This window comes from Pseudomonas sp. MF09156 (assembly GCF_059862305.1).
The window spans coordinates 1-113,657 of the sequence record NZ_JCBCUR010000017.1; the positions used below are offsets into that span (position 1 = coordinate 1).

102 protein-coding genes and 1 pseudogene (1 of these 103 running past the window's edge) are annotated in these 113,657 nt (G+C 62.2%); 57 read left to right on the plus strand and 46 right to left on the minus strand.

Annotated elements, in window-relative coordinates:
- Window positions 1-415 precede the first annotated feature (415 nt).
- Window positions 416-1,303 (plus strand): threonine/homoserine exporter RhtA, encoded by an 888-nt coding sequence (rhtA, locus tag AC19YY_RS25355; RefSeq protein ID WP_500605060.1) that lies wholly within the window; start codon window positions 416-418, stop codon window positions 1,301-1,303.
- A gap of 169 nt (window positions 1,304-1,472) precedes the next feature.
- A complete protein-coding gene (locus tag AC19YY_RS25360; protein WP_169957217.1) occupies window positions 1,473-1,754 on the plus strand; it encodes a hypothetical protein in 282 nt (93 codons plus the stop codon).
- Window positions 1,755-1,758: 4 nt separating this feature from the next.
- Here AC19YY_RS25360 and AC19YY_RS25365 read toward each other — a convergent pair whose 3' ends face one another.
- A complete protein-coding gene (locus AC19YY_RS25365; protein WP_169957240.1) occupies window positions 1,759-2,319 on the minus strand; it encodes a TetR/AcrR family transcriptional regulator in 561 nt (186 codons plus the stop codon).
- 90 nt (window positions 2,320-2,409) lie between these two features.
- On the opposite strand from AC19YY_RS25365, the gene AC19YY_RS25370 reads away from it, so the two are divergent.
- Together AC19YY_RS25370 and AC19YY_RS25375 are read left to right on the plus strand one after the other, a co-directional pair.
- Window positions 2,410-3,141 carry an SDR family oxidoreductase gene (locus AC19YY_RS25370; RefSeq protein ID WP_169957218.1) on the plus strand — a complete coding sequence of 244 codons (732 nt, stop codon included), beginning with the start codon at window positions 2,410-2,412 and terminating at the stop codon, window positions 3,139-3,141.
- A 36-nt stretch (window positions 3,142-3,177) separates the two neighbouring features.
- A complete protein-coding gene (locus tag AC19YY_RS25375; RefSeq protein ID WP_169957220.1) occupies window positions 3,178-3,768 on the plus strand; it encodes a 2-hydroxychromene-2-carboxylate isomerase in 591 nt (196 codons plus the stop codon).
- A 44-nt stretch (window positions 3,769-3,812) separates the two neighbouring features.
- On the opposite strand, the gene AC19YY_RS25380 is transcribed toward AC19YY_RS25375, so the two are convergent.
- The 3 genes from AC19YY_RS25380 to AC19YY_RS25390 all read right to left on the minus strand — a co-directional run bounded on the left by AC19YY_RS25380 (window position 3,813) and on the right by AC19YY_RS25390 (window position 7,310).
- Window positions 3,813-5,621 (minus strand): aminopeptidase P family protein, encoded by a 1,809-nt coding sequence (locus AC19YY_RS25380; protein ID WP_500605061.1) that lies wholly within the window; start codon window positions 5,619-5,621, stop codon window positions 3,813-3,815.
- Between the two features lie 37 nt (window positions 5,622-5,658).
- The gene (locus AC19YY_RS25385; protein WP_500605062.1) at window positions 5,659-6,819 is read right to left on the minus strand and encodes a cysteine desulfurase family protein; all 1,161 of its coding nucleotides are present in this window, start codon (window positions 6,817-6,819) and stop codon (window positions 5,659-5,661) included.
- Between the two features lie 221 nt (window positions 6,820-7,040).
- Window positions 7,041-7,310, minus strand: a complete 270-nt coding sequence (locus AC19YY_RS25390) for a hypothetical protein (protein WP_500605063.1) — start codon at window positions 7,308-7,310, stop codon at window positions 7,041-7,043.
- A gap of 254 nt (window positions 7,311-7,564) precedes the next feature.
- Here AC19YY_RS25390 and ssuD point away from each other — a divergent pair, with 254 nt between their 5' ends.
- The 12 genes from ssuD to AC19YY_RS25450 all read left to right on the plus strand — a co-directional run bounded on the left by ssuD (window position 7,565) and on the right by AC19YY_RS25450 (window position 18,175).
- Window positions 7,565-8,710 (plus strand): FMNH2-dependent alkanesulfonate monooxygenase, encoded by a 1,146-nt coding sequence (ssuD, locus tag AC19YY_RS25395; protein WP_500605064.1) that lies wholly within the window; start codon window positions 7,565-7,567, stop codon window positions 8,708-8,710.
- Window positions 8,711-8,829: 119 nt separating this feature from the next.
- Complete coding sequence (locus AC19YY_RS25400) at window positions 8,830-10,017, plus strand: acyl-CoA dehydrogenase family protein (protein ID WP_500605065.1); 1,188 nt, start codon at window positions 8,830-8,832, stop codon at window positions 10,015-10,017.
- A gap of 8 nt (window positions 10,018-10,025) precedes the next feature.
- Window positions 10,026-11,129, plus strand: coding sequence for a sigma-54 interaction domain-containing protein (locus tag AC19YY_RS25405; protein ID WP_170042846.1), 1,104 nt, complete (start codon window positions 10,026-10,028; stop codon window positions 11,127-11,129).
- 155 nt (window positions 11,130-11,284) lie between these two features.
- Window positions 11,285-11,740 (plus strand): VOC family protein, encoded by a 456-nt coding sequence (locus tag AC19YY_RS25410; RefSeq protein ID WP_169957228.1) that lies wholly within the window; start codon window positions 11,285-11,287, stop codon window positions 11,738-11,740.
- Between the two features lie 272 nt (window positions 11,741-12,012).
- Entirely contained in the window at window positions 12,013-13,221 is a 1,209-nt protein-coding gene (locus AC19YY_RS25415) for a PepSY-associated TM helix domain-containing protein (RefSeq protein WP_500605066.1), read from the plus strand.
- Complete coding sequence (locus AC19YY_RS25420; protein ID WP_169957231.1) at window positions 13,221-13,760, plus strand: PA2404 family protein; 540 nt, start codon at window positions 13,221-13,223, stop codon at window positions 13,758-13,760. The genes AC19YY_RS25415 and AC19YY_RS25420 overlap by 1 nt, the downstream gene beginning before the upstream one ends.
- Window positions 13,757-14,086, plus strand: coding sequence for a hypothetical protein (locus tag AC19YY_RS25425; RefSeq protein ID WP_169957232.1), 330 nt, complete (start codon window positions 13,757-13,759; stop codon window positions 14,084-14,086). The genes AC19YY_RS25420 and AC19YY_RS25425 overlap by 4 nt, the downstream gene beginning before the upstream one ends.
- Window positions 14,083-14,658 (plus strand): DUF6162 family protein, encoded by a 576-nt coding sequence (locus AC19YY_RS25430; protein ID WP_172313916.1) that lies wholly within the window; start codon window positions 14,083-14,085, stop codon window positions 14,656-14,658. The genes AC19YY_RS25425 and AC19YY_RS25430 overlap by 4 nt, the downstream gene beginning before the upstream one ends.
- 34 nt (window positions 14,659-14,692) lie before the next feature.
- The gene (locus AC19YY_RS25435) at window positions 14,693-15,613 is read left to right on the plus strand and encodes a metal ABC transporter substrate-binding protein (RefSeq protein WP_500605067.1); all 921 of its coding nucleotides are present in this window, start codon (window positions 14,693-14,695) and stop codon (window positions 15,611-15,613) included.
- On the plus strand, window positions 15,610-16,356 hold the full coding sequence (locus tag AC19YY_RS25440; protein WP_170042844.1) for a metal ABC transporter ATP-binding protein: 747 nt from the start codon (window positions 15,610-15,612) through the stop codon (window positions 16,354-16,356). The genes AC19YY_RS25435 and AC19YY_RS25440 overlap by 4 nt, the downstream gene beginning before the upstream one ends.
- The gene (locus AC19YY_RS25445; RefSeq protein ID WP_169957238.1) at window positions 16,353-17,252 is read left to right on the plus strand and encodes a metal ABC transporter permease; all 900 of its coding nucleotides are present in this window, start codon (window positions 16,353-16,355) and stop codon (window positions 17,250-17,252) included. Before AC19YY_RS25440 ends, AC19YY_RS25445 begins: the two co-directional genes overlap by 4 nt.
- The gene (locus tag AC19YY_RS25450) at window positions 17,252-18,175 is read left to right on the plus strand and encodes a metal ABC transporter solute-binding protein, Zn/Mn family (protein WP_500605068.1); all 924 of its coding nucleotides are present in this window, start codon (window positions 17,252-17,254) and stop codon (window positions 18,173-18,175) included. Before AC19YY_RS25445 ends, AC19YY_RS25450 begins: the two co-directional genes overlap by 1 nt.
- A 614-nt stretch (window positions 18,176-18,789) precedes the next feature.
- Here the strand turns inward: AC19YY_RS25450 and AC19YY_RS25455 are convergent.
- The 5 genes from AC19YY_RS25455 to AC19YY_RS25475 all read right to left on the minus strand — a co-directional run bounded on the left by AC19YY_RS25455 (window position 18,790) and on the right by AC19YY_RS25475 (window position 23,558).
- A complete protein-coding gene (locus tag AC19YY_RS25455; protein ID WP_032862749.1) occupies window positions 18,790-19,014 on the minus strand; it encodes an MbtH family protein in 225 nt (74 codons plus the stop codon).
- A gap of 79 nt (window positions 19,015-19,093) precedes the next feature.
- On the minus strand, window positions 19,094-20,506 hold the full coding sequence (locus AC19YY_RS25460; protein ID WP_169952533.1) for an aspartate aminotransferase family protein: 1,413 nt from the start codon (window positions 20,504-20,506) through the stop codon (window positions 19,094-19,096).
- Between the two features lie 155 nt (window positions 20,507-20,661).
- Window positions 20,662-21,435 carry an N-acetylmuramoyl-L-alanine amidase gene (locus tag AC19YY_RS25465; RefSeq protein ID WP_500605069.1) on the minus strand — a complete coding sequence of 258 codons (774 nt, stop codon included), beginning with the start codon at window positions 21,433-21,435 and terminating at the stop codon, window positions 20,662-20,664.
- A gap of 123 nt (window positions 21,436-21,558) precedes the next feature.
- Window positions 21,559-22,878 (minus strand): ATP-binding protein, encoded by a 1,320-nt coding sequence (locus AC19YY_RS25470; protein ID WP_169952536.1) that lies wholly within the window; start codon window positions 22,876-22,878, stop codon window positions 21,559-21,561.
- Window positions 22,878-23,558 carry a response regulator gene (locus AC19YY_RS25475; protein WP_169952538.1) on the minus strand — a complete coding sequence of 227 codons (681 nt, stop codon included), beginning with the start codon at window positions 23,556-23,558 and terminating at the stop codon, window positions 22,878-22,880. Before AC19YY_RS25475 ends, AC19YY_RS25470 begins: the two co-directional genes overlap by 1 nt.
- 170 nt (window positions 23,559-23,728) lie before the next feature.
- On the opposite strand from AC19YY_RS25475, the gene dsbD reads away from it, so the two are divergent.
- The 3 genes from dsbD to dsbG are packed head-to-tail and all read left to right on the plus strand — an operon-like array spanning window position 23,729 to window position 27,065.
- Complete coding sequence (dsbD, locus tag AC19YY_RS25480; protein WP_500605070.1) at window positions 23,729-25,459, plus strand: protein-disulfide reductase DsbD; 1,731 nt, start codon at window positions 23,729-23,731, stop codon at window positions 25,457-25,459.
- Window positions 25,459-26,328, plus strand: a complete 870-nt coding sequence (locus AC19YY_RS25485) for a TlpA disulfide reductase family protein (protein ID WP_170042838.1) — start codon at window positions 25,459-25,461, stop codon at window positions 26,326-26,328. Before dsbD ends, AC19YY_RS25485 begins: the two co-directional genes overlap by 1 nt.
- A complete protein-coding gene (gene dsbG / locus AC19YY_RS25490) occupies window positions 26,304-27,065 on the plus strand; it encodes a thiol:disulfide interchange protein DsbG (protein ID WP_169952544.1) in 762 nt (253 codons plus the stop codon). Before AC19YY_RS25485 ends, dsbG begins: the two co-directional genes overlap by 25 nt.
- A 55-nt stretch (window positions 27,066-27,120) precedes the next feature.
- Here the strand turns inward: dsbG and AC19YY_RS25495 are convergent, their stop codons facing one another.
- From AC19YY_RS25495 to AC19YY_RS25505, 3 genes are all read right to left on the minus strand, one after another.
- Window positions 27,121-30,531 carry a hypothetical protein gene (locus tag AC19YY_RS25495; RefSeq protein WP_500605071.1) on the minus strand — a complete coding sequence of 1,137 codons (3,411 nt, stop codon included), beginning with the start codon at window positions 30,529-30,531 and terminating at the stop codon, window positions 27,121-27,123.
- A gap of 186 nt (window positions 30,532-30,717) precedes the next feature.
- Window positions 30,718-43,662, minus strand: a complete 12,945-nt coding sequence (locus AC19YY_RS25500; RefSeq protein WP_500605072.1) for a non-ribosomal peptide synthetase — start codon at window positions 43,660-43,662, stop codon at window positions 30,718-30,720.
- A gap of 70 nt (window positions 43,663-43,732) precedes the next feature.
- Window positions 43,733-44,491 (minus strand): thioesterase II family protein, encoded by a 759-nt coding sequence (locus tag AC19YY_RS25505; protein WP_169952550.1) that lies wholly within the window; start codon window positions 44,489-44,491, stop codon window positions 43,733-43,735.
- Between the two features lie 312 nt (window positions 44,492-44,803).
- Between AC19YY_RS25505 and AC19YY_RS25510 the strand changes: the two genes are divergently transcribed.
- Window positions 44,804-45,355, plus strand: coding sequence for an RNA polymerase factor sigma-70 (locus AC19YY_RS25510; RefSeq protein ID WP_029298131.1), 552 nt, complete (start codon window positions 44,804-44,806; stop codon window positions 45,353-45,355).
- Window positions 45,356-45,532: 177 nt separating this feature from the next.
- Here the strand turns inward: AC19YY_RS25510 and AC19YY_RS25515 are convergent, their stop codons facing one another.
- The 3 genes from AC19YY_RS25515 to AC19YY_RS25525 form a co-directional block, all read right to left on the minus strand.
- Complete coding sequence (locus AC19YY_RS25515) at window positions 45,533-46,546, minus strand: GNAT family N-acetyltransferase (RefSeq protein ID WP_432754391.1); 1,014 nt, start codon at window positions 46,544-46,546, stop codon at window positions 45,533-45,535.
- Window positions 46,547-46,627: 81 nt separating this feature from the next.
- The gene (locus tag AC19YY_RS25520) at window positions 46,628-47,425 is read right to left on the minus strand and encodes a substrate-binding periplasmic protein (protein WP_169952554.1); all 798 of its coding nucleotides are present in this window, start codon (window positions 47,423-47,425) and stop codon (window positions 46,628-46,630) included.
- Between the two features lie 97 nt (window positions 47,426-47,522).
- Entirely contained in the window at window positions 47,523-48,146 is a 624-nt protein-coding gene (locus AC19YY_RS25525) for a TetR/AcrR family transcriptional regulator (protein WP_432754392.1), read from the minus strand.
- Between the two features lie 157 nt (window positions 48,147-48,303).
- Here AC19YY_RS25525 and AC19YY_RS25530 point away from each other — a divergent pair, with 157 nt between their 5' ends.
- The 8 genes from AC19YY_RS25530 (at window position 48,304) to ppnP (ending at window position 57,572) form a co-directional block, all read left to right on the plus strand.
- Window positions 48,304-50,082, plus strand: a complete 1,779-nt coding sequence (locus AC19YY_RS25530; RefSeq protein ID WP_500605073.1) for an acyclic terpene utilization AtuA family protein — start codon at window positions 48,304-48,306, stop codon at window positions 50,080-50,082.
- Between the two features lie 12 nt (window positions 50,083-50,094).
- Entirely contained in the window at window positions 50,095-50,967 is an 873-nt protein-coding gene (locus AC19YY_RS25535; RefSeq protein WP_170042832.1) for an SDR family oxidoreductase, read from the plus strand.
- A 3-nt stretch (window positions 50,968-50,970) separates the two neighbouring features.
- Window positions 50,971-52,587 (plus strand): geranyl-CoA carboxylase subunit beta, encoded by a 1,617-nt coding sequence (gene atuC, locus AC19YY_RS25540; protein WP_170042831.1) that lies wholly within the window; start codon window positions 50,971-50,973, stop codon window positions 52,585-52,587.
- A 20-nt stretch (window positions 52,588-52,607) separates the two neighbouring features.
- A complete protein-coding gene (atuD, locus tag AC19YY_RS25545; RefSeq protein WP_170042830.1) occupies window positions 52,608-53,765 on the plus strand; it encodes a citronellyl-CoA dehydrogenase in 1,158 nt (385 codons plus the stop codon).
- Window positions 53,762-54,544 (plus strand): enoyl-CoA hydratase/isomerase family protein, encoded by a 783-nt coding sequence (locus AC19YY_RS25550; protein WP_500605074.1) that lies wholly within the window; start codon window positions 53,762-53,764, stop codon window positions 54,542-54,544. The genes atuD and AC19YY_RS25550 overlap by 4 nt, the downstream gene beginning before the upstream one ends.
- A 147-nt stretch (window positions 54,545-54,691) precedes the next feature.
- Window positions 54,692-56,626, plus strand: coding sequence for an acetyl/propionyl/methylcrotonyl-CoA carboxylase subunit alpha (locus AC19YY_RS25555; protein ID WP_500605075.1), 1,935 nt, complete (start codon window positions 54,692-54,694; stop codon window positions 56,624-56,626).
- 70 nt (window positions 56,627-56,696) lie between these two features.
- Window positions 56,697-57,239, plus strand: coding sequence for a 3'-5' exonuclease (locus AC19YY_RS25560; protein ID WP_169952571.1), 543 nt, complete (start codon window positions 56,697-56,699; stop codon window positions 57,237-57,239).
- Between the two features lie 48 nt (window positions 57,240-57,287).
- Window positions 57,288-57,572: a pyrimidine/purine nucleoside phosphorylase gene (gene ppnP, locus AC19YY_RS25565; protein WP_169952573.1), complete on the plus strand. Its 285-nt coding sequence runs from the start codon at window positions 57,288-57,290 to the stop codon at window positions 57,570-57,572.
- 63 nt (window positions 57,573-57,635) lie between these two features.
- Here the strand turns inward: ppnP and AC19YY_RS25570 are convergent, their stop codons facing one another.
- Window positions 57,636-58,442 carry an MOSC domain-containing protein gene (locus AC19YY_RS25570; protein ID WP_169952575.1) on the minus strand — a complete coding sequence of 269 codons (807 nt, stop codon included), beginning with the start codon at window positions 58,440-58,442 and terminating at the stop codon, window positions 57,636-57,638.
- Between the two features lie 91 nt (window positions 58,443-58,533).
- Window positions 58,534-59,469 (minus strand): chemotaxis protein CheV, encoded by a 936-nt coding sequence (locus AC19YY_RS25575; RefSeq protein ID WP_057960227.1) that lies wholly within the window; start codon window positions 59,467-59,469, stop codon window positions 58,534-58,536.
- Window positions 59,470-60,020: 551 nt separating this feature from the next.
- Here AC19YY_RS25575 and AC19YY_RS25580 point away from each other — a divergent pair.
- The 3 genes from AC19YY_RS25580 (at window position 60,021) to AC19YY_RS25590 (ending at window position 62,352) form a co-directional block, all read left to right on the plus strand.
- Window positions 60,021-60,470, plus strand: a complete 450-nt coding sequence (locus AC19YY_RS25580) for a hypothetical protein (protein WP_169952581.1) — start codon at window positions 60,021-60,023, stop codon at window positions 60,468-60,470.
- A 332-nt stretch (window positions 60,471-60,802) separates the two neighbouring features.
- Complete coding sequence (locus AC19YY_RS25585) at window positions 60,803-61,696, plus strand: sensor histidine kinase (protein WP_170042827.1); 894 nt, start codon at window positions 60,803-60,805, stop codon at window positions 61,694-61,696.
- The gene (locus AC19YY_RS25590; protein WP_169952586.1) at window positions 61,693-62,352 is read left to right on the plus strand and encodes a response regulator; all 660 of its coding nucleotides are present in this window, start codon (window positions 61,693-61,695) and stop codon (window positions 62,350-62,352) included. The genes AC19YY_RS25585 and AC19YY_RS25590 overlap by 4 nt, the downstream gene beginning before the upstream one ends.
- Here AC19YY_RS25590 and yegS read toward each other — a convergent pair.
- The 3 genes from yegS to moaB form a co-directional block, all read right to left on the minus strand.
- On the minus strand, window positions 62,336-63,238 hold the full coding sequence (gene yegS / locus AC19YY_RS25595; protein ID WP_169952589.1) for a lipid kinase YegS: 903 nt from the start codon (window positions 63,236-63,238) through the stop codon (window positions 62,336-62,338). The two genes, AC19YY_RS25590 and yegS, sit on opposite strands and share 17 nt — an antisense overlap.
- A gap of 87 nt (window positions 63,239-63,325) precedes the next feature.
- A complete protein-coding gene (locus AC19YY_RS25600) occupies window positions 63,326-64,552 on the minus strand; it encodes a molybdopterin molybdotransferase MoeA (protein WP_432754399.1) in 1,227 nt (408 codons plus the stop codon).
- Window positions 64,536-65,075 (minus strand): molybdenum cofactor biosynthesis protein B, encoded by a 540-nt coding sequence (moaB, locus tag AC19YY_RS25605; protein ID WP_029298095.1) that lies wholly within the window; start codon window positions 65,073-65,075, stop codon window positions 64,536-64,538. Before moaB ends, AC19YY_RS25600 begins: the two co-directional genes overlap by 17 nt.
- 76 nt (window positions 65,076-65,151) lie before the next feature.
- Between moaB and mobA the strand changes: the two genes are divergently transcribed.
- Window positions 65,152-65,754, plus strand: a complete 603-nt coding sequence (mobA, locus tag AC19YY_RS25610) for a molybdenum cofactor guanylyltransferase MobA (protein WP_170042826.1) — start codon at window positions 65,152-65,154, stop codon at window positions 65,752-65,754.
- Window positions 65,755-65,835: 81 nt separating this feature from the next.
- Window positions 65,836-66,057 (plus strand): YgdI/YgdR family lipoprotein, encoded by a 222-nt coding sequence (locus tag AC19YY_RS25615; RefSeq protein ID WP_029298091.1) that lies wholly within the window; start codon window positions 65,836-65,838, stop codon window positions 66,055-66,057.
- Between the two features lie 68 nt (window positions 66,058-66,125).
- Here the strand turns inward: AC19YY_RS25615 and AC19YY_RS25620 are convergent, their stop codons facing one another.
- The 3 genes from AC19YY_RS25620 to AC19YY_RS25630 all read right to left on the minus strand — a co-directional run bounded on the left by AC19YY_RS25620 (window position 66,126) and on the right by AC19YY_RS25630 (window position 67,712).
- Window positions 66,126-67,016, minus strand: a complete 891-nt coding sequence (locus tag AC19YY_RS25620; RefSeq protein ID WP_500605076.1) for a pseudouridine synthase — start codon at window positions 67,014-67,016, stop codon at window positions 66,126-66,128.
- Window positions 67,017-67,064: 48 nt separating this feature from the next.
- The gene (locus AC19YY_RS25625) at window positions 67,065-67,400 is read right to left on the minus strand and encodes a transcriptional regulator (protein WP_500605077.1); all 336 of its coding nucleotides are present in this window, start codon (window positions 67,398-67,400) and stop codon (window positions 67,065-67,067) included.
- A 75-nt stretch (window positions 67,401-67,475) separates the two neighbouring features.
- Complete coding sequence (locus tag AC19YY_RS25630) at window positions 67,476-67,712, minus strand: glutaredoxin family protein (RefSeq protein ID WP_169952603.1); 237 nt, start codon at window positions 67,710-67,712, stop codon at window positions 67,476-67,478.
- 148 nt (window positions 67,713-67,860) lie between these two features.
- Here AC19YY_RS25630 and AC19YY_RS25635 point away from each other — a divergent pair, with 148 nt between their 5' ends.
- Complete coding sequence (locus AC19YY_RS25635) at window positions 67,861-69,597, plus strand: cation:proton antiporter (RefSeq protein ID WP_500605078.1); 1,737 nt, start codon at window positions 67,861-67,863, stop codon at window positions 69,595-69,597.
- Here the strand turns inward: AC19YY_RS25635 and AC19YY_RS25640 are convergent.
- Window positions 69,584-70,792, minus strand: coding sequence for an ammonium transporter (locus AC19YY_RS25640; protein ID WP_169952608.1), 1,209 nt, complete (start codon window positions 70,790-70,792; stop codon window positions 69,584-69,586). The two genes, AC19YY_RS25635 and AC19YY_RS25640, sit on opposite strands and share 14 nt — an antisense overlap.
- Window positions 70,793-71,147: 355 nt before the next feature.
- Here AC19YY_RS25640 and AC19YY_RS25645 point away from each other — a divergent pair, with 355 nt between their 5' ends.
- The 8 genes from AC19YY_RS25645 (at window position 71,148) to AC19YY_RS25680 (ending at window position 80,114) form a co-directional block, all read left to right on the plus strand.
- Complete coding sequence (locus AC19YY_RS25645) at window positions 71,148-71,462, plus strand: ElaB/YgaM/YqjD family protein (RefSeq protein WP_029298079.1); 315 nt, start codon at window positions 71,148-71,150, stop codon at window positions 71,460-71,462.
- A gap of 2 nt (window positions 71,463-71,464) precedes the next feature.
- Window positions 71,465-71,851, plus strand: coding sequence for a phage holin family protein (locus tag AC19YY_RS25650; protein ID WP_169952610.1), 387 nt, complete (start codon window positions 71,465-71,467; stop codon window positions 71,849-71,851).
- Window positions 71,848-72,189, plus strand: coding sequence for a hypothetical protein (locus AC19YY_RS25655; protein ID WP_170042825.1), 342 nt, complete (start codon window positions 71,848-71,850; stop codon window positions 72,187-72,189). Before AC19YY_RS25650 ends, AC19YY_RS25655 begins: the two co-directional genes overlap by 4 nt.
- A gap of 94 nt (window positions 72,190-72,283) precedes the next feature.
- Complete coding sequence (locus AC19YY_RS25660; RefSeq protein WP_169952614.1) at window positions 72,284-73,447, plus strand: EAL domain-containing protein; 1,164 nt, start codon at window positions 72,284-72,286, stop codon at window positions 73,445-73,447.
- 72 nt (window positions 73,448-73,519) lie between these two features.
- Window positions 73,520-74,851: a deoxyguanosinetriphosphate triphosphohydrolase gene (locus tag AC19YY_RS25665; protein WP_169952616.1), complete on the plus strand. Its 1,332-nt coding sequence runs from the start codon at window positions 73,520-73,522 to the stop codon at window positions 74,849-74,851.
- Between the two features lie 247 nt (window positions 74,852-75,098).
- Entirely contained in the window at window positions 75,099-75,500 is a 402-nt protein-coding gene (locus AC19YY_RS25670) for a response regulator (RefSeq protein WP_169952618.1), read from the plus strand.
- A 355-nt stretch (window positions 75,501-75,855) separates the two neighbouring features.
- Window positions 75,856-76,482, plus strand: coding sequence for a response regulator transcription factor (locus tag AC19YY_RS25675; RefSeq protein ID WP_169952620.1), 627 nt, complete (start codon window positions 75,856-75,858; stop codon window positions 76,480-76,482).
- A gap of 8 nt (window positions 76,483-76,490) precedes the next feature.
- Window positions 76,491-80,114: a transporter substrate-binding domain-containing protein gene (locus AC19YY_RS25680; RefSeq protein WP_500605079.1), complete on the plus strand. Its 3,624-nt coding sequence runs from the start codon at window positions 76,491-76,493 to the stop codon at window positions 80,112-80,114.
- A 99-nt stretch (window positions 80,115-80,213) separates the two neighbouring features.
- On the opposite strand, the gene AC19YY_RS25685 is transcribed toward AC19YY_RS25680, so the two are convergent.
- Both AC19YY_RS25685 and AC19YY_RS25690 read right to left on the minus strand, forming a co-directional pair.
- Window positions 80,214-80,696: a free L-methionine (R)-S-oxide reductase MsrC gene (locus tag AC19YY_RS25685; RefSeq protein WP_169952624.1), complete on the minus strand. Its 483-nt coding sequence runs from the start codon at window positions 80,694-80,696 to the stop codon at window positions 80,214-80,216.
- Window positions 80,693-81,583: an ATP-binding protein gene (locus tag AC19YY_RS25690; protein ID WP_169952626.1), complete on the minus strand. Its 891-nt coding sequence runs from the start codon at window positions 81,581-81,583 to the stop codon at window positions 80,693-80,695. The genes AC19YY_RS25685 and AC19YY_RS25690 overlap by 4 nt, the downstream gene beginning before the upstream one ends.
- A gap of 166 nt (window positions 81,584-81,749) precedes the next feature.
- Here AC19YY_RS25690 and AC19YY_RS25695 point away from each other — a divergent pair, with 166 nt between their 5' ends.
- Complete coding sequence (locus tag AC19YY_RS25695) at window positions 81,750-84,074, plus strand: hybrid sensor histidine kinase/response regulator (protein ID WP_169952863.1); 2,325 nt, start codon at window positions 81,750-81,752, stop codon at window positions 84,072-84,074.
- Here the strand turns inward: AC19YY_RS25695 and AC19YY_RS25700 are convergent.
- The 3 genes from AC19YY_RS25700 to msrB form a co-directional block, all read right to left on the minus strand.
- Window positions 84,058-84,519, minus strand: coding sequence for a MarR family winged helix-turn-helix transcriptional regulator (locus AC19YY_RS25700; protein WP_169952628.1), 462 nt, complete (start codon window positions 84,517-84,519; stop codon window positions 84,058-84,060). The two genes, AC19YY_RS25695 and AC19YY_RS25700, sit on opposite strands and share 17 nt — an antisense overlap.
- A complete protein-coding gene (locus AC19YY_RS25705) occupies window positions 84,516-85,001 on the minus strand; it encodes a glutathione peroxidase (RefSeq protein WP_169952630.1) in 486 nt (161 codons plus the stop codon). Before AC19YY_RS25705 ends, AC19YY_RS25700 begins: the two co-directional genes overlap by 4 nt.
- Window positions 85,002-85,135: 134 nt before the next feature.
- A complete protein-coding gene (gene msrB, locus AC19YY_RS25710) occupies window positions 85,136-85,528 on the minus strand; it encodes a peptide-methionine (R)-S-oxide reductase MsrB (RefSeq protein WP_029298046.1) in 393 nt (130 codons plus the stop codon).
- Window positions 85,529-85,731: 203 nt separating this feature from the next.
- Between msrB and AC19YY_RS25715 the strand changes: the two genes are divergently transcribed.
- Both AC19YY_RS25715 and htpX read left to right on the plus strand, forming a co-directional pair.
- A complete protein-coding gene (locus AC19YY_RS25715) occupies window positions 85,732-86,943 on the plus strand; it encodes a pyridoxal phosphate-dependent aminotransferase (RefSeq protein ID WP_029298044.1) in 1,212 nt (403 codons plus the stop codon).
- Between the two features lie 313 nt (window positions 86,944-87,256).
- Window positions 87,257-88,144, plus strand: coding sequence for a protease HtpX (gene htpX, locus AC19YY_RS25720; protein WP_029298042.1), 888 nt, complete (start codon window positions 87,257-87,259; stop codon window positions 88,142-88,144).
- Between the two features lie 57 nt (window positions 88,145-88,201).
- Here the strand turns inward: htpX and AC19YY_RS25725 are convergent, their stop codons facing one another.
- On the minus strand, window positions 88,202-88,858 hold the full coding sequence (locus AC19YY_RS25725) for a thiopurine S-methyltransferase (protein WP_500605080.1): 657 nt from the start codon (window positions 88,856-88,858) through the stop codon (window positions 88,202-88,204).
- A 103-nt stretch (window positions 88,859-88,961) separates the two neighbouring features.
- Here AC19YY_RS25725 and AC19YY_RS25730 point away from each other — a divergent pair, with 103 nt between their 5' ends.
- Entirely contained in the window at window positions 88,962-89,729 is a 768-nt protein-coding gene (locus AC19YY_RS25730) for a DODA-type extradiol aromatic ring-opening family dioxygenase (protein WP_500605081.1), read from the plus strand.
- 98 nt (window positions 89,730-89,827) lie between these two features.
- On the opposite strand, the gene AC19YY_RS25735 is transcribed toward AC19YY_RS25730, so the two are convergent.
- On the minus strand, window positions 89,828-91,501 hold the full coding sequence (locus AC19YY_RS25735) for a DEAD/DEAH box helicase (protein WP_017136163.1): 1,674 nt from the start codon (window positions 91,499-91,501) through the stop codon (window positions 89,828-89,830).
- 422 nt (window positions 91,502-91,923) lie between these two features.
- Here AC19YY_RS25735 and AC19YY_RS25740 point away from each other — a divergent pair, with 422 nt between their 5' ends.
- Complete coding sequence (locus AC19YY_RS25740; RefSeq protein WP_169952637.1) at window positions 91,924-92,715, plus strand: crotonase/enoyl-CoA hydratase family protein; 792 nt, start codon at window positions 91,924-91,926, stop codon at window positions 92,713-92,715.
- A gap of 122 nt (window positions 92,716-92,837) precedes the next feature.
- On the opposite strand, the gene AC19YY_RS25745 is transcribed toward AC19YY_RS25740, so the two are convergent.
- Window positions 92,838-93,593 (minus strand): spermidine synthase, encoded by a 756-nt coding sequence (locus tag AC19YY_RS25745; RefSeq protein WP_500605082.1) that lies wholly within the window; start codon window positions 93,591-93,593, stop codon window positions 92,838-92,840.
- Window positions 93,594-93,735: 142 nt separating this feature from the next.
- Between AC19YY_RS25745 and AC19YY_RS25750 the strand changes: the two genes are divergently transcribed.
- Window positions 93,736-95,082 (plus strand): class II 3-deoxy-7-phosphoheptulonate synthase, encoded by a 1,347-nt coding sequence (locus AC19YY_RS25750; RefSeq protein WP_170042818.1) that lies wholly within the window; start codon window positions 93,736-93,738, stop codon window positions 95,080-95,082.
- Between the two features lie 89 nt (window positions 95,083-95,171).
- Here the strand turns inward: AC19YY_RS25750 and AC19YY_RS25755 are convergent, their stop codons facing one another.
- Both AC19YY_RS25755 and AC19YY_RS25760 read right to left on the minus strand, forming a co-directional pair.
- The gene (locus AC19YY_RS25755) at window positions 95,172-96,404 is read right to left on the minus strand and encodes a winged helix-turn-helix domain-containing protein (protein WP_500605083.1); all 1,233 of its coding nucleotides are present in this window, start codon (window positions 96,402-96,404) and stop codon (window positions 95,172-95,174) included.
- A 43-nt stretch (window positions 96,405-96,447) separates the two neighbouring features.
- On the minus strand, window positions 96,448-96,654 hold the full coding sequence (locus tag AC19YY_RS25760; protein ID WP_169952645.1) for a DUF1127 domain-containing protein: 207 nt from the start codon (window positions 96,652-96,654) through the stop codon (window positions 96,448-96,450).
- Window positions 96,655-96,724: 70 nt separating this feature from the next.
- Between AC19YY_RS25760 and AC19YY_RS25765 the strand changes: the two genes are divergently transcribed.
- Window positions 96,725-97,606 carry a LysR family transcriptional regulator gene (locus AC19YY_RS25765; RefSeq protein WP_169952647.1) on the plus strand — a complete coding sequence of 294 codons (882 nt, stop codon included), beginning with the start codon at window positions 96,725-96,727 and terminating at the stop codon, window positions 97,604-97,606.
- On the opposite strand, the gene AC19YY_RS25770 is transcribed toward AC19YY_RS25765, so the two are convergent.
- The gene (locus AC19YY_RS25770) at window positions 97,596-98,345 is read right to left on the minus strand and encodes a TSUP family transporter (RefSeq protein WP_169952650.1); all 750 of its coding nucleotides are present in this window, start codon (window positions 98,343-98,345) and stop codon (window positions 97,596-97,598) included. The two genes, AC19YY_RS25765 and AC19YY_RS25770, sit on opposite strands and share 11 nt — an antisense overlap.
- Window positions 98,346-98,455: 110 nt before the next feature.
- On the opposite strand from AC19YY_RS25770, the gene AC19YY_RS25775 reads away from it, so the two are divergent.
- Together AC19YY_RS25775 and AC19YY_RS25780 are read left to right on the plus strand one after the other, a co-directional pair.
- The gene (locus tag AC19YY_RS25775) at window positions 98,456-99,406 is read left to right on the plus strand and encodes a LysR family transcriptional regulator (RefSeq protein WP_170042816.1); all 951 of its coding nucleotides are present in this window, start codon (window positions 98,456-98,458) and stop codon (window positions 99,404-99,406) included.
- Window positions 99,391-99,624, plus strand: a pseudogene (locus AC19YY_RS25780) (OsmC family protein); the annotation flags it as partial. The gene AC19YY_RS25775 and the pseudogene AC19YY_RS25780, both read left to right, overlap by 16 nt.
- Before the next feature lie 61 nt (window positions 99,625-99,685).
- Here AC19YY_RS25780 and AC19YY_RS25785 read toward each other — a convergent pair.
- Window positions 99,686-100,258 (minus strand): elongation factor P, encoded by a 573-nt coding sequence (locus tag AC19YY_RS25785; RefSeq protein WP_170042815.1) that lies wholly within the window; start codon window positions 100,256-100,258, stop codon window positions 99,686-99,688.
- 49 nt (window positions 100,259-100,307) lie between these two features.
- Window positions 100,308-101,441 carry an elongation factor P maturation arginine rhamnosyltransferase EarP gene (earP, locus tag AC19YY_RS25790; RefSeq protein WP_500605084.1) on the minus strand — a complete coding sequence of 378 codons (1,134 nt, stop codon included), beginning with the start codon at window positions 101,439-101,441 and terminating at the stop codon, window positions 100,308-100,310.
- Window positions 101,442-101,573: 132 nt separating this feature from the next.
- On the opposite strand from earP, the gene AC19YY_RS25795 reads away from it, so the two are divergent.
- On the plus strand, window positions 101,574-101,942 hold the full coding sequence (locus AC19YY_RS25795; protein ID WP_170057057.1) for a hypothetical protein: 369 nt from the start codon (window positions 101,574-101,576) through the stop codon (window positions 101,940-101,942).
- A 13-nt stretch (window positions 101,943-101,955) separates the two neighbouring features.
- On the plus strand, window positions 101,956-102,438 hold the full coding sequence (locus AC19YY_RS25800; RefSeq protein ID WP_170042812.1) for a GreA/GreB family elongation factor: 483 nt from the start codon (window positions 101,956-101,958) through the stop codon (window positions 102,436-102,438).
- Window positions 102,439-102,443: 5 nt separating this feature from the next.
- Here AC19YY_RS25800 and cysB read toward each other — a convergent pair whose 3' ends face one another.
- The 5 genes from cysB to AC19YY_RS25825 form a co-directional block, all read right to left on the minus strand.
- Window positions 102,444-103,418, minus strand: coding sequence for an HTH-type transcriptional regulator CysB (cysB, locus tag AC19YY_RS25805; RefSeq protein WP_010176165.1), 975 nt, complete (start codon window positions 103,416-103,418; stop codon window positions 102,444-102,446).
- A 104-nt stretch (window positions 103,419-103,522) separates the two neighbouring features.
- Window positions 103,523-104,023, minus strand: a complete 501-nt coding sequence (locus AC19YY_RS25810) for a universal stress protein (RefSeq protein ID WP_169952663.1) — start codon at window positions 104,021-104,023, stop codon at window positions 103,523-103,525.
- Window positions 104,024-104,093: 70 nt separating this feature from the next.
- Entirely contained in the window at window positions 104,094-105,011 is a 918-nt protein-coding gene (locus tag AC19YY_RS25815; protein ID WP_492633512.1) for a 5'-nucleotidase, read from the minus strand.
- Between the two features lie 9 nt (window positions 105,012-105,020).
- The gene (locus AC19YY_RS25820; RefSeq protein ID WP_500605085.1) at window positions 105,021-105,983 is read right to left on the minus strand and encodes a putative 2-dehydropantoate 2-reductase; all 963 of its coding nucleotides are present in this window, start codon (window positions 105,981-105,983) and stop codon (window positions 105,021-105,023) included.
- Window positions 105,980-106,315, minus strand: a complete 336-nt coding sequence (locus AC19YY_RS25825; RefSeq protein WP_346266478.1) for a YbbN family protein — start codon at window positions 106,313-106,315, stop codon at window positions 105,980-105,982. The genes AC19YY_RS25820 and AC19YY_RS25825 overlap by 4 nt, the downstream gene beginning before the upstream one ends.
- A gap of 187 nt (window positions 106,316-106,502) precedes the next feature.
- On the opposite strand from AC19YY_RS25825, the gene AC19YY_RS25830 reads away from it, so the two are divergent.
- Window positions 106,503-107,579: a 3-deoxy-7-phosphoheptulonate synthase gene (locus AC19YY_RS25830; RefSeq protein WP_099169512.1), complete on the plus strand. Its 1,077-nt coding sequence runs from the start codon at window positions 106,503-106,505 to the stop codon at window positions 107,577-107,579.
- Window positions 107,580-107,635: 56 nt separating this feature from the next.
- On the opposite strand, the gene AC19YY_RS25835 is transcribed toward AC19YY_RS25830, so the two are convergent.
- Window positions 107,636-107,917 (minus strand): GNAT family N-acetyltransferase, encoded by a 282-nt coding sequence (locus AC19YY_RS25835; RefSeq protein WP_029297992.1) that lies wholly within the window; start codon window positions 107,915-107,917, stop codon window positions 107,636-107,638.
- Between the two features lie 614 nt (window positions 107,918-108,531).
- On the opposite strand from AC19YY_RS25835, the gene oprI reads away from it, so the two are divergent.
- A complete protein-coding gene (gene oprI, locus AC19YY_RS25840; RefSeq protein WP_003172710.1) occupies window positions 108,532-108,783 on the plus strand; it encodes an outer membrane lipoprotei OprI in 252 nt (83 codons plus the stop codon).
- A 134-nt stretch (window positions 108,784-108,917) separates the two neighbouring features.
- On the opposite strand, the gene AC19YY_RS25845 is transcribed toward oprI, so the two are convergent.
- The 3 genes from AC19YY_RS25845 to AC19YY_RS25855 are packed head-to-tail and all read right to left on the minus strand — an operon-like array spanning window position 108,918 to window position 110,904.
- Window positions 108,918-109,886 (minus strand): L,D-transpeptidase family protein, encoded by a 969-nt coding sequence (locus AC19YY_RS25845; RefSeq protein ID WP_169952671.1) that lies wholly within the window; start codon window positions 109,884-109,886, stop codon window positions 108,918-108,920.
- A gap of 59 nt (window positions 109,887-109,945) precedes the next feature.
- Window positions 109,946-110,242 carry a hypothetical protein gene (locus AC19YY_RS25850; protein ID WP_029297976.1) on the minus strand — a complete coding sequence of 99 codons (297 nt, stop codon included), beginning with the start codon at window positions 110,240-110,242 and terminating at the stop codon, window positions 109,946-109,948.
- 56 nt (window positions 110,243-110,298) lie between these two features.
- Window positions 110,299-110,904: an arylesterase gene (locus tag AC19YY_RS25855; RefSeq protein ID WP_169952673.1), complete on the minus strand. Its 606-nt coding sequence runs from the start codon at window positions 110,902-110,904 to the stop codon at window positions 110,299-110,301.
- 10 nt (window positions 110,905-110,914) lie between these two features.
- Here AC19YY_RS25855 and AC19YY_RS25860 point away from each other — a divergent pair, with 10 nt between their 5' ends.
- Together AC19YY_RS25860 and AC19YY_RS25865 are read left to right on the plus strand one after the other, a co-directional pair.
- Window positions 110,915-111,598: an ABC transporter ATP-binding protein gene (locus AC19YY_RS25860; protein WP_029297972.1), complete on the plus strand. Its 684-nt coding sequence runs from the start codon at window positions 110,915-110,917 to the stop codon at window positions 111,596-111,598.
- Window positions 111,598-113,657, plus strand: the 5' portion of a protein-coding gene (locus AC19YY_RS25865) for an ABC transporter permease (protein WP_172313968.1). 451 nt of this gene lie beyond the right edge of the window; 2,060 of the gene's 2,511 nt are visible here — the first part of the coding sequence; its start codon is at window positions 111,598-111,600; its stop codon lies off the right edge, out of view. Before AC19YY_RS25860 ends, AC19YY_RS25865 begins: the two co-directional genes overlap by 1 nt.

Below are 113,657 nucleotides of genomic sequence, written 5' to 3' on the forward strand. Positions count from 1 at the left end.
AAGTGATTATTTTCAGAAGTTTCGAGATTTTCCTCAACAACTTCAACCACTTGCGCCTTCGATCTCTCGTCAGCGGGAGGCGAATTCTACAGCGTTACACGCTGCTGTCAACACCTCTTTTTCAACTCCCTTTTGGCTTCGATGAACTGAAGCAACCTGCTGCCGAAAACTACATAACTCTTTGTTTACCAAGGAGTTTTTCGTTTCGACTGCGCCGGAAGTGGGGCGAATTATAGACTTCTAGAATCTGCCGTCAACCATTAATTCAATTTATCTATCGAAGACCCCGAACCCCTTCAGAACCCTCTCTTTATAGAGAGAAGAACCCACTAATTGAGCAATATATTGCTCAATTAGTGGCAGTTGATCATCATAGTGCCTTCTGCCTCTATATGAACCTGGACGAACACCCCCAATGACCACTTCATCCCGCAGCCTGGGCTCGGCACTATTCCCCGTCGGCCTGCTGCTGATTGCCATGGCCTCGATCCAGTCGGGCGCCTCACTGGCCAAGAGTATGTTCCCGATTGTCGGCGCCCAAGGCACCACCACGCTGCGCCTGGTTTTTGCCAGCATCATCATGCTGCTGTTGCTTCGTCCCTGGCGCGCAAAACTCACCGCCAAATCACTGCGCACCGTCATCGTGTATGGGATGGCGCTGGGCGGCATGAACTTCCTCTTCTATATGTCATTGCGCACCGTTCCCCTGGGTATCGCGGTAGCCCTGGAATTCACCGGCCCACTGGCCGTAGCCATCTATGCTTCGCGCCGCGCTGTCGACTTCCTATGGATTGCCCTGGCCATCGTAGGCCTGCTGCTATTAATACCGGTTGGTGAAGCCAGCCAAGGCATCGAACTGACCGGCGCCGCCTACGCACTGGGCGCAGGCATCTGCTGGGCCCTCTATATTTTGTTCGGGCAGAAGGCCGGCGCAGACAACGGCGTCCAGACCGCCGCCCTCGGCGTGATGATCGCCGCGCTGTTCGTGGCCCCTATCGGGATCGTTCACGCCGGTAGCGCACTGCTGACCCCCTCGCTGATTCCAATCGCCATTGGCGTGGCGATTCTTTCCACCGCCCTCCCTTACACCCTGGAGATGGTCGCCCTGACCCGACTGCCCGCACGCACCTTCGGCACCCTGATGAGTATCGAGCCCGCATTCGGCGCGCTTTCGGGGCTGTTTTTCCTCCAGGAATACCTGTCCCTGGCGCAATGGCTGGCGATCGCCTGCATTATCATGGCCTCCGTCGGCGCTACCCTGACCATGCGCAGCCAGTCGAAGCCAATCGTCGCGGCAGATTGAGACAGGATTTAACGAAGCTCTGGTATTTGCCGCTCAATTAGGCCATGTTTAGTCTGTAACTCAGTGTCAGTCATGGAGATTTTCGAATAAGGACATCCACGGACGCTACACTTGAGAGCGAGCAAAGCCAGCATCGGGCATTCCAACGGCGCGGCTATTAAGGATGGTAATGAAGCGAATTTTGATAGTGTTTGTCGTGATCGCCCTGGCTGGGTGTGCCGCGACCACCAAGACAGAAGTCAAACGCGGAAAGAAAGGGTTGCATATCAACTGCTCTGGCCTGTCCTCCTCCTGGGACCAGTGCTACACCAGCGCAGCCAATTCGTGCGGCAAGAAGGGCTACCGGGTCATCGCCAAGTCCGGCGACAACACGGAAGAGCCGGGTGATTATCCCTTCGGTATCAACCCTGCCGGCTATACCAGCCGCAGCATGATAGTGCTCTGCAAGTAAGAGCTCATTGTTGGGTGATTCTCTGGCTGAGCTCTTTATAGCTCGATGAAAGCACCTGCGCTTGAACGTGCGGGTCAACCATCATCCTGGCAACCACCAGCGCCCCCACACACTGGGACAAAATGGCCCAGGCCAGGCTGTCACTCTCCAACGTCCGCGCCCAGTTGGCCTGCAGCCGACAGATCCACGCTTGCGCCTGCTGGCGTACAGCTATATCCGCACGCGCAATATCCGCCCCCATGCTTGGCAACGCACACCCGTCCTGCACCTGCTCTACGTGGGTCATGCTCAAATAGATCTTCAGGCACCGCCCCAGGCGCTCCCGACTCTGCACTTCCCCCGCCCCCAAACGCTCAAGGCTTTGGCTCAATTCTCGTTCGACGATTGAACCGAACAGCGCATCCTTTGAGGAAAAGTGGCTATAGAACGCGCCCCCACTCAAGCCAATGGCTTTCATCAAGCCGTCTACACCAACGCTGGCAAACCCTTCTTTCTTGGCCAGTGCCGCGCTGCTCTGCAGAAGCTTGTCTCTGGTTTGCTGCTTGTGACTGACTGAATAGCGCATTGCCTCTCCCCCAAAATACATGACCTTGACGCCTGTCGAATCGTAGCATAACGTTCGTTTAGTTAACGATCGTTTACCCAAGGATCTGCCATGACTGAGAATAAGAAAATCGTACTGGTCGTCGGCGCAGGCGATGCTACAGGCGGCGCCATCGCCAAGCGTTTTGCCCGTGAAGGTTATGTCGCCTGCGTCACCCGACGCAGTGCCGACAAGCTGCAACCCCTGGTGGACAGCATCCAGGATGCCGGCGGCGAAGCCCATGGCTTTGCCTGCGATGCACGCAAGGAGGACGAGGTGATCGCGCTGATCGAGCAGATCGAACACGAGCTGGGTCCGATTGAGGCCTTCGTGTTCAACATCGGCGCCAACGTGCCGTGCAGCATCCTCGAAGAAACTGCGCGCAAATATTTCAAGATCTGGGAGATGGCCTGCTTCTCAGGCTTCCTCAATGCCCGGGAAGTGGCCAAGCGCATGGTGACGCGCCGACGCGGGACGATCCTGTTTACCGGTGCCACCGCCGGGCTGCGCGGCGCAGCGGGATTTGCCGCCTTCGCCGGGGCCAAGCACGGCATCCGCGCCCTGGCCCAAAGCATGGCGCGCGAACTGGGCCCGATGAACATCCATGTGGCCCACGTGGTGGTGGATGGCGCCATCGACACTGACTTCATCCGCGACAACTTCCCCAGCAAATATGCCCTCAAGGACCAGGACGGCATCCTTGATCCCGCGCATATCGCCGATAACTATTGGCACCTGCACAGCCAGCCACGGGATGCCTGGACCTTCGAGCTGGACCTGCGCCCCTGGAACGAAACCTGGTAAGCACGCCTACATAACAATAAGCAGCGAGCATCCGACATGAGCAAAACCCTGGAATTCTTCTTCGACCTCGGCAGCCCCACCACCTACCTGGCGTACACCCAACTGCCCGGAATCTGTGGCGAAACCGGCAGCCAACTGGTGTACCAGCCCATCCTGCTGGGCGGCATTTTCAAGGCCACCGGCAACGCCTCGCCCATCACCATCCCGGCCAAGGGTCGCTACATGCTGCAAGACCTGGCACGCTACGCCAGGCGCTACGATGTGCCCCTCAAGTTCAACCCGCACTTCCCCATCAACACCTTGACGCTGATGCGCGCCGTCACCGGCATTCAGCTACGCCAGCCAGAGCGCTTTGTCGACTTCATCGACTGCCTGTTCCAGGCGTTATGGGTGGAGGGGCGCAACCTCGGTGATCCGGCCGTCGTCGCGCAAGTCCTGACGGAACACGGCTTCGATCCGGCAAAGGTATTGGAGCTGACTCAGGATGAGGACGTAAAGGACGCCCTCAAGCGCAAGACCGAAGAGGCGATTGCCCGTGGCGTGTTTGGTGCGCCGAGCCTGTTTGTCGATCAACAACTGTTCTTTGGCCAGGATCGCCTGGACTTTGTCCGCGAAGCCTTGAGTTAAAATCTGCAAGCCGCTCGCAGGCCACGCCTGCGAGCGGCCGGTCCTTATATAGCGGCCGTGCGCAGCTGCAACCATTCCAGCGCAGCGCCACTGAGCAACGGGCTCAGACGTTGACGCACCTCGCCATGGTAGTCGTTGAACCACTGCCGCTCCTCGGTCGTCAGCAACGACGGCACCAGGCAACGGGTATCGATTGGGCACAGCGTCAGGGTTTCGAACTTGAGGAACTCGCCAAACTCGGCCTTGCCCGCCTCTCGGTTGAGCACCAGGTTCTCGATACGTACGCCCCAACGGCCCGGGCGGTAGGTACCCGGCTCGATGGAGGTGATCATGCCCGGCTGCATGGCGGTTTGCGGCGCGGCTGCGGCTTGGTACGCAATCACCTGCGGGCCTTCATGGACATTGAGGAAGTAACCCACCCCATGCCCGGTGCCATGACCATAATCCACGCCTTCGGCCCAGATCGGCGCGCGAGCGATGGCGTCCAGCAAAGGCGAGAGGATGCCCTTGGGGAATTGCGCACGCGACAGGGCAATCACCCCCTTGAGCACCCGCGTGCAATCGCGCTTTTGCTCCTCGCTCGGCGTACCGATGGGCACCATCCGCGTGATATCAGTGGTACCACCCAGGTACTGGCCGCCCGAGTCGATCAACAACAGGCCATCACCTTCGATGACTGCATGCTCTTCTTCGGTGGCGTGATAGTGCGGCATCGCGCCATTACTGTTGAAGGCGGCGATGGTATTGAAGCTCAACGACACGTAATCCGGGCGCCGCGTACGCGCGGCCGTCAGGTGTTCGTCAATCGTCAACTCGGTGATGCGCTCGCGGCCCAGGGCCGAGTCCAGCCAGGCGAAAAACTCGCACAAGGCCGCGCCATCCTGCTCCATGGCCCGGCGAATATGCTCGGCGTCCGCCAGGCTTTTACGGGACTTGGCCAGCGTGGTCGGGTTGAGCCCTTCCACCAGCTTGACCCCACTGGCCAGGTTATCCAGCAACCCTGCGGTCACGCGTGCCGGATCAACCTGCAGGCTGGCACCGCTCGGCACCTCCCCCAGGGCCGCAGCCACTTCGCTGTAGTCACGCAGCGTCACGCCATCGCGCTCCAGCACCCCACGCAACTGGGTATCGACCTTGTCGAGGGCCACAAACAGGGTGGCCCGCTGCTGGTTGATCAGGGCAAATGATACAAACACCGGGTTGAACGAAACATCTGCACCGCGCAGGTTGAACAGCCAGGCGATGTCGTCCAGGGTGGCAATGAAATGCCAATCCGCGCTCTTTTCTTTGAGGCTGGCGCGCAGTGCCGCGAGCTTTTCGCCACGGCTGACCGTGGCCTGGGGTGGCAGGTGCTGATAGATCGGCTGGTTTGGCAGGGCCGGACGGTCGGTCCAGACCTCGTTCAACAGATCGATATCGGTCCGCAGGCGCGCCCCCCGCTCAGCCAGTTTGCCGCCCAGGGTGCGGGCGGACGCAACGGCCATCACCGCGCCGTCCACCGCCACTACGCCGCCTTCCGGGGTTTGCTCACCCAGCCATTCCAGCGGGCCGGGCTGCCCTGGTTGCAGCTTCACCAACTCGATGCCGCTGCCGTTGAGCTCCTTGCTCGCCTGCTCCCAGTAACGGCTGTCAGCCCAGACCCCGGCAAAATCAGGCGTGACGATCAGCGTACCGACCGACCCATGAAACCCCGACAACCACTGCCGCCCCTGCCAGTAGCCCGGCAAGTATTCGGACAGGTGCGGGTCGGCCGATGGCACCAGCAAGGCATCGATGCCCTCCCGTTTCATCAACTCGCGGGTATGCGCCAGGCGCTGGGGAACCGTTCCATGGGTCAAAGGCTGCGTAGTCATCATGTCTCCTGCTAACCACTCATAATTGTTATGTGTTTCAAACTGCCCAGAAGGCCGGTGCGCTGGCCAGCGAGCGCTTGATCAATTGCACCGCCTGATCGATATCCTGCGCGGTGGTAAACCGCCCAAGGCTCAGGCGAATGGTGCGACCGGCGCTGCGCGCATCATGCCCGAGGGCAAGCAGAACATGGGACGGCGCATTGCTTGCCGAATTGCAGGCAGAGGTCGCCGAAAACGCGATACCGGCGCTCAAGGCCGCCGAGTTGAACTCACCTTCGCTGAACGTCAGGCTCAAGGTGTGAGGAATGCGCTGGGTGGCGCTGCCGTTCAGGCGCACACCGGGAATGCTCAGCAATTGTTCAAGCAGACGCTGACGCAGGGCGACAATACCCGCCGACTCTTCGGCAAAAAATTGCCCCGCCAACGCGAAGGCGCTGCCCATGCCGGCGATCTGGTGGGTTGCCAGGGTGCCCGAACGCAACCCGCCTTCATGGCCGCCGCCGTGGATCTGCGCCGTGACGTTCTGCTGCGCCCGCGGCCCGACATACAACGCGCCGATACCCTTGGGGCCATACAACTTGTGTGCAGAAAACGACATCAGGTCGACCGGCCAGCGCGCCAGGTCGATCTCGACCTTGCCGGCGCCCTGCGCCGCATCCACATGCAACAGCGCCCCATGCTCACGCACCTGCGCGCCAATGGCCGGGATGTCGTTGAGCGTACCCAATTCATTGTTGACCAACATCAACGACACCAGGAACGTGTCTTCCCGCAGTGCCTGGCTGACGGCCTCGGCGGTGATCAGGCCGTCGGTGTCCGGCACCAGGTAGGTCACGGCAATCCCGGCTTCCTGCAATTGGCGTGCGGTATCCAGGGTCGCCTTGTGCTCGATCTGGCTGGTGATGATATGGCCACCGGCCACACCCCGCGCCTGGGCCACACCCTTGAGCGCAAGGTTGTTGGATTCGGTAGCGCCTGAAGTCCAGACGATCTGTTCGGCCTGGGCCCCCACCAGTTCCGCCACCTGCCGGCGCGCCTGCTCGACCGTGTGCCGGGCCTGTTGGCCAAAGGCATGGGAGCTGGACGCAGGGTTACCAAAGTTGGCGTTGAAACCCAGGCACTCGACCATGACCTGGATGACCCGCTCATCCACCGGTGTGGTGGCGGCGTAGTCGAAATACAAAGGACGTTTATTCATGACGTTAAAGACCCGCAGAGCATGTTCCCGAGAGCAGCGTCCCAGGGGCAGCGATCAGTACAGAGATCGTCAGGTTAACCCGATCGGATGCCGTTAAAGAATTTAAAAGTGCGTAGGAACGCTCCTGAAATTGAGCTTAACAGGCTCGATGAAAAGGATGGAAAACAAAAAGCCCGAAGTTCCTGCGGGGAACCTCGGGCTCGGGACCACAGCCAGTGCTTTTAGCTGGGGCGGTCATGCAACATCACGTTGCGTTCGGCATTCATTTCGCCCTGGCGATCAAAGCCAAACGGCTTCTGCGACCGGCCAGCCAGCTCGGCTTTCTTCTGTTGATATTCGTCAAACGACAGACCACGACGATTGAGTCCCTCCATCCCCAACTGCCTGGTTTCCTCGGCGGTATACGGGCGCAGTTCGGGGCCTGGCTGGGCGGCACAACCGGCAAGGAAAGAGGCAACCAGTAACAAGGCAACAGAGAGGGTGTGGTTCATGGCAAAGGTCCGGCGAATGGGGCGTCAAGGCAATGAACACAGGCTACTCCGGCCCCCTCCCAGGGAAAAATCATCCGCTGTGATAGTCGCTATCAGCCAATCCTGCATATTCTTTACAGGTCTATAAATAGAGAAATACGTTCGTTTACGGAATAAACAAGACGCTCTATAACGGTCCCCCAACGCCGCAACTGTTGTTTACACAACTGTTGGCCAGGCGACACCCCCTGTTGAACATCGCTCAAGGACTTGTCATGGATGTTTTCTGGTTCCTTCCGACCCATGGCGACGGCCATTTCCTCGGTACCACCCAAGGCGCTCGCCCGGTCACCCTCAACTATCTGAAACAAGTAGCCCAGGCCGCCGACAACCTCGGTTACCACGGCGTGCTGATTCCCACTGGCCGTTCCTGCGAGGACTCCTGGGTGATTGCCTCGGCGCTGGTGCCCCTGACCGAACGCCTGCGTTACCTGGTGGCGATCCGCCCTGGGATCATCTCGCCCACCGTGTCCGCGCGCATGGCCGCCACCCTTGACCGCCTGTCCAATGGCCGCCTGCTGATCAATGTGGTGACCGGCGGCGACCCCGATGAAAACCGTGGCGACGGCAGCTTCCTCGACCACAGCGAGCGTTACGAGGTGACCGATGAGTTCCTCAAAATCTGGCGTCGGGTATTGCAGGGCGAATCCGTCGACTTTGAAGGCAAACACCTGAAGGTGCAGAACGCCAAGGCCCTCTATCCGCCGGTCCAGAAACCCTACCCACCGCTGTATTTCGGTGGTTCGTCCGATGCCGCCCACGACCTCGCCGCCGAACAGGTGGACGTGTACCTGACCTGGGGTGAACCACCGGCAGCTGTCGCGAAAAAACTCGCCGATGTACGTGAACGCGCGGCGCGCCATGGGCGCACCGTCAAATTCGGCATTCGCCTGCATGTGATCGTGCGCGAAACCGAAGACGAGGCCTGGAAAGCGGCAGCCAGGCTGATCGAGCACATCAGCGACGAAACCATTGCCGCCGCGCAAAAATCCTTCTCGCGCTTTGACTCCGAAGGCCAGCGCCGCATGGCCGCCCTGCACGATGGGCGGCGCGACAACCTGGAAATCGCCCCCAACCTGTGGGCCGGCGTCGGCCTGGTACGCGGTGGTGCCGGCACCGCCCTGGTGGGCAACCCGCAGCAAGTGGCCGAACGGATCAAGGAATACGCCGACCTGGGCATCGAGAGCTTTATCTTCTCCGGCTACCCGCACCTGGAAGAGGCCTATCGCTTTGCCGAACTGGTGTTCCCGCTGCTGCCCGAACCCTACGCCAGCCTGGCCGGACGCGGCATCACCAACCTCACCGGGCCGTTCGGCGAAATGATTGCCAACGATGTACTGCCTGCCACCGCCAAAGCCTGAACCAACCTTTGTAGGAGCCGGCTTGCCGGCGATGGCGATTTGTCAGTTACACCGCTATCGCCGGCAAGCCGGCTCCTACGGTGGGTCTTCAGTGCATTTGATTTTTTCAGGAGCTGCGCGTGACAGCCAAACCCCATAGCGTCCTGCCGCCCCCCTTGCAGACCGCCAAGCTGCTGGCCGCCGAGTTCGCGCTCAGCGCCGTGGAGCGTGACGAGCGCGGCGGCACGCCCAAGGCTGAGCGCGATGCCCTGCGCCACAGTGGCCTGCTGGCCCTGAGCATTCCCACCCAGTACGGCGGCCTTGGCGCACGCTGGAGTGAAACCCTGGAGATCGTGCGCGAGTTCGCCAAGGTCGACAGCTCCATCGCCCATGTCTTCGGCTTTCATCACCTGATGCTGGCCACCGTGCGCCTGTTTTCCCGCCCGGAACAATGGCAACCCTGGTTCGAGCAGACCGCCCGCAAGCACTGGTTCTGGGGCAACGCCCTCAACCCGCTGGACACCCGTACGGTGGTCAAGGACTTTGGCGGCTGGCGCGAATTCTCCGGCAAAAAAAGCTTCTGCTCCGGCGCCAGCGATTCACAAATGTTGATCGCCTCGGCGGTGGATGAAAGCGCCGGCGGCAAGCTGTTGATCGCCGCCATCCCTAGCGGGCGCAGTGGCATCACCGTGCACAACGATTGGAACAGTATCGGCCAACGCCAGACCGACAGCGGCAGCGCCAGCTTCGAACGCGTGCGGGTCGAAGAATCTGAACTGCTGCTCGACCCTGGCCCCCTGAGCACGCCCTTTGCCTGCCTGCGCCCGTTGATTGCGCAATTGACGTTCACCCATATGTTCCTCGGGATTGCCGAAGGCGCGTTTGAAGAAGCGCGCAACTACACCCTCGCCGAGACCCGGCCCTGGCACAAATCCACCGTCCAGGATGTGCGTCAGGACCCTTATGTGCTCAACCACTACGGCGAGTTCTGGGTCGCGCTGGAAGGCGTGCGCCTGCTGGTGCAGCGGGCCGCCGAGCTGCTGGACCAGGCCTGGGACAAGGGCCCGGCCTTGAATGAACAGGAGCGCGGGCAACTGGCGATTGCCATCGCCACGGCCAAGGTCGCCGCCACCCGCAACGGCTTGGAGCTGTGCAGCCGCCTGTTTGAAGTCACCGGCGCCCGCTCCACCCATGCCTCGCTGCGCCTGGACCGCCATTGGCGCAACCTGCGCACCCAAAGCCTGCACGACCCGGTGGACTACAAACTCCACGAACTGGGCGACTGGGCCTTGAACCAGTCCCTGCCCACGCCAACGTTCTATTCCTAGAGGTGCCCATGCAGCTTTTGACCCTCCCGCCCTCGCCCGCCCTCGCCACGTCGATTCGCGCCACCGCGCAAGTCTTCGAAGACCCGAAATCCCAGGCCTTGCTCGCGCATATCCAGCAAGTGGCCCCCAGCGAAGCCAGCGTGCTGATCATCGGCGAGACCGGCACCGGCAAAGAGCTGGTGGCCCGCCATATCCACAACCTCAGCGCCCGGCGCAACCGGCCCTTCGTGGCGGTCAATTGCGGGGCGTTTTCCGAATCCCTGGTGGAAGCGGAGTTGTTCGGCCATGAAAAAGGCGCGTTCACCGGCGCCCTCAGCGCCAAGGCCGGCTGGTTCGAAGAGGCCGACGGCGGCACCCTGTTCCTCGATGAGATCGGTGACCTGCCCATGGCCATCCAGGTCAAGCTGCTGCGCGTTTTGCAAGAGCGCGAAGTGGTGCGCCTGGGCTCACGCAAGAGCATTGCCATCGATGTGCGAGTGCTGGCGGCGACTAACGTGCAATTGGAAAAGGCCATCAACGCCGGGCATTTCCGCGAGGACCTGTATTACCGCCTGGACGTGGTCAGCCTGGAACTGAGCCCATTGCGCGAACGCCCCGGCGATATCCTGCCCCTGACCCGGCACTTTATCGACGCCTACAGCCAGCGCCTGGGCTACGGCCCCATCACCATCAGCCCCGAGGCCGAGCAAAAGCTCAAGAGCTACAGTTGGCCGGGCAATATTCGCGAACTGGAAAACGTCATTCATCACACCTTGCTGATATGCCGCAATGGCGTGATCGAGCGCGATGACCTGCGCCTGTCGAACATGCGCATCGAGCGCCAGGACGATAGCCAGCACGGTGTCGACAACAGCGCCGAAGCCTTGTTGGAGCGGGCCTTCCAGAAGCTGTTCGACGAACAGGCCGGCGCCCTGCATGAGAAGGTCGAAGACGCATTACTGCGCGCAGCCTACCGCTTCAGCCACTACAACCAGGTACACACCGCCAACCTGCTGGGCCTGAGCCGCAATATCACACGCACCCGCCTGATCAAAATCGGCGAACTGGCGGTCAACAAGCGCCGCCCAGGGGCAAACCTGCAGGGCGAACGCATGTTGCACCTATCGATATAGGTTGGCGCTGCGCTCGGTGCAATCGTGCGCGCCGCTGCTTGATGAAATATTCAGGGAGCCGTGACAGTCGTCGGCTAGCCAGAGGCCACGAAAGACCTGGCCTATAGTGAAAAGACCGGAAAAACCGGCCCCTGGCAACCTTCAAGGAGAGCGACATGAGCGTCAAACCTATCCCCGAGGGCTATCACAGCATCACGCCCTACCTGGGCATCGACAAGGCCGCGCAAGCCATCGAGTTCTACAAAAAAGCCTTCGATGCCACTGTTTTCATGCGCCTGGACATGCCCGACGGCAAGGTCGGCCATGCCGAGCTGCGCATCGGCGATTCACCGATAATGCTGGCCTCGCCCTGCGATGAAATGGCCTTCGCCAGCCCAGGAGCGCACCCCACCAGCGTTGGCCTGCACCTGTATGTGAAGGACGTCGACGCCCAGTACAAACAGGCGATCGCGGCAGGCGCCATTGCGATTTCCGAACCCAAGGATCAGTTCTACGGCGACCGCTCTGGGACACTCAAGGACCCGTTCGGGCATGTCTGGTTCCTCGCCACCCATATAGAGGAGTTGACCGAGGAACAGATTCGCCAGCGCGCCAAGGACCTGTTCGCATAACCCCCATCACCTGTAGAAACCGGCTTGCCGGCGAAAAACCCGGGAACAACGCGGGGCAGCCAATACCCAGCGTTATCGCTGGAGATTTTCGCTGGCAAACCAGCGCCTACAGGGCGCTTGTTGCGCATCGGAAACATTTGCTTTCATTTGCGTCTTAGGGTTTTGCGATTCTCATCCGTCTTAACTTAGATACAGCCCGTCGCGTAAGCAAAAGCTACGACCGGCCTTTCCCGGGCCTCCTCTGCCCCCCTCCGATCAAGACCCCCATAGACATGTCGAAGAAGTCACGCTCCAAACTCTGGTTTCTCGTACACAGCTGGCTGGCGTTGCCCATCTGGTTCTTCGTACTGATCGTATGCGTTACCGGGACCCTGGCGGTGGTCAGCCAGGAAATCGTCTGGCTGGTCAACCCGGAAATGCGCGCCAGCAAGCCGTCGGACGATGCCGAACTGCTCACCTACAACCAGATCCTCGCCGCGATCAAGCAGGCCGAGCCCAAGGCCATTGTCGAGTCCATCGTCCGCCCGGATGAGTCGCACTTTGCCCTCGACGTCGACATCAGTTACCCCGACGGCCGCTCCGTAGCGGTCTACGTCAACCCGTACACGGGGGTTATCCAGGGCATCAGCCCGTCGTTCAACTTCCGCCAGTTCACCCGCGCCCTGCATGGCTGGTGGCTGGTGCCGTTCACCAATGGCTTTAGCTGGGGCTGGTACCTGGTGTCGTTCCTCGGGCTGCCCATGCTCGCGTCGCTGGTCACGGGCCTGGTGGTCTACAAACGGTTCTGGAAGGGTTTCTTCAAGCCGACCCTGCGCTTCAAGCATGGGGCGCGGATTTTCTGGGGCGATTTCCACCGCCTGAGCGGCATCTGGTCGATCTGGTTTATCGCGGTGATTTCCATCACCGGCACCTGGTTCATGATCCAGGCGATTCTTTCGGACAACCAGATCACCATCTCCAGCGAGGCCATCGTGCCGGTGATTTCCCGGGACAAGGTGCCGCTGTCGGCCCCAGGCGTACCGCCGCCCATGATTGCCCTGGACGATGCCATCAACATCGCCACCCAACGCATCCCAGGGTTCGAAGTCAGCTTCGTCGGCCTGCCGAGCAATGCCTACAGCCACTTGAGCATCGGCGGCCGCGGCTGGTACCCGCTGATGTTCCAGACCGCCGACATCAACCCATACAACGGTGAAATCGCCGCCACGCACCTGCTGTCGGACCGCTCGGGCCTGGAGTTCGTCACCGAATCCATGCGCCCGCTGCACACCGGCGACTTCGGCGGGATCTGGATCAAGCTGGTGTGGTTCTTCTTCGGCCTGTTGCTGAGCATGATGGTGCTCAGCGGTCTGTTGATCTGGAGCAAGCGCACCGCCCTGGCCACGTTGCACGCTCTCAAGCGCAGCGCCAAGGCCCCGCGCAACACGGCGCCGGCCAATCCTGTCGGCGCCATGCAGGCTGAAACCTCGGAGGGCAAATAATGAGCAAGGCCACCACCGTTCAGGCGCCCTCGCCGCTGCGCGCCTTCTGGCTCAAATGGCGCTTCCACATCAATATCCTGCTGTTGCTGGTACCCCTGGGCTTTATGCCCAAGTACTTTGCCGACGCCGCGCTGTTTCGCGGCGACAGTGGCCTGGGCGAGCGCGAGGTCGGCGAAGTGCAGGTCGGCCCGTGGAGCATCACCCTGGCCGAGCTGCGTAATGAAGCGCCCCGCCCCAATCCGGCCGGGCCGATGAAATCCTTCAATGCCGCCCTGTGCGCCACCTGTGGCGAGCAGGTCAAGGCCACCTACCTGCGCATCGGCAAGCCTCGCAGCCTGCGGGCCGCCGGGGTGATTTTCTTCGGCACCCCGTACCGCATGGGCGCCGCCCTGCCCATCCCTGAACGCACCCCACCCGACGCCGAACTGTGGATCACCATGGAAGGCTGGGACGGCAGCATGCAGCAGGCCTCCATTCCCTTGAGTCAGGCATCGCCTGCCACCGTCGCCTGGTTGAACAAGCAAGGAGTTAAACCATGACTTTACTGCGCCTGACCCGCGCCTGCGCCGCGCTGATCCTCAGCCTGGGTGCGAGCAACTACGCCCTGGCCCACAACCCGATGTGCGAATGCAAGGAAATCCCCGGCGAGCAGATCCAATGCACCGGCGGTTTTTCCGACGGCAGCGGCGCGCCCGGCGTGACCCTGGATGTGATCGGCTACGACGAGACCATCCTGGTGCCCGGCAAGCTGGGGGCCGACTCGACGTTGACCTTCAAGAAACCTGCCAGCGAGTTCTACGTGCTGTTTGACGCCGGTCCCGGCCATGTTGTCGAGATCGACCAAGCGGATATCCAGGCACCATGACCGGCACGAGCCCAGGCAGTACCCAGGTGGTCCGGCCCGCCGGCGCCGGCCATGAAACCCTCTACGTCCTGCTGCTGTGCCTGATCATCCTGGCCGTCGCCGGCACCGTGGTGTCCCTGCATGGCGAAACCCAGGCCGTCGAAGCCGTGGCCAGCCATCAACTGGACGCGCGCCGTGACCTGAGCGCCGCCGAGCAAGGTATCTACGCCGACCTGCGGGTGACCCTGGATGAAATCCAGTTGCTGGCGCAGGAACACAGCGCCCTGCCGACGCCCGCGCAACTGGCCGAAGAAGGCTTCGCGCCCTTCGCCCAGGACGCCAGTTCGGTCAGCCGTGGCGACCATCGCTGGCAGTTGCTGGCGCCTTCGGCGTACCTGGGCTTGAGCCAGGCCAATGACACCAGCGGTTCGCTGCTGATGCGCGTCAACGGAGCCGAGCCGGATATCTGGCTCAACCGCAGCGCCAACCTGGCTGCCCCCACCGACCTGAGCGACCAGGGGTTGATCGCCGCTGGCTGGCAGCAGGTCGTTGCGCAATTCGACGCTGGCGTCACCCGCCAGCATCGCCACTGAATTCACGCTGTTTCCGAGAGAAGATCGATTACCCATGTCTATGTCATCTCCCTTGCTCCGCCTGCTGCTGGTGGGCCTGTTCAGCGTCCTGCTGACACCCCTGGCCAATGCCGAGGCGGCCAAGCGCCTGCGTATCGGTATCACCCTGCATCCTTATTACAGCTACGTGGCCAATATCGTCGGCGACAAGGCCGAAGTGGTGCCGCTGATTCCGGCCGGCTTCAACCCCCACGCCTACGAGCCGCGCGCCGAAGACATCAAGCGCATTGGCACCCTGGACATGATCGTGCTCAATGGCGTCGGCCATGACGACTTTGCCGACCGCATGATCGCCACCAGCGAGCGCCCGGACATCCCGGTGATCGAAGCCAACGCCAACGTGCCGTTGCTGGCCGCCACCGGCAACGCGGCCCGTGGCGCCGGCAAGGTGGTCAACCCGCACACCTTCCTGTCCATCAGCGCGTCTATCGCCCAGGTCAACAACATCGCCCGGGAACTGGGCAAGCTCGACCCGGACAACGCCAAGACCTACACTCAGAACGCCCGCGCCTATGGCAAGCGCCTGCGCCAGATGCGTGCCGATGCCCTGGCCAAGCTCACCAGCGCGCCCAACGCCGACCTGCGCGTGGCCACGGTGCATGCCGCCTACGACTACCTGCTGCGTGAATTCGGCCTGGAAGTGACCGCCGTGGTCGAACCGGCCCATGGCATTGAGCCAAGCCCGAGCCAACTGAAGAAGACCATCGACCAACTGCGTGAACTGGACGTGAAAGTGATCTTCTCGGAGATGGATTTCCCGTCCTCCTACGTCGATACCATCCAGCGTGAGTCGGGGGTCAAGCTGTATCCGCTGTCGCATATTTCCTACGGTGAATACAGCGCCGAGAAGTACGAAGTGGAAATGACCGGCAACCTCAACACCGTGGTCCGGGCCATCCAGGAGTCGGGGGCATGACGGCGGCTGAACACCTGAGCGTGGCCAGCATCGGCCCGACGCTTGAATTCGATAACGTCTCGCTGACCCTGGGCCGTACCGCGATCCTCGATAACGTCAGCTTCCAGGTGCGACCGGGCAGTATCCACGCCCTGGTCGGCCCCAACGGCGGCGGCAAGAGTTCACTGATCAAGACCCTGCTGGGGCAGACCCCGCACCAGGGCCAACTGAGCCTGCACTGGCCGAACACTCCCGGCACCATCGGCTACGTGCCCCAGGCCCTGGAGTTCGACCGTGGCCTGCCGATGACCGTTGACGACTTCATGGCTGCCATGTGCCAGCGGCGCCCGGCGTTTCTCGGTGTGTCCCGGCATTACGCCGGGGCGATTGGCGAGGCGCTGGAGCGCGTGGGCATGCAAGACAAGCGCAAGCGCCGGATGGGCGCGCTGTCCGGCGGCGAGCGCCAGCGTGTGCTGCTGGCCCAGGGCTTGATCCCGGCGCCGCAACTGCTGGTGCTCGATGAACCGATGTCGGCCCTCGACGAAGCCGGGATCCAGGTGTTCGAACGCCTGCTGGGCGACTGGCGCCAGGCGGGGATTACCGTGCTGTGGATCGAACACGACCTGGAGGCCGTGGGCCGCCTGGCAGATCGCGTCACCGGCCTGAACCGCCGCTTGCTGTTCGACGCCACGCCCAAGGAGGCACTGACCCCGGAGCGCCTGCTGACGCTGTTTTCCACCCACCCACGGAGCGCAGCCCAATGAGCTACGAAGCCTTTCGCTTGATGGTCCAGGGCTGGGCCTCGTCCGGCTACCTGCCGGAAGCCCTGGCCTATGGGTTTGTGGTCAACGCCCTGCTCGCCGGCCTGCTGATCGGCCCGGTACTCGGTGGCCTGGGCACACTGGTGGTGGTCAAGCGCTTTGCGTTCTTCTCCGAAGCTGTCGGCCACGCCGCACTCACCGGCGTGGCCGTGGGCATTCTGCTGGGGGAACCCTACACCGGGCCTTATGGCAGCCTGTTCGGCTACTGCCTGTTGTTCGGCATCCTGCTCAACTACCTGCGCAACCGCACCGGCCTGGCCCCGGACACGCTGATCGGCGTGTTCCTCTCGGTGTCCCTGGCGCTGGGCGCGAGCCTGTTGCTGATCCTGGCGGGCAAGATCAACGTGCACATCCTGGAAAACGTGCTGTTTGGTTCGGTCCTGACCGTCAACGGCAATGACCTGCTGGTGCTGGCCGTTGTCGGCTCACTGGTGATGGCCCTGGCGTTGCCGCTGTACAACCGCATCATGCTCGCCAGTTTCAACCCGCAACTGGCCGCCGTGCGTGGCGTGGCGGTGAAGACCCTGGACTACCTGTTCGTGATCCTCGTCACCCTGATCACCGTGGCGGCGGTCAAGGTCATCGGCGCGATCCTGGTGGGTGCCCTGCTGGTGATCCCGGCCGCTGCGGCCCGCCTGTTGAGCCAGTCGCTCAAGGGTTTTTTCTGGATCTCGGTGGTGATCGCCACACTCAGCACCCTGTGCGGGATTCTGCTGCCGATCATCTTCGACCTGCCCATCCCGTCCGGCGCCGCGATCATCCTCGTCGCCGGCATCGCCTTCGCCCTGGCCGCCATCGCGCGCGGCACGGTCCCCAGCCTGAAAGGGAATCTCGGATAATGCGCCCTGTTCTACGCCCCCTCGCCCTGGCCATCGCCTGCCTGATCAGCACCCCGCTGCTGGCGGCCGGCACCGCCAAACCGCTGCCGGTGGCAGCTCAATCCGCCAAGCCGGTCAAAGTCCTGGCGGCCCTGCCCGTGACCTTCGGGCTGGCCGAAACCCTGCTCAAGGGCACCCAGGTCAAGCTTGAACGCGCGGCACCGGCCAACCTGCCGGGCTCGCGCCAGACCTCGTACTTTACCGGGCGTGGCGCGCCGGCCTTGCATACCCTGGCGCTGGATGCCGACGCGGCCATCGGCCTGCGTTCGCTGTGGCCGGACGACCCGCTGTACCCGGTGGCCCGGCGCAGCAATATCCGCATCGTCGAAGTGGACGCCGCCCGCCCGGTAGACGGCGGTTTACCGGGCGTGGCCCTGCAACCGGGGACGGTGGATGGCCTCAATAGCCAGCCGTGGCAATCGAGCAACAACCTGGGGCGCATGGCCGATGTCATGGCCGCCGACCTGAGCCGCCTGGCGCCCGGCGCCAAGGCCCAAATCGACAGCAACCTGGCCAGCCTCAAGCAACGCCTGCTCAAGCTGACGGCTGACAGCGAGGCGCGCCTGGCCCAGGCCGACAACCTGAGCGTGGTCAGCCTGAGCGATCATTTTGCTTATCTGGTGAGTGGGTTGAACCTGGAGTTGCTCAGCACCGATCCACGGCCGGATGTCGAGTGGTCTGCGCAGGCGCTACAAACGCTGACAACCAGCCTGAAGGACAACGACGTGGCGTTAGTGCTGCACCATCGCCAACCGGCTGAGGCGGTGAAAGCGGCTATCAGTGCAGGGGGGGCGAAGTTGCTGGTGCTGGGTACTGACGGCGCGGACCCGGTAGCGGAATTGGAAGGGAATGTGGATCAGGTGATCAAGGCCTTGGCGCCCTGAAAGCAACGCAATACCCCTGTGTGTGCGAGCTTATGTGGGAGCGGGCTTGTGTGGGAGCGGGCTTGCCCGCGATGGCGGTGTATCAGTCAACTAATGTATCGACTGACACTCAGCCATCGCGGCATAGGTATCTACACAACTCTTTTATCTAGTGCTTATTGGGTTTGTGTACATATCCGTTGCTGCCGTCACGGCCACTTAGGGTTCCGCCCTTACGGCGGGTCACTTTCGAAGAGCGCGAAAGTAACCAAAGCGCTTTTGCCCCACCACTCGGTGCCTCGCCTAGGCTCGGCATGCCCGCAGTCAGGCATTGCTCCGTGGGCCCGCCGCGATCGGCCATCCATGGCCGTGTCGCGGCTACCCCGGCATCCTGCCGGGGTGCCCACTGCGCAATACCTGCCTGCGGCCATCGTGGTTTGACGGGGCGCCTAAGATCAAAAGCCAGATCAAAAGCAGAGCAACAACAACAGCAAAGCCAGAGCGCGAAGCTGCTTTCCCCTGTAGGAGCTGGCTTGCCTGCGATGACGCCCGAAAGAACACATCAGAGTATCTGGTATTCATTCGTCATCGTTAACGACCATCGCAGGCAAGCCCGCTCCTACATTTGCTTGTGTTCAGCCAGCAACAACCTGCGCATCCATCTTCTGGCGCAAGCTCAGCGGGCGCATATCAGTCCAGACCTCTTCGATGTAAGCCAGGCACTCTTTCTTCATCCCGCTTTTACCCACGGTGCGCCAGCCTTCTGGCACGGCCTTGTAGTCGGGCCAGATGGAGTACTGTTCTTCATGGTTGACCACCACCTGGAACAGGATGTCTTCGCGGTCAAATACTGAGGTCATTGCGGTTCTCCGTCACTTAAAGGCTGCCACGCACTGCGCGTGGCTGATGTATGTAGGAACGTATAGCGGTGCAGGAAAATTAGAGGCTCGCCACAGCCGCCGCCAAAGCCCGACCGAAGATCTCTGCCACGCGGTCGATTTCTGCCCCGGTGATGACCAGCGGCGGCAGGAAACGCACCACGCCGCCATGGCGCCCGCCCAGCTCCAGGATCAACCCGCGCTTGAGGCATTCGCGTTGCACCAGCGGCGCCAATTGCCGATGGACCGGCGGGTGGCCCTGGACGTCGAGCGTGCCGTTGGGGTTGACCAGCTCTACCCCGAGCATCAGGCCGCGCCCGCGGATATCCCCCAGTTGCGGGAAGTCCCGCTGCAGGATGCGCAGGTGTTCAGCCAGGCGCTCGCCCATGGCCGCCGCGTGGTCGGCGACGTTATGTTGCTTGAGGTAGCGCATCACCGCCGAGCCCGCCGCCATGGCCATCTGATTGCCGCGGAAGGTCCCGGCATGGGCGCCCGGCAGCCAGGTGTCGAGCCACTCGCGATACACCACCACCGCCAGCGGCAAGCTGCCACCAATGGCTTTGGACAACACCACCACATCCGGAACAATGCCGGCATGTTCAAAGGCAAACATCTTGCCGGTGCGAGCGAAACCGCTCTGGATCTCGTCGACGATCAACGCCACGCCGGCCTGCTCGGTAATGCGGCGCAGGCCGCGCAGCCAGTCGAGGTCGGCCGGGATCACGCCGCCTTCGCCCTGCACCACTTCGACGATCACCGCCGCCGGCAGCAAAACGCCGGCCTCCGGGTCGTTGAGCAGGTTTTCCAGGTAGTGCAGGTTGACCTTGACTCCCTCTGCCCCACCCAGGCCGAACGGGCAGCGGTAGTCATAAGGGAATGGCAAGAATTGCACGCCATTGGCCAGCAAGGCGCCCAACGGCTTTTTCGGCCCCAGGCTGCCCATCAGGCTCAATGCACCCTGGCTCATGCCGTGATAGCCGCCCTGGAACGACAACACCGTGCTGCGCCCCGTGGCGGTACGCACCAGTTTCAGCGCGGCTTCCACCGCGTCGGTGCCGGTGGGGCCGCAAAACTGGATCTTCGCCTCCCGCGCCAGTTCCGCTGGCAGCAGGCCGAACAGGTCCTGCACAAACTGGTCCTTGACCGGCGTGGTCAAGTCCAGGGTATGCAGCGGCAACTCGTCGAGCAGCACCTGCTGGATCGCCTCGATCACCACCGGGTGATTGTGCCCCAGCGCCAACGTGCCGGCTCCGGCCAGGCAGTCGATGAAGCTGCGACCTTCAACGTCCTCGACATAAATACCCTTGGCCCGCTTGAGCGCCAGGGGAATGCGCCGTGGGTAGCTGCGGGCATTGGATTCCTGCTGGCGCTGGCGGGCCAGCAGCGGCGATTCATCGAACTGGTAAAGCGCTTCCGCAGGTGTCGGGCTGGCCGACACCTGCAAATCTTCAATGCGACTGGTAGCGACTGACATCTCTAGATCCCTCAATACGCTGATGATGGTGACCAAACTGCCAACCCGTTGACGTCTGGCCCCCAAAGGGCGTGCGCACGGATTTCCTGTTCTGGAAACGCTTCAGCGGCGTGAGGATTTACACCCGGCTCAGTGAAAAACCGGCAAATGGCCGGTCACTCGCCGGCACTGGTGTACTTTTCATTCAGTGCATACAGAATCGCGCAGGTCTCGATATCCAGTTGCCCACGATAATCGGCGGGCCGGAAGTGCATCTGGAACGCACGCAGACGCTGCTGGAACGCCTGGCGGTTTTTCGCCGGGGCGTAGCCGTAGCGCTGGAAGGCCCGTTCGACCTCCACCTCCTGGGGCAACCCCATGCGAAAGCGCCGCTCATAGGCACTTTTGGCCTGTGCATCGAACCAGGCGCCAATGCCCGCTTCGAATAAACCGTGCCAGGGCAAGCGTGGCCCCGGGTCACTCTTGCGCCAGAACGCCACATCCGAATGGCCGACGATATCGGTGGCGCCGATCTGCGGATGACGGGCGCAAATGTCGCGCAGCAGCGCGATCAGCACGGCGATCTGCTGCGGATCATAGGCAGGAAAGGTAAACACCCCACCCTCATCGCGGGCCAGGTTGACGATCTCGATGCCGATGGAGCGACTGTTGACGTTATCGCGACCCGCCCAATGACTGGCGCCTGCATGCCAGGCGCGCTGGCGTTCATCCACCAGTTGGAACACCCGCAATTCGTCGTAGCCGGCACTTCGATAGCTGGCCTCATGGGGGGCGGGTAACAGGTAATGGGCACTGACACCCTGCTGCGTCAGGGAGCGCAGGGAGGAGGCAAAGGGCGCGGCGGTGTAATGCACCACCACCTGGCGCACGGCTTCACCATTGCGTTGATTAAAATCTTTGGCTGGATAAGTGGAATCGATGACCAACATAGGCGCTGTCCTTTTCAATACAGGCTGAGTCATTCAGCCGGCAAACCTGCAAACACAAAAATTGCCGCCATCCTGAAGCGTCGGGCCCCAGGATGGCGGTAGTTATGTGTATGCAAGCAAGGATCAGCGCCGCAGCGGCATCCCCAGGTCGACCCGCAGGCCGTCGGGCTGGCTGTCGAAGGCCAAGGAACAAGAGCATCGCTGGACAATCGCCTGCACGATGGCCAGGCCCAGGCCACAACCGCCGCTGTTGCCATTGCGCCAGAAACGCTGGGTCAGGTGTTGCAGGTCTTCGCTGGAGATCGGCGCGCCATGGTCGCGCACGCGAAACACCACTTGATTGCCCTGGGTGAACACGCTCAACTCCACCCGCGTATCGGCCGGGGTATGGCGCAGGGCGTTATCCAGCAGGTTACGCAAGGCCGCCACCGCCAGGCCCACGGGCATTTCCACCGGATCCTGGGGCAGGTTGTCCGGCAGGATCAGGTCGATGCGGCGGTTGTCGCCGGCGTTGGCGTCCTGGATCGCCAGGCGCGCCACCTGTTCGGCACTGGACTGCAAACCGTCATCAAACGACAGGCTGCCCTCGACCCGCGCCAACAGCAGCAACTGCTCAAGGGTGCGATGCAGGCGGTCGGCGCCCTCCTCGGCATGGGCCAGGGATTGATCGCGGGCGGCGCCGTCGGTCATGCGTGCCACTTGCAGGTGGGTCTTGATGGCCGTAAGCGGGCTGCGCAGCTCGTGAGCGGCATCGCCGGTCAGCCGGCGCTCGCGCTCGATGGTCTTGGCGATGCGTTGCAACAGTTGGTTCTGGGTGTCGAGCAGCGGCTTGAGCTCGCTGGGCAACGGGTGAATCTGCAACGGCTCAAGGGAGTCGGCACTGCGCCGCATCAAGGCATCGCGCATGCGGTTGAGCGGCACCAGGCTCTGGCCGATCCCCAGCCACAACAGGCACAGGCAACCCAGCAAGGCCACGCCCACCGGCACTGAGGCCGCCAGCAGGATCGACATGTTCAGCGCCTCGCGCTCCACCTGACGGTCGGCGGTGGTGATGAACAAATCACCCCGGGCCAGGGTAAAGCTGCGCCAGGCAGCGCCGTCGATGATCTGGTCGCGAAAGCCACTTTGCCGCGATTCCAACCCCTGATCCGGCGTGGTGTGGCTGCGGGCCAGCACTTCACCCCGCAACGAGCTGACCTGGCACGCCATGCCACCGGGCACATTCAGTTGTTCGGCGCCAAAACGCTTGCCCTCGCCCACGCTGGCCAGGCCCGGCATCTGCTCCATCAGCCCGGCCACCATGCGCGCCGAGGCCACCAGGCGCTGGTCCAGGGAAAACATCATCTGGTTGCGCAGGTCGTTGAGCATCCAGGCCGCCGCCAGCGCCCAGATCAGCACAAAAGCGGCGCCCAGCTTGAAGGTCAGACGCAGGCGCAGGCTCATCACGAGGCGTCGTCTCCAGTATCCGCCGGGCCCAGGCGGTAGCCCAGACCGCGCACGGTCTCGACAATACCGTTGCCCAACTTGCGGCGCAGGTGGTGGATATGCACGTTGAGGGCGTTGCTTTCCAGTTCATCGTTGAACCCGTAGACGCTGTCCTTGAGCTGCTCGCTGGACAGCACCCGGCCACGGTTGTGCAGCAATGCCTGCAACAGGGCCTGTTCGCGGCGAGACAAGTCCACCGGCTGGCCGCCGAGCAAGGTTTCGCGGCTGCTGGGGTTGTAGCTCAGCCGGCCATGCTCGATCAGGTTGACGCTGCGCCCGGCCACCCGGCGCAACAGGGTTTGCAAGCGTGCAGCCAGCTCGCGCAGGTCGAAGGGCTTGAGCAGGTAATCGTCGGCGCCGGCTTGCAGGCCGTCGACGCGGTTGGTCACCGAGTCGCGCGCGGTGAGGATCAGCACCGGGATCTCCAGCCCCGCACTGCGCTGTTGCTGCAGCAATTTGAGGCCGTCTTCATCCGGCAGGCCGAGGTCGAGCACCATGATGTCGAACTCCGCCGCCTTGAGCATCGCCCGCGCCGCCGCGGCCGTGGCTACGCGCTCGACCGTAAAGCCCTGGGCGCCGAGACCGGCAACGATGCCACTGGCAATCAGGTCATCGTCTTCACAGACCAGTACGTGCATGCTGAACCCTTTGCAAAAATGCTGATTTAAAGGAGGGCGGATTAAGCACGCATTATGCCGGCAAAAGATGCGCGCCTTGAAAATCCCTACACTCTAGAATAGCCCGGTTAATCATCGGTTAATCAGCACCACACATTGTGTGCCCACTTGCATCGAACTAAGGCTTGACCATGCGGCATCTGTTTATCTTCCTGTTGGTGTTGTTCACCGGATTGGCCCAGGCCGCGCCTGGCAACAATCCGTTCGAGACCAAAGCCGAGTTCCTCCCGGTAGGCAAGGCCTTTACCTTTACCTCCGAGCGCCTGGAGTCCGGTGAAACCCAGCTGTATTGGCAGATTGCCGACGGTTATTACCTGTACCAGCAACGCATGAAATTCGAAGGCCTGGCCGAACAGCCCGTGCTGCCCCAGGGCGAGGCCCATAGCGACGAGTTCTTCGGCGAGCAACAGGTATACCGCCAGGGCCTGGAAGTGAAACTCCCGGCCGGCGCCACCGGCAAGGTCAAGCTGGGCTGGCAGGGCTGCGCCGATGCCGGCCTGTGCTACCCGCCGCAATCGCTCACCGTCGACCTGGGCGGCAACCCCGCCGTGGCCGCCACCGCCGAGGCCCAGGATGAAAGCCTGGCCAGCGGCCTGCAACAACGCAGCCTGGGCTGGAGCCTGCTGGTGTTCTTCGGCCTGGGCCTGCTGCTGGCGTTTGCCCCGTGTTCGCTGCCGATGCTGCCGATCCTCGCCGGCCTGGTAGTGGGCAGCGGTGCCAGCCCACGCCGTGGTTTTGCCCTGGCCACCAGTTATGTGGTGTGCATGGCGCTGGTGTATGCCGCCCTTGGCGTACTGGCCGCGCTGGCCGGCAGCAACCTGGCTGCGCTGCTGCAAACCCCGTGGATCCTCGGCAGTTTCGCCGCCCTGTTTGTGATCCTCGCCCTGCCAATGTTCGGCTTCTTTGAACTGCAACTGCCGGCCTTCCTGCGCGATCGCCTGGACAACGCCAGCCGTCGGCAAAACGGCGGCAGCCTGGTCGGCGCCGGCGTGCTCGGGGCCTTGTCCGGCCTGCTGGTAGGCCCGTGCATGACCGCGCCCCTGGCCGGCGCCCTGCTCTACATCGCACAAAGCGGCAATGCCCTGCACGGCGGCCTGATCCTGTTTGCCATGGGCATCGGTATCGGCGTGCCCTTGCTGTTGCTGGTGACGGTGGGCAATCGCTTCCTGCCCAAGCCAGGCACCTGGATGAATGTGCTCAAGGGCGTGTTTGGCTTCCTGTTCCTCGCGACCGCCGTGTTGATGATCCGCCCGGTCGTCGACGAAAGCCTGTGGCTCGGCCTGTGGGGCGTGCTGGCACTGGTGATGGCCTACTGCGGCTGGAGCCTGGCCCGCGAGTACGGGCTGGTCGCCAAGGCACTGGGCGCAGGTTCCCTGGTCCTGGGCCTGTGGGGCGCGATCCTGGTGATCGGCGCAGCCGGTGGCAGCGATGACCTGTGGCAACCGCTCAAGGTGTTCGGTGGCTCGCCGGTGGCCGGCGCGCCGACCGCCCATGACAGCTTTACCACCATCAACGCCCCGTCAGCCCTGCAAACCCAGCTCGACAGCGCCAAGGCCCAGGGCCAGTGGGTGCTGCTGGACTACTACGCCGACTGGTGTGTGTCGTGCAAGATCATGGAAAAACAGGTGTTCGGTAAACCCGAAGTCATGGAGGCCCTGAAAAACGTGCGCCTGCTGCGCCTGGACGTCACCGCCGACAACGCCGCCAGCCGTGAGCTGCTGGGCCGCTACAAAGTCCCCGGCCCACCGAGCTTTGTGTGGATCGGCCCGGACGGTGCAGAGCGCCGCGCCCAGCGCATCACAGGCGAAGTGGACGCCGCAGCCTTCCTGCAACGCTGGACCCAGACCCGGGACGCACCCTGATGCTGACCTTGACCATCGGCACCTTTGCCATTGCCTTGAACCATCTGCTGCTGATCAGTGCGCTGGTCCTCGCCACGGTGGTGGGCTGGCGCGTGGCCAAGCGTGGCGGCGAGAACCCCGAGTCGGTGCTGTTCAGCCTGTTCCTGCTGGGCATGCTCAGCGCGCGCATCGGTTTTGTATTGATGTACTGGTCGTACTACCGCGATGACCCGCTACAAATTGTCGACCTGCGCGACGGCGGCTTTCTCGTCTGGCCGGGGGTGATCGTGCTGATCATCGCCGCCCTGCTCTGGAGCTGGCGCCGCCCGGCCCTGCGCAAGCCGCTGACCGCCGGCGTGGTCAGTGGCCTGGCGTTCTGGGCGCTGGCCAGTTTCTCGTTGAACATCTATGAAAAAGGCACGCGCCTGCCGGATATCGCCCTGCGCAACGCCGATGGCGAAACCGTGCAACTGGCCGACTACCAGGGCGGCCCGTTGGTGATCAACCTGTGGGCCACCTGGTGCCCGCCCTGCCGGCGGGAAATGCCGGTGCTGGAAAACGCCCAGAAACAACGGCCTGACGTGACCTTCCTGTTCGTCAACCAGGCCGAAAGCATGCAAAGCGTCAGCACCTACCTGGCCACCCAGGGCCTGAACCTGGACAACGTCCTGTTCGACGCCAGTGGCCGCCTGGGCCAAGCCGTGGGTTCGATGGCGCTGCCGACCACGCTCTTCTATCAAGCCGATGGCCGGCTGATCAACAGCCACCTGGGCGAGCTGTCCCAGGCCAGCCTGGCCCGCGCCATGGAATATTTCGACCCCACGGACTCGACCGCCGCCAAGACGGCCCCTTCAAGGAAACCCTTATGCCCCGCCTCCGCCACCTGCTGACCCTGCTGCCCCTGGCACTCGCCGCCAACCTCGCCCACGCCGAAGAATGGCCGGCGCCGATCAAACAGATCGAAGCCAAGGGCGCCAAGATCATCGGCAGCTTCGATGCACCGGGCGGGCTCAAGGGCTATGCCGCGCAGTACCAGAACCGTGGCATGGCGCTGTACCTGACCGCCGACGGCCAGCACGTGCTGGCCGGCAACCTGTACGACGCCAAGGGCAATGACCTGAGCACCGCGCCCCTGGAAAAACTGGTCTACGCGCCGATGGCCAAGGAAATCTGGGCCAAGATGGAACAGAGCAGCTGGATCCAGGATGGCGATAAAAACGCGCCGCGCACCGTCTACCTGTTCAGCGACCCCAACTGCCCGTACTGCAACATGTTCTGGGAACAGGCGCGGCCCTGGGTCAAGGCCGGCAAGGTGCAGTTGCGCCACATCATGGTCGGGATCATCCGCGAGGACAGCCCCGGCAAATCGGCGGCGCTGCTGGCCAGTAAAGACACGGCCCAGGCCCTGCAAGAACATGAGTCTGCGGGCAAAGCCAGCAAGCTCAAGGCCCTGGCCAAGATCCCGGCCGAGATCCAGGCCAAGCTCGATGCCAATATGAAGTTGATGGAAGAGCTGGAATTGTCGGCCACCCCGGCGATTTTCTACCTGGATGACAAGGGCCAGTTGCAGCAGCAGCAAGGGGCGCCGTCGCCGGATAAACTGGGGAAAATCCTCGGCCCGAAATAATCGCTCGACGCTGGCCGGACAAGGCCTCCAACGGTTGGAGGCCTTGTTGCGCAGCTTACATCTCTGTCACAGTCAAGCCAGTCACGTCGTAGTCATTGCCCGGCCCCCCCCCCATCTGCAGGTTGTCCAAGGTGAGCCGCACCGTAGCGGCCTTGGCCTGGAACACGCCCTGGAGCAAGTACCAGGTGGCAGGAGGTAACATTTCCGCTGAGATTGGCACCCCCTGGGCCGTGAGGATCAAGCGCGGCCTGTTCACTAACAGCGGAATATCACGGATCCACGCACTGAACCGATAGGAACGCCCCACCTGCAGCCCGCTGAAGTCCTTGAACAGTTTCACACGCTGCGTGGCTGGATCGCTGGTATCGGTGTACCCCCAGTCCTGCAAGAAATACCCGTTCGCCGCTCCAGGCACAGCACCTAGCTTGAGCACCAGATCGCCAGGATTGGTGGCGCCGGGTCCTCTGTTCCAGCCATTCCAGCCTTTGCCGGCAGGATCGAAGTCGGTGTGGTCGGAGAATGCCTTACTTAACAGCAGCTGCAACACCGGAAACACCACCGCCGTACTTTCCTGGCTGCTTCCATCAGCAGTGACTTTGCAGGTGAACGTCAAGGTGCTGAGATCCTTCAAAAGCTCAAGCTCGATTCGCCTCAACGCTTGCTTGAGCCCGGCGCTGACTTCTGCCGCCGTCACGACCTTGCCCAGGTAAACATTAAAAATGTACGGGCTGCCATCCTCCCTGGTCCCAATCCCGCGCAGCCAGACTCTCTGGTTCGGCAAGATAAACCACCAGGGTTGCACGGTAATGTCCGCATCGGCGCTGAAAGTGCGCAAATCCAGAATGTTGTTGGTAGCCTGCGGCACCACCGGCGTCGGCAAACGTACGGGCACACTAATCTGCAGGTCGAGGTCCGGGGAAGTTGCCACTTTGCACAGACTGGTGACGGTGTAGTTGATCTTCACCGTCTTGCCGATCCCATGGATCACTGCTTCCCGGGGAATATGGAAATCCACGTAGCCTGGATCACTGCTGCCAGGCTTCGACATCAGTGGTAGGCAAGTACCGTCTGCGCGCGTCCAGCACACACTGATTGTATGACTAGGGTTGATCAGCTCGTAGGCCACGCGCACCGTCACGCCATCCCGGCCGTTGTAAACCGTGAGCTGGGTGCCCACCGCTTCGCACACCGTGGTCGCCTTGAGCTCCAGCCCCTCCTGTGCGATGTCCAGAGGCAATACCGGGAATCTGTGGGCACTGTCCTTGTCCAGCTGGCCGTTGAAATTCACCGCAAAATGCACTTCAAAGGCGCTGCAATCCGCCAGCTTTTGCAGTTCGTGGCGCGGTAACGGCGCCTCGACACCGGTCAACCACTGCTCGGTGACCGGTACCCCCTCCAGCACCTCAAAGCTATATAGGCTGCCGTCTTCCAACTCTCCGGTCACCCACAACCAGCAGGGCTGGCCCAGGGCAATGTAAGGCCAGGCAACTACCGTTGCGCTAGCATCGCCGCCGAATGTACTGAGGTCCAGGGTGCTGCCCGTCGCCTGTTCCACCGCCAGGTTGGGCAGGCCGCTGATATCCAGGACATGCACCTTTTGTGGCGGCGACTCCCATTCGCCGCCACACACACGTGACACGCTGTAGCCCAGCAATATCTGCTGGCGCAGGTTGGCGCTGATCGCCGACGGCGCAACGGCGAATACCAGGCTCTGCTCCCCCTGCGCCACAACGCGACACTCCAGCCCCGGCGACCCAGGCCCAGGCGTGCCGATGAACGTGGGGCAAACCATATCCCCCGGGCACATACGCTCGTACGCCACCTGGATATGCGCGCCGTCCTGCGTGTTCACCGGGTTGACGATCCAGCCGTCGGCGCCGCAGTCCACCGCCTCGACAAGATGGGGCTTGGGCAACTCCAGGTGCGGTTCGGTGAGCAGGTTCACCAGCAGCGAAGGAAACGCACGATAGACCGGCCGCGAATCCCTGGGTGGCAGAAACTCAACGCTGAACAGGATGTACAACTCGCTGTCATGCTTGAGCGCCGCCAGTTCGGCCCGGGGCAAGGTCCGGGTCCAACCGTTGCGAATCTCCTCTTCACTGACCGGCTCCCCGTCAAAAAGGTACAGCCGGGCTTTTGAGCCATCCGGGTAGACACCACCGATATACAGCTGCACACGTTGCGTGGTGCCGATAAATGGCCAAGGCGCAACATGGATCGTGACCGGGTCATCACAGCACATCTGCCCAAGGTCCAGGCTGTTGAACGGGGCTTCGAGGATCTGCGGCCGGGGCAGGTTGGACGGCAGCGGGATCCAGACCACGCCATCAGGCGACGCATGCTCGCCGCCATCACGGGTCACGGTGTAGCTGAAATTCGCGAAGTTATCCAGGCGCATACCCACGAACTGCGGCGGGATATGGAAGTCGATACAGCCTTCGTCCATACCGTTCTGTGGGGGGATAGGGGCACAATCGCCGTGGGTCGATTCCCAGCACAGGGAGATACTGTCAGTGCTGCGCATATCCTCGTAACAGACACGTACCGTTGCGCCCTCCAGCAATTTGAGCGGGTCCACCTCAGCCTGGCCTTGCGCCTCGACCAATTTCGGTTCGGGCAAGTGCAACGACGCATCCACAAACAACAGCACGGTTGTACGGGGATGAAACTCGTGGGCGTTTTCCGGAAGCTGGGTTTCGTAGATCGGATCAACCGGCACCGGCGGCTGGGGTGAGGTGCCATCAAAGATCACGGCCATGTGGATGGTCAGGGCCGAGTAGTCCTCGCGCCGTGCCATCCAACTGCGCGCGAGCTTGAACTCAAAGATATGCCCGGCAATGGCCTCGGCGGCCGTCACCACATGGTCCCGAGCGACCCAGCTAAACGCGAACGGAGGCTTGTGCTGATCGCCTGCCACATTGATAAACAGCCGCTGCCCGGCCTGGATCATCGGCCACGCCTTGACCCTGATGGTCTCATCGCCGCTGAATGCCTTCATATCCAGTTGCCAGGTGCTATGGATGTATTGCGCATGGGCAAACACCGGCAGCGATGCCTGGAGGTCCTGCTCGCGGATCTGTTGGACCTCCAGTTCCAGCACCAGCGACTGCTTGGGTTGACCGCCCACAGACGCTGTGTACCAGATCAACACGGTATGCCCGATGCAGGTACTGACCCACTGCCATGGAATGGGAATGTCAATGCTGCCAGTGGTACTGCCTGTTCGCACAATCGGCTCGAACACCGGCTCGTCCTGATCCCGGATGGCCCAGTACAACGTCACCGGTGTCGCGCCCATCCCGGCAAATGCAATAGTTGCGCGCGTGCCGTCGATGGCGTCGATGGGATACAGGATGTTGTTGTTGGCGGCGTACTGAATCTGCAGATAGGGTAATTCGACGGTGGCTTCAACAAGGGGCTGGGCAGCGGCCGGTGACGAACTTTGGGGCGCAGTTTTTTTAACCATGACAGGACCTCCAGTCCAGGGAAAGTTAACCAGCAGGCCTGACCGCCAGGCCAAAAACTGCTGTTATCTAACGCTTGGAATACAAGCCTTGCCTACTGTCAGAATTGACAGTTCACACACCGACAATGCGCATAACCGACCAACGGCGGAACGCCCGCCGCATCTGCGGGCGCCGCCTTTGCCGGCTTAAAGCCCCTCCAGCTCAGCCATCAAATCACTCAGCCGGTCCACTGTGCCGGCGCTGATGTCATGGGCCGCCAAGCCCTCGATGTACGTCGCCAGTTCTGCCACCGTGCTGCATTCGAACATCGCCCGCAGCGGTACATCCCGTTGCAGGCTCTTCTGCACCCGCGAGGCGATTTGCGTGGCCAGCAGCGAGTGCCCACCCAGCTCGAAGAAGTTATCCAGCACGCCCACCTGCTCGACCTTCAGCACCTGGGCCCAGATCGTGGCCAGGGTCTGCTCCAGTTCGCTGCGCGGCGCGAGGTAGTCCTGGCTGTGCAACTGGCCAATCTCCAGGGCCGGCAGGGCCTTGCGGTCGAGCTTGCCGTTGGCGTTCAGGGGCAGGCGCTCCAGCCACAGCCAGTGCAACGGCACCATGTACTCCGGCAGTTCGCTGCGCAGGCGCTGCTTGATGCGGTCCAGGCGCTCGCCAGGGTTAAGGCTGGCATCGCTCGCCACCAGGTAACCCACCAGGTGTTTGCCATTGACCCCCTCCTGCACGCCCACCGCCGCATCACGCACCTCGGGCTGCTCATGCAGGCGCGCCTCGATTTCACCCAGTTCGATGCGGTAGCCGCGAATCTTCACCTGATGGTCGATACGCCCGACGTACTCCAGCACCCCATCGCTGCGCCGCCGCGCCAGGTCGCCGCTGCGGTACAGGCGTTCCCCCGGCGCGCCAAACGGATCCGGCACAAACACTTGGGCGGTGCGCAGCGGATCGCTGACATAACCGCGCCCGACCCCGGTGCCCGCCACGCACAGCTCACCCACCGCCCCTTGCGGCACCAGCTCCAGCGCGCCGTCGAGCAAGTACAAACGGTTGTTGTCGGTCGGCGTGCCAATCGGCAGGTAGGTGCCACGGGTCGAGGCCAGGTCGACATGGAAGAACGCCACGTCATCCGAGCATTCCGCCGGGCCGTAGGCGTTGACCAGGCCGATGTCCGGATAACGCAGCAGCCATTGGTGCGCCAGCGCCGGCAACATCGCCTCGCCGGTCGGCAGCATCCAGCGCAGGCCGTCCAGGCTGATGTGGTCCTGGGCGAGCATGCCCTGAATCAGCGACGGCACGCTTTCCAGCACCGTGATGCCCTGGGCCTGCACATGCGCCAGCAAGCCCTGCGGGTCATGGGCAATGGTGTTGGGCACGATATCCACCCGCGCGCCAAACAAGGGCGCGGCGAGGAACTGCCACACGGAGATATCAAAGCTTTGCGAGGCGGTCTGGGCGATCACATCCTGCTCGCTCAGATGCAGGTACGGCACCTTGCTCAATTGGTTATTGAGCATGCCGCGCTGCTCGACCATCACGCCCTTGGGCAGCCCGGTGGAGCCGGAGGTGTAGATCACGTAGGCGAGGTTGTCCGGGGCGCTGTAGATCCCAGGATTGCTGTCGACACCTGCCAACTCCTCCCACACCAGCAACTTCGGCCGCGCACCACAGGCAAAATCCTCGAGCAACGCCTGCGCCTGCTCGCGGCAGGCCGCAGTACACACCAACAACGGCGTGCGGCTCAGGTCGATGATCCGGCTCAAGCGCTGGCTCGGCAGCCCGGGATCCAGCGGCAAGTAACCGGCACCGGCCTTGAAGCTGCCGATGATCATGCCCAACAGATCCAGGCCACGCTCGGCCAGCAGCGCCACCGGCTGGTCGAGGCCGACACCCGCCGCGACCAGGGCATGGCCCAGGCGATTGCTGCGCTGGTTCAGCTCGGCATAGGTCCACTGCCGGTCCAGGCAACTGGCGGCAATGCGCTGCGGATGCTGCGCCACCTGCGCCTCGAACAGTTCGACGTAGCTGCGCTCAAGCGGGTAGTCATGGGCGCTCTGGTTGCAAGCGTCCACCAGGAACTCACGCTCCTGCGCGCCAATCAGCGGCAGGTCGGCCATATCGCCATGGAAGCCCTGCACCAACGCCAACAGCAGGCGCTTGAACTCGGCGAGCATGCCTTGCACGGTGCTTTGATCGAAATAACGCTGGTCATAGGACAAGTGCAAGCCCAGGTCATCGCCCGGGTAGCACACCGCCGTCAGCGGGAAGTTGGTGTGGGTGCGGCCCGAGTCCGAGGTCGCGTTGAGGCTTTGCGCGCGGTCCAGCACCGAGACTTCCACCGGAGCGTTTTCAAACACGAACAGGCTGTCGAACAGCGGCTGGCCCTTGGGCAGTTCGCTGTGCTCCTGGATGGTCACCAGCGGCAGGTACTCGTATTCGCGCAGTTGCATATTGCTGTCGAGCAAGCCACTCAACCACTGGCGCACGCTGCACGGCTGATCGTCCTCGGGCAACTTGACCCGCAGGGCGATGCTGTTGATAAACAGGCCGACCGTGCGCTGCATGTGCGGCATGTCCACCGGGCGCCCGGCCACGGTGACGCCGAACAGCACGTCACGCTCGCCGCTCAAGCGCCGCAGCACCAAGGCCCACGCCGCCTGGGCGAAGGTATTGACGGTCAGTTGATGAGCCTGGGCCAACTCGCGCAATTGCGCCCCATCGCGCTCATCCAGGCGGGTATAGCAGTCCCCCACCACCATGCCGCCGCTATGGCCGGCGTGTTCCCGCAGGAATGGCCGGTCGCTGGGGATCGGTGTGGTGCGCTCGAACCCTTGCAGGTTCTGCTGCCACCACTGCCGCGCCTCGGCCAGGTTCTGGCGTTGCAGCCAGGCAATATAGTCGCGATAGCGCGGCGGCGCGGCCAGTTGTGCCTCGCGGCCCTCACCCAGGGCGGTGTAGATATCGAAGAAGTCATTCATCAGCAACGAGCGGCACCAGGCATCGATCAGGATGTGGTGGTTGCTCATCATGAACCAGTAGCGAGCCTCGCCGACGCGGATCAGGCGCAGGTGGAACGGCGCCTGGTTGAGCAGATCGAAACCGGCCTCGCGCTCGCTTTTCAGCAGGGCTTGCAGGCGTGGCTCCTGTTGCTCGGCCGGGGTGCCGGTCCAGTCCAGGTACTCGATCGGCGTGCTGCCGGGCTTGTGGATCACCTGCAACATATCTTCGCCGACGTTCCAGCAGAACGACGCACGCAAGGCTTCATGCCGGGCGATCACGGCCTTCCAGGCCAAGGCAAAACGCTCGGGGTTGAGCTCGCTGTTGATGCGGTAGCGATCCTGCATGTAATAGAGGCCGGTGCCCGGTTCCAGCAGGGTATGCAACAGCAGGCCTTCCTGCATGGGCGTCAGCGGGTACACGTCCTCGATGGCGCAGGCCGGCACCGGCAACGCATCCAGCTGCGCCTGGGTCAGGTGCGCCAGGGGGAAGTCGGACGGCGTCAGGCCACCGGCATCGTCACGCAGGCAATGGGCGATCAGGCTGTGCAACTCGCCCAGGTAGGCATCGGCCAGTTCGCTGATGGTCTGGTGGTCGTGGCGCTCGCGGCTGAAGGTCCAGCGCAGCACCAGTTCGCCGCCGTACACCTGGCTGTCCACACTCAAGGCGTTGGGCAGCGGTGCGGCCGGGTCATGGGCCGGGCCGGCAGATACGTCCAGCGGGTGGAACAGCGCCTGGCTGTCGAAGCTCTGGTCGAACTGCCCGAGGTAGTTGAACGTAATCGAAGCGCTCGGCAACGCCGCCATGGCCTGGCGACAAGTGCTGTCGGCCAGGTAGCGCAGCACGCCATAGCCCAGGCCCTTGTGGGGCACCGCACGCAGTTGCTCCTTGATCGCCTTGATCGACGCGCCCTGCCCGCTGGCCTCCTCGATATCCACTGGGGTCAGGCGCAGCGGGTAAGCGCTGGTGAACCAACCCACACTGCGGGTCAGGTCGATTTCATCGAACAGCGCTTCGCGGCCATGGCCTTCCAGCTGGATCAGGGTCGATGCATGCCCGCTCCAGCGGCACAGCACGCGGGCCAATGCCGTCAGCAGCAGGTCGTTGACCTGGGTGCGATAGGCGCTCGGCGCCTGCTGCAGCAACTGCCGGGTGCGCTCGGCATCCAGGCGCACGCTGACCGTCTCGGCGTCGCGATTGCGCAGGCTGCCGTGCGCCCGGTCCACCGGCAGCGCAACCGGCGGGCCGGCCAACTGTTGCTGCCATAGGCTCAGTTCTTCGCGCAGGGATTCGCTGCTGGCGTAGGCCTGCAAACGGGCGGCCCAGTCGCGCACGGCACTGGTCTTGGCCGGCAGGCTGACCGCCTGGCCGTCGCCCAATTGGCGATAGACGTTTTGCAGGTCTTCAAGCAAGACGCGCCAGGACACGCCGTCCACCACCAAGTGATGGATCGCGATCAGCAAGCGTTGCTGGCCAATCGGCCCGTCCACCAGCAAGGCGCGCAGCAGCGGACCGTGCTCCAGATCGAGGCTGCGCTGGGCATCGGCGAACAGCGCCTCGCACTGCTGCATATCCGTCACCTGGGCCAGCCACAACACGCCGCCTTGCGGCACGGCCAGATGCTCGGCATGCCATTGCGCGTCGCGCTGGGTGAAACTCAGGCGCAAGGCGTCGTGGTGTTCCAGCACGGCCAACAGTGCCTGCTCCAGGCGACGGGGATCGAGGGCCTGCACCGGCGCCAGCACCAGGGCCTGGTTCCAGTGCTGACGCGCCGGGATCTCGCTGTCAAAGAACCACTGCTGGATCGGCGTCATGCCCGAGGGGCCAGTCAACACACCTTGCTCGGCAGTGATCTGCTCACTGCGCGTGGCCACTGCGGCCAGGGCCTGCACGGTCTGGTGCTGGAACAGGTCGCGGGGGCTGAAGTGAATCCCCGCCTGCCGCGCCCGGCTGACTACCTGGATCGACAGGATCGAATCGCCACCCAGCTCGAAGAAGTTATCGTGCAGCCCGACCTGCTGCACATTGAGCACCGCACACCAGATCGCGGCGAGGCTCAGCTCCAGCTCATTGCTCGGCGCCACGTATGCTTGCCGATTGGCATCGGGGTCCGGTTGCGGCAAGGCGCGTCGGTCGAGCTTGCCGTTGGCGGTCAGCGGCATGCTGTCGAGCACCATCAGGTGCGCGGGCACCATGTAGTCCGGCAGTTGTGCCTTGAGGTGGGTCTTGAGTGCCTCGCGCAAGGCGGTGTGGTCGCTGGCATCGCTGACCAGGTACGCCGCCAGTTGCTTGCCACTCGGCGCATCCAGGGCCAGGACCACCGCCTCACGGACCGCTTCATGCTCAAGCAGGCGGGTTTCGATTTCGCCCAGCTCGATGCGAAAACCACGGATTTTCACCTGATGGTCGATCCGCCCCAGGTACTCCACCAGGCCATCGGCGCGTTGGCGCACCAGGTCGCCCGTGCGGTAGAGCCGCCCGCCATCGGCATACGGGTCGGCCACAAAACGTTCGGCGGTCATGCCCGCACGCTCGTGATAACCCTGGGCCAGGCCGGCGCCGCCCACGTACAGCTCACCGGTGGCACCCTGGGGCACCAGCGCCAGGTCGGCATCCAGGATGTAGGCAACGCGCGCGCCGATGATGCTGCCGATCGGCACACTGGCGGCACCTTCCTCCAGCACCTCGGGGGCCAGGCTGGCCAGGGGCATGACCACCGTTTCGGTCGGCCCATAGGCATTGAAGAACAGCGCCGGCTGGAACGCCGCGCGGATGCGCTGCAGGTGTTCGCCAGTCAACGCCTCGCCGCCGGTGATGCACATGCGCACCGGTAGGGTCTGGTTTTGCGTGGCCAGCCATTGCGCCAACTGGCTGCCATAGCTTGGGGTAAAACCGAGGATATTGATGCGATGCTCACGGATCAGCCCGCAGATTTCTTCGGCATCCCATTGACCCTGGGCGCGCAACACCACCTGCGCGCCACTGAGCAGCGGCACCAGCAGACGCTCGGTGGCGGCGTCGAAGTTGATCGAATAGAAGTGCAGCTCGCAATCGTCGGGGCGCATGCCAAAGCGCTCGATCACCGCCTGGCAATGCATGGCGATTTCACCGTGGGACACCACCACGCCCTTGGGCTTGCCGGTGGAACCGGAGGTGTAGATCAGGTACGCCTGATGCTGCGCCAGGCTGATCGCCGGCAGGTCGCTGGCCGGGTAGTTGGCGAGCACCGGCAGGTCATCTTCCAGGCACCAGCAACTGACGCTGGCGGGCAACTCGCCAAGGGCCTCGAACATCGCCGCATCACTGAGCAACAGGCCGATGCCGCTGTCTTCGATCATGTAGTGCAGGCGGTCCAGCGGGTATTCCGGGTCCAGCGGCACATAGGCGCCACCAGCCTTGAGGATCGCCAGCAGGCCAATGACCATTTCCAGGGACCGCGGCAGCGCCAGGCCGACCCGCACCTGCGGGCCCACCCCACGCTCGCGCAGCATCCAGGCCAGGCGATTGGCGCGGCTGTCCAGCTCGCGGTAGCTGAGGGTGTGGCCGGCGAACGTCAGCGCAGGCGCATCCGGACGGGCTTGCACCTGGGCGCTGAACAGATGATGGATGCACTGGTCGAGACGATGCTCGCCGGCCTCGATGCCGAGGCTGTCTTGCAGGGCGCGCTGTTCATCGACTTGCAGCAGCGGTAGCTCGCTCAGGCGCTGTTGCGGATCGGCGATCAGCGCCTCCAGCAGGTTGCACCAATGGGCGGCCATGCGCGCAATGCGCGGCTCGTCGAACAGGTCGGTGCTGTAGGTCAGGCAGCAACCCAGGCGATGGTCGAGGTCGGTGACTTCCAGGTTGAGGTCGAACTTGGTGGCACGCGCGTCGTTGGCCAGGTATTCGACCGTCATCCCGGCCAATTGCCGGCTTTGCTGGAACTCCCAGCGCTGCACGTTGCACATCACCTGGAACAGCGGGTTATACGCAGCACTGCGCGGCGGTTGCAGGGCTTCCACCAGGTGGTCGAACGGCAGGTCCTGATGGGACTGGCCTTCGATCACGGTGTGACGCACGTGCTCAAACAACTCAGCGACACGCATCTGCCCGTCGAGCTGGCAACGCAGTACCTGGGTGTTGAGGAACGCACCGATCAGCCCTTCGCTTTCCGGGCGGATGCGGTTGGCCACCGGCGCACCGATGCGCAAGTCGGTCTGGCCACTGTAGCGGTAAAGCAGCGTCGCCAGGGTCGCGGTCATGGTCATGAACAGGGTCAGGCCGTGCTCGGCATTGAAAGCGCGCACCTTGGCGGCGAGTTCATCGCCAAGGTCAAAGCGGTACAGCTCGCCCTGGTGACTTTGCACCGCCGGGCGTGGCCGGTCGGCGGGCAGTTCCAGTAGCGGATGCTCGTTGCCCAACTGCGTGGTCCAGTAATCGAGCTGGCGCTGGCGCTCGCCGGCCTCCAGCCATTGGCGCTGCCACACGCTGTAGTCCAGGTACTGCACCGGCAACGGCTCAAGGGGCGATTCGCGCTCATCGATAAAGGCTTCGTAGAGCGCGCTGAGTTCACGGGCAAAGATGTCCATGGCCCAGCCTTCGGTGACGATATGGTGCAGAGTCAGCACCAGGTAGTGCTCCTGCTCGCCCGCCTTGACCAGGCAGGCGCGCAACAACGGCCCGGTTTCCAGGTTGAATGGACTGTGAGCTTCCTGATCGGCCAGTTGCTGCAAGCGCTGTTGACGCTCAGCCTCGTGCAGTGCCGAAAAGTCCTGCCAGCTCATGCGCACGCTGCTTTGCGCGGCGACTTTCTGCTGGGCCACGCCATTGACACTTGGGAAGGTCGTGCGCAGGGTTTCGTGGCGCATGATCAGGGCTTGCAACGCTGCCTCGAAACGCCCCACATCCAGCACCCCGCGCAAACGCGCCATGCCGCCGACGTTATAGGCCGGGCTGTCCGGCTCCATTTGCCAGAGGAACCACATGCGCTGCTGGGAATAGGACAACGGCACCGCCTGGCGGCGGTCCACCTTGCCAATCGCGGTCTGCTGGTTGCGTTGGCCGCTGGCCTGGATCAGCCGCACCTGCTCGACAAAATCCCCCAGCTCACTGGCTTCGAACAAGGTGCGCAGCGCCAGCTCCACATCACAGGCCTGGCGTGTGCGGGAGATGATCTGCGTGGCCAGCAGCGAATGGCCGCCAAGGGCAAAGAAGTCGTCGCGCAGGCCGATGCGCGGCAGGCCCAGGACCTGGCGCCAGATCGCAGCGATTTGCTGTTCCAGGGCGGTGTGCGGCTCCACATGTTCACGCACCTGCCACACCGGTTCCGGCAAGGCACGGCGGTCCACTTTACCGCTGGGGCTCAGGGGCATGACGTCGAGGCGGATCAGTTGCGCCGGCACCATGTACTCCGGCAATTCGGCGGCCAGGGCGGCTTTCACGTCCGGCTCATCCAACTCGCCGCTGGCCGTGTAGTAACCGATCAACTGCGCACCGCCGGCGGTGTCGCGGATCAGCACCAGCGCCTGGGCGATGCCTTCCTGGGCCAGCAACCGCGCCTCGATTTCTTCCGGTTCGACCCGAAACCCGCGCAGCTTGACCTGCTGATCCAGGCGCCCGAGGTACTCCAGTACCCCGTCGGCCGCCCAGCGCACGCGGTCGCCGGTGCGGTACAGACGTGCGCCGGCCGCGCCCAGTGGGTCGGCGACAAACCGTTCGGCGGTCAGCCCCGCACGCCCCAGATAACCGCGCGCCAGGCCGATGCCGCCGATGCACAGCTCACCCGGCACACCTGCGGGCAGCAGGTTGAATTGCTCGTCCAGCACCCGGCAAATCACATTGCCCAAGGGGCGGCCAATCGGCGAGCGTTCGCCATCGGCACGCTGGCAGTGCCAATGGGTGACGTTGATCGCGGTTTCGGTGGGCCCATAGCGGTTGTGCAACTGCACCGCCGGCAGTAGCGCCAGGAGTCGGTTGCGCAATTGGGCGGGCAAGGCTTCGCCACCGGAGAATACCCGGCGCAGGCTGGTGCACTCGGCCGCCAGCGGCTCATCGACAAACAGCTGCAACAGGGGCGGCACAAAATGCAGGGTAGTCACCCCATGTTCCTGGACCAGTTGCGCAATCCGATGGGGGTCACGATGTTCGCCGGGACCGGCCAGGACCAGGCGGCAACCAATGATCAGCGGCCAGAAGCATTCCCATACCGACACGTCGAAACTGATCGGTGCCTTTTGCATCAGCACATCGCTTTCATCCAACTGGTAGGTGGCCTGCATCCACTGCAAACGCTCCGCCAGGGCCCCATGGGTATTGCCCACGCCCTTGGGCTGGCCGGTGGAGCCGGAGGTGTAGATCACATAGGCGAGGTTGTCGGCATTGAGATGCAGGCCCGGCGCCTGGGTCGGCCAACTGTCGAGCTTGAGGCTGTCCATGGCGATCACCGACACGCCCGCGGCCACCGGCAACTGGTGCAGCAGGTGGGTCTGGGTCAGCAGCAATTGCACGCCGCTGTCGGCCAGCATGTAGGCCAGGCGGTCGGCCGGGTAGTCCGGGTCCAGCGGCACATAGGCGCCGCCGGCCTTGAGGATCGCCAGCAAGCCAATCAGCAATTGCGGCGAACGCTCGGCGGCAATCGCCACGCACACGTCCGGGCCGACGCCTTTGTCACGCAGGTAATGGGCCAGGCGGTTGGCCTGGGTGTGCAGTTGGCCAAAGGTTAGGCTGGCGCCGTGCCAGACCAGGGCGGTGCGCTCGTCGGTGTGCTGGTTGAATTGCTCCGGCACCAGGCACTGCGCCGGCGCGCAGGGTGCCTCGCTCCAATGGCGTTGCTCGGCGTGTTCGTCGGCCTGCAACAGTGCCAGGTCGCCCACGGCCTGCTGCGGTTGCGCGCAGACCGCCTGCAACAGGTTGACGAAATGCGTGGCCAGACGCGCGATGGTGCTGGCGTCGAACAGTTCGTCAGCGTAGTCGAACGACAGGCTCAGGCGCCCATTGCGGTCTTCTTCGCTGTGCAGTTGCAGGTCGAACTTGGCTTCGCGGCTGTGCCATGGCAGTTCTTCGGCCAGCAGGCCCGGCAGGCGGCGCAAGGCGCCGAGATCACGCTGCTGATGGTTGAACATCACCTGGAACAGGCCTTGCTCACGGGCTTGCGGGAAGGCTTCCAGCAGTTGTTCGAAGGGTAAGTCCTGATGGGCCTGGGCCTCGGTGGCTGCCAGGCGGGTGGCCGCCAGCAGCTCGCTGAACGGCAGGCGCCCATCCACTTCGGCGCGCATCACCAGGGTATTGATAAAGAAGCCGATCAGGCCCTGGGTTTCATGGCGCCCCCGGTTGGCGTTGGGCACGCCGATACGGATATCGCGCTGGCCGCTGTAGCGGTGCAACAGGCTCTGGAACGCCGCCAGCAACAGCACGAATGGCGTGGCCTGGTGGGCCTGGGCGGTCTGGCGGATGGCTGCGCCGAGGCTTACATCCAGGCGCACGCTGTAGCGTGAAGCGCTGCGTCGGTGCTGGGCCGAGCGCGGGTGGTCGGTGGCCAGGCTCAGGGTGGGATGGTCGTGCGACAGTTGCTGCTGCCAGTACGCCAACTGTCGCTGGCCCTCGCCTTCGGCCAGCCATTGGCGCTGCCAGCTGCCGTAGTCGGCGTACTGCACGGCCAGGGCCGGCAGCTCGAGGGCCTGGCCCTGGGACGCGGCGGCGTAGAGGCGCGAGAATTCGTCGAGCAGTACATTCAGCGACCAGCCGTCCGCAATGATGTGGTGCAGGGTCACCAGCAACTGATGATCTTCATCGTCCAGGCGCAACAGGGTGACCCACAGCAGCGGGCCCTGTTCCAGGTCGAACTGGGTGCGCGCCTCGTCCTCGCGGATCTGCGCGGCGCGGGCTTCACGCTCGGCCACGGGCAAGTCGCGCAGGTCGATGACTTGCACGGCAAACTCGCGCTGGGCATCGACACACTGCATGGCCTGGCCGTCGCGCTCATAGAAACGTGTGCGCAGCGCCTCATGGCGCTGGACCAATTGCGCGAAGCTTGCGTGCAGCGCGTCTTCGTCCAGCTCGCCGCGCAGGCGCAGGGCACCGGGGATGGTGTAGGCGCTGCTGTGCGGGTCCAATTGCCAGGTGATCCACAGGCGGTTCTGCGCCAGGGATTGCGGCATATCCTGCTGGCGTGACAAAGCGCTGATTGCGCCTTGGGCCACGCCACCGTCCTGTTGCAATTGGCCGACGCTGGCGGCGAAATCAGCCAGCACCGGCGCCTCGAACAGCAGGCGCAAATTGAGTTCCAGGCCCAGGGTCTCACGCAGGCGGGCGACTACCTGGGTGGCGCTGATGGAGTTACCGCCGAGCAAGAAGAAGTGATCATCGGCCGCCACTTGTGCGACCTGCAACTGTTCGCACCAGATCGCGGCGATCTGCTGTTGCAACCCCGACGCAAGCGCCTCATCGCCCGCCTGCACAGCCTTGCCAGGGAACTGCGCGTAGCTGTCGAGGCTGCCATCGGCCAGGCGGGTGCGGCAGGCCGAACGCTGGACCTTGCCACTGGAGGTTTTCGGCAGCGCGCCGGGGTTGAGCAGCACCACCACGCACGGCGCTTCTTGATAGGCTTCGGCCACGGCCTGGCGAATGGCTTTGATCAGGGCCTCGGGCGGCAGGATTTTCTGCACGCTGCGGCTGATTTCTGCGGCGATGCCGATGCCTTCCAGGCCCTGGTCATTCACCGCAAACGCGGCGACACGGCCCTTGCGCACCACTTCCACTTCGCGCTCGACGGTTTGCTCGATGTCCTGGGGGTACAGGTTGTGCCCGCGCACGATCAGCAGGTCTTTCAGGCGCCCGGTGATAAACAACTCGCCGTCGCGCATAAAGCCCAGGTCACCGGTGCGCAACCAGGTGCGACCGGCGTGCTGCACGAACGTCTTGGCGGTGGCTTCGGGGTTGCGCCAGTAACCGTGGGCAATGCTCGGGCCGGTGGCCCAGATTTCGCCGACGCGGTTGTCGGCCAGTTCGGCCAGGGTATGGGGCTCGACGATCAGCACCCCATGTTCGGGCTGGCTGCTGCCGCAGCTCATGATCGCAGTGCCCTGCCCAGGCTCCGCCCGGTTGGCGGCCAGCGCCTGTTCGTCCACGCGCAAGGCCGGGATGCCCTGGCCACGGGTGCCGCCGGCGACAAACAGGGTGGCTTCGGCCAGGCCGTAGGAGGCAAAGAAGTTGCTGGGGGTAAAGCCGCAGCAGGCGAATTTCTCGGCGAAGCGTTCCAGGGTGTCCAGGCGGATCGGCTCGGAGCCGGAATAGGCCACGCGCCAATGGCTCAGGTCGAGGCGCTCGAGGGCCGAGTCGCTGACCCGCTCGCTGCACAGGCGGTAGGCGAAATCCGGGCCGCCGCTGATGGTCCCGCGGTATTGGCTGATCGCTTCCAGCCAGCGCAAGGGCCGGCCAAGGAAGTATGCGGGCGACATCAACACGCACGGCACGCCACTGAAGATCGGTTGCAACAGGCCGCCAATCAAGCCCATGTCGTGGTACAGCGGCAGCCAGCTGACAATCACGTCATCGGGGTTGAGGTCGATGCCAAAGCCGCGACGGATCAGCAATTCGTTGGCCACCAGGTTGCCGTGGCTGACTTGCACGCCTTTGGGCAAGGCGGTGGAGCCGGAGGTGTATTGCAGGAAGGCGATATCGTCGTCCTGCAGGTGTGGCGCAACCCAATCGGCGGCGAGTTCGCTGTGCAGTTCATCCACGCAGAGCAACGGCGGCGCTGCCTGGATCTGCCCCAGGGCGTCGCGCAAGCCGCTGCTGGTCAGTAACAGGGTTGGCTCGGCATCGGCGATGATCGACAGCAACCGCTCCTGGTGATGACGGCGGGTGGACTCCGGCGGATAGGCCGGCACCGCGATCACCCCGGCGTACAGGCAACCAAAGAACGCCGCGACATAGTCCGGGCCGCTGGGGAACAGCAGCACCGCACGCTCGCCCAGGCCGGCCGAGGCCTGCAAGGCGGCGGCGATGGTGCGGGCGCGCAGGTCCAGGTCACGGTAGCTGAGCACCACGGTGTCGGCGGCGGACTCGGCCAGGAAGCGCAGGGCCACCTGGTCCGGGGTCTGCGCGGCACGGCGCTGGAGGGACTGGACCAGGGTACGGGGAAGTTCGAAGGCGTCCATCATGAGGGGTTCCTGCCTGAAATCGGCTTACGGGGAAATCGGGGATAGAGGGCGTGGGCGTGTGGCGGCGTGTTCAGCCGGTCGCCAGGGCCGCCCGCCGTGCAGCGCCATGGCGCCAGCGGGTCAAATGTTCGTCGGCGTAGCGCCGCACGCAGCGCAGCAGCGAGCTTTGCTGCTGCACCAGGAAGAAGTGGTGCCCCTCGAACATGTCCAGGGAGAAACCGCTGGCAGTGTCTTCCTGCCAGTCGAGCAATTCGTCGGCGCGCACGTCATCCTGCTTGCCACCAAATACATGGATCGGCATCGACAGCGGCTCGCGCTCGCCGTACTGGAAGCTGCCGCACAAGAGGAAGTCGGCGCGCAGGATCGGCAATGTCAGCTGCATCAACTCGCGGTTGGCCAGGGCGTCCTCGGGGGTGCCCTTGAGCGTGCGCAGGCGCTCGATCAGTTGGGTGTCGTCTTTTTCCTCGGCGTATTCACTGACATCCCGGCGCGCCGGGCCGGCGGTGGCCGAGGCAAACAACGCCAGCGGCGCAGGCAGGCCGCGTTCGCGCAGGGCGTGGGCCAGCTCGAACGCCAGCAGGCCACCGAGGCTGTGGCCGAACAAGGCATAGGGGCCATCGAGTTCGGCGCTGATCTCGCCGGCCAATTGCGCGGCGAGCGCCTTGATATCGCGCTGCAAGGGTTCGTCCATGCGCATGCCACGCCCTGGCAACTCCAGCGGGCACACCTGCAACCACTCGGGTAACGCCCGGCGCCAGCGGCTGTAGAACATGGCGCTGGCGCCCGAATAGGGCAGGCAAAACAGGCGCAAGCGGGTCGACGTGCTCATCTCAGACCACCCCTGCCTGGAACGCTGGGTTCTCGCGATACAAACGCATGTCGTCGTCCTCCGGGTGCAAATCCATGGCCGGCGTGTTGGCTGGCCTGTCACCAATGAGAACGGATGGCACGGCAAAATAATTAGTCTGCAGGCCGGGGCCCGCACACAAAGAGATGCACCTCACAGTTTGCATTTCGGTATAAGATTAGTTCCACTTCTCATTTGACAATCATTATCATTAAGAATAATTTGTTGCCCGATGTGTAGGAGGCCTCAGCAGGGATGCCCTCCACTAACCTCATTTGCAGCAAGGTGATTTCCATGACGGAACAAGTATCCACAAGCAGGTGCGATTCACCGTTACTCCAGGCGTTTGTCGATAACCGGCTGATCCTGGTCAAGATCGCGGCGCGCATTACCGGCTGCCGTTCCCGCGCCGAAGACGTAGTGCAGGACGCCTACTTCAGACTGCAATCGGCGCCGCAGATCACCTCATCGTTCAAGGCGCAGCTGAGTTATCTGTTCCAGATCGTGCGCAACCTGGCTATCGACCACTACCGTAAACAGGCCCTGGAACTGAAATATTCCGGGACGGAAGAGGAAGGCTTGAATGTGGTTATTCATGGCGCTTCACCGGAAACCTCGCACATCAATTTTTCCACCCTGGAAAACATCGCCGACGCCCTGACCGAACTGCCCCAGCGCACGCGCTACGCGTTCGAGATGTACCGCCTGCATGGCGTGCCGCAGAAGGACATCGCCAAGGAACTGGGCGTGTCGCCGACCCTGGTCAACTTTATGATCCGCGATGCGCTGGTGCACTGTCGCAAGGTGTCGGGAACCCATAGCGATACCTTTGCCCGACGGGTCTAACCACCGGGCAAGTGCAATGAGGGGTGAGCTTGAGTGGGAGCGGGCTTGTCGGATCGCCGCATCGCCGCGAAAGCAGTGGGTCAGGCAACATCAATGTTTGCTGGGCCGACGTCTTCGCGGCGATGCGGCGATCCGACAAGCCCGCTCCCACAGTTGATCTTCATTGCCCCGAAGATCTCAGGCCAACCCACACCGCTCAAAAAACCGCTCCCGCCCCAGAATCATCAGCGCCGCGCGCTTGTGGGGGAAATCGAATTCCTTCTCGCAGTGGAAGCACTGGTTCTGCATATGCCCGATCATCTTCCCATTGTCGGCCCTGGGCTCGGCTACCACGCGCTGGGTGCGCGGGTCGTCGAGAAACAGGTAGTGCACCAGCGCCGACAGCCAACTGGCAACCTTGTGCGGCCCGCGATGATGCTCCTCACCCACCAGCATGTGGATACCGCGGTCGTAGTCGTCTACGTCATAGAACGGCGCGATGCGATCTTCCTTGGCCCAATACGCCTCGAAATAGGCAAAGGGCTCATCGTCGAAACAGCCGATCAGGGTCAGGGTATGCGGGTCGGCGGCAAGCTTGTGCAGATAGTCACGGTGTTGCTCCAGGCTGCCGCTTTCCTGCCAGAAGTTGGCGACCCGCGCGCTGTTCTGCCAGCGATTGAAGCGAGCCAGGTCCACATCGATCTCCAGCGTGCGCAGTGAGATCCACGCGCCCAGGCGTGCGTCAAAACGTCGGTAGACTTCACCCTGCGGCTTGGGCGCACGCAGCGGGTGGCGCTTGCCCGTGCTGAAGATCATCTGCTGTGGATAGGCACCGCTCGACGGCTGGCCCAGCCAGGGCTGTGGCAATTGCCAGAACAGCGTGCGCTCGCAACGCAACTGCCCCGCCACGTCCGTGGCCAGCAGCAGGCCGCTGCGCAGGGCCTCATCCGGGGCGTGTTCGAGGTGCCAGAAGAGTTGCTGGCGCCCAGGCTCCCGTGCAAACAGCCAGTAACACGCGGCCCACACGGCCTGTACCGACGGCACCTCAGCGGGGTTTTGCAAATGCAGGTGCAACGCGTCGCCGCGCTCCAGGCGCAGGCGCACCAGGGGCTGGCCTGCAAGGGTCAGGGTCAGGCGGCTATCGCTTTCATCTGCATTCAGGGCGGGCCCTGCCGGCAGTGGCAGGGCTGACAAATCTTGGGGATTGGGCATGGAAGGGGCTCACGGTAATCGTCGACAGTTAGACGAAGTGACGTGAACCAGCCGCAAAAATTTAAGGCGCAGGTGTCGCGATCAGGGCGCGTCAGCCACCGGCAGCACATCGATGCGGTACGGTTCGAAGATCTTCACCAGTTCGCCGCTGTCGCGCAGGCCCTTGAGCAACGCGGCAAACGCCGGGCCGCTGATCGCCGCCTTGGGCCGCAGCAATGCATAGTGGTGGTAGACCTGATCAATGCGCTCCGACACCAGGAACTGCCCGGCGGTGTCGACATTGCGCACCATGAAGTCGCTGAGGTAGGAGCGCGTCACTAGGGCGATATCCGCGCGGCCACGGGTGACCATCAGCAAGTTGCTGTCATGGGAATAGGTCAACGTGGCGTTGAACTGCGCGGCCATGGCCTTGGGGTCGGGGTTGAAGTTGGCAAAGGCGTAGTGATAACCGCTGAACACCGCCAGGCGCTTGCCCCTGAGGTCGGCGAAATACGCCTGGTCACGACCGGACTGGCGCTGGGCGACGAAAATCTCGGCGTCCTCCAGGCCCATGTCAACGCTGGTATGGGCAATATCCTGCCATCCCCACTGCGGGTTCTCGAAGATGGCCATGTCGACCCGACCCTGCTCGAAATCACGAAAGCGCCGGGGGATGGAAGTGGGTACCAGTACAAACTGGTAGTCACTCTGCGCACGGTTCAGTGCCTCCAGCAGTTGCGGCAGCAACCCGGTGTCGGCACCCTGCTCCGGGCGCACGGTATATGGCGGAAAATGCGCGGCACCGATCCGTACCAATTGGGCCGCCCAAACCTGCGTCTGCCACAAGGTGCCCATCGCCAACACTGTAAGTCCTGCAGCCAGCCGCCATGGCGAAAACATCAGGCACGCACCGTTCAAATCTGAATCTCGCTAAGCTAGGCGTTTTTGCCTGTAGAGACAACTTTCTACCCGACAATTAATGACCTGCGCTCCCCGCTTAATCGGCCTGGAGCACCAGCAGCAACGCCTCGTCGGCCAATTGTTCGAGGGTCATGCTGCCCTGGGCGCGGAACCAGGTCGTGGTCCAGGACAACGCCCCGGTCAGGAAACGCCGGGTGATAAACACGTCGCCCTTGATATAACCCGCCTGCTTGGCCTCGCCCAGCACTTGCAGCCAGATGTCTTCGTAGACATCGCGCAACGCCAGCACCTGGGCCTGCCCTTCTGCCGACAGCGAACGCCATTCGTACACCAGCACCGCCATGGCTTCGCCGCTGCCCCCCATGATCGACTGCAACTCGCAGCGAATCAGCGCCAGCACCCGCTCGCGCACATTGCTCGCTTGGGCCAGGGAGGCGCGCATCATCGCGGTGTTGTAGTGGATGGTTTCCTCCATCACCGCCCGCAGGATTTCGTCCTTGCTCTTGAAGTGGTGAAAGATGCTGCCGGACTGGATCCCCACCGCACTGGCCAGGTCACGCACGGTGGTGCGTTCAAAACCCTTGTTGCGAAACAGGTGAGCCGCGGTCTGCAGCAGCTTGCCCCGGGCGCTGTCGGGGTCGGTCAGTTGCCCGCCGTCCACCATGCTGCGCATTACCTCCAGGGCTTTTTGCTCGTCCATGCTGCTCTCCTCAACTACTTTGATTGCGTCATGGCCGGCAATTTAGGCCGTGACAGCCACCCAAGCAAGCGCTTGGGCAGAAGTTGTGCTCCCAGTTTACAAACCAAGCGCTTGCTTGGTAGTCTCGACCCAGCGATTTTCCAGAGAAGGACTTCCCATGGACAAGACCGTTCGTATCGGCTGCGCCAGTGCATTCTGGGGCGACACCAGTACCGCCGCCGCGCAGTTGGTGCAAGGCGGCGCGCTGGACTACCTGGTGTTCGACTACCTGGCGGAAGTGACGATGTCGATCCTCGCCGGGGCGCGGATCAAAGACCCCCAGGCCGGATACGCCACGGATTTCATCGAAGTGCTGGCGCCCTTGCTCGGCGATATCCAGCGCCAGGGCATCCGGGTGATCAGCAACGCCGGTGGCATCCACCCCAAGGCCTGCGCCGCCGCCTTGCAGGCCGCCTGCGACCAGGCCCGGGTGCCGCTGAAAATCGCCGTGGTGCTGGGCGACGACCTGCAACCACAGTTCAAGCAACTGCAGGGCATCGAGGATATGTTCAGCGGCGCGCCGTTGCCGGCGATGTGCGTGTCGACCAACGCCTACCTTGGCGCACCGGGCATCGTCCAGGCCCTGCAACTGGGCGCCGATATCGTCATCACCGGGCGCGTGGTGGACAGCGCGGTGGTCAGCGCGGCCCTGGTGCATGAATTCAACTGGGCGTGGCAGGACTACGACCACCTGGCCCAGGCCGCGCTGGCCGGGCATATCATTGAATGTGGCGCGCAGTGCACCGGCGGCAATTTCACCGATTGGCGCCAGGTGCCGGACTACGAGCACATCGGTTTTCCGATTGTCGAAGTCAGCGCCGACGGCCAGTTCACTATCAGCAAAGTGCCGGGCACAGGCGGCCTGATCAGCCAACTGAGCGTCGCCGAACAACTGCTGTATGAAATCGGCGACCCGCGCGCCTATCTGCTGCCGGATGTGATCTGCGACTTCAGCCAGGTCACCCTGGAACAACAAGGCGAAAACCGCGTGCGCCTGCGCGGCGCCAAGGGCCTGGCACCCACCGACCAGTACAAAGTCAGCGCCACCTACCCCGACGGTTTTCGCTGCACCGCCAGTTGCCTGCTAGCCGGCATCGATGCGGTGGCCAAGGCCGAGCGGGTCAGCCAGGCGATCATCAACAAGACCTCGCAGCTGTTCAGCCAACGCGGCTGGGCGCCCTACAGCGAGGTCAACATTGAACTGCTCGGCAGCGAAGCCACCTACGGCGCCCACGCCCGGCGCCAGGACTGCCGCGAAGTGGTGCTCAAGCTGGCGGTGCGCCACCCCAGCAAACAGGCGCTGGTGCTGTTCGCCCGGGAAATCGCCCAGGCAGCCACCGGCATGGCGCCGGGCCTGACCGGCATTGTCGGCGGCAGGCCCACGGTGTACCCACTGATCCGCCTGTTTTCATTCCTGATCGACAAGAGCGCGTGCCGTCTGAGCGTCGACTTCCAGGGCCAGTCCCACCCCTGCGAACTGCCTGCCAGCGCGGCCCTGGGTACGCCCCGCGCGCCCCTCGACCCGCCCAAGCCCGAAGGCCGCGCCGATGCCAGCGTGCCCCTGGTCAAACTGGCCGTGGCGCGCTCCGGTGACAAGGGCAATCACAGCAATATTGGCGTGATTGCGCGGCGGCCCGAATACCTGCCGTGGATCGCCGAAGCATTGACCCCAGAGGTGATCGTCGACTGGATGAGCCATGTGCTCGACCCGCTGCACGGGCGCGTCGAGCGCTGGTACCTGCCCGGCAGCCACAGCCTCAACTTCCTCCTGGAAAACGCCCTGGGCGGCGGCGGTATCGCCAGCCTGCGCATCGACCCGCAAGGCAAGGCCTTTGCCCAGCAACTGCTGGAAATCCCGATTGCCGTGCCCCGTCACCTCGCCGATCAACTCACCTAAGGAACTCCTGCCGTGGCCTTCGACTCGATCTTCAAAGCCGACCTGTTCCAGGGGCAAACCATTATCGTCACCGGCGGCGGCAGCGGGATTGGCCGTTGCACCGCCCATGAGCTGGCGGCACTCGGCGCCCATGTGGTGCTGGTGGGGCGCAAGCCGGAAAAACTGCAACAGGTCACCCAGGAAATCAGCGAGGACGGCGGCCGCGCCAGTTGGCAGGCCTGTGATATTCGCGATGAAGAGGCAGTGAAGGCGCTGGTCAGCCAGGTCATCGAAGCGCACGGGCCGATCCACGGCCTGGTGAACAATGCGGGCGGCCAATACCCCTCGCCCCTGGCGTCGATCAATCAAAAAGGTTTTGAAACCGTGTTGCGCACCAATCTGGTGGGCGGTTTCCTGATGGCGCGGGAAGTGTTCAATCAGTCGATGAGCAAACACGGCGGTGCCATCGTCAACATGCTCGCCGACATGTGGGGCGGCATGCCCGGTATGGGCCACTCGGGCGCGGCGCGCGCGGGGATGGACAACTTCACCAAGACCGCCGCGTTCGAGTGGGGTTACGCCGGGGTGCGGGTCAACGCAGTGGCGCCGGGCTGGATCGCCTCCAGCGGCATGGACACCTACGAAGGCGCATTCAAGGCAGTGATCCCGACCCTGCGCGAACATGTGCCACTCAAGCGCATTGGCACCGAATCGGAAGTCAGCGCGGCGATTGTGTTTTTGCTCAGCCCCGCCGCCGCGTTCGTCAGCGGCAGCACGCTGCGCATCGACGGTGCGGCCAGCCTCGGCAGCCGCGCCTGGCCGCTGCACAAGGCCCAGCCGCCGAGCCCGTCGTTCAATGGTTTTCACCGCGCCTACCTGCCGGATGTGCTCAAGGAGGGCCAATAAACCATGCCGGTCATCGACTCCCAACTCGACACCCACAGCCCGCAGTTCGCCCAGAACCGCGAGGCCATGCTCAGCGCCATCAACCACCTGCGCCAACTGGAACAGAACCTGTTGGACAAGGCCGCCGAGGCCAAGGGCAAGTTCGACAAGCGCGGTCAACTGCTGCCCCGTGAGCGCCTCAACCTGTTGCTCGACCCCGGCGCTCCCTTCCTCGAACTGGCGAGCCTGGCCGGCTATAAGCTGCACGACGACAAGGACGGCAGCGCCGCCGGTGGTGGGCTGATTGCCGGTATCGGTTATGTCAGCGGCGTGCGCCTGCTGGTGGTGGCCAATAACAGCGCAATCAAGGGCGGGACGATCTCCCCCAGCGGCCTGAAGAAATCCCTGCGCCTGCAACAGATCGCCATGGAGAACAAACTGCCAGTGGTGACCCTGGCCGAAAGCGGCGGCGCCAACCTGAATTACGCAGCGGAGATTTTCGTCGAAGGCGCGCGCAGCTTTGCCAACCAGGCGCGGATGTCGGCCATGGGCCTGCCGCAGATCACCGTGGTGCACGGCTCGGCTACGGCCGGCGGGGCCTATCAGCCAGGGCTTTCGGATTACGTGGTGGTGGTGCGCGGCAAGGCCAAGCTGTTCCTGGCCGGCCCGCCGCTGCTCAAGGCCGCCACCGGCGAAGTGGCCACCGATGAGGAACTGGGCGGCGCCCAGATGCATGCGCAAACCGCCGGCACCGCCGAATACCTGGCACAAAACGACGCCGATGGGGTGCGTATCGTGCGCGAGATTGTCAGCCTGCTGCCCTGGGACGACCGGCTGCCGCCCCAGCCGGCGCGGGCCTATGCCGAGCCGCTGTATGCGATTGAGGAACTGCTGGGCTTGATCCCCGAGGACCCAAAAAAACCCTACGACGTACGGGAAATCATCGCGCGTATCGCCGACGCCTCCAACTTCCTGGAGTTCAAGGGCGAGTTCGATGCCCACACCGTCTGCGGCCACTTGCAGATCCAGGGCCGGGCCTGCGGGTTTATCGGCAACAACGGCCCGATCACGCCCAAGGGCGCGAGCAAGGCCGCGCAATTTATCCAGCTGTGCGACCAGAGCCAGACGCCGCTGCTGTTTTTCCACAACACCACCGGGTTTATGGTGGGCACCGAATCCGAACAGCAAGGCGTGATCAAGCACGGCGCGAAGATGATCCAGGCGGTGGCCAATGCCCGCGTGCCCAAGCTCACGGTGGTGGTCGGCGGTTCCTACGGCGCCGGCAACTATGCGATGTGCGGCCGTGGCCTGGACCCACGCTTTATCTTCGCCTGGCCCAACAGCCGCACCGCCGTGATGGGCGGCGCCCAGGCCGGCAAGGTGCTGCGCATTGTCACCGAGGCCAAGCAGTTGAAAGACGGCCTGGTGCCCGACCCCAAGGTGCTCGACATGCTCGAACAGGTCACCGCGCAGAAACTCGATAGCCAGTCCACGGCCCTGTATGGCAGCGCCAACCTGTGGGACGACGGGCTGATTGACCCGCGGGACACCCGCACGCTGCTGGGCTACCTGCTGGATATCTGCCAGCAAGCCCAGGTGCGCCAATTGCAACCCAACAGCTTCGGCGCCGCGCGCTTTTAACGATCAGGAGAACAATAAAAATGATCTTCACCCAGGAACACGAAGAGCTGCGCCGTACCGTACGGGGTTTTGTCGAACGCGAGATCAACCCCCACGTCGACGACTGGGAAAAAGCCGGGCGCTTTCCCATCCACGAGATTTTCCGCAAGGCCGGCGACCTCGGCCTGCTGGGCATTTCCAAGCCTGAGAAGTTCGGCGGCATGGGCCTGGACTACAGCTACTCGATTGTCGCCGCCGAAGAGTTCGGCACCATCCGCTGTGGCGGTATCCCCATGTCCATCGGCGTGCAGACCGATATGTGCACCCCGGCCCTCGCACGTTTTGGCTCCGATGAGCTGCGCGATGAGTTCCTGCGCCCGGCCATCAGCGGCGAACAAGTGGGCTGCATCGGCGTCTCCGAAACCGGTGCCGGCTCCGACGTGGCCGGCTTGAAAACTCACGCCCGCAAGGACGGCGACGACTACGTGATCAACGGCAGCAAGATGTGGATCACCAACTCCCCCAGCGCCGACTTTATCTGCCTGCTGGCCAATACCTCGGACGGCAAGCCCCATATCAACAAGTCGCTGATCATGGTGCCGATGAGCACCCCCGGGATCAGCGTCAGCCCGCCCCTGGAAAAACTCGGCATGCACAGCTCGGAAACCGCCCAGGTGTTTTTCGATGATGTGCGCGTGCCCCAGCGCAACCGCATCGGCCATGAAGGCGCGGGGTTCATGATGCAAATGCTGCAATTTCAGGAGGAACGGCTGTTTGGCGCGGCCAATATGATCAAGGGCCTGGAGGCCTGCGTCGACAGCACCATCGCCTACTGCAAGGAACGCCAGACCTTCGGCAAGGCCCTGATCGACAACCAGGTGATCCACTTTCGCCTGGCCGAGCTGTCCACCGAGATCGAATGCCTGCGCGCGCTGGTCTACCAGGCCACCGAGCAATACATCAAGGGCCAGGACGTGACGCGGCTGGCCTCGATGGCCAAGCTCAAGGCCGGGCGCCTGGGCCGCGAAGTCAGCGACAGCTGCCTGCAATACTGGGGCGGCATGGGCTTTATGTGGGACAACCCGGTGGCCCGCGCCTATCGCGATGTGCGGCTGGTTTCGATTGGTGGCGGCGCCGACGAGATCATGCTGGGGATCATCTGCAAACTGATGGGCACGCTGCCGGGGAAAAAGTCGTGAAGGCCTGTGAAACCCTGGTGCTGGAACCGCACAACGGCGTGCTGCACATCACCCTCAACCGCCCGCAGAGCCGCAATGCCATGAGCGTGCAGATGGTCAGCGAACTGCGCGCAGTACTGGCGGATGTCGCGCCTGACGAGCAGGTGCGGGCATTGGTGATCAGCGGCGCCGGCGGGCACTTCTGTGCAGGCGGCGATATCAAGGACATGAGCGGCGCGGGCAGCCGTGAAGGCTTGCGTGATCTGAACCGGGTGTTTGGCGCGCTGTTGCAGGAAGTCGAAGCCCTGCCGCAGGTGGTGATTGTGGTGTTGCAGGGCGCGGTGCTGGGCGGTGGGTTTGGCCTGGCGTGTGTCAGTGACATCGCCATCGCCGATCACCAGGCGCAGTTCGGCTTGCCGGAAACCAGTTTGGGCGTGCTGCCGGCGCAGATTGCGCCGTTTGTGGTGCGGCGCATCGGCCTGACCCAGGCCCGGCGCCTGGCGCTGACTGCGACGCGGTTTGACGGGGTCGAGGCGCAGCGCCTGGGGCTGGTGCATTTTGTCGAGCATGACCCCCAAGGGTTGGCGCAGCGCCTGGATGAGGTGTTGGGGCAGGTATTGCGTTGTGCACCGCGCGCCAATGCGCAGACCAAGGCGCTGTTGCTCCAGAGCCTGGATCAACCGTTGGAACTGCTGCTGGATCAGGCTGCCGATTGGTTTGCTGAGGCGGTGACGGGGGAAGAAGGAATCGAGGGGACGCGGGCGTTTGTTCAGAAGCGCAAGGCCAGGTGGGTGAGTTGATCTTGAAAACACCACATTCCCTGTGGGAGCTGGCTTGCCTGCGATGCGGGCACCTCGGTCTGTCAGGGATACCGAGATGATGCAATCGCGGGCAGCCAGCTCCCCCACAAGCCAGCACCTGCGCAACCAATCAAACAGGGACCGAAAATGCCCAGTTTCAATAAAATACTGATCGCCAACCGCGGCGAAATCGCCTGCCGGATCCAGCGCACCGCCCAAGCCCTGGGCTACCGCACCGTGGCGGTCTATAGCGAGGCCGACGCCGACGCCCTGCACGTACACATGGCCGACGAAGCCGTGAACATCGGCCCAGCCCCGGTGCAGCAGTCGTACCTGAACATCCCGGCCATCCTCGAGGCCGCACGCCTCACCGGCGCGGACGCGGTGCACCCAGGCTATGGCTTTCTCTCGGAAAACCCGGAGTTCGCCAAGGCCTGCCTCGCCGCCGGCCTGGTGTTCATCGGGCCCAGTGCCCACGCCATCGAGTTGATGGGCAGCAAGCGCCTGTCGAAAATCGCCATGCTCGCCGCTGGTGTGCCGTGTATTGCCGGCTACCAGGGCAGCACGCAGGACGACGCCACCCTGCAAAGCGAAGCCGAGCGCATCGGTTACCCACTGATGATCAAGGCCAGTGCCGGCGGCGGCGGACGCGGCATGCGCCTGGTGCACACGGCTGCGCAGTTGCTCGAACAACTGCACACCGCACGCTCCGAAGCCCTCAATGCCTTTGGCAGCGACGAGTTGATTCTGGAGCAGGCACTGATCGCGCCGCGCCATGTGGAAATCCAGCTGTTCGGCGACGCCCACGGCAACCTGATCTACCTGGGCGAGCGTGATTGTTCGGTGCAGCGCCGCCATCAGAAGGTCATCGAAGAAGCGCCCTGCCCGGTCATGACCAGCGAGCTGCGCCAGGCCATGGGCGAAGCGGCGCTCAAGGCCGGGCGCGCCGTGGAGTATGTCGGCGCCGGCACCGTGGAGTTCCTGCTGGACCGGGACGGACGCTTCTATTTCCTGGAGATGAACACCCGCCTGCAGGTGGAACACCCGGTCACCGAACTGATCACCGGCCTGGACCTGGTGGACTGGCAACTGCAAATCGCCGCCGGCCAGCCCCTGCCCTTGCGCCAGGAACAAGTGACGCTGAGCGGGCACGCCATGGAGGTGCGCCTGTACGCCGAGGACCCGGCCCAGGGTTTCCTGCCACAAACCGGCGAGGTACTGCGCTGGGAGCCGGCTGCCGGGGTGCGGGTCGATCATGGCTTGCTGGCCTCCCAGCGCATCAGCCCGTTTTATGACCCGATGCTGGGCAAGATCATCGCCCACGGCGCCACCCGCGAAGAGGCGCGGCGCAAGCTGCTGCGCGCGGTGCAGGACTGCGTTCTGCTGGGGATCGCCAGCAATCAGCGCTTACTGGTGGACTTGCTCGAGCACCCGCAGTTTGTCGCGGCGGATTTCAGCACCGGGTTCATCGCCGAACACTTCAGCGACATTGCCCGCCCCGCCATCAGCGACGAACAACTGGCAGTGGCCGCCGCACTGTTCTATCGGCACAGCGCGGCAGCGCATCACCCTGCCCTGGCGGGCTGGCGCAACAATGCCAGCGTGCCCTGGACCTATCGCCTGGGTGTTGATGAGCAGCGTCATGAGGTCAGCGTGCGGGTATTGGCGGACGATCACGTGCAAGTCGGCGCTGTCGATATCCACATCAAGGGCAGCGACGGGCGCTGGGCCAGCCTGGTCATCAACGGCATCCGGCGGCGGCTTGCCTATCACCTGCAAGGCTCCCAGCTCTGGCTGTTGTACTCAGGTCACAGCCTGTGCGTGAGCAACCAGACGCAAACCGTGGCCAGTCGGGAAGCGGCCGCCAGCAGCGGCACGGTCAAGGCGCCGATGGACGGTGCCATCACCCTGCTGCAGGTGCAGGAGGGGGATGTGGTCAGCAAGGGCCAACTGTTGCTGGTGCTTGAAGCGATGAAAATGGAGCACCCGCTCAAGGCGGGGATCGATGGGGTGGTCAAGGCCATTGCAGTCACCGCCGGCGATCAAGTGCGTAATCGCCAGGTATTGCTGCAGATCGAGTAGCCCTGGGCGGAACTACCAGGCTTGGCTACGCTCTATCCCCATCAGAAAGGGATGAGTACGGGAACCTGCGATGCCTGATTGGCTGATTATTGATCTTGAAGCCACAACGGATGACGGCGGCTGGCCCGTGTCGGAGATGGAAATCATCGAGATCGGCGTGAGCCTGGTCAACCGCCAGGGCCGCGAGCTGGACCATTTCCAGCGCTTCGTGCGGCCCTTGCGCCGGCCATTGTTGACGCCGTTCTGCCGCCAGTTGACGCACATCAGCCAGGCCAATATCGACAGCGCGGCGCCCTTGACCGAGGTCTGGCCACTGTTTGAGCGCTGGCTGGGCCAGCATCATCCGCGCCTGGAAAGCTGGGCCAGTTGGGGTGACTATGATCGCCAGCAACTGGAACTGGAGTGGCAGCGCCATGGCCTGGCCAGCGTGCTGGCCCAGACGCCCCATGTGAACCTCAAGCAACGCTTCGCCAAGGCCCGGCGCCTGGACAAGCCATTGGGGCTCAATGGCGCCTTGCAACTGGCGGGCATGCAGTTCAACGGCCAGCAACACCGGGCACTGGAAGATGCGCGCAATACGGCGCGTTTGCTGCCGTTGATTTTGCCCGTGTAGAAGGCATACTGGCCGACCTTTCTTGCCCCTTTTTTCGAGGATTCACCCATGTTCAAAGTCAATGAGTACTTCGACGGCACCGTCAAGTCGATCGCCTTCGGCACCCCTGAAGGTCCGGCGACCATCGGCGTCATGGCCCCGGGTGAATACGAGTTCGGCACCGCCCAGCGTGAAATCATGCACGTGGTCTCGGGCGCGCTGACCGTCAAGCTACCAGGCAGCGACAGCTGGGAAACCTTCGCCGCCGGCAGCCAGTTCAATGTGCCTGCCGACAGCAAGTTCCAGCTCAAGGTGGCTGTAGACACCGCCTACCTGTGCGAATACCGCGGCTAAGCCTTTCCCGCGCACAAAAAAATGCCCGTCTCGCTGAGACGGGCATTTTTCATGGGGCCTGGGTTACTCGAGGATCGTCACCGGCATACCGACTTCCAGGTGGCCCACCCCGTCATTGACCAGGTTCTGGCCGAACATCACGCCATCGGGCTCCTTGCGGTAGGTTTCCAGGGTCGCCAGCGGCTGGCGGTCGGCGCTGCGCTCACCCGTTGCCGGGTCGATGGTGGTGAGGATGCACCGCGAGCAGGACTTGACCACCCGGAACTCTACCTCCCCGATGCGCAGGCGCTTCCAGCCGTCCTCGGCAAAGGCCTCACTGCCTTCGATCACCAGGTTGGGGCGAAAGCGCAGCATTTCCATGGGCCGGCCAATGCGCTGCGACAAGTCGTCGAGGGACGCCTGGCCGATCAGCAATAGCGGGAAACCGTCGGCGAATGCCACCTGGTCATCATCCTTGCCATAGCCGGCCGCCGTGGTGCGCGCGCGCTCCAGGGGCACCTGCACCAGGCGGGTCGGTTTGCCGATAAAGTCGCTGACCCAGCGCGCGGCTTCATCGCCGGCATCGGGAACCCGCAGGGTGTCGCGCCAGATGGTCACACCGCGCAACTCGGCGTCAGCGCCGGGCAATGCCACGTCCAGCGTGGGCTGGCCAGCAGCACTCAAGGTCAGGCCTCCAGCGCCGTTCCAGAGGGCCGACAACTGACTCATCTGCGCTACTGCGCGCTGGGTCAGGAAGCGCCCGCTGGCCTCGTCCACCAACATCCAGCGTCGATCCCCGTCCAGCCCCAGTTTATCCAGGCCGATATGCGCCAAGGTCTCTGCCTTGCCCGACTTCAAGGGGTACCGATACAACGCGCTGAGACGAAGCATGAGCCTGGGTTCCTGTGAACAAAAACGTCACCCTATACGAGCACGCTGCCAGAATCAAAACTTCCCCGGTCGGCAACGTGGCCAGAAGGTATCAGGCTGGGACTTCGTCCAGCATCAGGCGCTGGCGCACCACATCCACCAACTTGTCGGGCTGGAATTTGGAGAGGAAGTTGTCGCAACCGACCTTCTTCACCATCGAATCGTTGAAGCTGCCGGACAACGAGGTATGCAACACCACATAGAGGCCACGCAGGCGCGGGTCGTTGCGGATCTCGGTGGTCAGGCGGTAGCCGTCCATCTCGGGCATTTCGGCGTCGGTGAAGATCATCAGCAACTTGTCGGTCATTACCTGGCCGCTGTCCGCCCACGCCTTGAGCATGTTCAAGGCCTTGAGGCCATCACTGGCGATATGCATCTTCACCCCCAGTTGACCCAGGGTGTCACGCAGTTGCGACAGGGCCACGTTGGAGTCATCCACCAGCAACACTTCGCGGCCACGGGCACGTTCGAGGACCGGGTCCTCGAGTTTTTCCCGGGAGACCTTGGCGTTGTAGGGCACGATCTCGGCGAGGACTTTTTCCACGTCGATGATTTCTACCAACTGCTCATCCACCTTGCTGATGGCCGTGAGGTAGTGCTGGCGACCGGCGCTGGCCGGCGGAGGCAGGATCGACTCCCAGGTCATGTTGACGATGCGGTCGACGCCGCCCACCAGGAAGGCCTGCACCGAGCGGTTGTACTCGGTAACGATAATGGTGCTGTTGGGCCCCGGCACCAGCGGACGCATGCCGATGGCCTGGGACAGGTCGATCACCGGCAGGGTCTGGCCGCGCAGGTTGACCACGCCGCAGACAAACGGGTGGCGCTGTGGCATCAGGGTCAGCTTGGGCAACTGCAGGACTTCCTGCACCTTGAACACGTTGATCGCGAACAACTGACGCCCGGCCAGGCGAAACATGAGGATCTCCAGGCGATTCTCACCCACCAATTGCGTGCGTTGATCTACCGTGTCGAGAATGCCAGCCATTGAAGACTCCTGGGTGTGCTGAAAGATTTGCTGCCTACTGGAGAAGGTTATCGGCAGACGGCGCCAGACCTTGACCCTGGGTAAAATGCCACGTAAATGCATTGATGTCACACTGACATCATGCTTTACTGGCATCACCTCCCATCCGGGAGTCAAGCGGCGCCGCCAGACCCTCAAACGGTCACAAGGTTCCGTCATATAGGGGATTCCCCTAGTCGCAATCAGGTCCAACCTGATATTCGCAATATCCAATAGCCATTAATGTGACGCCATTCTCATTGCATGAATGGAGTCAGGCTTTTGTTTGCTATCGCAAGCCCGCGGCCCAAGGGCCTTCCAGGCGTTATCGCCTGGGCAATCGAAGTCATGCGAACGCCCCTGGTTGTTTCCACTGCACGCAGCGCCAGCCATCGCGACGCTGATCACTCAAATAAAAGTACTACTCAAAATTCAGAAACGAACTACAGATTCCGGTCATATTTCGGCGCTAGTTTGAAGCCGTTGCTACGGTGCTACATCTCATTATCTGACCGTATGTTGTGGAGACTTTCATGATGAACGACGGTAAAGAGTGGCAAGACGCACTTCCCGAGTTCCTCCTGGAGGCAGAAATGCTGCTGGCCAAGTCAGAGGAATGCCTGAGCCACCTGCATTTGATCCGCAACGATAACGACGCCATCGATTGCATGAAAAGCAGCTTGGTCAAACTTGCCGAAAAAGCCGATGCCATGGCGCTGCCAGCCATTGGCAATTTTTCCCGGCACATCCAGGACCTGATCAGCAACGCCCAAAGCCCGATGCAACTCCACGACGCGGCACTTGCCGCCCTGCATGACTGCCTGACGCTACTGGCCTGGCAGTTGGAATTGATCGATATCAAGACCGGTAAACTCAGCCTGGACGACGCCGAGCAAACCATCTTGATTGAAACCGTTGCCCAGCAGATTCCCCAGAAGGACGCTGGCACGCACTTTCGCCAATCCTTGCACTGCGCCTCCTAAACCTTTCGTGCGATTAAGCCAGGCCGCCAGCGGGCGACCAACTAAGTCTGCGGAAGGTATTTAGCCAGCCAACTATCAATAAGCCTGTATTGGTAATAACGATGCAAGTCTCGTTTAATAGTACAACTTGGGCTCGCTGAACTAAGTACTGCACAGGCGACCAACGGTAATTGTTGGTGGTACTATTACCGCGCTCGACGTGGCTGCCCCAGATGTAAGAAAATCCGAGAAGCCCCTCGAACCAACACCCAACTCACTCGCTTTCCAAACAGAGCCCGGCCAGCGGTCATGACCGGTCTACCCGCAGCGAACCTCCATCGGCTCCATCTGCTATGTACGCCAGCCCCAAGTCACTTATCGCCAGGTTCGTCTCCCCGGGCACTACCCGTTGGGTCACGCTTGGCCTGTGCCTGTGCGCGACCCTGGTCAGCCTGTGGGTGTATGCCCACGAAGCGCCGCTGCCGATATTTTTGCTGCTGCTCAACCTCGCCGCCCTGGCCGCAGCGGGCCTGCAGCGATGGCGCTCGCGTAAATCGATCAAGTTCCAGCCCCAGGAGTTGGCCGACCGCCTGTTGCAGGTCCAGGAAAACGAGCGTCATCGCCTCAGCCGCGAATTGCACGACGATATCGGACAATTGCTGACCGCCGCCAAGCTGCAAAGCGATTGGCTGCAGCGCCGCCTCCCGACAGAATTGCAGGAACAGTGCGGCGTACTGTGCAACACCCTCAACGAAACCCTGGCCAAAGTGCGCGACGTGTCGGCCATTCTCAACCCACGGCAACTCACCAGCCTGGGCCTGGAAGCGAGCCTGCGCGCGCACCTGCTCAAGACCCTGGAAAACACCCCGGTGCACTGGAGCCTGGAATGCCAGCAACGCCTGACCGGGATTCCGGAAGAGATGGCCGTGGCAGCCTTCCGTATTACCCAGGAGGCCGTGACCAACATGCTGCGCCACGCCCAGGCGCGCAACCTGCTGGTGCGCCTGCGACGCTTGCCTCAGGGGCTCTCGCTGTTTATCAGCGATGACGGCCAGGGCTTCTCGCCCGCCACCGACCCAGGCCTTGCAGGGCAAAGCGGGATGGCGGGCATGTCCGAGCGCATTGATCAACTGGGCGGCCTGCTGACGGTCAATAGCCAACCCGGCTTTGGCACGCGGATCGAAGCGCTGTTCCCCTGGGCGCCGCGCACCCTCGAGCGGGCCAGTCCCCCTAAGGTTCTAGAGTGACCTGCAATTTACTCCTGGTAGATGACCACGCACTGATCCGCGCCGGCGTGCGCGCGCTGATCCTCGATATCCCCGGCTATGCGGTGATTGGCGAAGCCAACGACGGCGCGCAAGTGCTCGCACAATTCGACGCCTTGCAGCCCGATATCGTCCTGCTGGATTTGTCGATGAAGCACACCAGCGGCCTGGATGCGCTGCAGCAACTCAAGCACGCCTACCCCAAGAGCAAGGTGCTGATCCTTTCGATGCACACCGACCCGCAATTGATCATGCGGGCCCTGGAGGCCGGTGCCCACGGCTACCTGCTCAAGGACACCACCGCCAATGAGCTGGAACACGCGCTGCTGGCACTGCGCAACAACGAGCGCTACCTGAGCCCGGCGATCGCCCACACGGTGATCAACCAGGCCTTGATCCACAGCCAGTCACACCCGGCACCTCCTACACAGCGCCACAACCTGACGGCACGCCAGCTGGAAATCCTGCGCCTGATCGTGCGCGGCAAGTCCACCCGGGAAATCGCCCACGGCCTGGGCCTGAGCATCAAGACCGTGGAAGCCCACCGCTCGCAGATCATGAAGCGCTTGCAGATTTTCGATGTGGCCGGCCTGGTGCTGTTTGCCGTGCGCGAACAAATCATCAGCCTGGACGATTAGCCAGCAACGGCGAATCCACCGGCAAGTGCACCTGCAAGGCCTTGGGCAAGGCGCAAAAACGCAGGTCATCGCCTTTGAGCGGCTCGCCATCGAGGTTGATGTCCAACCCTTCGGCCACCTTGATCTCCACCCACGGCAGGCGTGCCCGTACGAACAGGTTGTCCAGGCCCCAGCCGTCGGTCATCAGGCTGCGCAAGGTGCCGACCACTTCCTGGGGCGCGGGCAGGATGCTGATATCCAGCAGGCCATCATCGGCCAGGGCGCCCGGGCACAGCTCATGGCCGCCCCCGGCCTGGCGACCGTTGCCGATGCCCAGGGCCAGCAACTCGCCGCGCCAATGGAAGTCCGGGCCCACCAGTTCCCCATAGGCAGCCCGCAGCTCGCTGAAACGCGACAGGCCGGTGAACAGATAGGCCGCGCCACCCAATACCTTTTTCAGGTCTTCGGAGGTGTTGGCGGTGACCTGGCTGCCAAAGCCGCCGGTGGCCATATTGAGGAAAACCTGCCCGCCCACCTCCCCCAGGTCGATGGCTTGCGGCGCCACGTCCAGCAGCTCCAGCGCCAGGCGCGGCTCCAGCGGCACCCCGGCCGCCCGGGCGAAGTCATTGGCGGTGCCCAGGGGCATCAGCACCAGGCTGGCGTCAGTCTTGGCGCGTGCCATGGCCTCGGCCACGTCGCGCAACGTGCCGTCGCCGCCGCCCGCGATCAGGCGTGTGTAGCCGGCATCCAGGGCTTCACCTACCAGGCGCTGGGCATCGCCACCCTCCCAGGTGACACGCACCGCCAGCTCCCACCCCTGCTCGCGCTTGCCTTGCACTGCCGCCCGCACGTCTTCGTTGAGGGCTTGCTTGCCGTGCAGAATCAACAGTGCCTTGGGTTTGCTCATGGGGTGAAGCTCCTATCGTTGGAGGGGACCTGAGGGATGTTGACCTTCGGCAGTCAGAAAAAAGCCATTGGGCTGTAAATTAATTCTTCAGCCCAATACTTCACTCAGGGGAATGAAGTTCACCCGGTCACCGATGGCCAAGGTGCTGCCTTCGCGTACTTCCACCAAACCCTCGGCCCAGGCGGCACTGCGCAATACGCCGGAGCTCTGGTTCTGGTAGATCACCGCCCGCCCTTGCTCCAGGCGCCCGCGCAGGTATTCGCGACGGTTGCCCGGCTTGGCCCAGACGAACCCCACCGGCACCTCGAAACGCAGGGGCTGCACCACCTCGACCCCCTGGCGGCGCAACAGGTATGGCCGTGCCAACAGGGCGAACGTGACCAGGGTGGACGCCGGGTTCCCCGGCAGACCGATCACCGGCACGCCGCGAAAGTGGCCGAAAGTCAGCGGTTTGCCAGGCTTGATCGCCAGCTTCCACAAGGCCAGTTCGCCCTCCTCGCGCAGTGCGATACCGAGGAAATCCGCCTCTCCCACCGAGACCCCGCCGGTGGACAAAATCAGGTCCACCGAACCCAGTGCGCCGAGGCGGGTACGGGTCAGTTCCAGGTCATCGGGCAGGATACCCGCGTCGATCACCTCGCAACCCAGGCGTTGCAACCAGCTGCACAACACCCGCCGGTTGCTGTTGTAGATCTGCCCCGGCCCCAGCGGCAGGCCGGGCTCGATCAATTCGTCGCCCGTCGACAGCACCGCCACACGCACGCGCCGCACCACCGCCAGGCGGTCGCGCCCCAGGGAGGCCGCCAGGCCCAGTTCAATCGGGCCGAGCCGCGTACCCGCCGTCAGGACTTCTTCGCCGACCGTAGTCTCCTGGCCCTTGGGCCGGATGTTTTGCCCTACGTGCAGCGCCTGGGTGAAGCCCACGCGCTGGTCGGCTTGCACCTCGGCGTTTTCCTGCATTTCTACGCAGTCGGCGCCTTGCGGGACCGGGGCGCCGGTGAAGATCCGCGCGCAGGTCCCCGCCGCCAGGGGCTCCGGGGCTTGCCCGGCGAAAATACGCTGGCTCACCGGCAGCGGCTCACCCGTCCAATCGGCAGTGCGCAAGGCGTAGCCGTCCATCGCACTGTTGGGCCAGGGCGGCAGGTCAAGGGTGGAGACCAGCGCCTCAGCCAATACGCGCCCGTCGCACTCAGCCAATGGCAGGTATTGCTGCTCACGGATTGGCGCGGCCTCGGCCATGTTCAACAAGCGCTCAAGTGCTTCTTCTACCGGCATCAACGCGCCGGTCTTGCCCGGCTTATCCACGGGATTCACACGGTTCGGCCAGCTTGAGGTGCGGCACAAAATTGCACGGGCGATGGCGGGCATCCAGTTGTTCGGCGAGAATCCCGTCCCAACCGGTACGCACCGCGTTGGTGGAGCCCGGCAGGCAGCACACCAGGGTGCCATTGGCCAGGCCGGCCAGGGCGCGGGACTGCACGGTGGAGGTGCCGATATCAGCCACCGAGATCTGCCGGAACAGCTCGCCAAACCCATCCACCTGCTTGTCCAGCAGGCAACTGACAGCTTCCGGGGTGCTGTCGCGGCCGGTAAAGCCGGTACCGCCGGTGATCAACACCACTTGCACCACGTCCTCGGCGATCCAGTGCGCCACTTGCGCACGGATTTTGTAGAGGTCATCTTTGAGCAGTACCCGCTCGGCCAGGCGGTGGCCGGCCGCGAGCAGGCGGTCAACGAAGACTTGCCCGGAGGTATCGGTTTCCAGGGTGCGGGTATCGCTGACGGTCAGTACAGCGATGTTAAGAGGTACGAAAGGCGCATCAGCCTTGGCTTTCATGGCTCGGTCCGGTTGTCTAAGAAACAGCCCGATGTTATATCACAGGCCCCTATTTCACTGCCTGCGCGGAGCCGTCATGCCATTCAATTCTTCGCCCCTGCCCTGCTCGATCCTGTTGCTGGCCGGCGGTCGCGGCCAGCGCATGGGCGGCCTGGACAAGGGCCTGCTCGACTGGCACGGGCAACCGCTGATTGCTCACCTGCACCAGTTGGTGCGGCCGTTGACCGATGACTTGATCATCTCCTGCAACCGCAACCAGGTGCAGTACGCCGCCTATGCCGACCAGTTGGTAAGCGACGACAGTCCGGACTTCCCGGGCCCCTTGGCCGGTATCCGCGCCGGGCTGGCCGCCGCGCGCCATGAACATCTATTGATCTTGCCCTGTGATGTGCCGCACATCGATGGGCAGTTGCTGGCAGACCTGCTCGACACCGCACGGCAACACCCACAGGTGCCGGTGATGATCCGCCATGGCGAGTTCTGGGAGCCTTTGCTCTGCGTCATACCGACGCGCCTGCGCGGTGATGTGGAGCGCGCCTGGCAGGCTGCAGAGCGCAGCCCGCGCCAGATCCTGCTGAAACTGGGGGCAAAGGCGCTCGAATGCGCCGAAAACGATCCGCGCCTGGCCAACCTCAATACACCAGAGTTGTTGCACCCACGCCCCGGCGTGTCAGAATGAGTGCTAGAACAAGGAACTTTGCCGACGTTGCACACGTCACAAGGTCAGAACTCAACACAGCATTACTCTCGGAGAAGACTCATGACTCAACGGACCATCGCCGCTCTCATGCTTGCACTGGGCCTTGCCACCCTCGCCGGTTGCGCCTCGCCAACAGTGATCACCCTGAATGACGGTCGCGAAATCCAGGCTGTCGACACCCCTAAATTCGATCAGGATTCGGGCTTCTACGAATTCGAACAACTGGATGGCAAGCGTACCCGCATCAACAAGGATCAGGTTCGCACCGTTAAAGACCTGTAAGTCTTAACGCCAGATACAACAAAGCCCGCTTTTGAGCGGGCTTTGTTGTATCTGGCGCGTGGGAAATATCACCAGTCCAGCACGATTCTGCTGCTGAAACTGCGCTGCTCGCCGGTTACCGGGTCGATAAACCGTACACCCTGGGCCAGCAACTTGAGCGGGTTGGCGTAGTCATCCACGGCATCCTTGATGACCTCGGGATAAAACGGGTCGTTGCAGATGCTCGCGCCCAGCGCCGTCATATGCACGCGCAGTTGATGTTTCTTGCCGGTCACCGGAAACAGGCCATAGCGCCACAGGTCGCCGTTTTCTTCGCGCACCTGCACCGCCGTTTCCGTGTTGCTTGCACCGGGCCCTTCCTGCATGCGGAAGAACGGTTCGCCCTCCACCAGGCGACTCTTGTGCACCAGCGGGAATGTCAGCGCAGGCAAGGCCGGGGCAATGGCTTCGTAGATTTTATCGATCTGGCGGGTAGGGAACAGTTGCTGATACGCCGAGCGGCTTTGCGGGTTGGCCGAGAACAACACCAGCCCTGCGGTATGGCGATCAATGCGATGCAGCGGCACCAGCGACGGGTTATCCAGGCTACGGATCAGGCGGCGCAGTAAAGTCTGCTCGACATATTCGCCGGCGGGCGTCACTGGCAGGAAGTGCGGCTTGTCGGCCACCACCAGATGCTCATCGGCGTACAGGATGGTTTCCTGCACCGGGATCGGTTTTTCATCCGGCACTTCGCGAAAGTAGTGGATGCGCAAGCCTTCCTTGTAGGCCAGATCCACGGCGATGGGCTGGCCGTTGCCATCCAGCACCCGGCCACGGGCGATGCGGTCCAGCCATTGCTCGCGGCCGATGGCGCGAAAATGCTCGCACAGGCAATCGAGTACCGTCACCCAGGGGCCAGGCGGCAGGTACAAGGTACTGGCTTGGTTCTGGGCAGCGGAAAAACCGGTATCGGACATGCGTACGCTCAAGGCCTGGAAACAAAGGGGGCATTATCCCCCAGAAGCTCAAGCCCTGACTAATTTGGCCCGCAACACCGGCGAAGCACTGGCAGCCTCGGTGAATTCCTTGAGCCAGCGCAGCACGTCCACCGCCTCCCAGCGGCCAGGGTCGTACAAGGCGTACAGCAAGCCCTGGTATCCCACCACGTCCAGTTGCTTGTGATAACCGGCGCGCTGGAACAATGCTTCGATTTCGGCAAAGCAGGTATTGAAATGCACTTTGTTGAACGGCGTCTTGCCTTCCGTGACCAGGCCATCGAGCCGCAGTTCATTCACCGCATCGCGCACGACGTCGACAGACATGCGGTTGACGCTGCTTTTCAGTTGTTCGACATTCACCACGGGCGTTCCCTCTCACTCAATCGCTGTACAAACATACAGTAACCGAATAATCAGCAACCTGCCATGGGGATGGCGCTAGATTAGAAAGGCGACCACCTGTTCAGTGTCGAACGGCCAACCCAGTTCCGCCCCGGTATCCACCCGGCGCAGCACCGGAATACTTAGGCCGTAGGCTTCGAACAGTGCTTCGGAATCAGCGATATCCACCAACTCGACCAACAGCCCATGTTCGACCAACGGCATGATTTCATCTTCGGCAAGCTCACACAGATGGCAGCCCAGGGTGCCGAACAACTGGCATTCAGGAGGCATGATGTACAGACCCGATAAGAAACAGGTCCTCATTCTAGGCCGCGGGAAAAACCTCGTCGAGTCATGCCATAGACCTGATCCAGATCACGATGGCCTATAACTGATTCAGCGATTCTCGCGGCTTTTTTCCTGCAACACCCCGACGGAGATGTCTGTGTTTGCCAACCTGCTGATCATTCTTGCCTCATCCCTGGTCGTCATTGCACTGTTCCGCCGGCTGCAACTGCCGCCGGTGCTCGGCTACCTGTGCGTGGGCCTGGCCGTCGGGCCAACCGCCCTGGACTGGGTCAATGACAGCGAAGACCTGCCAGACCTCGCCGAACTGGGCGTGGTGTTCCTGCTGTTTTCCCTGGGCCTGGAGTTTTCCCTGTCCAAGATGCTCAGCCTGCGCCGGGTGGTGTTTGGCCTCGGCAGCCTGCAAGTGTTGTGCTGCGCCGTGGTGCTGGGCGCCTTGCTGCTATTGATGGGCATATCGCCGGTGGCCGCATTGCTGCTGGGGGCAGGGCTCGCGCTGTCATCCACCGCGATTGTGAGCAAGGAGCTGACCAGCCTGGGGGAGATTTTCAGTAGCCATGGGCAAAACGCAATAGGCGTGCTGTTGTTCCAGGACGTGGTCGCGGTGCTGTTGCTGACCCTGGTGCCGGTGTTCGCCGGCAGCAGCGAGCAGGCCTGGTACTGGGCTCTGCCGCTGACCCTGGGCAAGACCGTGGTGCTGTTCCTCGGCCTGCTGCTTGCAAGCCGTTGGCTGCTGCCGCGCCTGTTCCACGAAGTGGCCGCCTCGCATTCGGCGGAGCTGTTCGTACTGCTGGCCCTGGTGATCGTGCTACTCACGGCCTGGCTCACGCACCTGCTGGGCCTGTCGCCGGCCCTCGGCGCGTTCCTGGCGGGCATGCTGCTGGGGGAAAGCCATTACCGGCACCAAATCGAAGCGGATATCCGACCGTTTCGCGACATTCTCCTGGGGCTGTTCTTTGTCAGTATCGGCATGCTGATCGACTTGCAGCTGTTCATCAGCCACAGCCTGCAGATCCTCGGGCTGACCCTGGCGCTGATGTTGATCAAGGGCTGCATCGTCGCCGCGCTGGTCAAGCTGCGCGGCAGCGACAGCGAAACCGCCTGGCGCAGTGGCCTGGCGCTGGCCCAGGGCGGCGAGTTCTGCTTTGCGCTGATGGCGCAGATGCAATTGAGCAATATGCTGCCCGGCGAAATCAGCAGCCTGCTACTGGCAGCGACGTTCTGCTCCATGCTGCTCACGCCCCTGCTGCTGCGGGCCGCGCCCGCGATCGCGCTGCGCCTGCATCGCAAACCCAACCAGCAAGTGCAACTGGAGGCCATCACCGCGCTCAATGCCGAGCTACGCGGGCATGTGGTGATCTGCGGCTATGGCCGGGTCGGTCAATCCATCGGGCGTTTCCTGCGCCGTGAACAACAAGCGTTCATTGCCCTGGACGATGACCCCGAGCGCGTGCAGGAAGCCGCCACCGAGGACAGCAGCGTGCATTATGGTGATTGCCGGCGCGGTGCCCTGCTCAGCGCCGTCGGCCTGGAGCGCGCGCGCCTGGTGGTGATTGCCGTGGACAATAGCGACGTGGCCCTGGCGGTGCTCAAGGAAGCACGGCGGATCAACCATAAAGTGCCGATCCTGGTGCGCACCCGCGACGACAGCCAGCTGACTGAACTGAAAGCCGCCGGGGCCAGTGAAGTGGTGCCCGAGCTACTGGAGTCAAGCCTGATGCTCGCCTCGCACGCGATGATCATGCTCGGCCTGCCCGACCAGCAGGTGCGCGACCGGGTCGACGAAGTGCGGCGCAACCGCTACCGCTTGCTCCACGGTTTCTACCAGCACACCGACGACAACCGTGCAGCCCCGATCAATCCTGACTGACGGCGCCAATCTTATGGATCGACAAGTCCGCGCCGTAGTACTCCTCTTCCTGGCTCAAGCGCAGGCCGCAGATGCGCTTGAGCACGCCGTACACCAGCAACCCGCCAGCCAGGGCCACCACCACTCCCAGGGCGGTGCCGATCAACTGGCTGATCAGGCTTACGCCGCCCAACCCACCCAAGGCGCTCTGGCCGAAAATCCCGCAGGCAATCCCGCCCCACACGCCACACAGGCCATGCAGCGGCCAGACACCCAGCACATCATCGATCTTCCACCGGTCCTGGGCCGCGATAAAGCACCAGACGAACAAGCCGCCAGCCACCACACCGGTAACCAGCGCGCCCACCGGATGCATCAGGTCGGAGCCCGCGCAGATTGCCACCAGCCCGGCCAACGGGCCGTTGTGCAGGAAGCCCGGGTCATTACGCCCGATCACCAGTGCCGCCACGGTGCCGCCCACCATGGCCATCAGCGAATTGACCGCCACCAACCCGCTCACCCCGGACAAGGTCTGCGCGCTCATGACGTTGAAACCGAACCAGCCGACGATCAATATCCACGAACCCAGCGCCAGGAACGGGATGCTCGAAGGCGCGAACGCCACCAGGCGCCCATCGCGATAGCGGCCCTGGCGTGGGCCCAGCAGCAACACCGCCGCCAGCGCCAGCCAACCACCCATGGCGTGCACCACCACGGAACCGGCAAAGTCGTGGAACGTCGCACCAAAGGTCGCCAGCAACCAGGCTTGCAGGCCGAAGTTGCCATTCCACACCATGCCCTCGAAAAACGGGTAGATGAACGCCACGATCAACGCCGTGGCACACAGCTGTGGAACAAAGCGCGCCCGCTCGGCAATCCCCCCGGAGATGATCGCCGGGATGGCCGCTGCGAAGGTCAGCAGGAAGAAGAACTTCACCAGGCCGTAGCCATGGTCGGCACTGAGCACCGCGGCCGGCTGCATAAAGCTGACCCCATAAGAGATCCAATAGCCTATAAAGAAATAGGCCAGGGTCGAGACCGCAAAGTCACTGAGGATTTTCGACAACGCGTTGACCTGGTTCTTCTGCCGTACCGTCCCGACTTCCAGGAACGCGAAGCCGGCATGCATCGCCAGGACCATCACCGCGCCGATCAGAATAAACAGCGTATTGGAGCTGTGGACCAAGGTGTCCACCGCGCTTTGCACATTTTCCATGGGGATTGGCAGGCCTGCAGTTGAGGAAAAAGCACCAAAGCAGTTCATCGCCCTACGATCGCGCACTAAATTGGCACTGCGTGCTCTACCCTTCTACAGAGGATATGAACCGCTTTGGCGCGACGACTGTTGAAGACAGCAATGACTTGCGGGTTTTTCCACGGGTTTTAGTGATTTAGGGTAAGGTTTTTCAAGGCTTTGGCCGAAACCGCCCGCATTGCGCGCAAACCTTTGGGCTGGCGCACCATGGCAAAGCAAAAGCTGTACCAGACAATTGCAGTGAACCTTCAGCAATGCCGGCGACTCTCAAGCAAAACCCCGTTCAAGCACCAGACAGCCACTCACGGAGATAACCATGGCCAGAAAAACGGCGAAGACTGCTCAAGAAATACTGATGGAAGATTTCCAGACCCTGGTCAGCGATACCGAAAAGCTGCTGGATGACACCGCGATTCTGGCCGGTGACCAGGCTGATGAACTGCGCTCGAAGATCCACGACAGCCTGCTGCAGGCCCGGGAAACCCTGAAATTGACCGAAGATTCCCTGCGCGAACGCGGCAAGGCGGCGGTCACCGCCACCGAGGATTATGTACAGGCCAACCCTTGGCAATCCGTTGGCATCGCTGCCGGCGTGGGCTTTCTGATCGGCCTGCTGGCTACAAGGCGCTAATCATGTCTATCGGCGAAACCGGCTCGTCCACGGGCCCAAGTTCCTCATCGCGGCGCCTCGGCGCGGCTGTCCTGGGCTTGCTGCACAGCCATGTCGAGCTGTTCGGCATCGAGTTGCAGGAACAGAAGGCACGCACCGTCAGCCTGCTGCTGTTTGCCGGACTGGCACTGGTGTTCGCCCTGTTGCTGCTGGTGGGGTTGTCGGCGCTGGTCATGATCCTGGTCTGGGATACCTATCGCCTGACCGGGATCATCAGCCTATGCGTGTTTTACGTACTCGCCGCAGCGTTCTGCGGGTTGCGCTTGAAGGCCGCGGTGTTCGATGAATCCACGCCTTTCCACGCCACCCTCGAAGAGTTGGCCAACGACCGGGAGCGCCTGCTGCCATGAGCCTGACTGAACTGCCGCAAACCAATTCCCGGCGGGAAATGCGCAAGGCCTTGATCCGCCTGCGCATGGAAATGCACCGCCAGGAAATTCGCCACGAGTCCCAGCAATTGCTGCTGCCCTTGCAAAAGGTGCGCAACCTGGGCCAAAGCTGGCAGGACGGGTTCGGGATCAAACATGCGCCGCTGTGGGGCGTCGCCGCTGTGACCCTGCTGGGATTCTTCACCGGCAAAGGCGCCAAGGGTGGCAGCATCGGCACCATGACCCGCCTGGTAAGGCTCGGTGCGGGGCTGATTCCCTTGATCAAGCTCGCGATGCAGGGTGCCTCCCGCAAGTCCTGAGACAATTGGCTGCATTCTTGCAAACGGATCAGGCCCGGTTCCCTCCCTACAGGTACCGGGCTTTTTTCATGCCGAAGCACCCTAAGGAGGCTCTGTGATTGACGGGCAACCGCTCGCCTGTTTCCAACCATTTATCGACACCGCCACCGGGCGCATTGCCGGGGTGGAAGCACTGGGCCGCCTGCGCCAGGCAGATGGCCAACTGCACTCGGTCGGCCCACTGTTCGCCGATGCCCGCACGCCCACTTCGGCGCTGCGGCGCCTGGATCGCAAGATCCGCGACAACGCCCTGAGCCGCCTGCATGAAGCGCCTGAAGACTGGTTCCTGAGCCTCAATATCTCGCCACGCTGGATCACCCTGCTGCGACCGGGTCAAGCCCTGCCCAGCCTGAAACAGCTACACGCCCATGACGTCGATCCAAAGCGCATCGTGTTTGAGATCACTGAACTGGGAGGCGACAGCCAGCGCCTGGCCGAGGTCGTCGCCCGCTACCGCGAGGCGGGAGCGCGGATTGCCATTGATGACTTTGGTGCCGGGTATTCCCAACTGGATCGGGTCCTTGCCCTGCGCCCGGATATCCTCAAGCTGGATATGCGCCTGTTCCAGGCAGCGGCCCTCGGCGGACCCAGCGGTGAGGTGGTGCGCGCCCTGGCGCAAATGGCGGAAAAAACCGGATGCTGGATCATTGCCGAAGGCGTGGAAACCGAAGCGCAACTGCGCTTTGCCCTTGAATGTGGCGCACGGTATGTCCAGGGCTACCTGTTTGCCCAGGCGCAACTGGAGTGGTTCGCCGCCGACGCATTCGTCCCGCGTTTCGCCGTGCTGCGCCAGGCTTACGTGCAGCACAAACTGGCCGAGCGCGGGCGAATCATGCTGCTGCGCCAGCAACTGATCGAACTGATGCAGATCCTGCAAGGCTGGGCGCTGGCCCAGGAGCCTCTCAGTCAATTGCCCTGGCTGCCGGGCTTTCCCCGGCTGCTGCGGTTTTATCAGTGCGATCGCCACGGCACCCAACTGACCCCCAACTTCGAGTGGCGCCAGGATGCCTGGCAAGCCGACAGCCACTACCTGGGCCACAACTGGTCATGGCGCCCTTACTTCTATCACCTGCTGGCCGAAGGCTGGGAGGAACGCCGTTTGATTCTGTCCAGTACCTACCGCGATGCCACGACCAATCAATACTGCCTGACAGCAGGACAATTCTTCGATAACGGTCAGCGCCTGCTGTTAATCGATATTGACGCCGCCGGCCTGTAGTTTTTCGCTTGCTCCAGGCCCGCCGAACCGGGAAGCTGGGGGTCGACATTCATCCCACGGAGAGCCCTCGCCTTGGATTGGCCTACCCTGCTTACCCGCGAACGCCTTGGAAAACCGCTGCACAGCCCAGAAGAGCTGGGCCGCAGCCCGTTTCACAAAGACCATGACCGGATCATCTTCTCCGGGGCCTTTAGGCGCCTGGGCCGCAAGACCCAGGTCCATCCGGTGACCAGCAACGATCATATCCACACCCGGCTGACCCATTCGCTGGAAGTCAGTTGCGTGGGGCGCTCCCTGGGCATGCGCGTCGGCGAAACCATTCGCAGCGCCCTGCCTGACTGGTGCGACCCCAGCGACCTGGGCATGGTGGTGCAATCGGCCTGCCTGGCCCATGACATCGGCAACCCGCCGTTCGGCCATTCCGGCGAAGATGCGATCCGCCATTGGTTCCAGCAGGCAGCCGGCCGTGGCTGGCTGGACGACATGAGCAGCGCCGAGCGCAATGACTTCCTCAATTTCGAAGGCAACGCGCAAGGGTTCCGCGTGCTGACGCAATTGGAATATCACCAGTTCGACGGCGGTACGCGCCTGACCTACGCCACCCTGGGCACCTACCTCAAATACCCATGGACCGCCCGCCACGCCGACTCCCTGGGCTACAAGAAACACAAGTTCGGCTGCTACCAGAGTGAATTGCCGATCCTTGAACAGATCGCCCAGAAACTCGGCCTGCCGCAACTCGAGGAACAACGCTGGGCACGCCACCCACTGGTGTACCTGATGGAGGCCGCCGACGACATCTGCTACGCCTTGATCGACCTGGAAGACGGCCTGGAGATGGACTTGCTGGAGTACGCCGAGGTCGAGTCGCTGCTGCTGAACCTGGTGGGCGATGACCTGCCGGAAACCTACCGGCAACTGGGGCCCCAGGACTCCAGGCGACGCAAACTCGCGATCCTGCGGGGCAAGGCCATCGAGCACCTGACCAACGCCGCCGCGCGGGCGTTCGTCGAGCAACAGCAGGCGCTGCTGGCCGGGACCCTGCAAGGCGACCTGGTGGAACATATGCATGGCCCGGCCAAACGTTGTGTACTGAATGCCAAGGACATGGCACGCAAAAAAATCTTCCAGGACAAGCGCAAGACCCTGCATGAGATCGGCGCCTACACCACCCTGGAGATCCTGCTGAACACCTTCTGCGGCGCTGCCCTGGAACAGCATGGCGGCCGTACTCCATCCTTCAAGAATCGACGCGTCCTGGATTTGCTGGGCAACAGCGCGCCCCATCCTGACTGGCCGCTGCATCGCTCATTCCTGCGCATGATCGACTTCATCGCCGGCATGACCGATAGCTACGCCAGTGAGATGGCCCGGGAAATGACCGGGCGCTCCTACCCTCAATGACCCATGGCCCAGGCAGGTTTTCCTGCCTGGGCGCTTGCCTCGAAGAATCGACCTACGCAAGCACCAGAGCAGCCTGATCGAATTTGCCCCAACACCCGATGAATAATCACCCCTCTCTTATCCACCCCAGCGCTCAGCTCCTACATTCACGCAAACCCAAGATAGCCCGACGTCTTGCTCACAGGGCAAACAGACACAGGCACTGGCTGGCATCTTTGCGCCTACAGCTACTTCCACGGAACTTCCTATGCCCGAACGACAATTGCGCATCCTGCTGGTGGAAGATCACCCGTTTCAACTCCTGGCCATTCAGTGCCTGCTCAAGAGTTTCGGCTACGACCAACTGACACCCGCCGCAAATGCCGAGCAGGCAATCAAGTTGATGCGTACAACCGAGGTCCCCTTCGACGTGATGTTATGTGATCAATGCCTGCCCGACCTCACCGGGTTGGAGCTGGTGGAGATAGCCAGCCATGCAGGCTTTGTCAAAAGTGCTGTATTGCTAAGTGGCCTGCCCGCCCTCGAACTGGAATATTTGAAAACCCTGGCAATACAACGTGACTTGCGCCTGCTTGGATATTTGGCTAAGCCCTTGAACAAAGAAGCCTGGATCGAATTGATCAACCAATCAGCGCTAGCCCACGACTAACGAGTCCCCATCTGGCATTTACCCCCAAATCACCCGGCAAAGCTGAAGTACCCTACTGCATCAACATACCGAGAGCTGCCAAAGTAACTTTTCAAAATTTAACGTAGGACATTAAACGCATTCACAAATGAAATATCGCCCCCATCCCTCTTACAAATAACACTGCACAGCTTTCAAACCTTTCACCTAGGAAACTCTTACAACACGGCCAACAAAGCCTTAGCGCGTTGTAGTCCAATACCTTTTTTATGGTAGGAATTTTCCTGTTTTATATCTGCTCAGCCTTCCCTTCATGCTCCTACCCTACCTTCTGAGCTAATGTGCGCGCTTATTTGCACTAGTATGGAATTGGCTCATGAATACAGTCTTTATTATTGACGACCACCCGGTTATTCGACTTGCAATCCGAATGTTGCTGGAACATGAAGGTTACAAAGTTGTCGGCGAAACAGATAACGGTTGTGATGCAATACAAATGGTCCGCGAATGTCTGCCAGACCTCATCATACTTGATATCAGCATCCCCAAGCTCGACGGACTGGAGGTTCTCTGCAGGTTCAATGCAATGAGTACTCCAATGAAAACGTTGATTCTGACCGCCCAGTCCCCGACACTTTTTGCCACACGCTGCATGCGTTCAGGAGCCGATGGTTATGTCTGCAAAGAAGGTGATCTGAGTGAACTACTAAGTGCCATCAGGGCTGTACTTTCAGGTTACAACTATTTCCCAAGTCAAGCATTGAACACCACCGGCGCCGAACTCGGCGAAAATGAAGAACTGAATCTTTTCAAGTCAGTCAATGACCGAGAACTTATGGTCTTACAACTTTTTGCACAAGGCCGTACAAACAAGGAGATTGCCAAAGGTATGTTCCTCAGCAATAAAACGGTCAGCACTTATAAAAAACGACTAATGCAAAAACTCAAGGCCAAGTCCTTGGTAGAACTTATCGAGATGGCAAAACGCAACGCGTTAGTGTGAGAAACAGGATGCCAAGGCGTTTAAAGGACTATCTAATCATTTTGAGTGCCGGGCTGTGCTTGAGTACAGCCGTGTCAGCCACTCAAACCGCTCCAGAACGCTACTCATTGCTGAGTCGTGCCGGTACCGTTCAGTTGGACACCCAACTGAACCCCACGCAGCGCCAATGGCTACAAAACAAACGTGAGTTGGTGCTGGGAACCTCGACACCCGACTACCCGCCCTTCGACATAACCGCCAGCGGCCACGATTACGAAGGTATTACTGCCGACTACGCGGGGATCCTGGCCAAAGCCCTGGCATTGCCCGTCACGGTGTTGCGCTACCCCTCGCGGGAGGCGGCCATCCAGGCGCTGGAAGACGGGAAAATCGACTTGCTGGGCAGCGCCAACGGATTTGAAGCGAGCAACGCCGACATTGTCCTGTCAACGCCCTACGCGGTCGACCAGCCGGTACTGGTCACCCGTGACGCAGAAACCCGCCCGCTCAATGACGGGCTGGCGGGCATGCGCTTGAGCCTTGTCTACCACTACCTGCCGCTAAAGGACGTCGAAGCGCTGTACCCGAATGCGATCATCCAGGTCTATCCGTCTTATTTGAATGCGCTGAACGCCGTGGCCTTCGACCAGGCCGACGTGTTCCTCGGCGATACTATTTCCACCCATTACATGATCAACAAGGGCTACCTGAAGAACATCCGCATGGCCACTTTCGGCAAGCACGAAGCCTACGGCTTCAGCTTTGCCGTACACCGCAACCAGCAAACCCTGCTGGGCATCGTCGATGCGGTCCTGGCAGGCGTAGGGACCTACGAGCGGGAAAACATCGCCAAACGCTGGAGTGCGGGTAGCGATATCCTGTTGACCGACCACAAGCTGCAGTTGAGCCAACGTGAAGAGCGCTGGCTTAAGGACCACCCGGTGGTAAAAGTGGTCATCAACGGAACCCTCGCGCCACTGACGTTCATCGATTCCGACGGCCAGTTGCGTGGCATGACCGCTGACCTGCTGGAGTTGATACGGCTACGCACGGGCTTGCACCTGGAGTTCCAGAACACCCGCAACGTCAACCAAATGATCGAGCAGGTCGAGAACGGCAACGCCGATATTATTGCCGCCATCAGTCCCAGCCGCGAACGCGAAGCCAAGCTCGACTTCAGCCGTCCCTACCTGCAGAACTCCTACGTTCTACTGACACGCAAGGAGCCTGGAGCGCCCTCGACTCTTGAGCAACTAGCGGGAAAAAAACTCGCGATCACCGAAGGCAACCCCTTGGTGGACTATCTGCGCCGGGAGTATTCGCAGATCACCCTGGTGGAGGCCAGCGATACCTTCAAGGCCTCGGAAATGCTGGCCCAGGGGCATGTGGATGGGGCCGTCAACTCATTGGTTATTGCCAACTACTTCCTCTCATCTCATTTCTTCCAGGGCCAATTGCAGATCAGTTCGAGTATCGGTACACAACTGGCCTCGTTCTCCCTGGCCACCTCACGCAGCGCCACCGAACTGGCCTCGATCCTCGACAAGGCACTGCTGAGCATCGCGCCGGATGAACTTGGGGTGATCAACAACCGCTGGCGTGGCTACACAGCCGCATCCGACAGCTACTGGCGCAACTACCACCGCTTGATTATCCAGATCATCAGCGCCGCCGGGCTGCTGCTGCTTACATCCCTGGCCTGGAACGGCTATATGCGCCGGCAAATCAAGCACCGGCAGATGGCAGAGCGGGCCCTGAGCGATCAATACGAGTTCATGCGTGCCCTGGTCAATGAAACCCCGCACCCGATCTACGTGCGCGATCGCAACGGTTTGCTGCAGACCTGCAATGACAGTTACCTGCAGGTCTTCGGCGTCAAGCGCGAGGAGGTCATCGGCAAGAGTGTCATGCAGAGCAGCCTGGCCAGCGAGGCGCAAGCCAACCAGTATCATGCCGACTATCTGCGGGTGGTGGCCGAAGGCAAGCCGCTGATCGTTGACCGCCCGCTGCATATTCGCGGGCAACACCTGACGATCTACCACTGGATCCTGCCTTACCGTAACTCCGTTGGTGAGGTCCAGGGCATCATCGGCGGCTGGATCGACATCAGCGAACGTCGCCAATTGTTCGATGACCTGCGCGCAGCCAAGGACCGCGCCGATGAGGCCAATCGCGCGAAAAGCACGTTCCTGGCAACCATGAGCCATGAGATCCGCACCCCCATGAACGCGGTGATCGGCATGCTGGAGTTGACCCTCAAGCGTGCCGACCACGGGCACCTGGACCGCCCGGCCATCGAGGTGGCCTACAACTCGGCCAAGGACTTGCTGGAGTTGATTGGCGATATTCTCGACATCGCGCGCATCGAGTCGGGCCGCCTGAGCCTGGCGCCGGAGCGCGTCAACCTGCGCGAACTGATCGAGTCGGTAGTGCGGGTGTTCGATGGCCTGGCACGCCAGAAGAATCTCAACCTGCTGTTGGCGTTCAATCCCGGCGTCGACGAGCGTGACGTACAGATCGATCCGCTGCGCTTCAAGCAGATCCTCTCCAACCTGGTGAGCAACGCCATCAAGTTCACCGAACAGGGCGAGGTAAAGATCAAGGTGGATATCCAGGCCACCGGGCAGCCGCAGCAAATCCAGATGAAACTGGTGGTCGAGGACACCGGCATCGGTATCAGCCGCGACGACCAGCAACGCCTGTTCGAACCTTTTTCCCAGGCCGACAATTCCGGGCACCTGGCCAGGAGCGGCGCGGGTCTTGGACTGGTGATCTGTCGCAGCCTGTGCGAGATGATGGGCGGGCAACTGGCCTTGAGCAGCGTGCCCAGTGTCGGCACCCAGGTATTTGTCTCGCTGCAGATGACCAGCCTGGCACCTGCCTACCCGCTGATCGAGCTCAAGCCTGCGCCCCAGGATGCGGCAGCAATCCTGAATGTGCTGGTGGTGGACGACCATCCGGCCAACCGCCTGCTCATGTGCCAGCAACTGGGCTTCCTCGGGCACCGGTTCACCGCGGTCCAGCACGGCGCGGCGGGGTTCCAGGCCTGGCGCCAGGAACACTTCGACCTGATCATCGCCGACTGCAACATGCCGGTCATGAACGGCTATGAACTGGCCCGTGCGATCCGTGAACATGAACAACGGGAAAACATGCCGCCCTGCATCATCCTGGGCTTCACCGCCAATGCCCAGCCGGAGGAAAAACAGCGCTGCCGGGATGCGGGGATGAGTGACTGCCTGTTCAAGCCCATCAGCCTTACGACACTGGAGCGCCACCTGGCCGAGATCACCCCGACGGCGCCAGCGCGGATCTTCGACCTCGATAGCCTGAACGCCCTGACTGGCGGAGATCCGTTGTTAAGCCGGCGCCTGCTGGAAGAACTGTTGAGCAGCAGCCGTCGTGATCGCGAGGAACTGATGGCATTGCTCGCACAAGGCGCTCACCAGGACCTGATCGACCAGGCCCATAAGATCAAGGGCGCCGCCAGGATCGTCCAGGCCCGCACGCTGGCCGAGCAATGCGAGATGCTGGAGCAGGCTGGCGAGGATGCGGATCGGGCCCAACTGGCCATCTGGGTCAAGGCCATCGAAAACGCCATGTTCGATCTTGAGCAAGTGCTGCAAGAGCAACTGGATACCCTCACCCTGTAGGAGCCGGTTTGCCGGCGATGGTCGCTAACGAAGACGTGGGGCACCTGACGCCCCCACGCCATCGCAGGCAAGCCAGCTCCCACAGGCAATGCAGCTCATTCAGCAGGCAGTCAACCGCAGAAAAATTGCCGCCAGCCGCTCAATGCCCGCCTGATCCTCTGGCCTGAAACGCGCCAGTTTCGGACTGTCCAGGTCCAGCACCCCAATCAACCTCCCATCCTTGACCAAGGGCACCACCAACTCGCTGTTGGACGCACTGTCACAGGCAATATGCCCAGCAAACGCATGTACATCCTCCACCCGCTGGGTTTGCCGTGAAGCCGCCGCCGCACCACACACCCCTCGACCAAACGGAATCCGCACACAGGCGATCTGCCCCTGGAAAGGCCCGAGGACTAGTTCCTCATCACGGTTGAGATAAAAGCCCGCCCAGTTCAAGTCATCTAGCTGGTTGAACAGGAACGCCGAAAACTGCGCCGCGTTGGCGATAAAGTCACGCTCATCGGCCAGCAGCGATTCCAGTTGCGCACAAAGCATGGCGTAGCCATCAAGGCCGCTGCCCGCCTTCTGTAAATCGATCATGGCTGGCGCTCCAGCAATTTAAGGCCCACCCAGTACCGGGCGAATTGGTAGGCGCACCGGCCGTTGCGATTGCCGCGACCCGTGGCCCAGCGCACCGCAAGGATGTCGAGGGCTTCATCGCGCTGCCACTGCAAACCTGCCTTGTTCGCCAGCTCGCCGATCCAGTGCTCCACCACGTCCAGGAAGTGTTCCTGGGTGAACGGGTAGAACGACAACCACAGGCCAAAACGGTCGGACAAGGCGATCTTGTCTTCCACCGCCTCACTGGGATGCAACTCACCATCCACACGTTTCCAGTTGTCGTTGTCGCTCTGGTTTTCCGGCACCAGGTGACGACGGTTGGAGGTCGCGTACAGCAACACGTTTTCCGGGGCCTGCTCCAGCGAGCCGTCGAGCACGCTCTTGAGCACACGGTAGTCGCCTTCGCCAGCCTCGAACGAGAGGTCATCGCAGAACAGGATAAAACGCTGTGGCAGCTTGAGCAGTTGCTCGACCACACGCGGCAGGTCGGCCAGGTGGTCACGCTCGATTTCGATCAGGCGCAAGCCGGCCTTGGCATGCTGAGCCAGCAAGGCGCGGACCATCGACGATTTGCCCGTGCCACGCGCCCCCCAGAGCAACGCATGGTTGGCGGGCAGGCCGTCAAGAAACTGCTGGGTATTGCGCGCCAACTGCTCGCGCTGTTTGTCGACACCGATCAGGTCGGACAGGCGCATATCCAGGCTGACTTCCAGGGGCAGTAAAAAGCCGCTGCGCCCCTCGCGCTGCCAGCGGGCCGCCAGGCAGTGGTTCCAGTCAACCGCCACGCGAGGTGCGGGCAACAGGGGTTCCAGACGAGCAAGCACCGCATCGGCCCGCTCAAGAAAGGCATTCAATCGAGAATCCATGACTATTCCTGTGGCAAGTTCTTGAAAAAGATGGCGTATTGGCAACCCTGACGCAGTTGCCAGACGGCTGCACCTTAAAAAACGATTCATACCGGGCAAGGCTGGCGCTGAGGATGTTCAGCTATGCTTGCCGGGCGAAGGGAAACGTGAAGTGGCTCAGCACCCAATGGATATCAAGTTCGCCCACCGCTTGTCTTATAAACAAGCCAGACTGACTGTGCTGGTTGGTTTCGTGTTGGGAACCTTACTCAGCCTGATCCAAATCGGCATTGATTATGCCAGCGAAGACGCGTCCATCAACCGTGAAATACATGCGCTGCTTGAAATCAGTCACAACCCCGCCTCACGCATTGCCTACAACATCGACGCCGAACTGGCCCAGGAGTTGACCCTGGGCCTGCTGCACTCCCCCGCCATCACGCGGGCACAGTTGGTCGACAACAATGGCCTGGTGCTGGCTGACGTTGATCGGCCCCGCAAGGAGAGTAGCTACCGTCCTATCAGCGACTTTTTGTTCGGCGCCAACCGCCAGTTCGAAGACCGCCTGTACCTCACCCATATGCCCGGCGAATCCCTCGGCGTGTTACGCCTTGACGTCGACACCTACGCATTCGGCAGCCGATTCCTACGTCGAGCAGAGATCACCCTACTCAATGGCTTTGCTCGTAGCCTGATCCTGACCGGCATCCTCCTGGGCCTGTTCTACGTGATGCTGACCCAGCCCCTGGTGCGGATCATCCGTGAGTTGAGCACGCGCAGCCCCGGCAGCGCGCCCCTGGCTCGCCTGGATTGCCCGCCGGGGCACGAACATGATGAGATCGGCGTGCTGGTCAACGTCGCCAACCAACAGTTCGAGAACATGGAGACCGAAATCCAGCAGCGGCGCCACGCCGAGGACCGCCTGACCGAGTACCTTGGCCAGTTGGAAGACATTGTTTCGGCGCGTACCACCGAACTCAAGGCGATCAACCACCGGCTAAGCCAATCCAACGAAGAGCTGGAGGCCTCGAAAATCAACGCCCTGGGCATGGCCCAGGCGCGCGCGGCGTTCCTTGCCAACATGAGCCATGAAATCCGCACCCCGCTCAATGGGCTGCTTGGCATGATCGCGCTGTCTCTGGACAGCGCGCTGAACGCCGAGCAGCGCCAACAATTGTCGATCGCCCATGACTCCGGCAAGGTTTTGGTAGAACTGCTTAACGATATTCTCGACCTGTCCAAGTTTGACGCCGGGCAACTGGAACTCGAAAGCATCCCCTTCGACCTCGGCTCCCTGGTGGAAGACACCGCCAACCTGTTGTCGCAGAACGCTGCGCCCAGCGTGGAGTTGACCTGCCTGATCGATCCGCAGTTTCCTGCCCAGGTCGTGGGTGATCCGACGCGGGTCCGGCAGATTGTCAGTAACCTGCTGTCCAATGCCTTGAAGTTCACCCGGTTCGGTCGCGTCGATGTGCGTCTCAGTGCGCAACCCGACGGCGTGCGCATCGAAGTGTGCGACACCGGCATCGGCATTGCGCAGGAAGCCCAGGCGCGGATCTTCAAACCCTTCACCCAGGCGGGCGCCGGCATTACCCGACAGTTTGGCGGGACCGGCCTGGGGTTGGCGCTGACCCACAATCTTTGCGAAGCCATGCGCGGTCGGCTGACCATCAGTTCGGAAACCGGCTTCGGCAGCCAGTTCTGCGCCGAACTGCCACTTCCTGCACACACCCCAGCGACACGACTGGCGCCATTGAGCGGTGAAGTCGCGGTGATTACCGGGGCCAGCAGCGGGCTGGCAGAACTGCTGCACACCCTGTTGCCGCACTGGGGGCTGACGCCGCACTGCTACACCATCGACGATGACTTGACGGGCCTGGCACCGGACATCCTGATCACCGACTGCCCCGAATGCCTGTTCCGCCTGCGGCCGACCGTCAGCGCTCCGATCCTGCTGGTCACCGCCTACGGCAATTTCATGCCCAGCGAAGAAGTGGCCGCCCTGGCACCGCTGCAACAGCAGGCGCGCCCGCTGAGTCGCACGGCGCTGTATCAGGTCTTGCACCGTACCCTGCGCGCCGACAGCGAAATCGTCCTCGACCTGGCCCAATTGGAGACCAGCCCGGTTGCCCATCGGGCGCGCATCCTCTTGGTGGAGGACAACCCGGTCAATCAACTGGTGGCCAAGGGCATGCTCGGCAAGCTGGGCTGCGAGGTGGTGGTCGCGGCCCATGGCGGCGAGGCGCTGAAGCAGCTGGAAGAACAACGTTTCGATATGGTGCTGATGGACTGCAACATGCCGGTCATGGATGGCTACGAGGCGAGCCGGCAGATTCGCCGCAGCGGGCGCTGGCCGCAGCTGCCGATCGTCGCGCTGACCGCCAATGCCCTGGCCGAGGAACGCGAACGGTGCCGGGCCGCCGGCATGAACGACTACCTGGCCAAACCCTTTCGCCGCGAAGAACTCAACGCCCTACTCGACCTCTGGGTGCCGACTACGACAAATCTGTGATCTGCCGGAGCAACTGGTCCAGGCCATGGCGCAGGGTATCTGCCTGGCTCAGGTCCACGCCGCTGTCGCACAACAGGCGAGCCTTCAGCGGCTGGACGCGCTCACGCAGCGCCTGGCCCGCTTCGGCAAGGCTCAAGTGCACTTCACGCTCATCATGGGTACTGCGCCGGCGCGTGATCAACGTCAGTTGCTCCAGGCGTTTGAGCAGCGGCGTCAACGTCCCGGAATCGAGCAACAGCCGTTCCCCCAGCGCCTTGACCGTCGGCTGCGGCGGGGCAGCGGCATGCCACTCCCACAACACCAACATCACCAGATATTGCGGATACGTCAGGCCCAACTGGTCGAGCATTGGCTTATAGGCTCGTGTCACCGCCCGGGAGGCGGCGTACAGCTTGAAGCACAACTGGTCATCCAGGGCCAGGGATACGGCAGGCAAGTCAGTCATTTGAGCAGCGCTTCGATCTCTTGGGTCAATTCCTGGGGTTTGGTGGTCGGGGCAAAACGCTGGACCACCTGGCCGTCGCGGCCGATCAAGAACTTGGTGAAGTTCCACTTGATGCCCTTGGAACCCAGCAGGCCCGGCGCGCGCTGTTTGAGTTGCACAAACAGCGGATGGGCCTCGCCCCCGTTGACATCGACCTTCTTGAACAGGGGGAAACTGACGCCGAAATTCAGCTCGCAAAACTCGGAAATAGCCCCCTCGTCACCCGGCTCCTGCTTGCCGAACTGGTTGCACGGGAAGCCCAGCACCACCAGGCCCTGGTCTTTGTACTGCTGCCAGAGCTGCTCCAGGCCTTTGTACTGCGGAGTGAAGCCGCATTTGCTGGCGGTGTTGACCACCAGGATCGCCTTGCCGGCGAAATCCGCCAGGGTCTTTTGCTCGCCCTTGATGGTGGTGCAAGGGATGGACAGCAGGTTATCGCTCATGAGATCGCCTCGGACACAAAGAAGAACATGAAGCATAGTGTGCAATTGAATTGCATGCAATTTAATTGACCAGACTAATGACTCGACATCACCCCGCAGGAACCGGCTTGCCGGCTCCTACGAGGGGCATGGTGTCAGCGTGGAACCAGGTCCAGGCACACCGAGTTGATGCAATAGCGCAGGCCTGTAGGCGGCGGGCCATCAGGGAACACATGGCCCAAATGCGCATCGCACTTGGCACAGGTCACTTCCGTACGGATCATCCCGTGGCTCACATCCCGAATCTCAATCATCGCGCTATCAGCAATCGGCTCATAAAAACTGGGCCAGCCACAACCGGCATCGAACTTGGTCTTCGAGTCGAACAGCGGCTCATTGCAGCAAATGCAGTGATACACGCCATCGGTCGTAGTGGCGTTGTACTTGCCAGAAAACGGCCGCTCGGTGCCCTTGAGACGGCACACCTGATACTGCGCCGGGTCGAGCATTTCCCGCCATTCATCCAGGGTTTTATCCAACTTTTCCATCAATGCACCTCGACAACTGAAAAAGCCTGATCTGTGTCTTTTCCATGGATCAGGCGGCACGTATGATTGCGCCTCTTCAAAGCGCCAGTCTGGCACCCGCGTTATCGGCATTCAAACGTATTTATGGGTCAGGCCACACGCAGGATTCCCAGCACGGTAGTCTTCACATCGTCTGGATCGTTCATTTTCGGGATCACATCGCCATGCAGGTCAGCAAATCGAACAAGCTCGCCAACGTCTGCTACGACATTCGCGGCCCAGTGCTCAAGCACGCCAAGCGCCTGGAAGAGGAAGGCCATCGCATCCTCAAGCTGAACATTGGCAACCCGGCGCCCTTTGGTTTCGAAGCACCGGACGAAATCCTCCAGGACGTGATCCGCAACCTGCCCACCGCCCAGGGCTACAGCGACTCCAAGGGGTTGTTCAGCGCGCGCAAGGCAGTCATGCAGTACTACCAGCAAAAGCAGGTAGAAGGGGTTGGTATTGAAGATATCTACCTCGGCAATGGTGTCTCCGAGCTGATCGTGATGGCCATGCAGGCCTTGCTCAACAACGGCGACGAAGTGCTGGTGCCGGCGCCTGACTACCCGCTGTGGACCGCTGCCGTGACCCTGGCCGGTGGCCATCCGGTGCATTACCTGTGTGACGAGCAAGCCAACTGGTGGCCGGACCTGGCCGATATCAAGGCCAAGATCACGCCCAACACCAAGGCGCTGGTGATCATCAACCCGAACAACCCGACAGGCGCGGTGTATTCCAAGGAAGTGCTGCTGGGCATGCTCGAACTGGCGCGCCAGCACAACCTGGTGGTGTTCTCCGACGAGATCTACGACAAGATCCTCTACGACGACGCCGTGCACATCTGCACCGCCTCCCTGGCCCCGGACCTGCTGTGCCTGACCTTCAACGGCCTGTCCAAGTCCTACCGGGTCGCGGGCTTCCGTTCCGGCTGGGTCGCCATCTCCGGGCCCAAGCACAATGCCCAGAGCTACATCGAAGGCATCGACATGCTGGCTAATATGCGCCTGTGTGCCAATGTGCCGAGCCAGCACGCGATCCAGACCGCCCTGGGCGGCTACCAGAGCATCAACGACCTGGTGCTGCCCGCCGGCCGCCTGCTGGAGCAGCGCAACCGCACCTGGGAGCTGCTCAACGATATTCCCGGCGTCAGTTGCGTCAAACCCATGGGCGCCTTGTATGCGTTCCCGCGGATCGACCCGAAAGTCTGCCCGATCCACAACGACGAGAAGTTCGTCCTCGACCTGCTGCTCTCGGAAAAGCTGCTGGTGGTCCAGGGTACGGCGTTCAACTGGCCGTGGCCTGATCACTTCCGCGTGGTGACCTTGCCCCGTGTGGATGACCTGGACATGGCCATCGGCCGCATCGGCAACTTCCTGAAGTCCTATCGCCAGTGACCTCGCTTTCGCTGTACGACCCACAAGAGGTCGTACAGCGAGTATCTGGCAACACATCTACGCGCCACACTGGCAGAAACACCCGTTGGCTTCACTCTCTTCCCTTCTACCCTGCACTTTCCAGTAATCACGGGGCCCAACGGCTTATGGAGGGGAATTTCCATGGGCATAAAGCCTCGGAAAATCCCTGCAAGGTTCTACATTCGCGCTGTAGGACACAGTTTGAAATAGTCGCCCGGTTGAATAGCCCACTGCCGCACCTTATATACCCCGCAGTACGCGACATATTAAGCATGAGGAGAATTCTACAACCATGATGCGCATCCTGCTGTTCTTGGCCACTAACCTGGCGGTCGTGCTGATTGCCAGCATCACCCTGAGCCTTTTCGGCTTCAACGGGTTCATGGCGGCCAACGGGGTTGATCTGAACCTCAATCAGCTGCTGGTTTTCTGTGCCGTCTTTGGTTTTGCCGGCTCGATCTTCTCGTTGTTCATCTCCAAGTGGATGGCGAAGATGAGCACCAGCACCCAGATCATCACCCAGCCGCGCACCCGGCATGAGCAATGGCTGCTGCAAACCGTCGAGCAACTGTCCCGCGAAGCCGGGATCAAGATGCCTGAAGTCGGGATCTTCCCGGCCTACGAGGCCAACGCCTTTGCCACTGGCTGGAACAAGAACGATGCTCTTGTTGCCGTCAGCCAGGGTTTGCTCGAGCGTTTCTCGCCCGACGAAGTGAAGGCCGTGCTGGCCCACGAGATCGGCCACGTCGCCAACGGTGACATGGTTACCCTGGCACTGGTGCAGGGCGTGGTGAACACCTTTGTGATGTTCTTTGCGCGGATCATCGGCAACTTTGTCGACAAGGTGATCTTCAAGAACGAAGGCGGCCAGGGTATCGCCTACTACGTGGCGACCATCTTTGCCGAACTGGTACTGGGCTTCCTCGCCAGCTCCATCGTGATGTGGTTCTCGCGCAAACGCGAGTTCCGCGCCGACGAAGCCGGTGCCCAACTGGCCGGTACTGCCGCGATGATCGGTGCCCTGCAACGCCTGCGCTCCGAACAGGGCCTGCCAGTGCACATGCCTGACACCCTGAATGCCTTCGGCATCAACGGTGGCGTCAAGCAAGGCCTGGCGCGGATGTTCATGAGCCACCCGCCACTGGAAGAGCGGATCGACGCACTGCGTCGTCGCGGCTGACAGCCAAAGGGTAGAAAAAGGGGCGACTGAATCGCCCCTTTTTTGTGGGTGCGTGTTTTACCGCTGCGCCAACTGGTAAACCCGCTCCTCAAGGCGCGTGACACCGCCCTGGGCGAACTTCGGGCTCTCGGCCAGGATATCCCGCTGCTCCAGGACGCTCAGGCGCCAGCGTCCTGCCAGCAGCCTCCGGACTTCCTCATCACTGACCGCGAACGGCGGCCCGGCCTTCAGGGCCTGCTCATAATCCAGGCTGATCAACAGGCCACTTTGCACCTGGGGCGCAATCGCCTGCAAATGCGCGGCATAGCGCTCACGCATCAACGGCGGCAAGGCAATCAGCGCCGCACGGTCATACAGGGCGGCGCACCCTGCCACATCTTCACGGCTCAATTCGAAGAAATCGCCGCACCACAGCTCGATAGTGCCAGCCTGATAAACCTTGAAACTGCCCCGCTGGCTGACTTGTGCAGCCAGGCACTGCTCCTGGAAAAACTCCTCCACGGCCTTTTCCGACAGCTCCACACCCAGGACCCGGCAGCCCTGCTGCGCCAGCCACATCAGGTCCAGGCTTTTGCCGCACAGCGGCACGAGCACCCGGGCCCCGCCGACCAACCCCAGCCCCGGCCAGTGTCGCTGCAAATAGGGATTGACCTCAGGCAGGTGAAAGCCGATCTGATTACGTGCCCAGCGGTCATGCCAAAAGGTGGATTCCATGAATAGCCCAAAAAATTCGATCAAATGGCGCTAAAACTTATATTAGATTTAGATCAATGATCTGATTAAAGATGGTCCCATCTTAACCTTGAGGACCCTGCTCATGCTGCCCAGCCTGTTTATTTCCCACGGCTCGCCCATGCTTGCCCTACAACCTGGCGCCAGCGGGCCGGTTCTTGCACGCCTGGCCGCCACCCTGCCCCGCCCCAAGGCGATCGTTGTGATGTCCGCACATTGGGAAAGCCGTGAACTGCTGGTCAGCGCCAGCCCTGCCCCAGAGACCTGGCACGACTTCGGTGGTTTCCCTCGCGAGCTGTTTGCGGTGCAGTATCCAGCGCCCGGCGATCCGGCACTGGCGCAACAGATCGTCGAGCTGCTCGCCGCCGATGGCCTGCCCGCCCGCCTAGACCACCAGCGCCCGTTCGACCATGGCACCTGGGTGCCGCTGTCTTTGATGTACCCGACGGCCGATATCCCGGTGGTGCAGGTCTCCCTGCCCAGCCACATGGGTCCGACGCTGCAAACCCGAATCGGCCAGGCATTGCGCAGCTTGCGCGAACAAGGCGTGTTGTTGATCGGCTCGGGCAGCATCACCCATAACCTCGGTGAGCTGGACTGGCGGGCCGGCCCGGAAAGCATCGAGCCCTGGGCACGAGAGTTCCGCGACTGGGTCGTCGACAAACTCGACACCCAGGATGAAGCCGCCTTGCACGACTACCGCCGCCAGGCGCCCCACGCGGTGCGCAGCCATCCCAGCGATGAGCACTTATTGCCGCTGTACTTCGCCCGCGGCGCGGGTGGGCAGTTCAGCGTGGCCCATCAGGGGTTCACCCTGGGCGCGCTGGGGATGGATATCTATCGCTTTGATTAGCCGCGGCTTTTTGTAGGGGCCCGGTAAAACCCAGGCAAAAAAAATCCCCGAACCAGTCGGGGATTTTTTTATGTTCGATCAATCAACCCAAGGGTCGATCAATCTTCGCGATAGCGACGCAGCTTGAGCTGCTTGCCAGCAACGCGGGTGTCCTTCAACTTGGCCAGCAATTTCTCCAGGCCATCTTCCGGCAGCTCCACCAGGGAGAAGCTGTCACGCACCTGGATGCGACCGATCGCTTCACGTGCCAGGCCACCCTCGTTGAGGATAGCGCCCAGCAGGTTCTTGGCAGCGATGCCATCACGCGCGCCCAGCGCGGTACGGCAGCGAGCACGGCCTTCGGCCAATGGAACCGGAGCACGACGCTCACGATCGCCACGGTCCGGACGATCACCGGTACGCTCTGGACGATCACCGCGCGGAGCGTTGTTCGGCACCAGTGGACGTTCTTTTTCGATCGCGGCCAGAGTCAGGGCCTGACCGTTGGTAGCCTTGCGCAGCAGGGCCGCAGCCAGGGCACGCGGGGTGCAACCGATATCGGCGGTCAGGCGGTCCAGCAGGTCGCCGTGGGTCGATTCAGCGTCAGCCACCAGCGGCGACAGGCTGTTGGTCAGTTTCTTGATGCGCGCATCGAGAACAGCCTGGGCATCCGGCAGACGGACTTCGGCAACTTTCTGACCGGTTACACGCTCGATCACTTGCAGCATGCGGCGCTCACGTGGAGTCACCAGCAGCAGTGCACGACCTTCGCGACCGGCACGGCCAGTACGGCCGATACGGTGAACGTAGGACTCTGGATCGTACGGCATGTCCACGTTGAACACGTGGGTGATACGCGGAACGTCGAGACCACGAGCCGCTACGTCGGTCGCCACAACGATGTCCAGACGGCCATCCTTGAGGGAGTCGATCACGCGCTCACGTTGGTTCTGGGCAATGTCACCGTTCAGCGCAGCGGCTTTGTAGCCTTTGGCTTCCAGGGCACTGGCCAGGTCCAGGGTCGCTTGCTTGGTGCGCACGAACATGATCAGGGCGTCGAAGTCTTCGACTTCCAGCAGGCTCAATACAGCCGAGGTCTTCTGGTCAGCGTGAACCAACAGGTGAGCCTGTTCGATCGCGGTAACGGTCTGAGTCTTGGTCTGGATCTTCACGTGTTGCGGATCGCGCAGATGGCGTTCGGCAATGGCGCGGATAGACTGTGGCAGGGTAGCCGAGAACAGTACGGTCTGACGGGTCGGTGGCAGTGCCTTGAAGATGACTTCCAGGTCATCCATGAAGCCCAGCTTCAACATTTCGTCAGCTTCGTCGAGAACCAGGTGGTTCACGGTCGACAGTACTTTTTCGTCACGGCGCAGGTGGTCGCACAGACGGCCCGGGGTGGCGACAACGATCTGTGCACCATTACGGATTGCTTTCAGTTGTGGGCCCATAGGCGCGCCGCCGTAAACGGCCACAACGGTAACGCCTGGCATTTGCTTGGCGTAGGTTTCGAAAGCGGTTGCTACTTGCAGCGCCAACTCACGGGTTGGCGCCAGGATCAGGGCTTGCGGCTCGCGCTTGGCAGGATCGATGCAGTGCAGGATAGGCAGGGCGAACGCGGCGGTTTTACCGGTACCGGTTTGCGCCTGGCCAATCATGTCTTGGCCGGCCATGATGATCGGGATCGATTGCTGCTGAATAGCCGAAGGTTCTTCGTAGCCGGTCGCAATGACGGCAGCAAGAATGTTCGGGTTAAGATTAAAAGCGGCGAAGCCGCCGGTTTCCTGGGTCATGGGTCTGCCTCTAAGTGCATCCGCAAAGACCCATGCTCCAAAGCTGCGCATGCCGTGTTGAGACTCAAGAGTCGCCCTGGCTGCTTTGTCGGCGGGGATTTGCGAAAACGAATGAATGAAAAAGATTCGTCAAGGGAGAGTCCGCTGTGCGGACGTGCAGCCGAAGCTGACTTCGGGGAATTGCGCTACCTAAACGCGGCCCGGTTAAAGGCCGGCGCGCACTATACCGGAAATCCCTGAAAAAGGGAGCTTTTTTTATCGGAAAAGACCATTCAACTGCTCTGCGTCACAGGCTTTGCGCTTCCTCGCAGGAGCGTCTATTTTTCAAAGGCCCGGCCCTGTTGGTCATTGCGCTTAAACGCTTCACCTTTTGCAGCGGGCCCTTCGGTCCGAAACTGCCTTTCGCGCCCGAGGATCCAGCCATGAGTCAAGCCAGCAGCAGCCGCGTCAGCCGTGAACTACAAGGGCATGTCCTGCTGCTTGGGCTCGATCGGGTAGCCAAGCGCAACGCCTTTGATCTCGACCTCCTCAACGAACTGAGCCTGGCCTATGGCGAATTCGACCGCAACGAAGAAGCGCGGGTGGCCGTGGTGTTCGGGCATGGCGACCACTTCACCGCCGGGCTGGACCTGATCAACGTCGCGCACACCATGGCCCAAGGCTGGCAACCGCCGCTAGGCGGCTGCGATCCGTGGGGTGTGTTCGCCGGGCCCAGGGTCAGCAAACCGGTGATCGTGGCCGCCCAGGGCTACTGCCTGACCATCGGTATCGAATTGATGCTCGCAGCAGACATCAACCTGTGTGCCAGCAATACGCGCTTTGCGCAGATGGAAGTACAACGTGGGATCTTTCCTTTTGGTGGCGCCACCCTGCGCCTGCACCAGATTGCCGGCTGGGGCAACGCCATGCGCTGGCTGCTCACGGGTGACGAGTTCGATGCCCATGAGGCCCTGCGCCTGGGGTTGGTGCAGGAGGTCATGGCCAGCGAAGACCTGCTGCCCCGGGCGCTGGCGCTGGCCAACCGGATTGCCAGCCAGGCGCCGTTGGGCGTGCAGGCGACGTTGACATCGGCACGCCAGGCGCGGGATGAGGGCGAGACCGCTGCGGCGGCCGGGTTGCCGGCGCTGGTGGAGAAACTGCTGGGCAGCGAGGATGCCAAGGAAGGGGTACGGGCGATGCTGGAGAAGCGGCCGGGGGTGTTCAAGGGGTTGTGAACAGACAGTGATGGCCTCATCGCCGGCAAGCCCGCTCCCACAGGGGGAGATCTTGGCCATGCAGAATAGCCACAGAACAAATGTGGGAGCGGGCTTGCCCGCGATGAGGCCAGTGCAGGCACCTAAGTCGCCGGCCGAACCGCCTTGATCAACGCCTGCAACGAATACCCCAGGCGCGGCGCCAGCGCCTCGGCCCGCGCAGAAACCGCCGCCAGGTCCAGCGTCTGGTCCAGGTCCGCCGGCACGATCAGGATCACATTGCCCTCCTTCACCGGCAACTCCCAGTAATGTCGATGATAAAGCCCACGCAACAACGCAGCGCCCAGGGGCTTGCCATCATCGGTGGCCCACTGGTTGATCACCAGCCAGCCACCCGGATTGAGCTTCTTCTGGCAGTTTTCCAGGAAAGTCCAGGCCAGGTGACCAACCCCCGGCCCGACATCGGTATACAAGTCGACGAAAATCAGGTCCGCCGGCTCCGCTGTCTCCAGCAATTCCAGGGCATCGCCAACACGGATGTACAGCCGTGGATCATCATCCAGCCCCAGGTATTCAATGGCCAGGCGCGGCACATCCGGGCGCAGCTCAATGGCCTCGACGTCTTCCAGCGGCAGGAACTTGAGGCAGGCCTGGGTCAGCGTCCCAGCCCCCAGGCCAAGAAACAGCGCACTTTCGGGCTGCTCATGGGACAAGGCGCCAATCAACATGGCACGGGTGTAGTCGTACTCCAGCCAACTGGGGTCGGCAGTGAACACACAGCTCTGTTCGATGGCATCGCCAAACTCGAGAAAGCGGTAGTCAGCCACTTCCAGCACACGGATCAAGCCGAAGTCATCATGGACCTCAGCCAACAGGCGCTCGACGCGCTCCTCAGTCATTTCATCTCCTAATGGGCCCGGGCACGGGTTCAAGCCGCCTGGTAGCAAGCGGGAAAGGCGCGATTGTCGGCCAAGCGGCGCCAGCAGGTCACGCACTAATTGCTGATAACATGCACGCTCCCGACATTCATTCGAGTTCACGATGAGCCAACCCTGGAGCCCCGACAGCTGGCGCGCCCTGCCGATCCAGCAACAACCCCGCTACCCCGACGCCGCGCACTTGCTGCAGGTCGAGCAGAGCCTGGCCAGCTACCCGCCGCTGGTGTTCGCCGGCGAAGCCCGGGAGCTGCGCCGCCAGTTTGCCGAGGTGACCCAGGGTCGCGCGTTCCTGCTGCAAGGTGGCGACTGTGCCGAGAGCTTTGCCGAGTTCTCTGCCGCGAAAATCCGCGACACCTTCAAAGTGTTGCTGCAGATGGCCATTGTCATGACGTTCGCCGCAGGCTGTCCGGTGGTCAAAGTCGGGCGCATGGCCGGCCAGTTCGCCAAGCCGCGCTCGGCCAACGATGAAACCATCGATGGCATCACCCTGCCCGCCTACCGTGGCGACATCGTCAACGGTATTGGTTTCGACGAGAAAAGCCGCGTCCCGGACCCCGACCGCCTGTTGCAGTCCTATCACCAGTCCACCGCCACCCTGAACCTGCTGCGCGCCTTCGCCCAGGGCGGTTTTGCCGACCTGCACCAGGTGCACAAGTGGAACCTGGACTTTATCGCCAACTCCGCCCTGGCCGACAAGTACAGCCAACTGGCAGACCGTATCGACGAAACCCTGGCCTTCATGCGCGCCTGCGGCATGGACAGCTCGCCACAATTGCGCGAGACCAGCTTCTTCACCGCCCACGAAGCACTGCTGCTCAATTACGAGCAAGCCTTCGTGCGTCGTGACAGCCTGACCAACGACTACTACGACTGTTCGGCCCATATGCTGTGGATCGGCGACCGCACGCGCCAACTCGATGGCGCGCACGTCGAGTTCCTGCGCGGGGTGAACAACCCGATCGGGGTCAAGGTCGGCCCGAGCATGAACCCCGACGACCTGATTCGCCTGATCGACATCCTCAACCCGGATAACGACCCCGGCCGCCTGAACCTGATCGCGCGCATGGGCGCCAACAAGGTCGGCGATCACCTGCCCAACCTGATCCGCGCCGTGCAGCGCGAAGGCAAGCAGGTGTTGTGGAGCAGCGACCCGATGCATGGCAACACCATCAAGGCCAGCAGCGGCTACAAGACCCGGGACTTCGCGCAGATCCTTAGCGAAGTGAAGGAATTCTTCCAGGTCCATGAAGCCGAAGGCACTTATGCCGGTGGGATTCATATCGAAATGACCGGGCAGAATGTCACCGAGTGCATCGGTGGCGCGCGGCCGATTACCGAGGATGGCTTGTCGGACCGCTACCACACCCATTGTGACCCGCGGATGAATGCCGATCAGTCGCTGGAGCTGGCGTTCTTGATTGCCGAGACGCTCAAGCAGGTCAAACGCTAGGGCAGGCGCGGCCTGATCCACCGCTATCGCGGGCAACCCCGACTCCCACCGTGGTCAATGTGGGAGCCGGGCGTGCCCGCGATAGCGCCCTATCTGCCAGCCTCCAGTGCCAGCATCGCCACCCGCAACCGGGTCGCGCTATGCCGCTGACAATTGATCTGCACCTGCTCCAACCCCAGCCAATCCGCCATCTGCCGCAAGCTCAATGCCAGCGCCAACATCCCCGCCTCGTCCAACCCCAGCTCTTGCTCGTGCACGGCATGTACCGCCAGCCGGCCATTGGCCCGCTCGGCGCGCAAGTCCACCCGTGCGGCGATGCGTTCGTTGTGCAGGAACGGCAGCACGTAATAGCCGTACACCCGCTTGTCCTGCGGGGTGTAGATTTCCAGGCGATAGCGAAAGTCGAACAGGCGCTCGGTACGGCTACGCTCCCAGATCAATGAATCAAAGGGCGACAGCAAGGCACTGGCCGCGACCTTGCGCGGGACGGTTGGCTCGGACAGGCAATATGCTGGCTGTTTCCAGCCCTGGACCTGGCACACCCGCAATTGCCCGTCCTCGACCAATTCGGCGAGGCGCCCACGACTGTCTGCTGGGTCCAGGCGAAAGTAATCGCGCAGGTCCTTTTCCGTAGCGATACCCAGCGCCGTCGCGGCATGCCGCAGCAGGCCACGCTGGGCGCTGTGTTCACTCAAGGGCGCCTGTTGCAGAATCGCCGCCGGGATGACCCGCTCCGGCAGGTCGTACAGGCGCTCGAAACCACGGCGCCCGGCCACCGTCACCAGGCCTGCGGCAAACAGCCATTCCAGCGCGTGCTTTTCATCACTCCAATCCCACCATGGCCCGGCGCGCTCTTCACGGGTCGACAGGCTGCCCGCGCCCAACGCGCCCTGCTGCTCGACGATGGCCAGCACGCGTCGGATAGTGGCCTGTTGCTCGCGACCAAAACGCGCCATCTGCTGATAGATCCCCTGCCCCTCGGATGCGCGCTGCATGCGCCAGCGCATCAGTGGATAAAGGGCCATGGGCAGCAGCGAGGCTTCATGCCCCCAATACTCAAACAACGTGCGCTGGTGCCCCTGGCTCCAGGCCGCCTGCTCGAGCAACAACGGCGAGTAACGGCCCAGGCGGGAAAACAGCGGCAGGTAGTGGGAGCGCACCACGGCATTGACCGAATCAATCTGCAACACGCCCAGGCGCTCGATCACACGGTTAACCTGGGCGGCCTTGATCTGCGCGGGCGGCTGGCGCCCGGAAAAGCCTTGGGCCGCCAGTGCCAGGCGGCGCGCCTGCTTGAGGGAAAAACTCAGTTCTGCGGGCATGTGCATCTCCTGATTGCGCCCGCGAACTGTAGCGCGATGCCGGTCATTTACCCAACGGGTCATTCCAGAAATGGCGGTGGCGTTCCTGCTCGACATCGGCCCGGGTCAAGCCAATATCCTTGAGTGAGTCATCGCTCATTTGCGCCAGCACCTGACGCTCGCGCTGCATGGCGTACCAACGAAATACCCTTTGAAACAGCCCGGCGAATGGACGTCTCACCAGCAACACATAACCTTTTTGGCCTTTCATCATCTCGCCCTCCAGTGGGGATGACTAAAGTCTGTGCCCAGGACTATGATCAATCCAACGAATGTTTCTTATGCAATACATCTCTGAGATTGATCAATTGAACCACTACCCGAGCATCGATACCGACGTGCTGCGCACCTTCGTCGCCATCGCCGACCAAGGTGGCTTCACCCGCGCCGGCGAGAAAGTCAATCGCACCCAGTCGGCGGTGAGTATGCAAATGAAGCGCCTGGAGGAGGACGTGCTGCAACGCAAGCTGTTCGAGCGCGACGGCCGGCAGGTCCGGCTCACGCCCGAGGGCCAGGTGTTGCTGGGGTATGCGCGGCGCATCCTGAAGCTGCACAGCGAGGTGTTCAATACCTTGCGCGAGCCGCATATGGTCGGGCTGGTGCGCATCGGCACGCCGGACGACTACGTGATGCGCTACCTGCCCGGTATCCTCAAGCGCTTTTCCAAGGCCTACCCGCTGATCCAGATCGAGATGCACTGCGAAGGCACGCCAGTGTTGATGCAGCGACGTGACCTGGCGTTGACGGTGGTCAGCCGCGAACCGGGAAATGAAATCGGCGAACTGCTGCGCAACGAGCGCATGGTCTGGGTAGCGTCACCGTGCTTCTGCGTGGATGAACACGAGACCCTACCCCTGGCGATCGCCGGCCTGGACAGCTTTTGCACGCAATGGGCCCGCGCCTCGCTGGACGCCGTGGGGCGCGAGTACCGCCTGGCCTATCACAGCTCCAACGGCGCGGCGATCCAGGCAGTGGTCGGAGCCGGGCTGGCGGTGACGGTCATGATGGAAAGCCTGGTCACCGAAGACCTGCGCATACTTGGCAGCGACGAAGGTTTCGGCCCGCTGCATACGGTCAACCTGCGCCTGCTGCGCAACCCGAACATGACCTCGCCCATCACCGAATGCCTGGCCGAGTACATCCTCGACGGCTTCAGACTTTAAAGGTCAACATCACCGCGCACACCACCAGGAAGCCGCAGAACAGACCGCGCAGCAGGCGCTCTGGCAATGCGTGGGCGATTTTCACCCCCCAACTGATACTCAGCAGCCCACCGACCGCCAGGGGCACGCCGATCAGCCAGTCCACTTCCTGGTGCCATGCGTAGGTCACCAGGGTCACGCCGGTACTGGGCAAGGCCAGTGCCAGGGACAGGCCCTGGGCAACCACCTGGGTGGTGCCGAACACACTGGTCAAGACCGGCGTTGCAACCACCGCGCCGCCGACACCGAACAGGCCTCCCATGGATCCCGACGCCGCGCCCAACACACCCAGCCATGGCCAGGAATAGCGCATCTGCGCAGAAGGTGGCGCATTGCTGGTGACCATGCGCAACAGGTTGTATGCCGACAGGGCCAGCAAAAATGCGATAAAGCCAATGCGCATCACGCCCGCATCGATGCCCACCGCCCAGATCGACCCCAGCCAGGCAAAGCAAAAACCCGTGATTCCAAGCGGCAAGGCATGGCGCAGCTCAATGCGATTGCGCTGGTGATAACGCCACAACGCCAGCATCACATTGGGTACGACCATCACCAGCGCCGTGCCTTGGGCAATCTGCTGATCCAGGCCAAACAGCACGCCCAGCACCGGAATCGCGATCAGCCCGCCACCAATGCCAAATAGCCCGCCCACGGTACCCAGGGCTATGCCCAGCACCACATACATCGCCATATCCACCACAACCACCCCCCTGCACTGTCTCAAGCCCTGCATGCTACGCAGTCCACTCTGGCATGGATACGCATAGCAACGCACAATGGCTATGCCAAATCCGCACAAGCGAGCGCCCTATGAGCCCCACTACCCTGACCGATCAACTGGGACTGTTTCTCGATGTGCTGGAGGCCGGCAGTTTTTCCGCAGCGGCGCGACGCCATCCGCTGACCCCCTCCGCCGTGGCCCGGCGCATCGACAGCCTGGAAAGCGCCTTGGGCAGCCAACTGTTCCTGCGCAGCACTCATGCGGTATTGCCCACCCCTGCCGGGCTCGCGTTTGCCGAGCGCGCGCGGCGGATTGTGCGGGAGCTGCAATTGGCTCGGGCCGAGGCCGTGTCGCTGAGCCACGCGCCCGAAGGCCTGATTCGCGTGGACGCACCCGCCGCGTTTGGCCGGCGACACCTGGCGCCGGCAATTGCGGACTTCCTGACGGTCTACCCGGGCCTGGACGTACACCTGCATCTGATCGACAGCTTTGTCGACATGCAGGGCGAGCACCTGGGCAAGGTGGACCTGGTGCTGCGCGCGGGGCATATCGTCGACACGCGGTTGATCGCCACACCCTTGGCCAGCATTGTGCGAATCGCCTGTGCCAGCCCGACCTACCTGAAAAACCGTGGCACACCGACCCATCCCAGCCAGCTCAACGAACACGACGGCCTGGATTGGGAAGGCCTGGCGCCGATGTTCGCCTGGCGCTTTGAACTTGATGGGCGCAAGAACATTTACCGTCCGCAGCGTATCCGCATGAGTGCCAACAATGCCGAAGCCCTGCTGTCCGGTGCCCTGGCCGGGCTGGGCATCGCTCACCTGCCTACCTGGCTGGCCAGCGAATACCTGGTTCGCGGTGAACTGGTGCCGTTATTCTGCGAAAATGGCCTACCGACCGCAGAAAGTGCCGGCATCTACGCCCTGCGCCTGGAGCAGCAGGCCAACGCCCGCAGCCGCCTGCTGCTGGAGTACCTCAAGAGCCGTTTCAGCCCCGTCCCACCGTGGGATCTGGCGTTGCAAAGTGGCTGGGGCTGACTGCTGCTATAGCCACCAACCCGGAGCAACTGTTCGCCGCTCATGTAGGCATCGGCCAGATTCCCGGTGGTTTTGGCCTGGATATCGACCTTTACGTATCCCTCCACGGACGGGAGTAAAACGAAGCGCAAAGCCTGGTGGACGCCGCGCATCAGGTCTGCCCGTACTCCAACGCGACCCGTGGCAATGTCGATGTGCGTTTGCATATCACCGTGTGACTGGCCAGCAGGCATAAAAAAACCCGACTCTTGGCCGGGTTTTTTATCAGTGACGCCAGAATTACTTCTTGGCGCGACCTTTGTACGAACCACCTTCACGGGTGTCGATCTCGATCATGTCGTCGATTTCGATGAAATCAGCAACTTGCAGTTCGGTACCGTTAGCCAGCTTGGCAGGCTTCATCACTTTGCCCGAAGTGTCACCGCGAGCGGAACCTTCGGTGTAGGCAACCTTACGCACGATGGTGGTCGGCAGCTCTACGGAAACCAGACGCTCTTCGAAGAAAATAGCTTCGCAGACGTCGGTCATGCCTTCTTCGATAAACGGCAGAACGCCTTCGATATCTTCAGCGTTCAGTTCGTACATGGTGTAGTCGGTGGTGTCCATGAACGTGTAGGTGTCGCCGCTGATGAAGGACAGGGTCGCTTCCTTGCGGTCGAGGATCACGTCTTCCAGCTTGTCATCGGCACTGTAAACGGTTTCGGTCTTGTAACCGGTCAGCAGGTTCTTCAGCTTGGTCTTCATGATCGCGCTGTTACGGCCCGATTTGGTGAACTCAGCTTTTTGAACCAACCATGGATCGTTGTCGATCTTAATTACGGTACCGGGTTTCAGTTCTTTACCAGTTTTCATTGCATATATCCGAAATTTGGATGGGATTGACAAAAATCAAGGTGGCGTATCATATCCAATTTTCATAAAACTGTACCAGCGCCGTCGCAAGATCAGCCTGCGAGGCCTGTTCCAGACACCATTTCTCGGCATGCACGGTCAGTTCCGGCCAATGTTCAAGCACGGTTTCCCAGCTTGAGGCCATGTCGCTATCCGTGTTCCAGGCCTGCCATAGGGCAATCAGCGCAGTTTTCGCGGGTGCAGACAGGTCCTGGGTGTACAGCGCGAGGAACGCATCGAGCTTGTCCAGGTGAATGTCTTCATCCTGGCGGTAGATATGCCATAGCAACGGGCGCCCAGCCCATTGCGCGCGCACAAAGGAGTCTTCACCGCGCACGGCATTGAAGTCGCAGCACCACAGCAAGCGGTCGTACTGCTCCTGGCGCACGAACGGCAGCACCTGCACCGTCAGCATACCGCGCACATGAATATCCCCTGCCGCCAATGCCTCCACTCCCAGCCAGCGCTGCACATCGCCGAGGATGCGCCCTTCCGGCACGAGCAGATGGGTGGCTTGCCCGTCCGCTGCCAATACCTGCAGCCAACTGGCCAGGCCGGCATTTTCGTAGGCAAACAGCGAGATCAACCGTGCGCCCACCGCCGGAAAAACACCCAAGCACTGTAGGAACTGTTGCTGGGCCTGGGGATCACCCTGAAACGCCTGACGCCGCTCGATCAACCCGGCCTCACGCAGCAAGCCGCCTGTGCCCGGACGGAAGCCTGGAAAGAAGAAGTACTTTTGCACGCCCTTGAACTTGACCGATAGCAGACCGTGACAGCCGACCACCCACTCCTCGGCACTCAGGTAATCCAGGTTCATCCACAATGGCATGCGCTCGCGGGCTGCCATGGCCTCCATGTAGTCCGGTGGCAATTGGCAGGCGAAGGCGGCGATCACCACGTCCGCCGTCGGCGTGGCCGGCCAGTCTGCGGGCCAGTGGCGCACATCCACACCCTCGCGCCACTGCTGCGCCAACTGCACATCCACCTCGGGGCACATGCGCTCGAATGCCCGCAGGTCATCGACCCACAGTCGCACCGCACAGCCCTGTTCTGCCACCAGTTGCCGGGCCAGGCGCCAGGTCACGCCAATGTCGCCGTAGTTGTCGACGACGCTGCAAAAAATATCCCAGCGGGCTTTCATTCCGGGCTCCATCAGTCAAAGGCTCGATTGTCCGCATAAATGCCGCCAGGCAGAAGGGTTGATCGCGATTATTCTGCACACAGGCTGTGCGACAATCCAAAGCTTGCCGCAACCGCCCGCCAGGAGGCCGTCATGTCCGATCGTCCGTTGTCGATGTTCAAACTCAGTATTGCCGTGGCCCTGGGCCTGTGGCTGGGCTTTGTCGCCATCGCGCTGACAGGCTGGCTGGCCTCGCGCTACCTGCTTGAACAACCCGTGGCCGCCGTCACCCAGGCCGTTCAACAACTGGGCAAGCCGCCAGCCGCAACCCCAGAGCCGCCAAACCGGATGTTCGAGCAATACCAGCAAAACCTGCACAAGCAGGAACAACAACAGGCGCTGGATCAGGCCCGGGACAACCCGCGCAACCTGGCCAACCCCAAATGCCAGTTCTGGCTCCAGCAGGACCAGAACGCCCCCAACGACAAGAGCCGGGCCAACGTCCTGCAATTTTGTGATTGAGCTGTAAGCCCCCATGAATAAACACGCCGTCCTCCAGTTGATCCTGGAAAAACTCGCCGCCGACCTGGATGTGGCGCAACGCGCCGCGCAAACCGCCTATGAAACCGCAACCCACGAAGAAAACATCGCCGAGAACAAGTACGACACCCTGGGCCTGGAAGCCTCTTACCTGGCCGCCGGGCAAGCCAAGCGCGTCGAGGAAATCAAACAGTCACTGGTGGTGTGCCAGAACCTCAACCTGCGGCCCTACGAGGAACAACGGGGGATCGAGGTGGGCGCCCTGCTCGGCCTGGAAGATGACAACGGCCGTCAGCAATGGCTGTTCCTCGCGCCGGACGCGGCAGGCCTGAAAGTCTATGTAGTGGGGCAGTTGGTGACCGTCATCACCCCTCGCTCGCCGCTGGGCAAAAGCCTGCTGGGCAAGTTCGAGGGCGATGAGGTGGAGATTCTGGTGGCAGGCGCCCGGCAACAATTCGTGGTGACCGAGGCCCGCTAGGCCGATCAGTGAACCGGCAGTTCAACGCCGTCGAACAGTTCTTCGAGTTCCTGCTTGTTATGGCACTGGATCGCCTTGGCCATGACTTCACGGGTCAGGTGCGGGGCGAACTTCTCGATGAAATCGCACATGAAGCCGCGCAGGAACGTGCCCCGACGGAAGCCGATCTTGGTCACGCTGGACTCGAACAGTTCGCTGGCATCCAGCACCACCAGGTCGCTGTCGAGCTTGGTGTCGACGGCCATCTTGGCCACGATGCCGACGCCCAGGCCCAGGCGCACGTAGGTCTTGATCACGTCGGCATCAGCCGCAGTGAACACTACTTTTGGCGTGAGGCCGCGATGGCTGAAGGCTTCGTCGAGTTTGGAGCGGCCGGTGAAGCCGAACACATAGGTCACAATCGGGTATTCCGCCAGCGCTTCTAGGGTCAGCTTCGGCAGTTTGGCCAGTGGGTGGCCCTGGGGCACCACGACGCAGCGGTTCCAGCGATAGCACGGCATCATCACCAGGTCACCGAACAGCTCCAGGGCTTCGGTGGCGATGGCGAAGTCGACGGTGCCATCGGCCGCCATCTCGGCGATCTGCATCGGCGACCCCTGGTGCATGTGCAGGGCCACGTCCGGGTACTGCTTGATGAACGAACTGATCACCGGCGGCAGCGCGTAACGGGCCTGGGTGTGGGTGGTGGCAATCGACAGGGTGCCTTTTTTCTCGTTGGAAAATTCCTGGGCGATCTGCTTGATGCTTTCGACCTTGCGCAGGATTTCGCCGGCAGTGGTGATGATGCGCTCACCGGCAGGCGTGACACGGGTCAGGTGCTTGCCGCTGCGGGCGAACACTTCGACGCCCAATTCATCTTCGAGCAGGCGGATCTGTTTACTGATACCCGGTTGCGAGGTGTAGAGGCTTTGAGCCGTGGCGGAAACGTTGAGGTCGTGGTGCGCCACTTCCCAGATGTAGCGCAGTTGTTGAAGCTTCATATGTGTCCCTCAAAGCAGATAGACGCCACGGATATCAGCGACGGTATATAACTATATTAAAGGTTGGATTGATAAATCTAGAACTTTTTATCGTTTACGCCCCATCACACATCTTCACTGCGTCGACGCTGCAACAAAGGCACCAGATACACCGGCACCTGGGACAACTGCAACACCCGCGCCGCCGTCCGCCCCAACGGGGTCGAGATTCCTGCGCCCTGGCTATGACTTCCTACGATCAACAAATCCACCGAGAGTTTCTGCGCCTGGTCGAGAATCACTTGGGCGGGGTCCCCCTGGATCACCCGCACCGAACGAATCGCCTGCAAGTCCTGCTCGCCGTCCTGCAACTCTTCACGAAAACTGTCCAGCACCCGCTGTTCGATGTTCGCCATTACCGTGTTCAGCCCCTGGCTCTGCCATTCGCTCAAGGCCTGCTCATCAAGATAGGTTTGCAGCACCGATTCTGCGAACAGCCCGATCGGCTCCACCACATGAATCACATACAGGTCCGCCTTGAACGTACGCGCCATCGCCAGCGCATGTTGCATCACGTAAGGCGCATACACACCCAGGTCTGAGGCATACAACATCGACCGAATCATAGAACCTCCTGGACTGCCAGGATGGCGGGGATTGTTTCAGCTTAGCAGCGCCTCCGCGACTGCGATGAACTTAGCTCGGGACCTGGACTTTGGGCTCATTGCTCACGCCATGGGGCACATGTCCGGTGGCCACGACCTCCCTGGCTTTTTCGCAATGGCCGGCCTGGTCGTCAAAAAAAACATCGGCAGCGAACGCTTCAAGAAACGCTGATTTTTCCAGGCCACCGAGAAACAGCGACTCGTCCAGGCGGATATCCCACTCACGCAAGGTGCGGATCACCCGCTCGTGGGACGGCGCCGAACGTGCCGTCACCAGCGCCGTGCGGATCGGGCATGACTCATCGGGGAACTCGCGCTGCAACAGATTGAGGGCCGCCAGGAATCCCTTGAATGGCCCACCCCGTAGCGGTTCGCGGGCCGCTTGCCGCTCGCTGGCCTGGAAGGCTTCCAGGCCGCCACTTTGGTAGACGCGCTCGGACTCGTCGGAGAACAGCACCGCGTCACCGTCAAAGGCAATCCGCAGCTCGGCACTGGACGCGCGACGGGCGCCGCCGGACAAAATGGTCGCTGCCGCAAAACCGGCATCCAGCGCGCTGCGCACATCTTCGGCGTGAGTCGAGAGAAACAGGTGGCTGCCAAACGCCGCCAGATAAGGGTGGGGGTTACGCCCACCGACAAAGGCTGCGCGGGAAATATCCAGGCCGTAGTGCTGGATCGAATTGAACACGCGCAGGCCGGTATCGGCACTGTTGCGCGACACCAGCACCACTTCGACCCGCGCACGGCCGAGGCTGGCATTGAGGGTCAGGAGTTTCTTGACCAGGGGGAAGGCATCCCCCGGCTCAAGGATTTCTTCCTCGTGGTCGATCTGGTATTTGCGGTAGGCCTCGACGCCCTGGGCCAGGTAAACCTTATGGCTTTCGCCCAGGTCGAACAGGGCCCGCGAGGAAATCGCCAGTACCAGTTTGTCGCTCATGCCTTTGGCCATGTCTGCTCCTCAGCTATTGCGGCGATCAATAAAGCCCAAGGCCTGATACAGCGCCTGCATCCGCGGCAATTGGCAGCCGGCGGCCCGGGCGGCGGCCAGCGGGCGGGCGTAGATCGCGGCCAGTTCCAGGGGGCGCTGGTGCAGGTGATCGTGATACATGCTGGGCCAGTAGTCCGTCAAACGCTCGGTCATGCTGAACATTTGCTCAGCGTAGCCCGGCGCGATCTCATGGCCGCACGCCTGGGCGCCCTGCACCACTTCGGCCATCAGGCCCTGGATCAACTCCCGACTGGATTCGTCGGCCATCAACTGCGAGGTATTGGCACCGAGCAACACCGACAGGCCGTTGTACGGCACATTCCACACCAGTTTATGCCAACGCGCCTGGTCCAGGTCTGGCATGGCCTGGGAGTCGATCCCGGCCTGGCGGAACAGGCCCGCGCCCTCCTCGACAATCGCCTGGCGGCGTACAGCATCATCCGTCGCGTTGCCGCTGTGATAGCCAAGGCTGACCCGGCCCATGGCCTGGTGCTCGACGATCCCCGGCCCGGAACGGTGCACGCAGATGTAACAAAGCCCGCCAAGCAAATGCAGGGACGGCGGCAGATGCTCGCGCAGGCCATCTTCGACACCCAGGCCATTTTGCAACAGGACAACCTTGGCATCGGGCGCCGCCACCTGGGCAATGGTTGGCGCCAGTTCAACGTTGCCGGTGGTCTTGGTGCCCACCAACAGCCAGTCGCAAGGCGGCATGTCGGCCGCATTGGCGTAGGCCTGGACCGGGTGCAGACTCAAGGCGCCATGCACCGCGCTATTAAGTTGCAAGCCGCGCTCACTGACCGCTGCGAACTCACTGCGCAGCAGGAAATGTACGTCGAACCCGGCGCGCGCCAGCATCAACCCGTAAAAACCACCGATGGCACCGGTGCCGATAATCCCAATGCGTGGCCCTGGCTCAACTGCATTCGTCATGGCAACTCCTCTGGTTCCTGTTTGAGCGCCTCATCTATAGCGGCACTGAGCTCGCCGGCGTTCAGGCCAACCTGTAGCGCACCGTGCAGTTGACCCTCGCACACTACAAATATGGCCGGCAAATGAAAGATCCCGTAACGCTGCACTGCGCCACCATTATGCCCAGCGTCGACCCAGCAGATGCGCGCAACCGGCAGGTTCCACCCCGGCATCTGTTGGCGTGCCCAGCGGCAACTGGCACAGCCAGCGCCGGTAAATACCAGCAGCGAAGCGCCAGGTAGCGCCAACAACTGCTGGTCGATATCCAAATCCGTCAATTCAAACGCTTTCACTCGATCTGCACCACGACCTTCAACCAGGCAACACACTATCAGGGCGCACGACAACGCGCGCAATTGCCCATTGTCGAGCAGGCTTGTACGCGCTAAGGTTCGGCTCCCCGCTGCATTTAAATCATGCTGTGCTCCGCCGCACGGGGTTCGCTGGCGGCCGGCACCCGTGACCCTGACGAGTAACACGATGGCTGATTTACCGATCAACGACCTAAACGTCGAATCCAACGAGACCCTGATCACGCCCGATCAGCTCAAGCGCGAAATCCCTTTGAGCGACGCTGCCCTGCAGACCGTCACCAAGGGCCGCGAAGTCATTCGTGACATCCTCGACGGCACTGACCACCGCCTGTTCGTGGTGATCGGCCCTTGCTCGATCCACGACCTCAAGGCTGCCCACGAGTACGCCGAGCGCCTCAAAGTGCTGGCGGCGGAAGTGTCCGACACCCTGTACCTGGTGATGCGCGTGTATTTCGAGAAGCCGCGCACTACCGTCGGCTGGAAAGGCCTGATCAACGATCCGTACCTGGACGACTCGTTCAAGATCCAGGACGGCTTGCACATCGGTCGCAAGCTGCTGCTGGACCTGGCTGAAATGGGCCTGCCAACGGCCACCGAAGCCCTGGACCCGATTTCCCCGCAATACCTGCAGGACCTGATCAGTTGGTCGGCGATCGGTGCGCGTACCACCGAATCGCAAACCCACCGCGAAATGGCCTCTGGCCTGTCCTCGGCCGTGGGTTTCAAGAACGGGACCGATGGCGGCCTGACCGTGGCGATCAACGCGCTGCAGTCGGTTTCCAGCCCGCACCGTTTCCTGGGGATCAACCAGGAAGGTGGCGTGTCCATCGTCACCACCAAGGGCAACGCCTATGGCCACGTGGTACTGCGTGGCGGCAATGGCAAGCCCAACTATGATTCGGTCAGCGTGGCCCTGTGCGAACAGGCCCTGAGCAAGGCGAAGATCAAGCCGAACATCATGGTCGATTGCAGCCACGCCAACTCCAACAAGGACCCGGCCCTGCAGCCGCTGGTGATGGAGAACGTGGCCAACCAGATCCTGGAAGGCAACCAGTCGATTATCGGCCTGATGGTCGAGAGTCACCTGAACTGGGGCTGCCAGGCGATTCCAAAGGATCTGGCCGACCTGCAATACGGCGTATCGATCACCGATGCCTGCATCGACTGGTCCGCCACCGAGACCACCCTGCGCAGCATGCACGCCAAGCTCAAGGACGTATTGCCCAAGCGCAAACGCACCTGACGCACACAAAAACGCCGGGCTAAGCCCGGCGTTTTTTTATGCCTGCATGCTGGCTTTTACAGCTTCGCGGCGTGGCGCTGGTGGCGCTCCATGTAGCGCTCCACGTAGGAGCAGGACGGGATTACCGTATAGCCCATACTCTCGGCGTATTGCAGCGCCTCTTCGGTCAACGCAGCGGCAATGCCACGCCCACGTAGGGCATTGGGCACAAACGTGCGGTAGATATCCAGGGTCTGCTTCCCCAGGTCCATGTAGGTCAGATAGGCACGATGACCGTCCACATTGGTCTCGAACTGATGACCAGCCTGGTCATGGTGGATGGACAACGCCTCGCTCATCACTACTCCTCGCGGGTCTTGGTTTCTGACCCCTACCTTACCGATGTTTTTCCGGCGAAGGAACATCTACGCCACCCCGTGCCGGTTTCGACAACGAGAAAAGCCCTACAGCACTCACGCCCCGCACCAAGGAATAGTAGGCACCAATCCTGTCATTGCTCAAGAGACGCTCGTCATCCATCGGGCTGGCGGACATAGAAAGGGCTGATCGAACATCCTGTGGTCGATAGCCTGAACATTGCCGACAGTTGAAGCTTGAGACGAACCACCGCTTTTAAAGTCACCTCTACATGCGCGAAAGATGCCCATCAGCGTCTGGACAATCTGAACAATAGTATTGGCGCAGATATATAAATTGACATCGACTTACAACGTTTAACACTTGCCAGGCGGCGCTTTCAGCCTGGATCCAATCTTTGACCGCGCAGCACAAACTGGATAATTTTTATACAAACTCGCTAAAGATTAGCCAAAATAGATTCGGCACAAGAATTTTTTTTGCTTCTTGCGCTACGTCAGTTTACTTACTACAAGTAATGGGTAGTATGTACGCCGGCTATTAGCTCACTCTGAGATACTAGCCATTAAATAGAAAGTCCTTGAAGGGGAACACGATGAACAACGTTCTGAAATTCTCTGCTCTGGCTCTGGCCGCAGTTCTGGCTACCGGTTGCAGCAGCGTCTCCAAAGAAACCGAAGCTCGTCTGACTGCAACTGAAGACGCAGCAGCTCGCTCCCAGGCTCGTGCAGACGAAGCCTACCGTAAAGCTGATGAAGCTCTGGCTGCTGCTCAAAAAGCACAACAGACTGCTGACGAAGCTAACGAGCGCGCTCTGCGCATGCTTGAAAAAGCTAGCCGCAAGTAATAATCCTTCGGGGTTGTTATCAAGCCGATCCATTTTTGGATCGGCTTTTTATTGCCCGGGATTGGGCTTTAGATTCCAGGCAATAAAAAGCCCGCCAGGGGCAATCCGTGGCGGGCTTCGTCTGGCACCAGTCACTACTGCTGCAGATCGACCGGCATGCTGCTGACCATCGGCGCCGTGCCCGGCTCGCCGATTTGCGCGGGCAAGCCATCTTCGGCCGCCACCACATCACGCACCTCATCCCAGTTGACCCGCAGGTTATTGGCCAGGTCTTCACGCTTGAGCATGGCGTTGATCACAGCGGTGTGCTTGTCGACCACCGACGGCGTACCGTCGTCATTCAAGGGCGCGTGCGCCTCCAGGTAGACCTTGCCGCCGCTGATACCGAACTTGTAGGCATCATTGATGATCCGCACAGGCGTGCCCACCGGAACCATCTTGGCCATCTCCAGCACGTTGCTGTTGAACATGCGGAAGCAGCCATGGCTGGTACGGGTGCCGATGCCGAACTTCTTGTTGGAGCCATGAATCAGGTAGCCCGGCGTCCCCAGGGTGAACTTGAACGGACCCAGGGGGTTGTCGGGACCGGCCGGTACCACGTTGGGCAGCGGGTCGCCGTCTGCCGCGTGCTCGGCCTTGATCGACGCGGGCGGGGTCCAGGTCGGGTTGGGGGTCTTGGCAATGATGCTGGTATGGGCAATCGGCGAGCCCCAGCCCTCACGACCGATCCCCAACGGGAAGGTGTACACCACGTCCTGGCCCTTGGGGTAGTAGTACAGACGGTACTCGGCCAGGTTGATCACGATGCCTTCCCGGGGACCCGGTGGCAAAATGAAACGGGTCGGCAGCACAATCTCCGCCCCAGCCCCCGGCAACCAGGCATCCACGCCGGGGTTGGCCGCGACCATCTCCGAATAGCCCAGGTCATAGGTAGCACCGAGGTCGGCAAAGGTGTCTTCGTACTTGGCCTTGATCACCTGGACCTGGCCGACAATGTCTTCACCCGGCGGCGGCAGGGGCAGTTGCAGGGCCGCGACAGGACCGGCTGCACACAAGGCAGCGAGAGACAGGCAACGGGTGACGACAGGCAAGCGCGACAACATCCGGAAAATCCTTCGCAGATCGACGGGGGTAAAATGGCGATTGTAGCGTGTACCTGCCCTTAAAGCTCGAAGCGCAGCTCAGGCCAGATAGGCGGCGTACCACGCTTTTGCGATTCGAGAATCGCCCGGCACAAGGGGCATAGGCGCTGGTCCTGGAAGATCGAGCGATCCACCGAGGACCAGCGTGGCTGGGCTGGCAGCAATGTGCCGCAGAGCGTCCGGTCGATGGTACCGCCCAGTTCCAGCTGGCGCGTCACCAGGTGTACCTTCACTTCCTGGCAGGCGAACAGATCCAACTGCTCGTCGGGCTCGATCAGTTGGTAGGCAAACAGGGACCAGGCGGGACGCGACGACATCGGGGGCTCCAAATCGGGGGCGCCACCTTAGCCGAAAGACCGCTGCTAGAAAAGCGTCATAACAGCGGTTTTAGCGTCGGCCAGACATTTTCCAGCAACTTGGCCTGGGCACCGACTGCCGGGTGCAGCTGATCAGCCTGCATCATGTCCGGATGGCCACCCACGCCCTCCAGGAAAAACGGCACCAGTGGGACGTTTTTTTCCTTGGCCAGCACACCATAGACCTCAGCAAATGCCGTGGTATATCGCGGGCCATAATTGGGCGGCAACTGCATCCCCAGCAGCAACACCTTGGCGCCACCGGCCTTGGACTGGTCAATCATCGACGCAAGATTTTGTTGCAATTGCGCTGGAGGCTGCCCGCGCAAGCCGTCGTTGCCGCCCAACTCGATCACCACCACGTCCGGCTTATGCTCTGCAAGCGCCGCCGGCAGCCGCGCCAAGCCTCCGGCGCTGGTGTCGCCGCTGATGGAGGCATTGACCACCTTATCGTCGAAACCCTCCTTCTTGAGCCGTTGCTCCAGCAGTGCCACCCACCCTTTGCTGGTATCCAGGCCGAAACCGGCACTGATACTATCGCCAACGATCAGGACAGTACCCGCCGCTGCGTTCTGGGCCATGCACATCAGGGCCAGGCCAGCACTCAAAAACCATATTCGCATCGGATTCTCCATGGGCGCATGCATTCTCACCGCGCAGAACCTTAGCAAAGTGGTTCCCAGCGCGGAAGGTGAACTGACCATCCTGCACGAACTGAGCCTGGAACTGAACAAGGGCGATAGCCTGGCTATCGTCGGCAGCTCCGGTTCCGGAAAATCCACGCTCCTTGGGCTGCTGGCCGGGCTCGACCTGCCCAGCAGCGGTGAAGTCACCCTCGCCGGCCAGGCCCTGAGCGTCCTCGATGAGGACCAACGGGCACGTATCCGCGCCGAACACGTCGGCTTTGTGTTCCAGTCATTCCAATTGCTCGACAGCCTCAATGCCCTGGAAAACGTCATGCTGCCCCTGGAGCTGGACGGTCGCAAGGATGCCCGCGAACGCGCCCGGCACTTGCTCGAGCGGGTCGGCCTGGGCCAGCGCCTGACCCATTCGCCCCGCCAGCTCTCCGGTGGCGAACAACAGCGGGTCGCGATTGCCCGGGCGTTCGCGGCCGAGCCGGACGTACTGTTTGCCGATGAACCCACCGGCAACCTCGACAGCCATACCGGCGAGCGCATCAGCGACCTGCTGTTCGAGCTCAATAAAGAGAACGGCACCACCCTGGTGCTGGTGACCCACGACGAGCGCCTGGCCCATCGCTGCCGACGCCTGATCCGCCTTGAAGCCGGCCTGATGGTCGAGCCCCTGGAGCCTTGATGGCACGATTGCCGCTGTTGCGTCTGTTCAGCCTTGCCCTACGCCAATTACTGCGCGATGCCCGCGCCGGTGAATTGCGTGTGCTGTTCTTCGCCCTGCTGGTGGCGGTGGCCGCCAGCACTGCCATCGGCTACTTCGGTGCACGGCTCAACGGTGCGATGCTGCTGCGCGCCACCGAATTCCTCGGTGCCGACCTGGTGCTGGAGGGCAGCTCGCCGGCTCGCCCCGAGCAGATAACCAGCGGCACACAACTGGGCCTGACGCACGCCAGGGTGGTGGAATTCTCCAGCGTTATCGCCACTGACAACGGCATTCAGTTATCGAGTATCAAGGCGGTCAACGAGCAGTACCCGCTGCGCGGCCAACTGAAAAGCGCGGCCGAACCCTTCGCCGAAGAAACCTCGGGCGGCGGGCCGAAAGCCGGCGAGGCCTGGGTCGAGGCACGCCTGCTGACGGCACTGGACCTGAAAGTCGGCGACAGTATCGATGTCGGCATGAAAACCCTGCGCCTGGCCCGGGTGCTCACCTATGAGCCAGACCGGGCCGGCAACTTCTATAGCCTCACCCCACGGGTGATGATCAACCTGGCCGACCTTGAGGCCACCGGCGTAGTCCAGCCGGGCAGCCGGGTCAGCTACCGCGAACTGTGGCGCGCGCCACAAGCCAGCACCGCCCTGCAAACCTACCGCGATCAGATCACCCCGGGGCTGGCCGCCAACCAGCGCCTGCAAGACGCACGGGACGGCAACCAACAGATCGGCGGCGCCCTGGGCAAGGCCGAGCGCTACCTGAACATGGCCAGCCTGGTCGCTGTGCTGTTGTCCGGGGTGGCTGTGGCCTTGTCGGCAAACCGCTTTGCCAGCCGCCGCTTCGACGCCAGTGCGCTGTTGCGCTGCCTGGGTCTGTCGCGCCGGGAAACCATGCTGCTGTTCAGCCTGCAACTGACCGTCCTGGGCTTGCTGGCCAGCCTCGCCGGTGCGGCGCTGGGTTGGCTCGCGCAACTGGGCCTGTTTTACCTGTTGCACGACCTGTTGCCGGCAGACGTACCACCCGGCGGATTGCTGCCCGCCGTCGCCGGGATCGGTACCGGGCTGGTGGCCCTGGCCGGCTTCGCTTTGCCGCCATTGGCCGCCCTGGGCCGAGTGCCGCCGCTGCGGGTTCTGCGTCGCGACTTGCTGCCGATCCCCTCCAGTACCTGGATGGTGTATGGCGCGGCATTGTTTGCCCTGGGCCTGATCATGTGGCGCCTGAGCCTGGACCTGGTGCTGACCTTCGCCCTGCTGGGCGGTGGGGTGATCGCCGCGCTGATCCTCGGTGGCCTGCTGCTGTTGCTGCTGCAAAGCCTGCGCCGCCTGCTGGCGCGCGCCGCCCTGCCCTGGCGCCTGGGGCTGGGCCAGTTGTTGCGTCACCCGCTGGCGGCGGCGGGCCAGTCCCTGGCATTTGGCCTGATCCTGCTGTCGATGGGCTTGATCGCCCTGCTGCGTGGCGAGTTGCTCGACACCTGGCAGAACCAGTTGCCCAAGGATGCACCCAACTATTTCGCCCTCAACATCCTGCCGGCCGACAAGGATGCCTTCGGTGCTCGCCTGCTTGCACTGCAGGCCCAGGCCGCGCCCTTGTATCCGGTGGTGCCGGGGCGCCTGATCAGCATCAACGGTGAGCCGGTGCAGGAAATTGTCAGCAAGGATTCCAGTGGCGATCGTGCGATACAACGGGACCTGAGCCTGACCTGGGCGGCGGACCTGCCCCCTGGTAACACCCTGACATCGGGCGCCTGGTGGGCGGATCAGCCGGGCGATGAAATACCTGGAGTATCGGTAGAAGCCAAGGTCGCCGAAAGCCTCAAGCTCAAGCTCAACGACCACCTGATCTTCACCGTTGGTGGGGAAAACCGTGAGGCTCGGGTCACCAGCCTGCGGGAAATCAACTGGGATAACTTCCAACCCAATTTCTTCATGATTTTCCAACCGGGCACCCTGAAGGACCTGCCAGCCACGTACCTGACCAGCTTCTACCTGGCCGCCGGGCATGACCAGCAGATCGTCGATCTGTCCCGGGC

Bases quoted from the DNA above. Each gene is read 5' to 3' on its own strand.
- ppnP (WP_169952573.1), top strand. From the start codon at position 57,288: ATGTTCAAAGTCAATGAGTACTTCGACGGCACCGTCAAGTCGATCGCC.
- AC19YY_RS25755 (WP_500605083.1), bottom strand. From the start codon at position 96,404: ATGCCCGCAGAACTGAGTTTTTCCCTCAAGCAGGCGCGCCGCCTGGCA.
- AC19YY_RS25740 (WP_169952637.1), top strand. From the start codon at position 91,924: ATGAGTCAAGCCAGCAGCAGCCGCGTCAGCCGTGAACTACAAGGGCAT.
- AC19YY_RS25845 (WP_169952671.1), bottom strand. From the start codon at position 109,886: ATGTTGTCGCGCTTGCCTGTCGTCACCCGTTGCCTGTCTCTCGCTGCC.
- AC19YY_RS25725 (WP_500605080.1), bottom strand. From the start codon at position 88,858: ATGGAATCCACCTTTTGGCATGACCGCTGGGCACGTAATCAGATCGGC.
- AC19YY_RS25820 (WP_500605085.1), bottom strand. From the start codon at position 105,983: ATGACGAATGCAGTTGAGCCAGGGCCACGCATTGGGATTATCGGCACC.
- AC19YY_RS25435 (WP_500605067.1), top strand. From the start codon at position 14,693: ATGTCTATGTCATCTCCCTTGCTCCGCCTGCTGCTGGTGGGCCTGTTC.
- AC19YY_RS25385 (WP_500605062.1), bottom strand. From the start codon at position 6,819: ATGAATAAACGTCCTTTGTATTTCGACTACGCCGCCACCACACCGGTG.
- AC19YY_RS25495 (WP_500605071.1), bottom strand. From the start codon at position 30,531: ATGGTTAAAAAAACTGCGCCCCAAAGTTCGTCACCGGCCGCTGCCCAG.
- AC19YY_RS25760 (WP_169952645.1), bottom strand. From the start codon at position 96,654: ATGAAAGGCCAAAAAGGTTATGTGTTGCTGGTGAGACGTCCATTCGCC.
- AC19YY_RS25485 (WP_170042838.1), top strand. From the start codon at position 25,459: ATGCTGACCTTGACCATCGGCACCTTTGCCATTGCCTTGAACCATCTG.
- dsbG (WP_169952544.1), top strand. From the start codon at position 26,304: ATGCCCCGCCTCCGCCACCTGCTGACCCTGCTGCCCCTGGCACTCGCC.
- AC19YY_RS25815 (WP_492633512.1), bottom strand. From the start codon at position 105,011: ATGGCCAAAGGCATGAGCGACAAACTGGTACTGGCGATTTCCTCGCGG.
- AC19YY_RS25730 (WP_500605081.1), top strand. From the start codon at position 88,962: ATGCTGCCCAGCCTGTTTATTTCCCACGGCTCGCCCATGCTTGCCCTA.
- AC19YY_RS25580 (WP_169952581.1), top strand. From the start codon at position 60,021: ATGATGAACGACGGTAAAGAGTGGCAAGACGCACTTCCCGAGTTCCTC.
- AC19YY_RS25465 (WP_500605069.1), bottom strand. From the start codon at position 21,435: ATGTTGGTCATCGATTCCACTTATCCAGCCAAAGATTTTAATCAACGC.
- AC19YY_RS25635 (WP_500605078.1), top strand. From the start codon at position 67,861: ATGTCTGTGTTTGCCAACCTGCTGATCATTCTTGCCTCATCCCTGGTC.
- AC19YY_RS25505 (WP_169952550.1), bottom strand. From the start codon at position 44,491: ATGAGCACGTCGACCCGCTTGCGCCTGTTTTGCCTGCCCTATTCGGGC.
- AC19YY_RS25500 (WP_500605072.1), bottom strand. From the start codon at position 43,662: ATGATGGACGCCTTCGAACTTCCCCGTACCCTGGTCCAGTCCCTCCAG.
- AC19YY_RS25750 (WP_170042818.1), top strand. From the start codon at position 93,736: ATGAGCCAACCCTGGAGCCCCGACAGCTGGCGCGCCCTGCCGATCCAG.
- AC19YY_RS25405 (WP_170042846.1), top strand. From the start codon at position 10,026: ATGCAGCTTTTGACCCTCCCGCCCTCGCCCGCCCTCGCCACGTCGATT.
- AC19YY_RS25640 (WP_169952608.1), bottom strand. From the start codon at position 70,792: ATGGAAAATGTGCAAAGCGCGGTGGACACCTTGGTCCACAGCTCCAAT.
- AC19YY_RS25830 (WP_099169512.1), top strand. From the start codon at position 106,503: ATGGCTGATTTACCGATCAACGACCTAAACGTCGAATCCAACGAGACC.
- AC19YY_RS25800 (WP_170042812.1), top strand. From the start codon at position 101,956: ATGAATAAACACGCCGTCCTCCAGTTGATCCTGGAAAAACTCGCCGCC.
- AC19YY_RS25745 (WP_500605082.1), bottom strand. From the start codon at position 93,593: ATGACTGAGGAGCGCGTCGAGCGCCTGTTGGCTGAGGTCCATGATGAC.
- AC19YY_RS25510 (WP_029298131.1), top strand. From the start codon at position 44,804: ATGACGGAACAAGTATCCACAAGCAGGTGCGATTCACCGTTACTCCAG.
- cysB (WP_010176165.1), bottom strand. From the start codon at position 103,418: ATGAAGCTTCAACAACTGCGCTACATCTGGGAAGTGGCGCACCACGAC.
- AC19YY_RS25835 (WP_029297992.1), bottom strand. From the start codon at position 107,917: ATGAGCGAGGCGTTGTCCATCCACCATGACCAGGCTGGTCATCAGTTC.
- AC19YY_RS25585 (WP_170042827.1), top strand. From the start codon at position 60,803: ATGTACGCCAGCCCCAAGTCACTTATCGCCAGGTTCGTCTCCCCGGGC.
- rhtA (WP_500605060.1), top strand. From the start codon at position 416: ATGACCACTTCATCCCGCAGCCTGGGCTCGGCACTATTCCCCGTCGGC.
- AC19YY_RS25560 (WP_169952571.1), top strand. From the start codon at position 56,697: ATGCCTGATTGGCTGATTATTGATCTTGAAGCCACAACGGATGACGGC.
- AC19YY_RS25680 (WP_500605079.1), top strand. From the start codon at position 76,491: ATGCCAAGGCGTTTAAAGGACTATCTAATCATTTTGAGTGCCGGGCTG.
- atuD (WP_170042830.1), top strand. From the start codon at position 52,608: ATGATCTTCACCCAGGAACACGAAGAGCTGCGCCGTACCGTACGGGGT.
- AC19YY_RS25470 (WP_169952536.1), bottom strand. From the start codon at position 22,878: ATGAGCCTGCGCCTGCGTCTGACCTTCAAGCTGGGCGCCGCTTTTGTG.
- AC19YY_RS25360 (WP_169957217.1), top strand. From the start codon at position 1,473: ATGAAGCGAATTTTGATAGTGTTTGTCGTGATCGCCCTGGCTGGGTGT.
- AC19YY_RS25650 (WP_169952610.1), top strand. From the start codon at position 71,465: ATGTCTATCGGCGAAACCGGCTCGTCCACGGGCCCAAGTTCCTCATCG.
- AC19YY_RS25530 (WP_500605073.1), top strand. From the start codon at position 48,304: ATGGACAAGACCGTTCGTATCGGCTGCGCCAGTGCATTCTGGGGCGAC.
- earP (WP_500605084.1), bottom strand. From the start codon at position 101,441: ATGAAAGCCCGCTGGGATATTTTTTGCAGCGTCGTCGACAACTACGGC.
- AC19YY_RS25735 (WP_017136163.1), bottom strand. From the start codon at position 91,501: ATGACCCAGGAAACCGGCGGCTTCGCCGCTTTTAATCTTAACCCGAAC.
- AC19YY_RS25630 (WP_169952603.1), bottom strand. From the start codon at position 67,712: ATGCCTCCTGAATGCCAGTTGTTCGGCACCCTGGGCTGCCATCTGTGT.
- moaB (WP_029298095.1), bottom strand. From the start codon at position 65,075: ATGAAAGCCAAGGCTGATGCGCCTTTCGTACCTCTTAACATCGCTGTA.
- AC19YY_RS25795 (WP_170057057.1), top strand. From the start codon at position 101,574: ATGTCCGATCGTCCGTTGTCGATGTTCAAACTCAGTATTGCCGTGGCC.
- AC19YY_RS25675 (WP_169952620.1), top strand. From the start codon at position 75,856: ATGAATACAGTCTTTATTATTGACGACCACCCGGTTATTCGACTTGCA.
- dsbD (WP_500605070.1), top strand. From the start codon at position 23,729: ATGCGGCATCTGTTTATCTTCCTGTTGGTGTTGTTCACCGGATTGGCC.
- AC19YY_RS25475 (WP_169952538.1), bottom strand. From the start codon at position 23,558: ATGCACGTACTGGTCTGTGAAGACGATGACCTGATTGCCAGTGGCATC.
- AC19YY_RS25515 (WP_432754391.1), bottom strand. From the start codon at position 46,546: ATGCCCAATCCCCAAGATTTGTCAGCCCTGCCACTGCCGGCAGGGCCC.
- AC19YY_RS25670 (WP_169952618.1), top strand. From the start codon at position 75,099: ATGCCCGAACGACAATTGCGCATCCTGCTGGTGGAAGATCACCCGTTT.
- AC19YY_RS25525 (WP_432754392.1), bottom strand. From the start codon at position 48,146: ATGGACGAGCAAAAAGCCCTGGAGGTAATGCGCAGCATGGTGGACGGC.
- AC19YY_RS25555 (WP_500605075.1), top strand. From the start codon at position 54,692: ATGCCCAGTTTCAATAAAATACTGATCGCCAACCGCGGCGAAATCGCC.
- yegS (WP_169952589.1), bottom strand. From the start codon at position 63,238: ATGAGCAAACCCAAGGCACTGTTGATTCTGCACGGCAAGCAAGCCCTC.
- ssuD (WP_500605064.1), top strand. From the start codon at position 7,565: ATGGATGTTTTCTGGTTCCTTCCGACCCATGGCGACGGCCATTTCCTC.
- AC19YY_RS25450 (WP_500605068.1), top strand. From the start codon at position 17,252: ATGCGCCCTGTTCTACGCCCCCTCGCCCTGGCCATCGCCTGCCTGATC.
- AC19YY_RS25850 (WP_029297976.1), bottom strand. From the start codon at position 110,242: ATGTCGTCGCGTCCCGCCTGGTCCCTGTTTGCCTACCAACTGATCGAG.
- AC19YY_RS25390 (WP_500605063.1), bottom strand. From the start codon at position 7,310: ATGAACCACACCCTCTCTGTTGCCTTGTTACTGGTTGCCTCTTTCCTT.
- AC19YY_RS25785 (WP_170042815.1), bottom strand. From the start codon at position 100,258: ATGAAAACTGGTAAAGAACTGAAACCCGGTACCGTAATTAAGATCGAC.
- AC19YY_RS25375 (WP_169957220.1), top strand. From the start codon at position 3,178: ATGAGCAAAACCCTGGAATTCTTCTTCGACCTCGGCAGCCCCACCACC.
- AC19YY_RS25620 (WP_500605076.1), bottom strand. From the start codon at position 67,016: ATGTCCGATACCGGTTTTTCCGCTGCCCAGAACCAAGCCAGTACCTTG.
- AC19YY_RS25695 (WP_169952863.1), top strand. From the start codon at position 81,750: ATGGATATCAAGTTCGCCCACCGCTTGTCTTATAAACAAGCCAGACTG.
- AC19YY_RS25570 (WP_169952575.1), bottom strand. From the start codon at position 58,442: ATGCTTCGTCTCAGCGCGTTGTATCGGTACCCCTTGAAGTCGGGCAAG.
- AC19YY_RS25775 (WP_170042816.1), top strand. From the start codon at position 98,456: ATGAGCCCCACTACCCTGACCGATCAACTGGGACTGTTTCTCGATGTG.
- AC19YY_RS25520 (WP_169952554.1), bottom strand. From the start codon at position 47,425: ATGTTTTCGCCATGGCGGCTGGCTGCAGGACTTACAGTGTTGGCGATG.
- AC19YY_RS25460 (WP_169952533.1), bottom strand. From the start codon at position 20,506: ATGTCAGTCGCTACCAGTCGCATTGAAGATTTGCAGGTGTCGGCCAGC.
- AC19YY_RS25655 (WP_170042825.1), top strand. From the start codon at position 71,848: ATGAGCCTGACTGAACTGCCGCAAACCAATTCCCGGCGGGAAATGCGC.
- AC19YY_RS25855 (WP_169952673.1), bottom strand. From the start codon at position 110,904: ATGCGAATATGGTTTTTGAGTGCTGGCCTGGCCCTGATGTGCATGGCC.
- AC19YY_RS25425 (WP_169957232.1), top strand. From the start codon at position 13,757: ATGACTTTACTGCGCCTGACCCGCGCCTGCGCCGCGCTGATCCTCAGC.
- msrB (WP_029298046.1), bottom strand. From the start codon at position 85,528: ATGGAAAAGTTGGATAAAACCCTGGATGAATGGCGGGAAATGCTCGAC.
- AC19YY_RS25575 (WP_057960227.1), bottom strand. From the start codon at position 59,469: ATGGCTGGCATTCTCGACACGGTAGATCAACGCACGCAATTGGTGGGT.
- AC19YY_RS25685 (WP_169952624.1), bottom strand. From the start codon at position 80,696: ATGATCGATTTACAGAAGGCGGGCAGCGGCCTTGATGGCTACGCCATG.
- AC19YY_RS25765 (WP_169952647.1), top strand. From the start codon at position 96,725: ATGCAATACATCTCTGAGATTGATCAATTGAACCACTACCCGAGCATC.
- AC19YY_RS25615 (WP_029298091.1), top strand. From the start codon at position 65,836: ATGACTCAACGGACCATCGCCGCTCTCATGCTTGCACTGGGCCTTGCC.
- AC19YY_RS25690 (WP_169952626.1), bottom strand. From the start codon at position 81,583: ATGGATTCTCGATTGAATGCCTTTCTTGAGCGGGCCGATGCGGTGCTT.
- AC19YY_RS25420 (WP_169957231.1), top strand. From the start codon at position 13,221: ATGAGCAAGGCCACCACCGTTCAGGCGCCCTCGCCGCTGCGCGCCTTC.
- AC19YY_RS25380 (WP_500605061.1), bottom strand. From the start codon at position 5,621: ATGACTACGCAGCCTTTGACCCATGGAACGGTTCCCCAGCGCCTGGCG.
- AC19YY_RS25705 (WP_169952630.1), bottom strand. From the start codon at position 85,001: ATGAGCGATAACCTGCTGTCCATCCCTTGCACCACCATCAAGGGCGAG.
- AC19YY_RS25445 (WP_169957238.1), top strand. From the start codon at position 16,353: ATGAGCTACGAAGCCTTTCGCTTGATGGTCCAGGGCTGGGCCTCGTCC.
- AC19YY_RS25860 (WP_029297972.1), top strand. From the start codon at position 110,915: ATGGGCGCATGCATTCTCACCGCGCAGAACCTTAGCAAAGTGGTTCCC.
- AC19YY_RS25715 (WP_029298044.1), top strand. From the start codon at position 85,732: ATGCAGGTCAGCAAATCGAACAAGCTCGCCAACGTCTGCTACGACATT.
- atuC (WP_170042831.1), top strand. From the start codon at position 50,971: ATGCCGGTCATCGACTCCCAACTCGACACCCACAGCCCGCAGTTCGCC.
- AC19YY_RS25455 (WP_032862749.1), bottom strand. From the start codon at position 19,014: ATGACCTCAGTATTTGACCGCGAAGACATCCTGTTCCAGGTGGTGGTC.
- AC19YY_RS25370 (WP_169957218.1), top strand. From the start codon at position 2,410: ATGACTGAGAATAAGAAAATCGTACTGGTCGTCGGCGCAGGCGATGCT.
- AC19YY_RS25415 (WP_500605066.1), top strand. From the start codon at position 12,013: ATGTCGAAGAAGTCACGCTCCAAACTCTGGTTTCTCGTACACAGCTGG.
- mobA (WP_170042826.1), top strand. From the start codon at position 65,152: ATGCCATTCAATTCTTCGCCCCTGCCCTGCTCGATCCTGTTGCTGGCC.
- AC19YY_RS25410 (WP_169957228.1), top strand. From the start codon at position 11,285: ATGAGCGTCAAACCTATCCCCGAGGGCTATCACAGCATCACGCCCTAC.
- htpX (WP_029298042.1), top strand. From the start codon at position 87,257: ATGATGCGCATCCTGCTGTTCTTGGCCACTAACCTGGCGGTCGTGCTG.
- AC19YY_RS25440 (WP_170042844.1), top strand. From the start codon at position 15,610: ATGACGGCGGCTGAACACCTGAGCGTGGCCAGCATCGGCCCGACGCTT.
- oprI (WP_003172710.1), top strand. From the start codon at position 108,532: ATGAACAACGTTCTGAAATTCTCTGCTCTGGCTCTGGCCGCAGTTCTG.
- AC19YY_RS25810 (WP_169952663.1), bottom strand. From the start codon at position 104,023: ATGATTCGGTCGATGTTGTATGCCTCAGACCTGGGTGTGTATGCGCCT.
- AC19YY_RS25430 (WP_172313916.1), top strand. From the start codon at position 14,083: ATGACCGGCACGAGCCCAGGCAGTACCCAGGTGGTCCGGCCCGCCGGC.
- AC19YY_RS25700 (WP_169952628.1), bottom strand. From the start codon at position 84,519: ATGACTGACTTGCCTGCCGTATCCCTGGCCCTGGATGACCAGTTGTGC.
- AC19YY_RS25365 (WP_169957240.1), bottom strand. From the start codon at position 2,319: ATGCGCTATTCAGTCAGTCACAAGCAGCAAACCAGAGACAAGCTTCTG.
- AC19YY_RS25645 (WP_029298079.1), top strand. From the start codon at position 71,148: ATGGCCAGAAAAACGGCGAAGACTGCTCAAGAAATACTGATGGAAGAT.